Annotated in this window: 121 protein-coding genes, 7 tRNA genes and 1 pseudogene (1 of these 129 running past the window's edge); 84 read left to right on the top strand and 45 right to left on the bottom strand. The window is 34.4% G+C overall.

Annotation, left to right across the window (positions count from 1 at the left end; all coding sequences use genetic code 11):
- Positions 1-187 precede the first annotated feature (187 nt).
- Positions 188-1765, bottom strand: a complete 1578-nt coding sequence (gene recJ, locus DMB91_RS02030) for a single-stranded-DNA-specific exonuclease RecJ (protein WP_034905620.1) — start codon at positions 1763-1765, stop codon at positions 188-190.
- Positions 1752-3389: a CTP synthase gene (locus DMB91_RS02035; RefSeq protein ID WP_034905622.1), complete on the bottom strand. Its 1638-nt coding sequence runs from the start codon at positions 3387-3389 to the stop codon at positions 1752-1754. The genes recJ and DMB91_RS02035 overlap by 14 nt, the downstream gene beginning before the upstream one ends.
- Positions 3390-3540: 151 nt before the next feature.
- On the opposite strand from DMB91_RS02035, the gene nikA reads away from it, so the two are divergent.
- The 4 genes from nikA to DMB91_RS02055 are packed head-to-tail and all read left to right on the top strand — an operon-like array spanning position 3541 to position 8236.
- Complete coding sequence (gene nikA / locus DMB91_RS02040) at positions 3541-5037, top strand: nickel ABC transporter substrate-binding protein (protein WP_143116785.1); 1497 nt, start codon at positions 3541-3543, stop codon at positions 5035-5037.
- Between the two features lie 48 nt (positions 5038-5085).
- Positions 5086-6018: an ABC transporter permease subunit gene (locus DMB91_RS02045; protein ID WP_034905624.1), complete on the top strand. Its 933-nt coding sequence runs from the start codon at positions 5086-5088 to the stop codon at positions 6016-6018.
- Positions 6019-6020: 2 nt separating this feature from the next.
- The gene (gene nikC / locus DMB91_RS02050) at positions 6021-6818 is read left to right on the top strand and encodes a nickel ABC transporter permease subunit NikC (protein WP_143116786.1); all 798 of its coding nucleotides are present in this window, start codon (positions 6021-6023) and stop codon (positions 6816-6818) included.
- A complete protein-coding gene (locus tag DMB91_RS02055) occupies positions 6815-8236 on the top strand; it encodes an ABC transporter ATP-binding protein (RefSeq protein ID WP_034905628.1) in 1422 nt (473 codons plus the stop codon). Before nikC ends, DMB91_RS02055 begins: the two co-directional genes overlap by 4 nt.
- A gap of 89 nt (positions 8237-8325) precedes the next feature.
- Here the strand turns inward: DMB91_RS02055 and DMB91_RS02060 are convergent, their stop codons facing one another.
- The 5 genes from DMB91_RS02060 to DMB91_RS02080 all read right to left on the bottom strand — a co-directional run bounded on the left by DMB91_RS02060 (position 8326) and on the right by DMB91_RS02080 (position 13433).
- A complete protein-coding gene (locus DMB91_RS02060; RefSeq protein ID WP_034905630.1) occupies positions 8326-9309 on the bottom strand; it encodes an MnmA/TRMU family protein in 984 nt (327 codons plus the stop codon).
- Positions 9310-9740: 431 nt separating this feature from the next.
- The gene (dnaG, locus tag DMB91_RS02065; RefSeq protein ID WP_034905632.1) at positions 9741-11567 is read right to left on the bottom strand and encodes a DNA primase; all 1827 of its coding nucleotides are present in this window, start codon (positions 11565-11567) and stop codon (positions 9741-9743) included.
- 5 nt (positions 11568-11572) lie between these two features.
- Positions 11573-12760, bottom strand: a complete 1188-nt coding sequence (locus DMB91_RS02070) for a molybdopterin molybdotransferase MoeA (RefSeq protein WP_034905635.1) — start codon at positions 12758-12760, stop codon at positions 11573-11575.
- Positions 12761-12762: 2 nt separating this feature from the next.
- Positions 12763-13209, bottom strand: a complete 447-nt coding sequence (locus DMB91_RS02075; RefSeq protein ID WP_034905637.1) for a molybdenum cofactor biosynthesis protein MoaE — start codon at positions 13207-13209, stop codon at positions 12763-12765.
- Positions 13210-13211: 2 nt separating this feature from the next.
- Complete coding sequence (locus tag DMB91_RS02080; protein ID WP_034905639.1) at positions 13212-13433, bottom strand: MoaD/ThiS family protein; 222 nt, start codon at positions 13431-13433, stop codon at positions 13212-13214.
- A 62-nt stretch (positions 13434-13495) separates the two neighbouring features.
- Between DMB91_RS02080 and nspC the strand changes: the two genes are divergently transcribed.
- Positions 13496-14665, top strand: a complete 1170-nt coding sequence (nspC, locus tag DMB91_RS02085) for a carboxynorspermidine decarboxylase (RefSeq protein WP_034905641.1) — start codon at positions 13496-13498, stop codon at positions 14663-14665.
- A 115-nt stretch (positions 14666-14780) separates the two neighbouring features.
- On the opposite strand, the gene DMB91_RS02090 is transcribed toward nspC, so the two are convergent.
- The 3 genes from DMB91_RS02090 to rsmA are packed head-to-tail and all read right to left on the bottom strand — an operon-like array spanning position 14781 to position 18365.
- Positions 14781-15542: a pseudouridine synthase gene (locus DMB91_RS02090; protein WP_034905643.1), complete on the bottom strand. Its 762-nt coding sequence runs from the start codon at positions 15540-15542 to the stop codon at positions 14781-14783.
- Between the two features lie 58 nt (positions 15543-15600).
- Complete coding sequence (locus tag DMB91_RS02095) at positions 15601-17592, bottom strand: ribonuclease J (RefSeq protein ID WP_143116787.1); 1992 nt, start codon at positions 17590-17592, stop codon at positions 15601-15603.
- The gene (gene rsmA, locus DMB91_RS02100; protein WP_034905647.1) at positions 17589-18365 is read right to left on the bottom strand and encodes a 16S rRNA (adenine(1518)-N(6)/adenine(1519)-N(6))-dimethyltransferase RsmA; all 777 of its coding nucleotides are present in this window, start codon (positions 18363-18365) and stop codon (positions 17589-17591) included. The genes DMB91_RS02095 and rsmA overlap by 4 nt, the downstream gene beginning before the upstream one ends.
- A gap of 170 nt (positions 18366-18535) precedes the next feature.
- Here rsmA and DMB91_RS02105 point away from each other — a divergent pair, with 170 nt between their 5' ends.
- The 5 genes from DMB91_RS02105 (at position 18536) to traF (ending at position 22703) form a co-directional block, all read left to right on the top strand.
- Positions 18536-18886, top strand: a complete 351-nt coding sequence (locus DMB91_RS02105; RefSeq protein WP_143116788.1) for a hypothetical protein — start codon at positions 18536-18538, stop codon at positions 18884-18886.
- Between the two features lie 17 nt (positions 18887-18903).
- Positions 18904-19488, top strand: coding sequence for a purine-nucleoside phosphorylase (locus tag DMB91_RS02110; protein ID WP_034905651.1), 585 nt, complete (start codon positions 18904-18906; stop codon positions 19486-19488).
- A gap of 10 nt (positions 19489-19498) precedes the next feature.
- On the top strand, positions 19499-20758 hold the full coding sequence (gene rlmN, locus DMB91_RS02115) for a 23S rRNA (adenine(2503)-C(2))-methyltransferase RlmN (protein ID WP_081946932.1): 1260 nt from the start codon (positions 19499-19501) through the stop codon (positions 20756-20758).
- Positions 20759-21087: 329 nt separating this feature from the next.
- Positions 21088-21513 carry a hypothetical protein gene (locus DMB91_RS02120; protein WP_034905653.1) on the top strand — a complete coding sequence of 142 codons (426 nt, stop codon included), beginning with the start codon at positions 21088-21090 and terminating at the stop codon, positions 21511-21513.
- Positions 21514-21563: 50 nt separating this feature from the next.
- Positions 21564-22703 (top strand): conjugal transfer protein TraF, encoded by a 1140-nt coding sequence (gene traF / locus DMB91_RS02125; protein WP_034905654.1) that lies wholly within the window; start codon positions 21564-21566, stop codon positions 22701-22703.
- A gap of 164 nt (positions 22704-22867) precedes the next feature.
- Here the strand turns inward: traF and DMB91_RS08785 are convergent, their stop codons facing one another.
- Both DMB91_RS08785 and DMB91_RS02130 read right to left on the bottom strand, forming a co-directional pair.
- Positions 22868-23014 carry a hypothetical protein gene (locus tag DMB91_RS08785; RefSeq protein WP_156104132.1) on the bottom strand — a complete coding sequence of 49 codons (147 nt, stop codon included), beginning with the start codon at positions 23012-23014 and terminating at the stop codon, positions 22868-22870.
- Positions 23015-23592: 578 nt separating this feature from the next.
- A complete protein-coding gene (locus DMB91_RS02130; protein WP_034905655.1) occupies positions 23593-24516 on the bottom strand; it encodes an RluA family pseudouridine synthase in 924 nt (307 codons plus the stop codon).
- 83 nt (positions 24517-24599) lie between these two features.
- Between DMB91_RS02130 and purB the strand changes: the two genes are divergently transcribed.
- The 3 genes from purB to DMB91_RS02145 are packed head-to-tail and all read left to right on the top strand — an operon-like array spanning position 24600 to position 29489.
- On the top strand, positions 24600-25934 hold the full coding sequence (gene purB, locus DMB91_RS02135; protein ID WP_034905656.1) for an adenylosuccinate lyase: 1335 nt from the start codon (positions 24600-24602) through the stop codon (positions 25932-25934).
- A gap of 24 nt (positions 25935-25958) precedes the next feature.
- Entirely contained in the window at positions 25959-28328 is a 2370-nt protein-coding gene (locus DMB91_RS02140) for a ribonucleoside-diphosphate reductase subunit alpha (protein WP_034905657.1), read from the top strand.
- 18 nt (positions 28329-28346) lie between these two features.
- Positions 28347-29489, top strand: coding sequence for a polysaccharide pyruvyl transferase family protein (locus tag DMB91_RS02145; RefSeq protein WP_260604869.1), 1143 nt, complete (start codon positions 28347-28349; stop codon positions 29487-29489).
- Between the two features lie 116 nt (positions 29490-29605).
- Here DMB91_RS02145 and DMB91_RS02150 read toward each other — a convergent pair whose 3' ends face one another.
- The 4 genes from DMB91_RS02150 to DMB91_RS02160 form a co-directional block, all read right to left on the bottom strand.
- Complete coding sequence (locus DMB91_RS02150) at positions 29606-29713, bottom strand: hypothetical protein (protein WP_143116789.1); 108 nt, start codon at positions 29711-29713, stop codon at positions 29606-29608.
- Between the two features lie 28 nt (positions 29714-29741).
- Positions 29742-29894, bottom strand: coding sequence for a hypothetical protein (locus DMB91_RS08790; protein WP_185900251.1), 153 nt, complete (start codon positions 29892-29894; stop codon positions 29742-29744).
- A gap of 160 nt (positions 29895-30054) precedes the next feature.
- Positions 30055-30492: a MerR family transcriptional regulator gene (locus DMB91_RS02155; RefSeq protein ID WP_143116790.1), complete on the bottom strand. Its 438-nt coding sequence runs from the start codon at positions 30490-30492 to the stop codon at positions 30055-30057.
- A 71-nt stretch (positions 30493-30563) separates the two neighbouring features.
- A complete protein-coding gene (locus DMB91_RS02160; protein WP_052043232.1) occupies positions 30564-31358 on the bottom strand; it encodes an aldo/keto reductase in 795 nt (264 codons plus the stop codon).
- Positions 31359-31596: 238 nt separating this feature from the next.
- Between DMB91_RS02160 and DMB91_RS08795 the strand changes: the two genes are divergently transcribed.
- Both DMB91_RS08795 and DMB91_RS02165 read left to right on the top strand, forming a co-directional pair.
- Complete coding sequence (locus tag DMB91_RS08795; protein ID WP_156104137.1) at positions 31597-31746, top strand: hypothetical protein; 150 nt, start codon at positions 31597-31599, stop codon at positions 31744-31746.
- 210 nt (positions 31747-31956) lie between these two features.
- On the top strand, positions 31957-32949 hold the full coding sequence (locus DMB91_RS02165) for a type II asparaginase (RefSeq protein ID WP_034905938.1): 993 nt from the start codon (positions 31957-31959) through the stop codon (positions 32947-32949).
- Positions 32950-33091: 142 nt separating this feature from the next.
- Here the strand turns inward: DMB91_RS02165 and DMB91_RS02170 are convergent, their stop codons facing one another.
- From DMB91_RS02170 to DMB91_RS02205, 8 genes are all read right to left on the bottom strand, one after another.
- Positions 33092-33721, bottom strand: a complete 630-nt coding sequence (locus DMB91_RS02170; protein ID WP_034905941.1) for a protein-L-isoaspartate(D-aspartate) O-methyltransferase — start codon at positions 33719-33721, stop codon at positions 33092-33094.
- Positions 33718-35058, bottom strand: coding sequence for a nicotinate phosphoribosyltransferase (locus tag DMB91_RS02175; RefSeq protein WP_052043233.1), 1341 nt, complete (start codon positions 35056-35058; stop codon positions 33718-33720). Before DMB91_RS02175 ends, DMB91_RS02170 begins: the two co-directional genes overlap by 4 nt.
- Positions 35059-35142: 84 nt before the next feature.
- Positions 35143-36165, bottom strand: coding sequence for a ribonucleotide-diphosphate reductase subunit beta (locus DMB91_RS02180; protein WP_034905947.1), 1023 nt, complete (start codon positions 36163-36165; stop codon positions 35143-35145).
- A 12-nt stretch (positions 36166-36177) separates the two neighbouring features.
- The gene (locus tag DMB91_RS02185; RefSeq protein WP_034905950.1) at positions 36178-36588 is read right to left on the bottom strand and encodes an RDD family protein; all 411 of its coding nucleotides are present in this window, start codon (positions 36586-36588) and stop codon (positions 36178-36180) included.
- 41 nt (positions 36589-36629) lie between these two features.
- Positions 36630-37241 (bottom strand): orotate phosphoribosyltransferase, encoded by a 612-nt coding sequence (pyrE, locus tag DMB91_RS02190; RefSeq protein ID WP_034905952.1) that lies wholly within the window; start codon positions 37239-37241, stop codon positions 36630-36632.
- Positions 37238-37801, bottom strand: coding sequence for a ribosome recycling factor (gene frr, locus DMB91_RS02195; protein WP_143116791.1), 564 nt, complete (start codon positions 37799-37801; stop codon positions 37238-37240). The genes pyrE and frr overlap by 4 nt, the downstream gene beginning before the upstream one ends.
- A gap of 12 nt (positions 37802-37813) precedes the next feature.
- Complete coding sequence (gene secG, locus DMB91_RS02200; RefSeq protein ID WP_034905958.1) at positions 37814-38161, bottom strand: preprotein translocase subunit SecG; 348 nt, start codon at positions 38159-38161, stop codon at positions 37814-37816.
- A 152-nt stretch (positions 38162-38313) separates the two neighbouring features.
- Positions 38314-39003, bottom strand: coding sequence for a Bax inhibitor-1/YccA family protein (locus DMB91_RS02205; RefSeq protein ID WP_034905961.1), 690 nt, complete (start codon positions 39001-39003; stop codon positions 38314-38316).
- A gap of 371 nt (positions 39004-39374) precedes the next feature.
- Here DMB91_RS02205 and surE point away from each other — a divergent pair, with 371 nt between their 5' ends.
- A complete protein-coding gene (gene surE / locus DMB91_RS02210) occupies positions 39375-40151 on the top strand; it encodes a 5'/3'-nucleotidase SurE (protein ID WP_034905964.1) in 777 nt (258 codons plus the stop codon).
- A 1-nt stretch (position 40152) separates the two neighbouring features.
- A complete protein-coding gene (locus DMB91_RS02215; protein ID WP_034905966.1) occupies positions 40153-40824 on the top strand; it encodes a ThiF family adenylyltransferase in 672 nt (223 codons plus the stop codon).
- A 2-nt stretch (positions 40825-40826) separates the two neighbouring features.
- Here the strand turns inward: DMB91_RS02215 and DMB91_RS02220 are convergent, their stop codons facing one another.
- Positions 40827-41684 carry a radical SAM/SPASM domain-containing protein gene (locus tag DMB91_RS02220; RefSeq protein ID WP_034905968.1) on the bottom strand — a complete coding sequence of 286 codons (858 nt, stop codon included), beginning with the start codon at positions 41682-41684 and terminating at the stop codon, positions 40827-40829.
- 123 nt (positions 41685-41807) lie between these two features.
- On the opposite strand from DMB91_RS02220, the gene DMB91_RS02225 reads away from it, so the two are divergent.
- Positions 41808-43082 (top strand): MFS transporter, encoded by a 1275-nt coding sequence (locus DMB91_RS02225; protein WP_034905970.1) that lies wholly within the window; start codon positions 41808-41810, stop codon positions 43080-43082.
- Here DMB91_RS02225 and mutY read toward each other — a convergent pair.
- Positions 43060-44091, bottom strand: a complete 1032-nt coding sequence (mutY, locus tag DMB91_RS02230; protein ID WP_034905973.1) for an A/G-specific adenine glycosylase — start codon at positions 44089-44091, stop codon at positions 43060-43062. The genes DMB91_RS02225 and mutY overlap by 23 nt on opposite strands.
- A gap of 119 nt (positions 44092-44210) precedes the next feature.
- On the opposite strand from mutY, the gene DMB91_RS02235 reads away from it, so the two are divergent.
- From DMB91_RS02235 to rplQ, 12 genes are all read left to right on the top strand, one after another.
- Positions 44211-44990 carry a hypothetical protein gene (locus DMB91_RS02235; protein WP_034905976.1) on the top strand — a complete coding sequence of 260 codons (780 nt, stop codon included), beginning with the start codon at positions 44211-44213 and terminating at the stop codon, positions 44988-44990.
- Positions 44991-45167: 177 nt separating this feature from the next.
- Positions 45168-45242 (top strand) — tRNA-Gly (locus DMB91_RS02240).
- Positions 45243-45245: 3 nt separating this feature from the next.
- Positions 45246-45334 (top strand) — tRNA-Leu (locus DMB91_RS02245).
- A gap of 13 nt (positions 45335-45347) precedes the next feature.
- A tRNA-Cys gene (locus DMB91_RS02250) sits at positions 45348-45421 on the top strand.
- Between the two features lie 11 nt (positions 45422-45432).
- A tRNA-Ser gene (locus tag DMB91_RS02255) sits at positions 45433-45520 on the top strand.
- A gap of 258 nt (positions 45521-45778) precedes the next feature.
- The gene (gene infA / locus DMB91_RS02260) at positions 45779-45997 is read left to right on the top strand and encodes a translation initiation factor IF-1 (protein ID WP_034905261.1); all 219 of its coding nucleotides are present in this window, start codon (positions 45779-45781) and stop codon (positions 45995-45997) included.
- Between the two features lie 154 nt (positions 45998-46151).
- Complete coding sequence (gene rpmJ, locus DMB91_RS02265) at positions 46152-46265, top strand: 50S ribosomal protein L36 (RefSeq protein WP_081946924.1); 114 nt, start codon at positions 46152-46154, stop codon at positions 46263-46265.
- A 3-nt stretch (positions 46266-46268) separates the two neighbouring features.
- A complete protein-coding gene (gene rpsM, locus DMB91_RS02270; protein WP_034905262.1) occupies positions 46269-46634 on the top strand; it encodes a 30S ribosomal protein S13 in 366 nt (121 codons plus the stop codon).
- Between the two features lie 17 nt (positions 46635-46651).
- A complete protein-coding gene (gene rpsK / locus DMB91_RS02275) occupies positions 46652-47044 on the top strand; it encodes a 30S ribosomal protein S11 (RefSeq protein WP_034905263.1) in 393 nt (130 codons plus the stop codon).
- A 9-nt stretch (positions 47045-47053) separates the two neighbouring features.
- Positions 47054-47680, top strand: a complete 627-nt coding sequence (gene rpsD, locus DMB91_RS02280) for a 30S ribosomal protein S4 (RefSeq protein WP_034905264.1) — start codon at positions 47054-47056, stop codon at positions 47678-47680.
- 13 nt (positions 47681-47693) lie between these two features.
- The gene (locus DMB91_RS02285; RefSeq protein WP_034905265.1) at positions 47694-48707 is read left to right on the top strand and encodes a DNA-directed RNA polymerase subunit alpha; all 1014 of its coding nucleotides are present in this window, start codon (positions 47694-47696) and stop codon (positions 48705-48707) included.
- Between the two features lie 3 nt (positions 48708-48710).
- Positions 48711-49064: a 50S ribosomal protein L17 gene (gene rplQ, locus DMB91_RS02290; RefSeq protein WP_034905266.1), complete on the top strand. Its 354-nt coding sequence runs from the start codon at positions 48711-48713 to the stop codon at positions 49062-49064.
- 148 nt (positions 49065-49212) lie between these two features.
- On the opposite strand, the gene DMB91_RS02295 is transcribed toward rplQ, so the two are convergent.
- Positions 49213-49704, bottom strand: coding sequence for a hypothetical protein (locus DMB91_RS02295; protein ID WP_052043213.1), 492 nt, complete (start codon positions 49702-49704; stop codon positions 49213-49215).
- Positions 49705-50110: 406 nt separating this feature from the next.
- On the opposite strand from DMB91_RS02295, the gene DMB91_RS02300 reads away from it, so the two are divergent.
- On the top strand, positions 50111-50374 hold the full coding sequence (locus DMB91_RS02300; protein WP_034905271.1) for a hypothetical protein: 264 nt from the start codon (positions 50111-50113) through the stop codon (positions 50372-50374).
- 20 nt (positions 50375-50394) lie between these two features.
- On the opposite strand, the gene DMB91_RS02305 is transcribed toward DMB91_RS02300, so the two are convergent.
- The gene (locus tag DMB91_RS02305; protein WP_034905274.1) at positions 50395-51591 is read right to left on the bottom strand and encodes a multidrug effflux MFS transporter; all 1197 of its coding nucleotides are present in this window, start codon (positions 51589-51591) and stop codon (positions 50395-50397) included.
- Between the two features lie 182 nt (positions 51592-51773).
- Here DMB91_RS02305 and DMB91_RS02310 point away from each other — a divergent pair, with 182 nt between their 5' ends.
- From DMB91_RS02310 to DMB91_RS02415, 23 genes are all read left to right on the top strand, one after another.
- Positions 51774-52046, top strand: a complete 273-nt coding sequence (locus DMB91_RS02310; protein ID WP_034905276.1) for a NifU family protein — start codon at positions 51774-51776, stop codon at positions 52044-52046.
- Positions 52027-52569 (top strand): hypothetical protein, encoded by a 543-nt coding sequence (locus tag DMB91_RS02315; protein WP_034905280.1) that lies wholly within the window; start codon positions 52027-52029, stop codon positions 52567-52569. The genes DMB91_RS02310 and DMB91_RS02315 overlap by 20 nt, the downstream gene beginning before the upstream one ends.
- Positions 52566-53867, top strand: coding sequence for a UDP-N-acetylmuramoyl-L-alanyl-D-glutamate--2,6-diaminopimelate ligase (locus tag DMB91_RS02320; RefSeq protein WP_034905282.1), 1302 nt, complete (start codon positions 52566-52568; stop codon positions 53865-53867). Before DMB91_RS02315 ends, DMB91_RS02320 begins: the two co-directional genes overlap by 4 nt.
- A gap of 41 nt (positions 53868-53908) precedes the next feature.
- Positions 53909-54208, top strand: coding sequence for a YbaB/EbfC family nucleoid-associated protein (locus tag DMB91_RS02325; RefSeq protein WP_034905286.1), 300 nt, complete (start codon positions 53909-53911; stop codon positions 54206-54208).
- Positions 54208-55332 (top strand): PDZ domain-containing protein, encoded by a 1125-nt coding sequence (locus DMB91_RS02330; protein ID WP_034905288.1) that lies wholly within the window; start codon positions 54208-54210, stop codon positions 55330-55332. The genes DMB91_RS02325 and DMB91_RS02330 overlap by 1 nt, the downstream gene beginning before the upstream one ends.
- 8 nt (positions 55333-55340) lie before the next feature.
- A complete protein-coding gene (locus tag DMB91_RS02335; RefSeq protein ID WP_143116798.1) occupies positions 55341-56180 on the top strand; it encodes a polyprenyl synthetase family protein in 840 nt (279 codons plus the stop codon).
- 11 nt (positions 56181-56191) lie between these two features.
- Positions 56192-58090, top strand: a complete 1899-nt coding sequence (tkt, locus tag DMB91_RS02340; RefSeq protein ID WP_034905293.1) for a transketolase — start codon at positions 56192-56194, stop codon at positions 58088-58090.
- The gene (locus DMB91_RS02345) at positions 58087-59184 is read left to right on the top strand and encodes an ABC transporter permease (protein ID WP_034905295.1); all 1098 of its coding nucleotides are present in this window, start codon (positions 58087-58089) and stop codon (positions 59182-59184) included. Before tkt ends, DMB91_RS02345 begins: the two co-directional genes overlap by 4 nt.
- Positions 59184-59912, top strand: a complete 729-nt coding sequence (locus DMB91_RS02350) for an ABC transporter ATP-binding protein (protein ID WP_034905297.1) — start codon at positions 59184-59186, stop codon at positions 59910-59912. The genes DMB91_RS02345 and DMB91_RS02350 overlap by 1 nt, the downstream gene beginning before the upstream one ends.
- A 3-nt stretch (positions 59913-59915) precedes the next feature.
- Positions 59916-60740, top strand: a complete 825-nt coding sequence (locus DMB91_RS02355; RefSeq protein WP_034905300.1) for an MlaD family protein — start codon at positions 59916-59918, stop codon at positions 60738-60740.
- 1 nt (position 60741) lies between these two features.
- A complete protein-coding gene (locus tag DMB91_RS02360) occupies positions 60742-61359 on the top strand; it encodes an ABC-type transport auxiliary lipoprotein family protein (protein WP_052043214.1) in 618 nt (205 codons plus the stop codon).
- 63 nt (positions 61360-61422) lie between these two features.
- Positions 61423-62226, top strand: coding sequence for an undecaprenyl-diphosphate phosphatase (locus tag DMB91_RS02365; RefSeq protein ID WP_034905302.1), 804 nt, complete (start codon positions 61423-61425; stop codon positions 62224-62226).
- A gap of 102 nt (positions 62227-62328) precedes the next feature.
- Positions 62329-64194 carry a threonine--tRNA ligase gene (thrS, locus tag DMB91_RS02370; RefSeq protein WP_081946925.1) on the top strand — a complete coding sequence of 622 codons (1866 nt, stop codon included), beginning with the start codon at positions 62329-62331 and terminating at the stop codon, positions 64192-64194.
- Positions 64191-64709: a translation initiation factor IF-3 gene (gene infC / locus DMB91_RS02375; RefSeq protein WP_034905305.1), complete on the top strand. Its 519-nt coding sequence runs from the start codon at positions 64191-64193 to the stop codon at positions 64707-64709. Before thrS ends, infC begins: the two co-directional genes overlap by 4 nt.
- Position 64710: 1 nt before the next feature.
- Entirely contained in the window at positions 64711-65439 is a 729-nt protein-coding gene (locus DMB91_RS02380) for an EcoRI family type II restriction endonuclease (RefSeq protein ID WP_034905307.1), read from the top strand.
- 8 nt (positions 65440-65447) lie between these two features.
- Positions 65448-66554 (top strand): DNA adenine methylase, encoded by a 1107-nt coding sequence (locus DMB91_RS02385; protein ID WP_034905311.1) that lies wholly within the window; start codon positions 65448-65450, stop codon positions 66552-66554.
- A gap of 84 nt (positions 66555-66638) precedes the next feature.
- Positions 66639-68021, top strand: a complete 1383-nt coding sequence (dcuC, locus tag DMB91_RS02390) for a C4-dicarboxylate transporter DcuC (RefSeq protein WP_052043215.1) — start codon at positions 66639-66641, stop codon at positions 68019-68021.
- Positions 68022-68094: 73 nt separating this feature from the next.
- Positions 68095-68583 carry an S-ribosylhomocysteine lyase gene (luxS, locus tag DMB91_RS02395; RefSeq protein ID WP_034905313.1) on the top strand — a complete coding sequence of 163 codons (489 nt, stop codon included), beginning with the start codon at positions 68095-68097 and terminating at the stop codon, positions 68581-68583.
- A 398-nt stretch (positions 68584-68981) separates the two neighbouring features.
- A complete protein-coding gene (locus DMB91_RS02400) occupies positions 68982-69386 on the top strand; it encodes a MarR family winged helix-turn-helix transcriptional regulator (protein WP_034905316.1) in 405 nt (134 codons plus the stop codon).
- A gap of 10 nt (positions 69387-69396) precedes the next feature.
- Positions 69397-70626 (top strand): MFS transporter, encoded by a 1230-nt coding sequence (locus tag DMB91_RS02405; RefSeq protein WP_034905318.1) that lies wholly within the window; start codon positions 69397-69399, stop codon positions 70624-70626.
- Positions 70627-70855: 229 nt separating this feature from the next.
- Positions 70856-71245, top strand: a complete 390-nt coding sequence (locus tag DMB91_RS02410; protein WP_034905366.1) for a cupin domain-containing protein — start codon at positions 70856-70858, stop codon at positions 71243-71245.
- 54 nt (positions 71246-71299) lie between these two features.
- The gene (locus DMB91_RS08800) at positions 71300-71449 is read left to right on the top strand and encodes a hypothetical protein (RefSeq protein WP_156104128.1); all 150 of its coding nucleotides are present in this window, start codon (positions 71300-71302) and stop codon (positions 71447-71449) included.
- A 66-nt stretch (positions 71450-71515) separates the two neighbouring features.
- On the top strand, positions 71516-72370 hold the full coding sequence (locus tag DMB91_RS02415; RefSeq protein ID WP_052043216.1) for a carboxymuconolactone decarboxylase family protein: 855 nt from the start codon (positions 71516-71518) through the stop codon (positions 72368-72370).
- A gap of 50 nt (positions 72371-72420) precedes the next feature.
- Here DMB91_RS02415 and DMB91_RS02420 read toward each other — a convergent pair whose 3' ends face one another.
- On the bottom strand, positions 72421-72711 hold the full coding sequence (locus tag DMB91_RS02420) for an FAD-dependent oxidoreductase (RefSeq protein WP_034905320.1): 291 nt from the start codon (positions 72709-72711) through the stop codon (positions 72421-72423).
- Positions 72708-72905: a hypothetical protein gene (locus DMB91_RS02425; protein WP_034905323.1), complete on the bottom strand. Its 198-nt coding sequence runs from the start codon at positions 72903-72905 to the stop codon at positions 72708-72710. Before DMB91_RS02425 ends, DMB91_RS02420 begins: the two co-directional genes overlap by 4 nt.
- A 299-nt stretch (positions 72906-73204) precedes the next feature.
- Here DMB91_RS02425 and DMB91_RS02430 point away from each other — a divergent pair, with 299 nt between their 5' ends.
- From DMB91_RS02430 to cutA, 5 genes are read left to right on the top strand one after another with little or no spacing between them, the layout of a single operon-like run.
- Positions 73205-74191: a tetratricopeptide repeat protein gene (locus DMB91_RS02430; RefSeq protein WP_034905325.1), complete on the top strand. Its 987-nt coding sequence runs from the start codon at positions 73205-73207 to the stop codon at positions 74189-74191.
- Positions 74178-74618: a ribonuclease HI gene (gene rnhA, locus DMB91_RS02435; RefSeq protein WP_034905327.1), complete on the top strand. Its 441-nt coding sequence runs from the start codon at positions 74178-74180 to the stop codon at positions 74616-74618. Before DMB91_RS02430 ends, rnhA begins: the two co-directional genes overlap by 14 nt.
- Before the next feature lie 50 nt (positions 74619-74668).
- The gene (gene rnc, locus DMB91_RS02440) at positions 74669-75334 is read left to right on the top strand and encodes a ribonuclease III (RefSeq protein WP_034905370.1); all 666 of its coding nucleotides are present in this window, start codon (positions 74669-74671) and stop codon (positions 75332-75334) included.
- The gene (gene aroC / locus DMB91_RS02445) at positions 75331-76416 is read left to right on the top strand and encodes a chorismate synthase (RefSeq protein WP_034905330.1); all 1086 of its coding nucleotides are present in this window, start codon (positions 75331-75333) and stop codon (positions 76414-76416) included. The genes rnc and aroC overlap by 4 nt, the downstream gene beginning before the upstream one ends.
- Positions 76413-76745: a divalent-cation tolerance protein CutA gene (gene cutA / locus DMB91_RS02450; RefSeq protein ID WP_034905332.1), complete on the top strand. Its 333-nt coding sequence runs from the start codon at positions 76413-76415 to the stop codon at positions 76743-76745. Before aroC ends, cutA begins: the two co-directional genes overlap by 4 nt.
- Positions 76746-77077: 332 nt before the next feature.
- On the opposite strand, the gene DMB91_RS02455 is transcribed toward cutA, so the two are convergent.
- Positions 77078-77302 carry a hypothetical protein gene (locus DMB91_RS02455; protein WP_034905334.1) on the bottom strand — a complete coding sequence of 75 codons (225 nt, stop codon included), beginning with the start codon at positions 77300-77302 and terminating at the stop codon, positions 77078-77080.
- Positions 77303-77626: 324 nt separating this feature from the next.
- On the opposite strand from DMB91_RS02455, the gene galU reads away from it, so the two are divergent.
- From galU to DMB91_RS02510, 11 genes are all read left to right on the top strand, one after another.
- Positions 77627-78451: a UTP--glucose-1-phosphate uridylyltransferase GalU gene (gene galU, locus DMB91_RS02460; RefSeq protein WP_034905337.1), complete on the top strand. Its 825-nt coding sequence runs from the start codon at positions 77627-77629 to the stop codon at positions 78449-78451.
- Positions 78445-79662, top strand: a complete 1218-nt coding sequence (locus tag DMB91_RS02465; RefSeq protein ID WP_034905339.1) for a glucose-6-phosphate isomerase — start codon at positions 78445-78447, stop codon at positions 79660-79662. The genes galU and DMB91_RS02465 overlap by 7 nt, the downstream gene beginning before the upstream one ends.
- Before the next feature lie 15 nt (positions 79663-79677).
- On the top strand, positions 79678-80070 hold the full coding sequence (gene queF, locus DMB91_RS02470; protein ID WP_034905341.1) for a preQ(1) synthase: 393 nt from the start codon (positions 79678-79680) through the stop codon (positions 80068-80070).
- 188 nt (positions 80071-80258) lie between these two features.
- Positions 80259-80588 carry a PepSY-like domain-containing protein gene (locus tag DMB91_RS02475; RefSeq protein WP_034905345.1) on the top strand — a complete coding sequence of 110 codons (330 nt, stop codon included), beginning with the start codon at positions 80259-80261 and terminating at the stop codon, positions 80586-80588.
- 133 nt (positions 80589-80721) lie between these two features.
- Entirely contained in the window at positions 80722-80931 is a 210-nt protein-coding gene (locus DMB91_RS02480; protein ID WP_034905347.1) for an alkylphosphonate utilization protein, read from the top strand.
- A 9-nt stretch (positions 80932-80940) separates the two neighbouring features.
- On the top strand, positions 80941-82140 hold the full coding sequence (locus DMB91_RS02485; RefSeq protein ID WP_034905350.1) for a metallophosphoesterase: 1200 nt from the start codon (positions 80941-80943) through the stop codon (positions 82138-82140).
- A 38-nt stretch (positions 82141-82178) separates the two neighbouring features.
- Entirely contained in the window at positions 82179-82751 is a 573-nt protein-coding gene (locus tag DMB91_RS02490; RefSeq protein ID WP_034905352.1) for a C39 family peptidase, read from the top strand.
- 62 nt (positions 82752-82813) lie between these two features.
- On the top strand, positions 82814-84010 hold the full coding sequence (locus tag DMB91_RS02495) for a saccharopine dehydrogenase family protein (protein WP_034905355.1): 1197 nt from the start codon (positions 82814-82816) through the stop codon (positions 84008-84010).
- A gap of 265 nt (positions 84011-84275) precedes the next feature.
- Complete coding sequence (locus tag DMB91_RS02500; RefSeq protein ID WP_143116793.1) at positions 84276-85172, top strand: hypothetical protein; 897 nt, start codon at positions 84276-84278, stop codon at positions 85170-85172.
- Positions 85173-85224: 52 nt separating this feature from the next.
- Positions 85225-86106, top strand: a complete 882-nt coding sequence (locus DMB91_RS09050; RefSeq protein WP_052043225.1) for a hypothetical protein — start codon at positions 85225-85227, stop codon at positions 86104-86106.
- 179 nt (positions 86107-86285) lie between these two features.
- On the top strand, positions 86286-86924 hold the full coding sequence (locus DMB91_RS02510; protein ID WP_034905741.1) for a superoxide dismutase: 639 nt from the start codon (positions 86286-86288) through the stop codon (positions 86922-86924).
- Positions 86925-87660: 736 nt separating this feature from the next.
- On the opposite strand, the gene DMB91_RS08805 is transcribed toward DMB91_RS02510, so the two are convergent.
- Complete coding sequence (locus DMB91_RS08805) at positions 87661-87801, bottom strand: hypothetical protein (RefSeq protein WP_185900252.1); 141 nt, start codon at positions 87799-87801, stop codon at positions 87661-87663.
- Positions 87802-87983: 182 nt separating this feature from the next.
- Between DMB91_RS08805 and DMB91_RS02515 the strand changes: the two genes are divergently transcribed.
- Both DMB91_RS02515 and DMB91_RS02520 read left to right on the top strand, forming a co-directional pair.
- Positions 87984-88619 (top strand): carbonic anhydrase, encoded by a 636-nt coding sequence (locus DMB91_RS02515; protein ID WP_034905744.1) that lies wholly within the window; start codon positions 87984-87986, stop codon positions 88617-88619.
- Between the two features lie 18 nt (positions 88620-88637).
- On the top strand, positions 88638-90515 hold the full coding sequence (locus tag DMB91_RS02520) for a mechanosensitive ion channel domain-containing protein (protein ID WP_034905747.1): 1878 nt from the start codon (positions 88638-88640) through the stop codon (positions 90513-90515).
- Positions 90516-90533: 18 nt separating this feature from the next.
- Here DMB91_RS02520 and DMB91_RS02525 read toward each other — a convergent pair whose 3' ends face one another.
- On the bottom strand, positions 90534-90917 hold the full coding sequence (locus DMB91_RS02525; protein WP_034905749.1) for a hypothetical protein: 384 nt from the start codon (positions 90915-90917) through the stop codon (positions 90534-90536).
- Between the two features lie 129 nt (positions 90918-91046).
- Between DMB91_RS02525 and DMB91_RS02530 the strand changes: the two genes are divergently transcribed.
- Complete coding sequence (locus tag DMB91_RS02530; RefSeq protein ID WP_034905751.1) at positions 91047-91478, top strand: hypothetical protein; 432 nt, start codon at positions 91047-91049, stop codon at positions 91476-91478.
- Between the two features lie 342 nt (positions 91479-91820).
- Entirely contained in the window at positions 91821-92276 is a 456-nt protein-coding gene (locus DMB91_RS02535; RefSeq protein ID WP_034905753.1) for a Dps family protein, read from the top strand.
- 115 nt (positions 92277-92391) lie between these two features.
- On the opposite strand, the gene DMB91_RS02540 is transcribed toward DMB91_RS02535, so the two are convergent.
- Positions 92392-92468: transfer RNA gene (locus DMB91_RS02540), tRNA-Met, on the bottom strand.
- 96 nt (positions 92469-92564) lie between these two features.
- On the opposite strand from DMB91_RS02540, the gene DMB91_RS02545 reads away from it, so the two are divergent.
- A tRNA-Ser gene (locus tag DMB91_RS02545) sits at positions 92565-92652 on the top strand.
- Between the two features lie 10 nt (positions 92653-92662).
- Here DMB91_RS02545 and DMB91_RS02550 read toward each other — a convergent pair.
- From DMB91_RS02550 to DMB91_RS02565, 4 genes and pseudogenes are all read right to left on the bottom strand, one after another.
- Positions 92663-93109: an NINE protein gene (locus tag DMB91_RS02550; RefSeq protein WP_052043226.1), complete on the bottom strand. Its 447-nt coding sequence runs from the start codon at positions 93107-93109 to the stop codon at positions 92663-92665.
- A gap of 215 nt (positions 93110-93324) precedes the next feature.
- Positions 93325-93556 (bottom strand): annotated as a pseudogene (locus tag DMB91_RS09275) (TM2 domain-containing protein); the annotation flags it as partial.
- The gene (locus tag DMB91_RS02560) at positions 93556-93975 is read right to left on the bottom strand and encodes a hypothetical protein (RefSeq protein ID WP_034905755.1); all 420 of its coding nucleotides are present in this window, start codon (positions 93973-93975) and stop codon (positions 93556-93558) included. The gene DMB91_RS02560 and the pseudogene DMB91_RS09275, both read right to left, overlap by 1 nt.
- A gap of 117 nt (positions 93976-94092) precedes the next feature.
- Positions 94093-94167, bottom strand: a tRNA-Glu gene (locus DMB91_RS02565).
- A gap of 158 nt (positions 94168-94325) precedes the next feature.
- Here DMB91_RS02565 and DMB91_RS02570 point away from each other — a divergent pair.
- The gene (locus tag DMB91_RS02570; protein WP_034905757.1) at positions 94326-94889 is read left to right on the top strand and encodes a manganese efflux pump MntP family protein; all 564 of its coding nucleotides are present in this window, start codon (positions 94326-94328) and stop codon (positions 94887-94889) included.
- Between the two features lie 85 nt (positions 94890-94974).
- Here the strand turns inward: DMB91_RS02570 and DMB91_RS02575 are convergent, their stop codons facing one another.
- Positions 94975-95733 (bottom strand): exodeoxyribonuclease III, encoded by a 759-nt coding sequence (locus DMB91_RS02575; protein WP_034905759.1) that lies wholly within the window; start codon positions 95731-95733, stop codon positions 94975-94977.
- A 151-nt stretch (positions 95734-95884) separates the two neighbouring features.
- Between DMB91_RS02575 and DMB91_RS02580 the strand changes: the two genes are divergently transcribed.
- From DMB91_RS02580 to pyrC, 4 genes are read left to right on the top strand one after another with little or no spacing between them, the layout of a single operon-like run.
- Positions 95885-97435, top strand: coding sequence for a phosphoethanolamine transferase (locus DMB91_RS02580; RefSeq protein ID WP_034905760.1), 1551 nt, complete (start codon positions 95885-95887; stop codon positions 97433-97435).
- Entirely contained in the window at positions 97432-97788 is a 357-nt protein-coding gene (locus DMB91_RS02585) for a diacylglycerol kinase (RefSeq protein ID WP_034905761.1), read from the top strand. The genes DMB91_RS02580 and DMB91_RS02585 overlap by 4 nt, the downstream gene beginning before the upstream one ends.
- Positions 97789-97836: 48 nt before the next feature.
- Positions 97837-98067, top strand: a complete 231-nt coding sequence (locus DMB91_RS02590) for an ArsR family transcriptional regulator (protein ID WP_409513460.1) — start codon at positions 97837-97839, stop codon at positions 98065-98067.
- The gene (gene pyrC / locus DMB91_RS02595; protein ID WP_034905763.1) at positions 98064-99083 is read left to right on the top strand and encodes a dihydroorotase; all 1020 of its coding nucleotides are present in this window, start codon (positions 98064-98066) and stop codon (positions 99081-99083) included. Before DMB91_RS02590 ends, pyrC begins: the two co-directional genes overlap by 4 nt.
- On the opposite strand, the gene DMB91_RS02600 is transcribed toward pyrC, so the two are convergent.
- The gene (locus DMB91_RS02600; RefSeq protein ID WP_034905764.1) at positions 99072-99770 is read right to left on the bottom strand and encodes a class I SAM-dependent methyltransferase; all 699 of its coding nucleotides are present in this window, start codon (positions 99768-99770) and stop codon (positions 99072-99074) included. The two genes, pyrC and DMB91_RS02600, sit on opposite strands and share 12 nt — an antisense overlap.
- 76 nt (positions 99771-99846) lie before the next feature.
- On the opposite strand from DMB91_RS02600, the gene DMB91_RS02605 reads away from it, so the two are divergent.
- Positions 99847-100053 carry a molybdopterin-binding protein gene (locus DMB91_RS02605; RefSeq protein WP_034905765.1) on the top strand — a complete coding sequence of 69 codons (207 nt, stop codon included), beginning with the start codon at positions 99847-99849 and terminating at the stop codon, positions 100051-100053.
- A gap of 43 nt (positions 100054-100096) precedes the next feature.
- Positions 100097-101326, top strand: coding sequence for an HD domain-containing protein (locus DMB91_RS02610; protein WP_143116794.1), 1230 nt, complete (start codon positions 100097-100099; stop codon positions 101324-101326).
- Here the strand turns inward: DMB91_RS02610 and DMB91_RS02615 are convergent.
- On the bottom strand, positions 101323-102078 hold the full coding sequence (locus tag DMB91_RS02615; protein ID WP_034905766.1) for an SDR family NAD(P)-dependent oxidoreductase: 756 nt from the start codon (positions 102076-102078) through the stop codon (positions 101323-101325). The two genes, DMB91_RS02610 and DMB91_RS02615, sit on opposite strands and share 4 nt — an antisense overlap.
- A gap of 220 nt (positions 102079-102298) precedes the next feature.
- On the opposite strand from DMB91_RS02615, the gene DMB91_RS02620 reads away from it, so the two are divergent.
- The gene (locus DMB91_RS02620; protein ID WP_185900253.1) at positions 102299-106567 is read left to right on the top strand and encodes a restriction endonuclease subunit S; all 4269 of its coding nucleotides are present in this window, start codon (positions 102299-102301) and stop codon (positions 106565-106567) included.
- Positions 106568-106587: 20 nt separating this feature from the next.
- The gene (locus DMB91_RS02625; RefSeq protein ID WP_185900254.1) at positions 106588-107355 is read left to right on the top strand and encodes a restriction endonuclease subunit S; all 768 of its coding nucleotides are present in this window, start codon (positions 106588-106590) and stop codon (positions 107353-107355) included.
- Positions 107356-107586: 231 nt separating this feature from the next.
- Here DMB91_RS02625 and rplT read toward each other — a convergent pair whose 3' ends face one another.
- The 4 genes from rplT to DMB91_RS02645 all read right to left on the bottom strand — a co-directional run.
- A complete protein-coding gene (gene rplT, locus DMB91_RS02630) occupies positions 107587-107940 on the bottom strand; it encodes a 50S ribosomal protein L20 (RefSeq protein ID WP_034905868.1) in 354 nt (117 codons plus the stop codon).
- A gap of 93 nt (positions 107941-108033) precedes the next feature.
- Complete coding sequence (rpmI, locus tag DMB91_RS02635) at positions 108034-108225, bottom strand: 50S ribosomal protein L35 (RefSeq protein WP_034905871.1); 192 nt, start codon at positions 108223-108225, stop codon at positions 108034-108036.
- Between the two features lie 65 nt (positions 108226-108290).
- Positions 108291-110525 carry a penicillin-binding protein 1C gene (pbpC, locus tag DMB91_RS02640; protein ID WP_231549681.1) on the bottom strand — a complete coding sequence of 745 codons (2235 nt, stop codon included), beginning with the start codon at positions 110523-110525 and terminating at the stop codon, positions 108291-108293.
- On the bottom strand, positions 110512-115343 hold the 3' portion of the coding sequence (locus tag DMB91_RS02645; protein ID WP_034905873.1) for an alpha-2-macroglobulin family protein. The gene runs 505 nt beyond the window's last position; 4832 of the gene's 5337 nt are visible here — the last part of the coding sequence; its start codon lies off the right edge, out of view; it ends in the stop codon at positions 110512-110514. Before DMB91_RS02645 ends, pbpC begins: the two co-directional genes overlap by 14 nt.

Genomic DNA, 115343 nt, shown 5'->3' on the forward strand with positions numbered 1-115343 from the left:
CTTAAATAGCTTTAAAAATTACAAAAAAATGAGAATTTTTTAAAAAAAGATTAAGTTTGTTTGAAAAGATGAGTGAATTTGATAAAGATGAGTGAAAAAAGATAGGGTTTTGGAAAAATTGCAAAATTTTTAAATATTTTTATTTTTTAGCTTATAAAAATTGAATTTTTGGGTTTTTTATTATAAATTATTTAACGAAAAGTTCTTGAATGATGAGTTGTGGTGTTAAAAACCCTCTGAAAGTATTTTTAGAAATACTTGCTATGCAAGTGATATTTTCGCCTATCATCGGTTCTTTATCAAAGTTAAAAAATAAGGTTTCGATATTAGTATTATCTTTGTAAAGTATGAGTTTTAGGTGTTTTTCATCTTTGCCGAATCTTTTTTTGTTTTTAACAATGAGTTCTTTAAATTCAAACAAAGGGCGAGGATTTTTGTGTCCAAAAGGCTCAAAATGTTCTAAAATTTCAAGCATTTCAAAATCCACTTCATTAATGTCTAAGTTTCCTAAGAGTTCCTCTGAATTTACAAAATCTTCACTTGGAAGTTCTTGACAAAGCTTTTCGAGATTGCTTTTAAAAAGTTCGAGATTTTTACACTCCAGCAAAGCTCCAGCTGCACCTTTGTGCCCTCCATAAGCTAAAAGCAGGTTTCTTTGGCTTTCGATGAGCCTTAAAATATCTATTTTACCAACACTTCTAGCACTTCCTTTTGCTTTGTTTTCAAATTCACAAAACACAAAAACTGGCTTGTTAAAATGTCTTGCTAAACGACTTGCAACTATGCCTAAAACTCCCTCGTGCCAGTTTTTGCCACTGACTAAGATAAAGGGTTTGCTTTCATCAACTTGTTTAAGACTTTCTTCAAAAAGCTGTCTTTCTTCTTCTTTTCTGGTGTTGTTGCACTCCATGATTTGTTTTAAAAGCTCTAAAGCCTTATCATAGTCTTTGGTGCGTAAAAACTCATAACTAAGCATCGCATCGTCCATTCTGCCAGCTGAATTGATCAAAGGAGCGATTAAAAAACCTATGTGATCAAGTTCAAATTTATCCTTTTGGAAACAATGCTTGATCGCCTTAAAAGCAGGGCGTTTGGACGTATTTATCTTTTCTATGCCTTTTTTCACTAAAGCCCTGTTTAAGTCTCTAAGCTCCATCATATCGCCCATTATGGCTATGGCTAAAAGCTCGATAAATTTACACATATCGTATTTTAGCTTACACACTTCTTTTAAAGCAGCAATTAAATACCAAGCTACTTGAGCCCCGCAAATTTCAATATCTGGAAAATCACAACCCTTTTGCTTAGGATTAATGATAGCATAAGCTTTTGGTAGCATAGCTGGGGGCATATGATGATCGGTGATGATGAGATCAATGCCCTTTTGCTCGCACAATCTTGCTGCTTCAGTTGCGGCTATGCCATTATCAACCGTGATGATAAGATCAACATTAAGCTCCTTAACGATGTCTTCGTTTAAGCCGTATCCGTCCTTAAAGCGGTTTGGAATTTTTACCACATAATCAAAGCCTATATCATCAAAAAATTCAGCCATGATCACACAGCTAATGACCCCATCAACATCATAATCACCCACAATAGCTACTTTTTCATTTTTTTCTATAGCTTCTTTGATGCGTCCAGCACCTTTATAAATGTCTTTTAAGCGGCTTGGCAGGGGTAAATCACATAAGTTTTTATGCAAGTCTTTTTCAAAGCGAAGGGCTAAAATGCGTTTGATTTCTTCTTTGCTAAGCGTGTTCATAGTTTAGTGCTGCTTTGATAAAGGCTAAGATGACAGGATTTGCATTCACAAGTCTTGAGGTAAATTCAGGATGAAATTGCACGCCGATGAAAAAAGGATGATCTTTAAGCTCCACGACTTCGATTAAACCTTTGCTTTCTCCGCTTATAATCAGTCCTTTTTCTTCAAAATCTTTTCTATACTTAGGATTAGCTTCATAGCGGTGGCGGTGTCGTTCTTTTATGCTTTTTTTACCAGCATAAATTTGACTTAAAAAGCTGTTTTCTTTGATCTTGCATTCATACTCGCCAAGTCTCATTGTCCCACCAAGTGGGGTTTGGTGAGTGCGGATTTGCTTGGTGCCATTTTTATCTATAAATTCATCGATTAAGAAAATCACAGGATTTTTACACTTGCTTTCAAATTCGCTAGAATTTGCATCTTTTAAGCCTAAAACATGCCTTGCAAACTCGATTAAGGCAAGCTGCATACCAAGACAAATACCTAAAAATGGGATTTTATGCACTCTTGCAAACTCAATAGCTTTGATTTTACCTTCAACGCCCCTATTTCCAAAGCCTCCAGCTACTAAAATTCCGCTTACTCCTTTAAACTGCTCGTTTATATCTTGATTTTCAAGTTTTTCACTATCAATCCACTTGATATTTACCCTTGTATCAAGCACGGCTCCAGCGTGGATTAAGGCTTCAGTAAGGCTTTTATAGCTTTCTTTTAAGTCTATGTATTTACCTACAAAGGCAATTTGCACCTCATCGCTTGGAGCGATCACTCTTTTGACAAGGCTATCGTATTCTTTCATATCAGGCTTAAGATTTTTAAGCTCTAAAAGTGAAGCTATAGCGTTTAAAATGTCTTGCTTTAAGAAATTTAAAGGGATTTGATAAATGCTTGGTGCATCTATGCTTTCTATCACGCAGTTTTTAGCTACCCCACAAGCTATGGCTATCTTTTCTTTCAGCTCGCTTTCAAGGCTAAACTCACTTCTGCAAATAATCATATCAGGACTTATCCCTATACGGCGAAGCTCATTGACGCTGTGTTGAGTTGGCTTGGTTTTAAGCTCTCCTGCTGCTTTGATGAAAGGCACTAAAGTAAGGTGGATATTCATCGCATTATTTTTGCCCACCTCAAGCTTTAAAGCACGTATAGCTTCTAAAAAAGGTAAGCCTTCTATGTCACCTACGGTTCCGCCAATTTCAACTATAAGTATGTCTTTATTTTGAGCAGCTTGCTTGATACGTTCTTTGATCTCACCTACTATGTGAGGGATGACTTGTATGGTTTTGCCAAGGTATTCACCCTTTCTTTCCTTTTCGATCACGCTTTGATAAACGCGTCCTGTGGTGAAGTTGTTAAGCTGGCTTAAATTTTCATCCAAAAAACGTTCATAATGCCCCAAATCAAGATCAGTTTCAGCTCCATCAGCTGTTACAAACACTTCTCCATGTTCAAAAGGACTCATGGTGCCTGGATCAACATTGATATAGGGATCAGCTTTTAAAATACTCACTTTTAAACCGCAGTTTTTGAGTATAGTAGCAATTGAAGCTGCGGCTATACCCTTACCAAGTGAGCTTAGCACGCCTCCTGTTATGAAAATATACTTGGTTTGCTTTTCTTTCATTCACCTGCTCTTTGTTTTAAATTTAGCTAATTATAGCACAAGGAAGTTTTTATGTTTCTAAAACTTTTTAAAAATATATCCCCCCTAGGGGCTTACGAAAAAAATTTTTTTAGGTTACAATGGGCTTTATTAATTCATTTAAGGATAAAAGATGAAGTTGTTTGTAAGCATGTTTTTGCTTAGCTTTAGTCTTGTTTTTGCAAAAGATTTAACCATTGCCTATCCGGTAAATGTTGGAGTTTTAAATCCGCATTTGTATTCACCAAATCAAATGTTTGCTCAAGTTTTAGCCTATGAAAGTTTGGTAAGATACGGCGAAAATGGCAAGATAGAGCCTTTAATCGCAAGTTCTTGGCAGCTGAGTAAGGATGACAAAACTTATACTTTTTTTATCCCAAAGGGGCAAAAATTCGCAGATGGAACAACTCTTGATGCTTATGCTATAGAAAAAAATTTTAAAGCCATAATGTTGAACAAAGAAAGGCATTCTTGGCTAGGACTTACTCAAAAAATCCTTGCTTTTAAAGCCCTTGATGAGACGCATTTTGAGTTAAAGCTTAATAGTGCGTATTCAGCAACCCTAGCAGAATTAAGCCTACCTCGTCCTTACCGCATACTTGCTCCTTCAGCTTTTGAAAGTGAAGATACTTCAAAGGGCATTAAAAAGGCTATTGGCTCTGGAGCCTTTGTTCTTAAACAAATTCGCTTGGGCGAATATGATATTTTTGAGCCTAATCCTTATTATAGAGGCAAAAAGCCAAATTTTGACCGCCTTATCATCAAGGTTTTACCTGATCCAAACTCACGCGTTTTAGCACTTCAAAGCAAGGGCGTTGATCTTTTGGTGGGCGAGGACATCATTAGTTATGAAAATTTTAAACGTTTAAGCACAGATAAAAGTTTTATTACTAAACAATCAGGCGTTCAAGGCACAACTATGCTTACTATAAATGCTTCAAAAGATCATGCCACAAATGATATAAAATTAAGAAAAACTATTATTCAAGCCTTTTGCAAGGATGTTGTGATAAGTGGAATTTTGCTGAATTTAAACCAAAAGGCAAATCAGCTTTTTCACCCAAGTTTGCCTTATGCTGATCACGTAAGGCTTGAAAAGGAAGTGGATTGTAAAAGTGTAAAAGCTTATGATAAAAAAGTGAGTTTAGACCTTGTTTATATAGGCACAAATCCTATACAAAAGGCTATTGCTGAAGCTTTGCAAGGGGACTTAGCAAGGGTAAATATACATTTGAATTTGCTTGCAAATGAGGAAGTGAGTTTTTATCAAAGGCAAAAGAGTGGGGATTTTGACTTGATTTTTAATTCAACTTGGGGCAATCCTTTTGATCCACATTCTTTCTTAGGCTCTATGCTTAAGCCTTCTCATGCGGATTTTATGGCTCAAAAAGACTTAGCGAATAAAGCTGAAATTGATAAAAGTATAAGAGCTATTTTAAACACTGCTGATGAGCAAATTTTAAGAAAGAATTATGATTTTGTCTTAAATGCTTTGCAAGAAAGCTATATATACTTGCCTATAAATTATGAAAGCGTTTTTGCAGTGTATGATAAAGCTAAGATCAAGCATTTTGAATTTGGAACTATGGCAACTGAATTTATGCTTCACAAAGTAGAGCTTCAAGAATAAATATGGATTTAAAAATGTATAAAGTTAAAAACTTCATAAGGTTAGCGTATGCTTAAGTTTATACTTAAACGTCTTTTATATGTGCCTTTGATATTGCTTTTGGTTTCTTTTGTGGTCTTTGCCTTGCTTCGTTTAAGTCCCATTGATCCTGCTTTTTCATATCTAGTGCAATCTCAAATTCCACCCACTGATGAAGCCTTAAATACTGCTCGCATAGAGCTTGGTTTAAACAAGCCCTTTTTAGAGCAATACGCCCTTTGGCTTAAAAATGCTCTAAGTCTTGATTTTGGCATTTCTTATGTAACTAAACGCGAGGTTTTGGGGGATTTGCTTTATTATTTGCCAACGACTTTGTGTTTAACCTTGCTTTCTATGCTTTTTTTGATTTGTGTAAGCATTCCTTTGGGCATAATTGCAGCTCTTAAGAAAAATTCTTTGTTTGATAAGTGCATCTTGCTTTTTTCTTTTGCTGGGGTTTCAATCCCTAGTTTTTGGTTTGGCTTTTTACTCATTCTTATTTTTACGCTTGGTTTTGGCGTGCTTTCTCCTTTTAGCGAGCTTGGTTTTACTCGTTATATACTGCCTGTTTTAACCTTATCTTTAATGTCTTTGTGTATTAATGTGCGTTTAATGAGGGCAAGTTTTTTAGCACGTTTGAAAGCTCCTTTTTTGCTTTATGCTAGAGCAAGGGGTTTAAGTGAGGCTAAAATCGCACGGACGCACTTGCTTAAAAACTCACTTGTTCCTGTTAGCACCTCGCTTGGTATGCACTTTGGTGAGCTTTTAGGCGGGGCTGTGGTGGTTGAAATACTTTTTGCTCTGCCCGGACTTGGAAGGTATGCTGTGGGAGCTATTTATAGTCATGATTATCCTGTAGTGCAGTGTTTTGTCCTGCTTGTAACTTTTGTTTTTATCGTGATGAATTTGTTTATTGATATACTCTATGTGTATTTAAATCCAAAAATAGCTTATGAGGATTAATGATGAAAAAGAGGAATTTTAAGCTTTATTGTTCTTTAGCTCTTATCGTTTTAATCGTGCTTTTAGCTTTATTTGCCCCGCTTTTGCCCTATGATCCAAACTCTATAGACATAAGCAATAAATTTGCTCCTCCATCTTTAACTCACCTACTTGGCACAGATCATTTAGGAAGAGATGTTTTTACAAGGCTTATTTATGGAGCTAGACTTTCTTTGTTTGCTGTTGTTTTGATCTTTGCTTGTATTTTAAGCTTTTCTTTTGTGGTGGGTTTTGTAGCTGGCTATAAAGGTGGGCTTTGGGATAAAATTTTAATGCGAATTTGTGATGTATTTTTTGCCTTTCCTACTTTTATCTTGGCTTTGTTTTTTATCGCCATTTTTGGCGTAGGACTTGTTAATGTCATCTTAGCCATAGCCTTAACACACTGGGCTTGGTATGCAAGAATGATACGATCTTTAGTTTTAGAGCAAAAAAATCAAGGCTTTGTTTTAGCTAGCAAGGCTTTGGGGACAAGTGATATAAAAGTGATTTGTAGGCATATACTGCCCTTTGTTTTAAGTCAAATTTCAGTTTTAATCACCCTTGATATAGGGCATATGCTTTTGCATATTGCTGGACTTTCATTTTTAGGGCTTGGCGTGCAAGCTCCAAATACTGAATGGGGCGTGATGATTAGCGATGCAGCCCCTTTTGTGATGAGTGAGCCTCAACTCATGCTTTATGCAGGACTTGCCATTTTTATCAGCGTAGCAGCCTTTAATTTGCTTGGTGAAGCCTTGCAAGAAAGAGGACAAAGATGAATTTGCTAGAATGTAAAAATTTAAGCGTATGTGATGAAAAGCAAAATTATCTCTTAAAAAATATCAATTTAAACCTTAAAAAAGATGAATACCTAGCCATCATAGGTTCAAGTGGGGCTGGAAAAAGCACGCTTGCAAAGACTTTAATGAATTTAAATAGTTCAAATTTAACAAGCAAGGGCGAGCTTTTTTGGTATGAAAAAGCACGATTTGGTGCAATCTTGCAAAATCCTGCTTCTTGTTTTGACAATGTTTTTAGCATAGGTTTTCATTTTAAAGAAACTTTTTTGGCTAAAAATTTAAAACCAAATGAAAAAGAATACAAAAGACTTTTAGCTGAAGTTGGGCTTGATGAAAAAGTGTTAAATGCTTATCCTTTCGAGCTTAGCGGAGGTATGCTTCAAAGAGTGATGATCGCTCTTGCACTCTGTGCACCTTTAAATTTGCTTATTGCTGATGAGGCAAGTAGTGATTTGGATTCAAGTGGAGAAAAAGAACTTTTTGAGCTTATCTTTAAGCTTAAAGCCAAATTTCATTTTGCTTTTTTGCTTATTACACACAGCTTAAAACTTACTCAAAATGCTGATAAAATCATCATCTTAGATCAAGGACAAATTATAGATCAAGGAAATGCTCAATACATTTTTACCCAAAGCAAACACGAAAAAACTAAAGCTTTTTTAGAAGCCTTTCATCTTTTAGAACAAAATAGCACTTTTAAGCATAAACACAAAAATAAACTCTTGCTTCAAGCAAAAAATATCAATCTTTCTTATAAACAAGGTGGATTTTTTTCACGTCAAAAGCCTAAAAATGTGCTTAATAAGCTTGATTTAAAGCTATATGAGGGCGTAAATTTAGGTATAGTAGGCAAAAATGGAAGCGGGAAAAGCTCACTTATACGCGTTTTGCTTGGGCTTGAAAAGGCTAAAAATGCAAGTTTAAGTTTAAACGGCTTTGATCTTTTCACTCAAAAAATAGAATACAAAAAAAGCTTAGGCATAATCTTTCAAAACCCGCCAGCCACATTAAATCCAAACTTTAGTGCAAAGGAGGCTATACTTGAGCCTTTATGGAATTTAGGTATTGATAAACAAAGCCAAGAACAAGAACTCCAAAAGCTAGCAAAAGCTTTAAATTTAAGCGAACTTGATAAAAAACTGCCTTATTTTAGCGGAGGAGAACTCCAAAGAATAGCCCTAGCAAGAGCTTTAATTACAAAACCACGTCTTTTAATCCTTGATGAAGCCCTAAGTAATCTTGATGTACTCTTACAAGTAAAAATTATCAAGCTCTTACAAGTCTTACAAGCTGAATTTAAACTCACACTTTTATGTATAAGCCACGATCAAAATATACTTAACGCCTTATGCGATGATTTTTTTGAGCTTAAAGATGGGGTGCTTAACGAGCTTTGATTTAAGCTTAAAAAAAGATAAAAGTTTTTAAAAGCTTTAATTTTTAAAAATATCATCGAATTCCAAGCAAGATTAAAAAGTTTTCTTTCCTAACTTACAAAAAATTCGTTCAAATACTCTTTGTTTTCAAAAGGACTTTGAGTAAAAAGCTCATCTTTAAAGCCTAATTCATAACTTTTATTTGGCTCTGTTTTAGCATAACTTAGAGCTATTTTTAGGGCTAAATTTAAGTCTTCTTTGCTGATATTTTGATCCACTAAAGAATACGCCCCAACAATCTCGCCAAGCTTTATTTCTTCGTATTTATCCGTTTTTAATCCTCTTAAAAGTTGGTTTTCTAGTTCATTTCGCCCTACTATCATTTTTGCTCCATTTGGCAAGCGTAAATGCCTGCCGTATTTTAAAAGCTGAGCATCATTTACTTGCATATTTTGATCAAATTTCTTAAAGTCTTTGATCTTTCTTGCAAAGCTTTCAAGTGTAAGCAAACAGCCTCCACCAGGACTTTCAAAGTCTTTTAAGCCAAATTTATCGGCAAGTTCAAGTTGTCTTTTTCTGCTTCTGCCACTTATGCCCTCAAGCTTGCTTCTATCTACCCAGCCAAGACGTTCAGGCTTTGTCTCAGGCAAATTTTTTGCACACATAGGACGCAAGATCAAATCCTCTTCATCATCTGCAAGACGTTTAACCTTAGCCATAGCATCAGATCTTTGACTCATAGGGCGTTGTCCTAGAACCTCTCCAGTGATGATGAAATCAGCCCTTTCAGCCTCAAGCATAGAAAGAGCGGTTTTAAACATAAAAGCATGACAATCAATACAGGGATTAAAATGCTTGCCATAGCCATATTGTGGGTTAAAAAGCACCTTTTGAAGATAAGCATTTCTTACATCAATCATCTCAAAATCAGCTCCAACCAAAGCTGCACGTCTTTTCATATCCTCGCTTTTATCAGACCTTGAACCAAAGCCTATATTAATATTTAAAGCTTTTACTTCTATGCCTTGATCTGTGATAAGCTTCATCGCAAGCATAGAATCAAGCCCACCGCTAAAAAGTGCCAGTGCTTTCATAACTTTATCCCTTTTTGATCTTTAGTATTTTTTTAAACGATATAGAATGTATAAAAATCCTAATTATAGCAAAAAATTATATTTTCAAGGATAAAAAGTGCAAATAACTCACTCTACACAGATTCAGCTCAAAGATAAAGGCGAAGTGATTTGATCAAATTTCAACAAATTTAAGCGATGAAAATTTTGCTCGTTTGCATGAAAATGTCAATGATTATGCAAATTTTTTACTGGATAGGTGCTGATGCAAATGAGAATGAAAAGCTTAATTACGCACTTTAAAGATAAAAACCTTTGTAAGCACTCTTGAACAAATGCGTTTAAAGCAAGAATACTCAAGCTAATACAAAAAACTTGAGAATTTAAGTAAACTTGAATAAAATTTAAGCAAAGGCTTTTATCAAAGGCTTGAGAATGAGAGAATGATGAGTTTAAAATACTTGAACTTCGTGTTTAGAAATTTTTGCTTCAATGGCTTTAAGCAAATTCTCATCTTTATTGAACTTAGAAAAGTGTTGTAAATTTTTAAGTATAAAAATAAGCTCGTTTTCATCTTGTTCTTGATTTAAAAAATGCAGTAAATCTTCTAAAAAAGGATCAAAACCTAGTTCTAATCGCTTTTTGATTTTAAGCAAATCCCTATCAATAAAGGCTAAAATTTGTTTTATAAGAGCTACTTTTTGACTGAGCGTTTTGCTTGCGTTTAACACACTAAAATGCAGTTTATATATACTACATAAAAACTCAGTTTTATCATTTAAGCCTTTTAAATTCAGCTCTAAAAGTTCTCTAATGCTTGCTTCTTCTATGCCTTTTTGAGCCAAAATAGCTTTTAAAGTGGCTTGATGTTTAAAATACCTTTCATTGCTGATCTCATAAAAAAGGCTGTGAAACTCTGGGTTTTCAAACAAAAATTTGCATATTTCAAGTTCGGCGATATTTATTTGTAAGCCAGAATTGCTTACTTTTGCAAAATTTGCTTCATTTTGAAATCTAGGCTGTTTTCTTGTTTTGCTCAGTTTGATAAATTCTTCTTTTACACCAAGAAGCCGTGCAACCAAAGGTTCATAACTTTGAGCGATTAAAGGCTCAAGCTCAAAGCAATATTTTTGCACTGCTTCTAAGGCAAGTTGTTTATCAAGAGCTGAGCTTAAACTATGTGTGTTAATCAGCTCTTTGATATAAAACTCGCCAAGTTCAACGCCAGCTTCAAGAAGTTCTATAAGCTTAGCCTTATCGCCATTTGCAACTAAGTCTGCTGGGTCCTTTCCACCTTGAAGTATGATGACTTTGCCATCTATCTTGTGTGTGCTTAAAAGCAAGGCTGAGCGAATAGCAGCTTTTAGCCCAGCTTCATCGCTATCAAAACACAAAATGACTTTAGCTTCAAAACGTTTGATTAAGGGTAAATGATTTTCACTTAAGGCTGTGCCAAGCACAGCTACAGCGTTTTTAACTCCAGCCTTATGGAAAGCAATAGCGTCCATATAGCCCTCACAAATAACCATTTCTTTGCTTTTGACGATAGCATCTTTAGCTAAATTTAAAGCATAAAATACACGCGATTTATCAAAAAGCTTGCTTTGGGGTGAATTGACATATTTAGCCGGATTTTTTGCATCAAGGGTTCTACCTCCAAAGCCTATAAGCAAGCCTTTATGATCATAGATTGGAAAAGTGATCCTTTGAATAAAGCTTGCATAGTAGCTTTTTTGCTCTGTATGAAATTTGATCGCCCCAGCTTCTAAAGCATCTTGTAAGTCTATGTTTTCATTTTGCAAAAGCCTTAAACTTTCGTTTGAATTTGGTGCAAAACCAAGCTCAAATTCGCGTATATCTTCATCATTAAGCTTTCTTTCATAAAGATAATTTAAAGCTGCTTTTTCTTTACTTAAATTTTGTTTGTAAAAGGCGTTTAAAGTAGGCAAAATATGCGTTAAGCTTTTGGTATTTTCTTGTTTTTCATGTGTATAACTTAAGGCAAAATTGCTCCAGGAAGCTACTTTTTCAACCGCAGCTTGAAAGTTTATATGCTCAAAGTCTTGCACAAATTTAAACACATCTCCACCAGCCTTGCACGCAAAGCAGTGATAAAAGCCTTTAAGTGAATTTATATGCATACTCGGGCTTTTATCATCATGAAAAGGACATACGCACACAAAACTTGCACCTTGTTTTTTTACCTCAACATAATGAGCGATAATATCAACTATATCAGCCCTTGCTTTGAGCTGTTCTAAACTTTGTTTTTCTATCATAAAGCCTAACCTAAAAGAAGCACTTTAACCAAATCCCCTTTTTTAAGCTCCTTTGCTTCTAAGGGTGCGATGAGTAAGGCTGCGTTGTGATTAAGATTAGCTAAAATTGCACTTGAGCCAGCTTTTTTACCCTCTAAATCCACATAAACCTTGCCTTCTTCAAAGCTAAGATTACATGCTACACATTCTAAAAGAGGGGACTTTTTTGTGTAGTCTTGCTTTAAAAAGGCTTTGATAGTCTTTAGCTCGCCTTGTAAAAGCCAGTGATTTAAGATCATTCTTGCAAAAAGATGAAAAGTTACCATAGCCGAATACGCAAAGCCGGGTAAAGCAAGGATAAACTTATCCTCAAAAACAGCGATTTTAATGTGCCTTCCTGGTTTTATGCTGACTTTATCAACAAGGATTTCATAGTTTAAAAGCTCTTGTTTTAAAAGATCAAAATCCCCCATTGAAACCCCGCCCGTAGTGATTAAGAGGTCACAGCTTTTAAGGGCGTTTTTAAGCTTTAAGCTCACTTCTTTTGCCTCATCTTTTAAAAGAGGAAAGATAAGAGGCTCGCCGCCAAATTTTTGAACTAAGTTTGCAAGGGCAAGGTGGTTGCTTGAATAAATTTGAGCTGGATTTTCTAAGGTTTCGCCTAAATCCTTAAGTTCATCGCCACTACTTAAAATGCCAACTTTAGGCTTGATAAAAACGCTGATATGAAAAAAACCAAGTTCAGCCAAAAGGGCTAATTCACTATAATCAAGCCTTGTGCCTTTGCTAAGTAACAGCTCGTCCTTGCGATAGCTTTCGCCAACTTGCCTTACTGCAAAGCCCTTTGTAACCCGTTTTTCAATAAAAAGTAAATCCCCCTCAACGCGTGCATTTTCAACCGGCACAAGCGTATCAGCTCCCTCACAAAGCAAAGAGCCGGTAAAGGTTTTTACGCATTCTTTGCTTTTAAGCTTAAAGCTAGGCATTTGTCCAGCTGCGGTTTTACCAAGTATTGTTAAAGGCTCATTTTGTTCGCTAAATTTAAATGCATAGCCGTCCATGCTCGCTGTTTTAAAAGCTGGAAAATCAGCCCTTGCTCTTATATCCTCAGCCAAAATGCGTCCTAGACACTGCGTTATAGCGATTTTTTCTATATTCTCATAAGGTAAAATTCGTTTTTTAAGCACTTCTAAGGCTTTAAAATATTCTAGCATTTTTATCCTTTATCGCTTAAAAGACCAGCTCCTAAAAGCTTTATTGAGCGATCTTTAGCATAAATTCTTTGTCCTTTTAAAAGATCGTATTTCCAAATAGGAGCATTTGCCTTAAAATCCTCTACAAATTCATTGATAAGTGTTAAGCCAAGCTTTCTTTGTTTGCTAAATACTCCAGCCAAATAAGAACTTTCATGCACTTTTACATCGCCTATAGAATGAGCAAAACACAGCTTCACGCCCTCTTTTTCTACCTTTTCTTGCCAAGTGATAAACCAAGAGCGAAGCAAGTTTTCACAAATATCAAAGCTTAAGCCCTCAAGCTCATCTTCAGCACGAACTATGCCACAAAAGCTTACAAAAGCTCCTAAATTTGCATCCTTATAGGCTTCATACCATTTTGTATATAAAAGTGGTACTTTTAAACTGCCCTTACAAAGCTCAAACACATTTAACCTCCACTTACTGGGGGTAAAAGAGCGATTTTATCGCCATGTTTTAAAGGGGTGTTAATATCAGTGATGATTTTTTCATTTATACTAATAGCACAAAGTTCAAGCCAGTCTTTAAGCTCTTCATCTTTTTGTAAAAATTCTTTAAGCTCTTTTAAGGTGCTGATTTCAAGCTCTAATTTTGGCTTTTGAATGGGTCCTAAAAACTCAAGTTCTATCATTTTTATCCTTCATATAAGTAATACATTATATAATAACACAAATAAAATTAAAAAGGCTTGATATGCAAATTTTACATTATCTTGATAAGCTTGAATATAGCCCTGCTTATGTGATCGAAGAAGGAGCATTACGTAAAAACTGCGAACTTTTAGCAAGTATTGGCGAGCAAAGTGGGGCAAAGATTTTGCTTGCTTTAAAGGGCTATGCTTTTTCAAGAACGCTTAAGATAGTTGGCGAATACCTTAGCGGAGCAACTTGTAGCGGGCTTTTTGAAGCTTTGTTTGCAAAAGAGTATATGGATAAAGAAATTCACACTTATAGTCCAGCCTTTAAAGATGATGAGATAGATGAGATCATCGCTCTTTCAGGACATATAGTTTTTAATTCACTTTTTCAGTTTGATCGTTTTAAACAAAAAGCCTTAGGGGCAAAAAAGGAGCTTGGCTTGCGTTGCAATCTTGAGTTTAGTCTTGCTCCAAAAGAACTTTACAATCCTTGTGGGCGTTTTTCAAGACTTGGTATAAGAGCAAAGGACTTGGAAAAAGCGGATTTAAGTGGGCTAAGTGGGCTTCATTTTCATGCTTTATGCGAAGAAAGTGCAGCAAGTTTAGAGCTTGTTTTAAAGGAATTTGAGGCTAAGTTTAAGCCCTTTATTACAAAGATGAAATGGATCAATTTTGGAGGCGGGCACCATATCACAAAGCAAGGTTATGATACACAAAGGCTTATTGATTTGTGTAAGAAATTTAGCGATACTTATGGGGTGCAAGTGTATTTAGAACCGGGCGAAGCGGTGGGCTGGGAAATAGGCACTTTGGTAGCAAGCGTGATTGATATAGTTGAAAATGAAAAAAACATAGCCATTTTAGATACTTCAAGTGAAGCACATATGCCAGATACTATTATCATGCCTTATACAAGTAAGCTAGCAAATGCAAGAGTGCTTGCTACAAGAGAGGGGCAGCAATTAAGTGAGCTTAAAAATGATGAATTTGCTTATCTTCTAGCTGGCAATACCTGTTTGGCTGGTGATGTGATGGGTGAATATGCTTTTAAACAGACTTTAAATAGAGGCGATAAGGTAGTTTTTTTAGATCAGGCTCATTATAGTATAGTCAAAAACACGACTTTTAATGGCGTAAAATTACCAAATTTAATCTTTTTAAATACTAAGGGTGAGTTGGAACTTGTAAGAAAATTTGATTATGAGGAGTATAAAAGGCGAAATTAATAAAAATAATGTAACTTTTGATAAAAAGCTACATTTTGTAACATTATGCTTTTGAATGATGATTTTAACTGAATATTTTTTATAAAAGAAGTGTTTTGTAACATTTTTAAACTTTTTAATATCTTATCTGCTTGTTTTTCAAAAAATCACGCAATTTATCATATTCGCTTTGAGTAAGATAGCGGTATTTGCCCTCTTTTAAAAGTCCAAGTTCTAGTACGCCAAAAGCTACTCTTTTAAGGTCCATCACCTCTAAGTCAAAATGTCCAAAAAAGCGACGTAATTCTCTATTTTTGCCCTCATTAATGATAACTTTTAGCTTAGTATAGCCCCCGCTTGAGCCAAAAATTTCCCAGCCTATAAATGGGGCAAAGCTCATGGAAGTGATCTTAGTTTTTGCGTGAGCACCTTTTTTTTCATTTTGCACTTCAAGTCCATTTTGCATGGCTTCTATGACTTTTGGGCTGATTTGTCCTTTGATTTTAAGATAATATTCTCTTTCTAAATCACTATGCATTAAAGCATTAGCTATAACAGGAGAATCAGTAAGCAAAAGCAAGCCTTCACTAGCAAAGTCAAGCCTTCCAACGCTAAGCCAAGAAGCAAAACTTTTTGGCAGACTTTGATAAATTATCCTCCTAGCTCGATCGTCTTTTTTGCTTACTAGCTCGCCCTTTGGCTTGTGATAGATGATGACAGAAAATTGCTTTTTCTTATACACTCGCTTGCCCTTTATGCTTATCTTACTTTCTTCATTTACCTGATCGCTTAAAGTGGCTATTTTTGAGCCTATTTTTACAAGCCCAGCTTTGATAAGCTCATCAGCTTTTCTGCGTGAATAAGTCGTATTATGAGAGATAAATTGGTTAATTCTCATTATTTTTCTTTGTTTTGATTTAAAAAGCCTTGCTTATAAAAACAAGGCTGACTTCAATTTACATCATAAAAATGCTTGGCACTATGGTCGGGTATTTTTTAAGCTTTCTAAAGATATGTTTTCTTAACACTTGGCGGATTTGAGCTTCTATGAAGCGATTATCATCTAAAACCTCATCTTTTAAATTCGCAAAAAATACAGAAAGCACCCCGCCAAGTTCCTTAGCAAAGGCTGTATCTTGCTTGTTTGCTACTACCCCATAGCTTAACACTCTTGGCTTATGAATGAGCGTCTTGCTTGACTTTTCAACCTGAGCGATGATGACTACTACGCCATTATCAGCTAGATTTTGTCTATCGATAACTACATCATCAGCGATTTGCTTGTTGATTTGATTATCGACAAAAACTTTACCTGTTTTTACCGTGCGAACCCTTTTAATGTATTTTTGGCAAAGCTCTACTTGATCGCCATTGTTCATAAGATAGATATTTCTTTCATCTACTCCACATTTTATGGCAGTTTGCTTGTGTTTTAAGATATGATTATATTCTCCATGCACTGGTAGAAAGAATTTTGGTTTGACAAGATTAAGCATGAGTTTTTGCTCTTCCATGTTGGCATGTCCGCTTACATGAATTTCACTAAATTCTTGATAAGCTACCTTTGCGCCAGCCTTAAGTAAAAAGTCAAGCACAGCATTAATGCTGCCTTCATTGCCCGGTATTGCCTTAGCTGAGATGATGATTTGATCTGTTGGTTTGATCTTGATGAATTTATGTTCATCAGTTGCCATTCTATATAAGGCGCTCATGGTTTCACCTTGGCTTCCTGTAGTTATGATTAAAACCTCATTATCCTTATACTTGCTTACCTCATCAGCGTCGATGAAAATTTTTCTATCAAGTTCTATGTATCCTAGCTCCATAGTTGTATATAAATTTCTTTCCATAGAACGTCCTATCACACAGACTTTGCGTCCGTATTTTAATCCATAAGTGATGGCTTGATAAATTCTATGCACATTTGAGCTAAAAGTACTCATAATCACGCGTCCTTTTGCTTTTGAAAAGAGCAGATCAAAGGTATCGCCAACCGAACCTTCGCTTTTGGTTGAACCTTCTTTATATGAGTTTGTGCTATCGCTAAGCAAGCAAAGCACGCCCTTATCGCCATAATATGCTATGCGGTTTAAATCGCTTGGATAATTATCAATTGGTGTATAATCAATCTTAAAATCTCCAGTATGTAAAAGCGTGCCAGCCTTAGTAGTGATGGCAAGAGCTGAAGCATCGATTACTGAGTGGGTTATATGTATCCACTCTAACTCAAATTCGCCTATTTCATATAATTTTCGCTTTTCTACAGGACGGAAAAGATTTCTTTGGGACTTTAGCCCATGCTCTTCAAATTTGTTTGAGATCATGCCAAGCGCTAGAGGCGTAGCATACAAAGGAAAGGCAAATTCTTTGTAAAAATACGGCACCGCACCGATATGATCTTCATGTGCATGCGTGATAATCACAGCCTTAACCTTGTCCTTGATCTTTCTTATATAATCAAAATCAGGGATAACAATATCCACCCCATGCATAGCAGAATCAGGAAATGATAAGCCTACATCAATGATAATGACATCATTATCTGTTTCTATCACAGTCATATTGCCACCTATTTCGCCAAGTCCGCCTATAGGAGTGATTTTGAGCTTATGCTCGCTTGAATTGCTAAATTTAAGCGGTTTTAAGCGGTTTTCGTGTGTGGCTTTGTTTGCCTCTATCACTCTTTGCATTTCAAGCTGCCAAGGCTCATTACCGGTGAGCTTAGTTGGGAGATTGCGATTTTTTTTCTTTTTCTTGCCTTCTTGAGCTTGATTTTCGCCGTTTTCATCGCTTGAGCTTTGAGTGTTTTGGTTTTTTGTTTCATTCGCGTTGATTGAATTTGCAAGGGATTTTTTCTTGCGTTTGTATTTATAGCGTTTATTGCTTTTAATGCTAGAATCACTATTTTCGGCGTTTTGTTGGGAATTTTTATTTTCTTCGTCCATCATTTATCCTTTAAGTCTATAAAAATTTTAAGATAGGATTTGACGCTTAGCTCACTCGCTCTGATATTTTCTTTCAATCCAAGCTCATTTAAGCTTTGTAAAAGCTCTTTTTTATAGGCTTTGAGATTGTTTACAAGCTGTTTTCTAGGAGCACAAAAGCACTGCTTTAAAAAAGCCTTAAAAGCTTGTATATCAACGATCTCGTCGTAATTTGCTTTGCGTTTTAAAGATATAACTGCTGAATCAACTTTTGGGACAGGTTCAAAACTCTCTGGCTTAAGCTCAAAAAGTAATTTTCGCTCGCAAATTAACCCTGCAAGCACACTTAAAGCACAAAAATCGCTTTGTCCTTCATCTGCACAGAATTTCAAAGCAAGCTCTTTTTGTATCATAACGATAAGTTGCTTGCAGTTTTTATCCTCTAAGGCTTGTAAGATGAGATGTGTTGATACATAATAAGGCAAATTCGCCACCAAAACATACTCATCATTATGCAAACTCGGCGTAAAAGCCTTGCACGCATCTAAATTCAGCAAAGTTAAATCCGCATTTTCAAGTTCTTTATGAAATTTCTTTTCAAGCAGTGGTATAAGCTCATCGTCTATTTCTATAACTTTTACCTTGCAAATTTCTAAAAGCTTTTGCGTCAAATCACCTAAGCCAGGTCCAATCTCAACGATAAAAGGCGTTTCTTTGGATATGGCTTGAGCGATTTTTTCTAAGGCACTTTGATCTTTTAAAAAATTTTGTCCAAAATGTTTCTTTGCTTTTATCATTATGAAGGGGTATTTTATCTTAAAATTGCTTTTATTTATATTAATTTATAATATTTTTTGATATTTTATGTAGAGATTAAAGGAAAATAGCTATAATTAAATCCTTGTTTATCTTAAAAACATGCAAGGGGAATGAGTAATGTTTCATTTTATATTTTCGTATGCCTTTGGTGCTTATCATAGCTATGGTGCTTTTATTTGTTAATACTTTTCTTTTTACTGAGGATATTGTATCTAGGATCATACAGCTAGTTTTGGTTTTTGCCCTAGTTTTGCATGATATAGATGAGAAGAAATGGGGCGTAAATTTAACCAAAACTATAGAAAAAAAATTAAGCTATATGAATTTAAATTCCAAGCTTAACAGCTTAACATTAATAATACCAAATGGGGCAAGAAAAATGGTAACATATTCAAGTTTGTTGATAAATTTTAAGAATAATATAAGACATATGATTAAGCTCATCGTTGCTTTAGCTAAAAATAGCAAAACAAATATCAATGGCTTAGAATCTATTTAAAAAAACTTGGAAGAAGTATGCAAGAACTAATACTCTGTGCAGGAGGAAATGAAAATTTTAGCTTTGCAAAAAGTATAGGCATAGGACTTGTGGAACCCTGTTTGAAACTGCCTTTGCTTTTGCAAGAATTTAAGCCATTAAAGCTTGTTTTTATCGGCACTTGTGGCTTATATGATGAAAAAGATGAACTTTTGCAAATTTATCAAAGTCAGCATGCTTTTAATATAGAATTTTCAAAACTCTCAAATGCTTTTTACTCACCAGCACAATGTGAAATAAACTGGGATAAAAAGCTAGAAAAAAAAGAACCTAATAAGACTTTGGCTGAATTTGTTTCACAAGAAACATTGAAAAGTAATTCTTCAAATTATATTTGTGCGGATAAAAAAGCAGCAGCTGAGTTTTTAAAACTTGGTTTAAGGCTTGAAAATATGGAAATTTTCTCTCTTTTAAGTGTAGCAAAATTTTATGAAATAGAACTTGCTTGCTTTTTATGTGCGAGTAATTACTGCGATGAAAAAGCTCATGAATCTTTTTTAAAAAACCACATTGAGTGTAAAAAACGCTTGAGTGCATTTTTAGAAGAACAAAACTATATCTAAGAGGGTAAATTTGCAAACATTAGAAAATATACTTGATTTTCAAAGTAAGGATTTAGAGCAAAATTTTCCCCAAAAATTCCGCATAAAGCAAATTTTCCAGTGGATTTATCAAAAATACGCTGATACTTTTAAAGAGATGAGTTCCCTGCCCTTAAATTTAAGAGAAGAACTTGAAAACAAATACCATTTCAAGCCCTTAGAATGCGTAAAATTTGAGCAAAGCAATGATAAAAGCATAAAATATCTTTTCCGCTTAAATGATGGATATTTCATAGAAAGTGTTTTGTTGCCTATGAAAGAAGAAGCCTTTGATGAAAAGGGCAAAAGATTACATCATACCCGTTACACTATATGTATAAGCTCGCAAGTAGGCTGTAAATCAGGATGTTCTTTTTGCCTCACAGCCAAAGGCGGCTTAAAACGTAATCTTAGTGCTGGTGAGATAGTCGCTCAAGTGCTGTGGATCAAAAAGTATAATCATATTCCCTATGAAAGAAGGGTAAATATAGTTTTTATGGGCATGGGTGAGCCTTTGGATAATCTTAAAAATGTCTCAAAAGCTGTGCAAATTTTAAGCGAAAACGATGGGCTTGCCATCAGCCCTCGCAGACAAACCATTAGCACAAGCGGACTCGCCAAGCAGATCAAAGAGCTAGGAGAGATGAATTTGGGCGTTTTGCTTGCCATTTCTTTGCACGCGGTTAATGATGAGCTAAGAAGTGAGCTTATGCCTATCAATAAAGCCTATAATATAGCCTCTATCATGCAAGCTGTGCGTGAATTTCCAGTGGATGCACGAAAAAGGGTAATGTTTGAATATCTTTTGATAAAGGGCGTTAATGATAAATTAGAACACGCCAAAGAGCTAGTAAAGCTTTTAAATGGCATAAAAGCTAAGGTTAATTTACTGCTTTTTAATCCTCACGAAGGAAGCATATATGAGCGTCCGAGCCTAGATGATGCGGTGAAATTTCAAGATTTTTTAAGTGCCAAAGGCGTAACTTGCACCATAAGACAAAGCAAGGGACTTGACATATCAGCAGCTTGCGGGCAGCTTAAAGAAAGAAAAGAACAAGAGCTTAAAATGTGCTCAAACAATGATGAAGACTCAAAAAATAAAAATCCTATAAAGCCGATTTTACAAGAAGCTAAACGCACAAAACAAAACGCACAAAGTTTGAAAAAACAGAATTTGCAAGAGCAAAATTGCAAAGATCGAAGTCTTAAAAAACAAATTTCAAAAGAAAAATATAAAAGAGCAAGACTTTAAGGATCGTAGCTTGACAAATTAAAATTCAAACAAAACTAGCTTAAAAATAAAACTAAAAGGAAAGACAAAATGACTTTTTTAGATATAGCTGAATTGATTTTTATCTCTATAGTTGTGATTGTAGGTGTTGTAGGGATAGTTTTGGTGCTGAAAAATGAAAAAAGATAGACTTGAAAAATTCAAAATTTAACCTATATCAAGAATGAGAGCTAAAAATAAAGCTAAGATAAAGTTCAAAATTTGAAATTAAATCTTAGAGAAAAATGTTTACACTCTTGTTAAAATTACTCATCTGCTGTATGCTTGCATGGTGATAGGGTATTTAATCTATGATTTTTTTATCTTTTCTCGTTTTTAAGAAGAGCCACAGCGAAGCAGAATTTATCAAGCTCAAAAGAGAGCTTTTAAAACCAAGCACTTTGATCTTAGGACAAGCTTTTTTGCTTTTGCTTTGTAGCGAGGCTTTACTTGCAAGTTTTTATCTTGGCGAAACACTTGGCTGGCTTAAAAACACTTTTCAAAAATTCTTAGTCTTTAAGATAGGTTTCATTAGTTTGCTTTTTGTTTTTATACCTATTTGTTTTTACATGTTTGTGCTTAAAAAAAGTGATCTTGTGCGGAAATTTTTCTCATCATCTTGCTCTTGTCATCTGCCTTATCGCTTTAATTATTGTAAAATTGATGTTTTTTGTTCTAAAAAGTTTCTCGTGAAACAAAAATTTGAGTTTCTTTTTAGCAAATTTAAGCTAAAATAATGAAGTTTTTTGTATTTAGAAATCACTTTGATGTATAAAAGGAAAATGAGATGAAAAAAATATGCAGTTTTGCTCTTATATCACTTATTGCGACAAACTCGCTCGAGGCTTTAGAATTTAATGAAGTCGGACACAAGGCAATGGGTATGGGCGGAGTTGGTGTAGCGTTAAAAAGCAATCCTTACGCTATCTTTTACAATCCAGCCCTCATCTCTGCAAATGACGCTACACGCATGGGTTATAGCATAGGTGTAGAAGCTGAGCATAAAAATTTATTCGAAGCATTTAATTTCGATTTTAACAATATTCAAAATATTTCGTATTTTAACAACTTGCTTAAAGAAAATTTTGCTCGTGTAAAAATGCAAGGTACTTGGGCTTTTAAAGCTCCTGATATTTTACCTTTAGGTGATGTTGCTTTGGGTTACTCGCAAAGTATTTATGCTGTAGCTGGATTTTCGGGGCAATTGCCTGCTAATGTTACAAATATTGGTGATAATGTAGATTTTCACTTGAGACGTTTAAGTGTTATGGAATTACCGCTTTCTTATGCACTTTCTTTGGACTCTACGCTTGGTAAATTAAGTTGGGGTGCAGCGGTAAAATTTATGCGTTTAAGCAATGTTCAAACTTCTCGAAAGCTTTTAACTACGGATTCGAAGGGCGATATACAAGATGATATTATCGATACGATCAAAGGAAGCGATGCAAGGAGCGACAATAATTTTGGTATCGACTTTGGCTTTAGCTACTCCCCTGCTTATACACCTGATTTTACCTTCGCTCTTGTGGGTAAAAATCTCAACACGCCTCAATTTAACTTTAAAAATAATGGCAAGCTTACCATTTATCCTCAAGCAAGACTTGGTTTAGCTTATGATCTTAGCGATCATCTTAGCCTCGCAGCTGATGCGGATTTAACGGAAAATCTAATGCTTACTCCAACAGGTATGCCAAAGCAAAAAAGTCAAAAAATCGGTATTGGTATAGATGCACATGCCATGTTTTTTGACGCAAGGGCTGGTATTTCTAAGGATTTAAGACAAGACAATGGAGCGATTGTCAGTTTTGGTATGGGCTTTGGCTTTTTGGATTTGGGCGTAGCTGTTGCGACTGAAAGGGCGAAGGTTGCGGGGACGAATTATCCAAGATATTTTTCAGTGCAACTTGGTGGAAGCTTTGAGTTTTGAATACTCAAAGCCTTTTGAAGTCTTAAAAATTTAAACCTTAAGTCTTTCTTCTTTCTTGTGTTTTATCTTTCTCTTAGAATTTGTATCCAAATATAAATAAGGCTTAAATAAACTAAAGCTCCAAAAAAATAATTTGAAAAAAGCAAAAGCAAATACAAGGCTGATCAAAAATACTCCAACTGTGTATATCTTGCTTCTTTTAAAAGTTTAAAATAAGATATGATATAAGTCGTGATGAGAAAAAAGCTAATCTCATAAAAAGTCATTAATACATCGCTAAACTCTATAAGATTATTTGTTAAAAACGACACTTTATCCTTTTCTTTTTTTATGATATTTTTTCTTGATTTTATTATTAAATGGAAGATTGTAAATTCCAATACGCATAAAGATAAACAAAAATATGATAGTAAGTATTATAATATACTCATATTTAAAAAAGCTGAAAACACAATTTTACAAAAAGATAAGCTTGATTTATTCTCTTTCTCTAACTTTTAACTTCACTCTTATAACCATCACAAAAAAAGTATAAAATGCCTAAAGTTACACTGAAATGACTTGTATAAGCAAAGGCAAAAAAGATAAAATAAAGCTAAAAAGAGTGCTGTTAAGTCGTATTTTGTTTGCTTAGGAGAGTTTGATATTTGTCAAAACATAAAGCTCAATTAAACTAAATACAAGAGCTGTAATTTGAATTATTTCCATACTTGATTCAGGACATATTGCTCTTTATTTTTAAGCTAAAAATAAACAAAATTTCTCAAAACTTAATGTAAAAATTTAAAAACATACAAACACAATTTTTATAAATATGAAAATTTAGCTCATTAAATTATTTATAACATTTTATTGAAAACTAATATTATAATAATATATTAAAATAAACTTAAGCTAAAGCATTTAAAAACTCTGTTTTTATATCTTTTTGTGAATAAAAGTCAAATTCCTCATTCTCAAATCGAAATTTCAAGCGATATGAATGAAGGCACAATCTACTTGCCCCACAAAGTTTTTGAAGTTCTTGCAAGCTTAATTTTTCATCAAGTATGTTTTCAATCTCTGGTTTTGAAAGTCCATACAGAGTTTCGCCCAAGATACTATGTTTCACATGGAACAAATGCAAGCGAAGTTGGTGTTGTCTGCCCGTTTTGGGCTTACATAAGAGCAAAGAAACATTGTGCGTTTGAAAAAACTCAAGTCTTTCAAATTCACTTTTTGTCTCTTTTCCACCTTTGCTTACAGGACAAATTTGCATTCTTGTTTTTATATCATCATACTTTTTGCTTAAAGCCAAAGGTGCATTGACACTAAAATTTAAAGCTGTTTTTCCACGCACGAGAGCAAGGTATTCTTTGTGAATTTCTTTATTTTCAAACATTTTTTTAAGTTTTTTTGCTGTGAATTGATTTTTCGCTACGAGTATAAGTCCGCTTGTTTGTTTATCAAGTCTGTGAGCTACACAGGCTTTTTTACCCCACAAATGCCAAATTTCATCACACAAACTATACTTACAATGCCTTCCATTTGGATGGCTTAAAACTCCGCTTTCTTTATCAAAAAGGGCAAAATTTTCATTCTCAAAAACAGGTTTAATTCCACGCGGTTTGCTCTCATACTTCACAAGTTCGATTAAGCCTTGAATTTGAGCATTTTTTTGCTTAATAATTTGCCCATTACATAGGACTTTGCTTGTATCTATGAGTCTTTGAGCCTCGTTCATAGAGATATTTAAGGTGTCTATAAGCACTCTAAATATGGGTAATTCATTGTTTGAAGCTAAATTTACTAATTTAATTTTCGTGTAAGCCAAGTTTAACCTTTTTTAAAATTTTGTTTAGTTAAAATACCATTTTTTATTTCAAAAATTATAACATAACTCAAGGAACAAAGAAAATGGTTGAACGATACAGCAGAAAAGAAATGGCGAGCAAATGGGACTTAAATGCAAAATATAACGCTTGGCTAAAAGTTGAACTTGCTGCAGTTAAGGCTTGGAACAAGCTTGGTTTTATCAGCGATGAGGATTGTGAAAAAATCATTAAAAACGCCAAATTTAACATACAAAGAATTGATGAGATTGAAAAAGAAACAAAGCATGATGTTATCGCTTTCTTAACCTCAGTAAGTGAGAGTTTGGGCGAAGAAAGTCGTTTTTTACATTTTGGTATGACAAGCTCTGATTGTATCGACACGGCTGTGGCTTTACAGATCAAAGAAAGCCTAGAGCTTATCTTAAAGGACTTATATGAACTTTTAGCTAATATCAAAGCAAAGGCTTTAGAGCATAAATTTACGCTTATGGTAGGCAGAAGTCATGGAATTCATGGCGAACCTATTACTTTTGGCTTGAGTTTGGGCGTATTTTATGACGAATTAAAGCATTCAAAAAAATTGCTTGAACAAGCTCAAGAAATGATTTCTTATGGCAAAATAAGCGGAGCAATGGGAAATTTTGCTCATGCTCCACTCAAGCTAGAAGAAGAAGTATGTAAAGAACTTGGCTTAAAACCAGCCCCAATTTCAAATCAAATTATTCAAAGAGATCGCTACGCTGCAGTGATTTCAGCCCTAGCCATACTAGCAGCAAGTTGTGAAAAAATCGCTATAAATATAAGGCACTTGCAAAGAACAGAAGTCTATGAGGCTGAAGAGTTTTTCTCTAAAGGACAAAAAGGTAGTTCAGCCATGCCTCACAAAAGAAATCCAGTTTTAAGTGAGAATATTACTGGACTTTGTAGAGTTATTCGCTCTTTTGTTACTCCAGCCTTAGAAAATGTAGCTTTATGGCATGAAAGAGATATTAGCCATTCAAGTGTAGAGCGATTTATCTTGCCAGATGCCTTTATCACAACTGATTTTATGCTTATTCGCCTAAGTGATTTAATCAAAAATTTACTCGTATATCCAGAGAATATGATGAAAAATCTCAATCTCACAGGTGGACTTGTCTTTTCTCAACGCGTGCTTTTAGAGCTTCCATTTAAGGGCATGAGCAGAGAAGCTGCTTATAAAATCGTGCAAAGAAATGCCATGAAAGTGTGGCAGGACTTGCAAAATGGTAAAAGTGCTTTAAATGAAAACGGCGAGAGCTTGTTTTTGCAAAGCTTGCTTGAAGATGAAGAGCTAAGACAAAAGCTTGACGAATTAAGCATTCGGGCTTGTTTTGATTATAGCTATTATACAAAAAATGTTGAAGCTATCTTAAAACGCGTTTTTGATGAAAAATAAATTAAAACAAAGAAAGGTTTAGCTATGAAGGTAATTAAAAGAAACGGACGCACAGAAGAACTTGACATCTCAAAGATCAAAAAATGCACTGGTGATGCGGTAAAAGGACTTGATGGAGTCAATGTCAGCGAGCTTGAACTTGATGCAAAAATTCAGTTTCGAGATGGTATAAGCACAGATGAAATTCAAAAAACCTTGATTAAAACAGCAGTTGAAAAGATAGATGTGGATTGTCCTAATTATAGCTTTGTTGCAGCTCGTTTGTTTTTGTATAGCTTGTATAAAAAAGTAAGTGGAATTAACCGCTACAATCACTTGCGTGAATACTTTGAAAAAGGTGAAGCGACTGGGCGCATTTTACTTGGACTCAAAGAAAAATACGATTTGGACGATTTAAATGAGTATATCAAGCCAGAACGAGATATGCAATTTACTTATCTTGGTATAAAAACCCTTTATGATCGCTATTTGATAAAAGACGGCAAAGGCGAACCTATAGAACTACCTCAGCATATGTTTATGGGTATAGCAATGTTTTTAGCTCAAAATGAGTTCAATCCCCAAGAATGGGCAAAGAAATTTTATGATTTAATCTCTAAATTTGAAGTTATGCTAGCTACTCCAACCCTTTCAAATGCTCGCACCACAAGGCATCAACTCAGCTCTTGTTACATAGGAAGTGCACCTGATAATATAGAAGGTATTTTTGATAGTTATAAAGAAATGGCATTGCTTTCTAAATTTGGTGGTGGTATAGGCTGGGATTGGAGTAAAGTGCGTGCTATGGGCGGAAGCATAGATGGGCACAAAAACGCTGCAGGGGGTATTATACCTTTTTTAAAAATCACTAATGATATAGCTGTGGCTGTAGATCAACTTGGCACAAGAAAAGGAGCCATTGCTGTATATATAGAAACTTGGCATATGGATATTAACGATTTTATTGATTTGCGTAAAAATTCTGGTGAAGAAAGAAGAAGGGCTCATGAGCTTTTTCCAGCTTTGTGGATCAATGATTTGTTTATGAAAAGAATAAAAGCTAATGATAAATGGACTCTATTTGATCCAGCCGATACGCCTGATTTGTGCGAACTCTATGGGGTTGAGTTTGAAAAACGTTATGAAGAATACGAAAAAGACACAAGCATAAGCAAAGAAATCGTCGATGCAAAAGAGCTTTGGAAAAAGATATTGCTCAATTATTTTGAAAGTGGTATGCCATTTTTATGCTTCAAAGACACAGCAAATCGCACTAATCCAAATTCACATACTGGCATTATCAGAAGCTCAAATTTATGCACGGAAATTTTTCAAAATACCCAGCCAAATTATTATCAAATTAAAATCGTATTTGATGATAAAAGCGAACTTCACCTAGATGAAAATGAAGAAGTCAAGATCGACGGAGGTATCACCAAACTTGCGAAAAAAGTTTCTACTCTTGATTATATGGGTGGTAAAAAAGTCTATATAGTTGAAAAATTCAAAAATGACGGCAAAACTGCTGTTTGCAATCTAGCAAGCATAAATTTAAGTAAAATCTACAAAAAAGAAGATATCCAAAGAGTAGTTCCAACAGCTGTTCGAATGCTTGATAATGTTATCGATCTTAATTTTTATCCACACGCTAAAGTAAAAGATACGAATTTAAAATCCCGCTCTATAGGACTTGGCGTAATGGGAGAAGCACAAATGCTTGCTGAAGCACAAATTCACTGGGGCAGTGAAGAACATTTTGAAAAGATTGACAAGATTATGGAGATGATTAGTTTTGAAGCCATACAAGCAAGCTCAAATTTAGCTCTTGAAAAAGGAGCGTATCCAGACTTTAAAGGCAGCAGCTGGAGTAGGGGGATTTTCCCAATTGACACAGCAAGCGATAAAGCTAAAGCACTCACTTTAAGAGAAGGGCTTTTTAATCAAAGCGAATGTGATTGGGATAAGCTTAAGGAAAAGGTTAAAAAAGATGGTATGAGAAATGGCTATTTAATGGCGATCGCACCAACTTCAAGCATATCTATACTTGTAGGCACTACCCAAACTATAGAGCCTATATACAAAAGGAAATGGTTTGAGCAAAACTTAAGCGGAATGATTCCTGTTGTGGTGCCAAATTTAAGCCTTGATACTTGGCAATACTATATTTCAGCTTATGAAATCGATCAAAAACTCTTGGTTAAAGCTGCAGCTGTGCGTGGTAAATGGATTGATCAAGGACAAAGTTTAAATATCTTTATGAGCTTGGATAAGGCAAGTGGAGGCTATCTTAACGAAATTTACACTCTTGCTCATGAACTTGGGGTAAAATCAACTTATTACTTAAGAAGCGAAAGTCCAGACAGCGAAAAAGTAAATGTAGCTGATCGTAGCATAGAATGTGAAGGTTGTCAGTAAAAAAGAGGAGGCTTTAAAGTGATAAATTTTATCAAAGAAAGCAAGGATAAAATCAATAGATTTTTAAGAAAGAAACGACAAAAAAGGCTTAAAAATCGAGTAAAAACTTTAAGAGAAAGTTTTGAGACTTTTAAAGAAGAAGTTAAATTTGGCGAAATGAAAAAATCCTTATACCGATATGAAAGGATCTTTGAAAGCAACTCTACAAAGACTTTAGAAGAAAATCAGCCCTTTATAATCTTTCACTACGCAAGTCATGGTGTTTATAACTCAAGAAATTTAGGCGATTATATCCAAAGCATAGCCACGCAAAAAGCGGTAACACAAGGCTTTAAAAATGCAAATTTTAAGCACTTTGATAGGAATACTCTAAGCTTTTATCTTCAACAGGGGTGGGGGGGGGGGGTTGTGCTTATGCAGGGTTGGTTTGCACAAGGTTTTGACTTCTTACCAAATGCAAATTTAACAAGCGTTTTTATAGGCACACATTTTACGCAAGAGACACAAAATTTTTTAAAATACTTCATTGCTCATTTTCCTCATTATTTTGAAAATAAAGAAATAGGCTGTAGAGATGCTTTTACGCTTGAATTCTTACAAAATCTTGGGCTAAAAGCGTATTTTTCAAGATGTTTAACCAGCATCTTGCCAAAACGAGAGCCTAAAGCTACGCAAACAAAAGTCTTTTTTGTGGGTTTTGATAAAAAACTACTTGCTTATGTGCCAAAAAATTTGCAAGAAAGTGGCGAATTTATCGAACAACAATGGGTTGAGCTTGTCGACTCTAGCGAAGAGCATTGTTTTAAGCTCACACAAGACTTACTTAAACGTTATGAAAATGAAGCAAAGCTCATCATCACTTCGGCTTTACATTGTGCTTTACCAGCTACAGCCTTAGCAATTCCTGTCGTTTTTATCCGCACAAGCGAGGAGCAAAAAACACGCTTTAGTACTTTAAAGGGTATTATCCCTATCTATAGTGTTGAGGATTTAAAGCAAGGCAAAGTTGATTTTAACCCAAAAGCACCTGATATAGAAGCCTTAAAAGAAGCTATGCTTGAAAATATAAGGCTTAGCATTCTTAAAGAAAAAGGTGAAAATATTGATGAAGCAAAGCTTGAGGCATTGAGGGAATTTATCGCTAAGTTTCAAGTAAATTAAGCTTTATCCAACACTTGCAAGCTTTTTGCCTTTGTGAAAAATAACTAAATCAATGATATGTTTTTTTCAATACACTTAGACTAAAAGGCTTTTTCACATAATCATCACAACCACTTTCAAAGCCTTTTTTCATCATCTACTGAATTGAAAGAAGTTAAAAAAATCGCTGGCATCCTCTTACCCAAAGCCCTTAAATCCTTAAGCAAAGAAAAACCATCGCCCATAGGCGCCTTAACATCAAAAATATAAAGATCAAATTCCTTTTTTTGGCAAGTTCAAATGCTTCTTAAGCATCACTTGCAAGAGCAGTAAACCTTCTTCTATGAGGTGTTCAAGCACGATTTCGCTTAAACACATATCATCTATCTCATCTTTTTGAGTTTCATTAAATTCATTGCTTTGCATTGCTTTCTCCTTTGTGCTAATATGCTATTTTTTATATTAACACAAAACATAGCTATCATTTTATTTATAACGTGCAAAAACGCAGTTTGAAACACTTTTAAGCTTAGTGTTTTTTTCCTTGAATGTTTTAAGCTCTTTTAGTAAGCAAAACATTTTATCTTTAGCTTTTTGTTTTGTTGCCAAGCTCAAAGGGAGGGAGCTTCTTGATCTTGTTGCCAACTTTTTTCTCACAAAATAAATTCCCACTTGTTTCTTCATAAATTTTAAGCTTTTCATCAATTTTTTCAAGTATAAACTTAGTTTGAGCCATATCTTTGATGATAAATTCCTTTTGATCCTCAATCATCTGCTTGCGTTCTTCAAAGGTACTATCGCCCTTATAATAAAGCTCTATATAATGTTTAATGCGTTTAATTGGCATCTTAGTAAAGCGAAAATACTCTATCCACTTCACCCATTCAACATCGCTTTTACTAAAATAACGCACGTTGTTTTTATCGCGTTCTAAATTTGGAAAAAGCCCCTTTTTGATCCAAAATTTAAGCGTAGTTGAGGGCACGCCTGTTTGTCTTTCAACCTCTATGATAGTATAAGCCATGATGTTTTCCTTTTAAGCAAGAGCTTTTTAGCTGTTTTAAGCTCATTTTTGCTTTTAGCTTTTTTTTGAACTTACCACCAATTCACCGAGCTTTTGCCTGTATCAAGCTTGGTAATTTGAGCTAAATCTGTGCTATCAAGTTCAAAATCAAAGATACTAATGTTTTCTTTAAGATGTTCTATTTTTGAGGCTTTTGGAATGACTATAACTTCTCTTTGCACTAACCATCTTAACACTACTTGAGCTATACTTTTGTTGTGTTTTGAGGCGATTTGCTTTAGCACTTTGTTATTAAAAATGCCATTTCTTCCAGATACAAAAGGACTCCAAGATTCAAGCTTGCAATTGCCATTTTTTTGCATAAGTTCTTGATAGGCTCTGTGTTGTAAGAATACATGAGTTTCCATTTGATTGACAGCTGGGACTATCTTGCAAGTTTTGATAAAATCAAGATAAACTTGTTCTCTAAAATTTGAAATCCCAAGAGCCTTGATCCGTCCTTGCTCGTAAAACTCCTCCATAGCCTTATACATAGCAATTCTTTGACTAAAACTGCTGTGTAGCAAAAGCAGATCAAGGTATTCTAACTTCATATCCTTTAAAGTCTGCTCTATGTGCCTTTTAGTTCTTTCATAATCCATGCCACTTGAAAGCTTAGTGGTGATAAAAAGCTCATTTCTAGGCACTCCACTTTCACGCAAACCCTGAGCAAGCTCATTTTCATTACCATACATTTGTGCTGTATCAAACAAGCGATACCCTAGCTTGGCTGCCTCTCTTGTTATATTTACGCACTCGGCTGCATTAAGCCCATAAGTGCCAAGTCCTAAAAGAGGCATTCTTATGCCATTGTTTAAAGTGATCATTTTTTCTCCTTGTGGTGAAGTCGTATTTAAGCTTTGAACCGCATTAAGCTGGCTTAAAAGCCCACCAAAACCTAAAACCGCCCCAGCTTTAAGGCCGGTTTTTAAAAACGCTCTACGATTGTTTTGTATTTTTATTCCTTTTTGACCTTCAATATTATTGCAAATTTTTTAGCCTTATAATTTTTACATTTTTTGCTAAATATATAGATTTTGCATATAAAATTATAAGGCATGATACTTGGTATCTGTCAAGGGGAAAATTCATTTTTTCGTTTTTTTAAAGCTTGCTGATAAGGTAGTATCAAAATATAAAGAATATAATAATCTAGTTTCTGATGATGAAGCAAAAGAAGATATAGAATCAAAAATACAAGGATATGAACCATAAAGTGTCCTAATGAAAAGGAGATGATCAGCACAAAGGGTATAAACTCTCATTAATAAGGATAATTAAAGCAATTTTTACACTTTTCTTACTTGTATAAGCAAGAAATATTTTAAACTCCTTTAAAACAAGGGCAAATTCGTCCTTGTTGCTCTTAAAATCATCATCTTGTGTTATAATCGTGCAAACTCAAGTGTTAAGTAAGGAGTAAGTATGCAAGTAAAACCTAAAGTAGCTATTTTAGCTACAGGAGGAACGATCGCTGGGGCTATTGATAGTTCGGTAGTAACCACAGGTTACACAGCTGGTGTTGTGGGAGTTGAAGCTCTTATTAAAGCAATACCAGAGCTTGTAAATTTAGCCGATATTTCAAGTAATCAAATCGCAAATATTAATAGCTGTGATATGAATGATACCATTTGGCTTACACTTTCTCATAAGATCAATGAACTTTTTTTAACTGATATTGATGGAGTGGTGATCACTCATGGCACTGATACTATGGAAGAAACAGCGTATTTTTTAAGCCTTGTGATTAAAAGCGATAAGCCTGTGGTTTTAGTAGGAGCCATGCGTCCTTCAACAGCTATAAGTGCAGATGGTCCTAAAAACCTTTACAATGCTGTAGCCTTAGCAGCTGATAAGAATGCCAAAGGTAAGGGCGTAATGATAGCAATGAATGATAAAATTCAAGGTGCAAGAGGAGTGGTAAAAACGCATACTTTAAATGTTGATGCTTTTTCTTCGCCAGATTTTGGGGATTTGGGTTATATAGTAGATGGTAAGGCAACTTTTTATAATAGTATTTGTAAAGCTTGTGGCAAAAATACCCCTTTTGATGTCAGCAAGCTTTCAAGCTTACCAAAAGTAGATATACTTTATACTTATTCAAATGATGGCAACGCAGTCGCTGCAAGAGCTTTGTTTGAAAATGGCACAAAAGCTTTGATCATCGCTGGAAGTGGGGCTGGAAATATACATAAAGATCAAAAAAATATACTTAAAGAACTTCTTAAACAAGGACTTATCGTAGCCGTAAGCTCGCGTATAAGCGCTGGTTTGGTGGCAGTGAGTGATGAAGATAAGGCTTTTGGCTTTATTAGTGCTGGGGATTTAAACCCTCAAAAAGCAAGAGTGCTTTTAATGCTTGCTTTAACAAAAACAAAAGATACGAAAAAAATTCAAGAGTATTTTTTAAAATACTAATTCTTGTTCTTTTTCATTACTCATATCTGTTTCACGCATATACTGAGCTAAAACTACCCATTTCATTAAGTTTTCCTATATCTTTGATCGTATATGCCATAAATTTCCTTTTTTTGAAATTATAAAATGAATGAGTAAGGTTTTATTCTTTGCCGTCAAGCACTGGCACAAAAAGACATTCTTCTAATACTTCTTTGCGAATTTCGCCGTCTTTTTTGTAAAATCTTGTGATGAATTGTTTATTACTCATAAGCATAGGTGCTACAAGCATACCTCCATCATTGAGTTGCTCAAAAATTGCATCTGGAATGCTTTGTGCGTAAGCTGAAAAAAGTATGCGATCATAAGGTGCGTAGCGATTCCAACCAGCTTGTCCATCTGCGTGCAAAACAAGTATGTTGTGTAATCCAAGCGTGCTAAAGGTTTTTTTAGCACTTTCTACGAGATTTTCTATACGTTCTACACTAAAAACACGACGCACGATCTTGCTTAAAATCGCGGCTTGATACCCAGAACCACAACCTATTTCAAGCACATTATCAACATCTTTAAGCTCAAGAGCCATAGTCATTTTCGCCACGGTTAAAGGCGAGCTTATCCATTGATTGCCCATCATTGGCAGGGCATTGAGGCTGTAGGCATGGGCTTTTAAAGGTGAGAAAGGTTCTCTTGGCACGGAACAAAAGGTATTAAATAAGGCTTCGTTGATAAAGATTTTTTCAGCGATTTCTTCTGCCATGCTTTTGCAACGTTTTTGCTCGAAAAATGTCATTTTCTTTTCCTTATTTGCAGTAATTCGTCTTTTAATTTGCTTAGTTTTAATGAAAGCAAGAGTTTAAATTTGCTTGGGTTTTCAAGTTTTGTAATTTTATCATTAAAGTGCGAAAGGGCTTCTTGGCTGAATTTAGCGATTTCGTGTAAGCTTTTTTTCTTATATACGAGTTTGCCTTTTTGAAAGATAGGTATTTGTAAGGCTTGTATTGTAGTATTTGCTCTTGTGCTTACAAGCTCATTTTCAAGATAAAGTTTATCATAAAGAGCTTTGTGTGAGCTTTTATCATAAAAGCGGTAGAGCTTTTTAGGAGCTGGGTTTGTGATCTTTTCGCTGTTTTCGCTGATCTTGATTTTTGGTGTGATCTGGTGTGCTTTTTGAGTAGCAACAAGCTTATATACACAGCCTAAAACGGGTTCGCTTTTAGCAGTGATGAGTTTTTCGCCCACTCCAAAGGCATCAATTTTCGCTCCTTTTTCAAGCAAACTTTTGATTTTGTATTCGTCTAAATTGCCGCTAACAAGGATTTTGCAGTGTTTTAAACCTGCTTCATCAAGCATAATCCTTGCCTTTTGGCTTAATTTGCACAAATCCCCAGAATCAAGCCTTATGCCCAAATTCACATTTTTATCTTCTTTAAACACTGTTTTAAAGGCTTTTATAGCATTTTTGATCCCTTGAATACTCTCATAAGTATCCACTAAAAGCACCGCATTTTGCGGATATAGCTCACAATAACGTTTAAACGCTTCATACTCATCTTCAAACATTTGCACCCAAGAATGAGCCATAGTTCCAGTCACGGGTATGCCAAAAAGCTTTCCTGCAAGCGTGCAAGCGGTGGCTTTACATCCTCCTATAAACGCTGCCCTTGCCCCGCTAAGTGCTGCGTCAATGCCTTGAGCGCGCCTTGAGCCAAATTCCAAAACAGCCCTGCCATTAGCTGCTCTTACAATTCTGCTTGCTTTAGTAGCAATAAGGCTTTGGTGGTTAAGTGTTAAGAGTATAAAAGTTTCTAAAAGTTGAGCCTCACAAGCCCTAGCTTTGACGCTTAAAATTGGCTCATAAGGAAAAGCGATCAGTCCTTCTTCAAGTGCGTTAATATCTCCGCTAAAGCGAAACTTTTTTAAAAAGCTTAAAAAAGTTTCATCAAAAAGCTTTTGCTCCCTTAAAAAATTTATATCCTCTTCATCAAAATGTAAATTTTGTATATAAGTGATGATTTGTTCTAAACCAGCGACTATGACAAAACCGCCTTTATCTGGAACTTTGCGGAAAAAGACATCAAAATAACAAATCGTATCCGCATCAGCACTCTTAAAATAGCCATTACTCATAGTAAATTCATAAAAATCGCAGAGTAAGGCTAGATTGATCTTGTTTTCTTTCAAAATTTATTCCTTAAAAAGCACAAATTAAGCTTAAAAATCATCAAAGCTAATGCTACCTTTAGAATAATTTGTAACTTTGCCTTCAAAGAAATTCGCTCTTTGATCGTTAAATTTAGAAAAGTCATCAACCCATTTTATAGGGTGCTTAGCATTATAAATTCGTTCTAAGTTAATCGCAACAAGTCTTTGATCGATGAGATAGTGAATGTATTCTTCTATAATATCATCTGTAAAGCCCATGATTTGATTTTGCGTGATATACTTGCCCCATTTTATCTCAAGCTTACCAGCCTTTTCAAACATATCATAAATTTTATCCACATTTTCTTTATTGAAAAGATTAGGATGTTCAGCTCGCGTTGAGTTGATCATATTTTGAAATAAAAGCAAATGTGTAATCTCATCTCTTTGGATAAAACGAATCATTTGAGCAGAACCTAGCATCTTGCCAGCTCTAGCTAGAGCGTAAATGGCTGTAAAGCCGCTGTAAAAATACACGCCTTCTAAAATTTGATTTGCTACCATAGCAAGCAAGAGTTTATTATCATCAACATCGCCAGCTAGCTCCTCATAAATCGAGCTTATGAAGTCATTTTTTTCTCTTAAAGTTTCATCGTGTTTTTCCATTTCATAGATTAAGTCAGTGTTTTCACAAATGGCTTCAACCATTACAGCATAAGACTTTGAGTGATTAGCTTCCTCATAAGCTTGTCGTGTTAAGATGGCGTTGATTTCTGGAGCTGTGATGTAAGGGTTAATATTATCAGCGAGGTTGTTTGCTTGAAAGCTATCCATTGAGATGAGCTGACTCCAAACAAGATCATACATTCTTTTTTCAGCCGCTGTAAGATTGCAACGATAATCAAGCGCGTCTCTTGTGGTATCAACTTCTTTTGGAAACCAAGTATTTGCCTCCATTAAATCCCAAAGTTTTAACGCCCAAGTGTATTTTGCTTTGGTGAAATTTAAAATTCCGTGAGGATTGCCGTCAAATACCTTTCTTTCGGTGAGTGTTTCGGTGGAGTTTGGATTGTAGATTTTTTTTCTTTTCATTATAAAACCTTTCTAAATTTTGCTGACTATACAGCTTCGAGTAAGAATGTCATGAAGCATAAAGCCGTCTTTTCTAAAAAAACTCATCACTAAGCCAAAAAGAAAGGCACAGCCAAACAAAAACACGACATACCTTAGCATAATCCTTAAAAAACCGAGTTTATTACCTTTTTTAGAATCAATCAAATAAAGCTCATACGCCCTTAAACCAGGACTTTGAGCTCTAAAACTTAAAAACAAAGCCTGAATAAGTCCAAAAGACAAAGAACACAAAAAAATAACAAGATGATTTTCCAAAAACGCCTGTTTTGAGCCTAAAGCAAAATAACAAATATATAAAATCGGCGTATAAATCAAAAAAATATCAATCAAAAATGCCTTAAAACGCATAAATCTTGAGGCTATCTTTGCTTTTGCTTTCATTTTTTCTTTGTATCAAACCCCTTCTATCAAGCTTTTTTGACTTAGTTTCCGCGACTTCCGGGCTTAATGGCAGTGCTTCCTTGCTTACACAAAAGGCAATTAGTTGCGTCATAGACTTCAAATTCAAAATTTCCTAAGGCAAAAAGTGGCAAGTTTTCTGGAAGTTTTGCATTGTCTTTTCTTGTGGAATTTGCAAGATTTTTAACCTTACAAATTCCACGATTTGCTAAGGCTGCAAATCCTACGACTTCTCCGCCTAAACTTTGTATGATATTTGCACTTTCAAGGGCTGAACCACCCGTTGTGATAATATCTTCACAAATGATGAATTTTTCGCCTTTTTTAACCTTAAAGCCTCTTCTTAAAGTCATCACAGAATTAACTCTTTCTGTGAAAATAAAACGTTTTTTACACTCTCTTGCAAGCTCATAGCCAGCTAAAATTCCACCAAGTGCAGGCGAGCAAATGCTATCAAATTTAAGCCCATATTCTTCTATAATGGCGGCTAATTCTTTACAAAGTTTGTTTGCAAGTAAAGGATTTTCAAGCACTTTTGCACTTTGTAGATAAAAACCTGAGTGTTTGCCAGAGCTAAGCAGAAAATGTCCTTCTAAAAATGCTCCACAATCTTTATAAATTTGTTCTAAATTCATACTTTTAAAAGTTCGCTTTCTTTGTTTTTTACACTTTCATCGATTTTTGCGCTATAGTTATCAGTAAGCTTTTGCACCTCATCATAAGCTTTTTTCGCTTCATCTTCGCTTATGGTCTTGTCTTTTTCAAGTTTTTTTACACCATCATTTGCTTCTTTTCTAATGTTACGCACCGAAACCTTAGCCTTTTCGCCCATAGCCTTAGCTTGTTTGACATTTTCTTCTCTTTGCTCTCTTGTCATCGGTGAAAAAAAAAGCTTTACGCTTTCGCCGTCATTGTTTGGATTGACACCTATGTTTGCTGCTGCTATAGCACTTTCTATGTTCTTAAGCATAGGTTTTTCCCAAGGCGTGATTGTAATGGTTGAAGCATCGCTTGCAAGCACTGTAGCAACTTGGTTTAAAGGTGTAGCTGAGCCGTAATAATCCACGCTGATATGATCTAAAATATGTATATTTACCTTGCCTGTGCGTAGGGTGGTAAAGTCTTTTTTAAGAGCTTCTAAAGCCTTTTCGCAGTGAGTTTTTTGTTTTTGATAAATTTCATTAAGCATGATCATTCCTTGCCGGGTTTAATTACTTGTATTATTTTCAACTTGTGGAGCACTTGGAGCAGCTGGTGCAACACTTGTATTAATCTCTGTGCTTGGCGGGATTAGCGAGCTTGCTTTTTCAGCTATTGAGCTTGAAGTTGCCTTTGTGTTATAGATATAACCTAATGCTATGGTGTTAATGATAAGCAAAAGTCCCATAATAAAGGTAAATTTAGCTAAAAAGCCAGCTGGTCCCTTTGCACCAAATAAACTTTCATTGCTGCCGCTATACGCACCCAAACCTATGCTTGAGCTTTTTTGCAAAAGCACTACAATACAGATGATTAAAACCAAAAGAAACTGGATAATAAATAAAAGCGTAGTCATTTTTTTCCTTAAAAAACTAAAATTATAAAAAGAAATTATAATCAAAAAAGCTTGAAAAAGCTTGAAAAATACAAAGAAAATAGAAATTATTTTTTAGAAAAGTTTTGCAAAAAACAAATTCCTTGCAAGAGAAGTTCTTGCAAGGTTAAGTTTTATTCTCTATTGCTTGTAAGTCCTAGAATTTGAAGCAAAGCAATAAAAAGATTGACGAAATCAAGATACAGTGCTACTGCACCTTCAATCGGTGTTTCGTAGTTACCGCGAATAATATTTTGTGTATCATAAAGTATATAAAATGAGAACAAAATCGCAGCCACGCTAGAAATCACAAGCTGAAGTATAGGGCTATGAAAAAAGATATTAAGCAAAGATGCACATACCACAACGATAAGCACAATGAAAAGCATTTTTCCCATAGCGGTAAAGTCTTTTTTTGTATTCATCGCAAAGATACTTAAAGCTCCAAAAGCAACTGTTGTGAGTGTAAAGGCTTGTGCAACGATCACTGCTCCTGCTGGTAAGGCTAGTATTGAAGAGAGCAAAGGTGTAAGTGTAAGCCCTGAACAAAAAGTAAAAGCAAAAAGCAAGATGAGGTTAAGTGGAGCTTCTCTTTTTTTCGCCATTAAGCCAAAAAGCAAGCCAATTTCTACTATAAAAAGTATCCAAAATGCCATTTGGCTTATGCCACCAAGAGCATAAATTCCAACATAAGCTCCAGCACTAGCAGCTAAAAGTGAAGCGGCAAAAAGCTGGTAAGTTTGTTTGATAAAGGTGCTTAAAGCTGAACTTTGTCCGCTTGAAAGCTCCTGTGTTTTTGAGTAATCTCTATCATAAAGACTCATTTTTTATCCTTTAATAAAAGTTTCAGGACATAAATTTAACAAAAAATAATAAACAAATTATATTTTTATTCTGAAATTTCGATTTTATCTTTTAAAAATGTCATTATTGTAAAAGCCATTTTAAAGCAAGAGCATTTTTTCTTTGATTAAAAGGTGTAAAAACAGCCATGCTTCGTGCATATAAACCCGGCAAACAAACACGTCCTTGCTTGTTTTATCCCAAATTTCCTTTAAGTAAAGTCCATATCGATCAAAGCTTTTAAACCTTGCATTATAAGACAGAATTGATTATAAAAGGTAAAAAATATTTTTTCTTAAAAATTTAGCTTTTCTGTGTTAGAATTGCAAGCAATTTTAAGGAAAGATAAACAATGAAAGAAATTTTAATCACAAATGATGATGGTTTTGAGAGTGAGGGTTTGAGAAAGCTCATTAAAATGCTCAAAAAAGAATTTAAAGTCAAAATCACCATAGTTGCTCCAGCTACTGAAAAATCAGCTTGCTCGCACTCTATAACCCTAACGCGTCCTTTAAAATTTGTTAAAGTTGGCAAGAGATTTTACAAGCTTGATGATGGCACGCCAGCTGATTGTATTTATTTAGCTTTGCATGCTTTATACAAAAAGCGTTTGCCCGATCTTGTGATCAGTGGGATAAATCATGGGGCAAATATTAGCGAAGATATAACTTATTCTGGCACTTGTGCAGGAGCTATGGAAGCAGTTTTGCAAGGAATTCCAGCTTTGGCTTTATCGCAGTTTTTTAAAAAGGGAGAAAATGCTTCAAAGCTTGATTTTAAAAATGCTTTAAAAATCACTAAAAAAATCATTCAAACCATTTTTGATAAAGGCTTTCCACTTGATAAAAAAGAATTTTTAAATGTGAATTTTCCATCAAGCAAAGATGAATTTAAGGGTATAAAAATCACTAGAGCAGGCAAGAGAGTGTATAATTACAAAGCGTATTCAAATACCAATCCAAGAGGGGTGCGCTATTATTGGTTAGCTGCAACTGGGCTTGATTATGAGCCACAAGAAAACTCAGATATAAGCCTTTTAATGAAAGGTTATGCAACCATAACACCTATAATGCTTGACCTTACCGCTTATAATCAAATTCAAACACTGGAAAAATGGATAAAGGAGTAAAATGCAAGAAAGATATACAAGGGTAAAATGGCTTTTTGGTGAAGATGAGGTCGCTTTTTTTAGTAAGCAAAAGGTGCTTATTTTTGGACTTGGGGGCGTTGGTGGAATGTGCGTTGATGCTTTGTTTCGCACAGGTTTTAAGTATTTTACTTTTGTTGATGCAGATAGCTTTGAAGAAACAAATTTAAACCGCCAGCTTCACAGCGAGCATTTAGGCGAAGAAAAAGCAAAGGTTTTTGAGCGAATTTACAAGGCTAGGGGTATAGTTGCAAGGGTTGATGAGGCTTTTTTAAAGGACTTTGATTTAGGCGAGTTTGATCTTATCATTGATGCTATTGATGATATACCAGCAAAGGTTGCCTTGGCAAATAGTGTTGATATGAAAAAGCAAATTTTTATCTCTGCAACAGGAGGGGCTAGAAAGCTTGATCCAACGCGTATCAAAGTTGCACCTTTATACAAAACACACGGCGATGCTTTGGCAAAAAAATTCCGCTATGAGCTCAAAAAGACAGGCTTAAAGGGGGATTTTGATGTGGTGTATTCTGATGAAAAACCACTTTGTAAGGATTTGGGTTCTTTTATGGGTGTTACGGCATGCTTTGGCTTGACTTTGGCAAGTTTAGCTGTGAGAAAAATTTTGCTTCGTTTTGAAAAAGAATTTGGTGCGTGAAATTAGGATTTTACTTTTATTTGATAAAATTCACATTTTTGACAAAGTTTTTCTACTAAAATGCCCTTTTTAAACCCTTCTTTCATCTTTATCGCCCTTTGAGTGTTTAAAAGCTCATCAAGTGAGCATTCAAAGAGCGATCCAAGGCTAAGCTCTGCCTTTGTATCCATGCAACATGGCACTAATTTGCCATTACTTAAAACTCCAAGTTGCTTAGTGAGTGCATGGCAAGAGCCTTGAGCGTGTGAGTTTTTATTTTCTAAGCTTGCCCACTCAAAACGTTTATCAAGGTGTAAAAATATCTTGCTCGCAAGGCGGTTTTTTTGTGTGTTTAAATCAAGTTTAAGCTCAAAGTTTTGTTCTAAAAACTCATAAATTTCTTTGTTTTGTTCAGGTGAGCAAAAATTTTGATCTAAATTCCAAAGTCTAAGATTGATAAAATTTGTATTTTTATTTTGTATATGAGCGTTTAAAAGCTTTAAAATGGGCTTTATATAGCTTTGAAAATCAAGCTTTTTTTGCTCAAAAAAAGAAGCTAAGGAGATATTTATCTGCCTGATATTTTTACTTGTTAAAAGCAAATTTTGCTTTTTTTCATCAAGATAAAAGCCACTTGTGGTAAGTTCTAAAGCCATATCATAAAAAGCTGCTTTTTCAATATAAGCCTTTAAATTCGGCAAAATTAAAGGATCGCCAAGCAAATGAAAGGTATAAATTCTAGCTTTTTTAGCAAGCTTTGAAGCCAGATGCTCAAAGTCTTTTACACTCATCATTCCACGCACTCCCTTTTGTGAGGGACAAAAAGAACAATTTAGCCCACAAATATCGCTTAATTCTATGTAGATTTTTTCAAATTTCATTCATTTGCTTTTATTTTTGGTAACACTTTATTTTATTTCATCTTAAAATTTGCTAATTTTCATAAATTTTGTATTTGAATTATGCTACCATCAAGATGCAAAATGTAAAAAAAGGATTATGTAATGCAAAGCATAAATACTCATCATCTTAGTAAAGCTCAAAAAATCCGTTCTATAATCGCTGCGAGCAGTGGAAATCTCGTTGAATGGTTTGATTTTTATATTTATGCTTTTACAGCTGTTTATTTTGCTCATAATTTTTCAAGCTCAGATAATCCTACTATCCAGCAAATTTCTGTCTTTGGTGTCTTTGCGGCTGGCTTTTTTATGCGTCCTATAGGAAGTTGGCTTTTTGGCTCTTTAGCTGATAAAATAGGGCGAAAATCCTCCATGGTTTTTTCGGTGGTTTTAATGGCTATAGGCTCATTTTTAATCGCAGTCTTGCCAAGTAAAGACAGCGTTGGGGATTTAGCTGTCATCTTACTTCTTATAGCAAGATTAATCCAAGGACTAAGTGTAGGTGGAGAATACGGCATAGCAGCAACTTATCTTTCAGAGCTTGCTACAACAGGCAAAAGAGGCTTTTACTCATCTTTTCAGTATGTAACACTTGTAGGTGGACAACTTTTAGCAGTAGCAAGTATTAGCATTATGCTTTTGTTTTTTACTGAAGATGAAATGCATGGGTATGCTTGGAGAATTTTATTTGCTATAGGTGGGCTTTTGGCACTTGGTTCTTTATTTGTCCGCTCTGTGATGAGTGAAAGTGCTACTGAACTTCACAAACATGAAGACAGGGGCAGTTTTAAAGCTTTGTTTCAATCTTACAAACCTTTTTTAATCATATTAGGCATTACAGCAGGAGGCTCGCTAGCATTTTATACCATTACAACTTATACGAAAACTTTTATGATTAACTCAGCTCATTTTGATAAAAGCTTGTCTAATGATATTATGCTTTATGCTTTATTTATACTTATGATTATCCAGCCTGTATTTGGCTTAATTGGCGATAAGATAGGACATAAAACTTCTTTACTTATCTTTGCCTTTTTGGCATTTTTTGGCATTTATCCACTTTTCATGCTTTTAAAAAGTTCAGCTCATAGCCCTTTCTTAGCCTTTTTAATTATCACAGCCTTATTTATAATCTTAAGTTTTTACACCTCTGTGGCTGGGATTTTTAAGGCTAAACTTTTTCCAGAGCATGTAAGGGCTTTAGGAACCGGCTTAAGTTATGCTATTGCTAATGCCATTTTTGGCGGTTCTGCTCCTTATGTGGCTTTGCAATTTAAAAACTATGGACTTGAAGATAGCTTTTTTATCTATGTAGCTGTGATGATGGCAATAGTCTTTTTTGTGGTCTTGCTCTTACCTAAGAAAACCTTGCTTGATTAAAAAGCTTTAAGGCTTTTAAACATAAATTTGAAAGGGGTAAGAGTTCAAGTTCTTTTAAGGCTATAAATTCATAATCTTCTTTGTTTTTAAGCCTTTGAATATAGACTTTAATTTCAAGCTTGTATTTAGTATAGCTATGTTTAAAAGAGCCTATATAAAGGGCATTTATAGGTTTTGTTTGAGCTAAGATAGGATTATAAAGTCCTTTATAAAGCTTTGTTTTGCTTTTTTCTAAGACAATTTTATCTTCATAGGTGATGAAAAGAGCGTTTAAATTGAGCTTTTCATACTTAGTTTTTTTGCTTTTTGAGTAGTTTAAGGGCTGAAATTTACCCTCGCACAGCTCATATAAGGGACAAAGTCCGCATTTTGGTATTTTAGGTGTGCAAATTAAAGCTCCAAGATCAAGCAAGGCTTGATTATGATCAAAGGCGTTGTTTTTATTTAAAATAAGCTCTGCTAGGTTTCCAAGCTCTTTTAAGCTTGCCTGCTCAAGCTTAAAAATTCGGCTTAAAACGCGTTTAATATTGCCGTCAACAAAGCTTACCGCTTCATCATAAGCAAAACAAGCAATAGCACCAGCCGTATAGCTTCCTATGCCCTTAAGTCTTAAAAGCTCATCTTTTTTACGCGGTAAAATGCCTTTAAACTCAGCCTCACACTGCAAGGCACAAAGCTTTAAATTTCTAGCCCTGCTATAATACCCAAGCCCCTGCCAAGCCTTTAAAAGCTCACTTTCATCAGCTCTTGCTAAGGCTTTTAGGCTTGGAAATTTCTCTAAAAAAGGAAAATAAAAATCCCTTAAAACCCTAGAAACTTGAGTTTGCTGCAACATAATCTCACTAATATATACCCCATAAGCTCTATTAATGCCACTTAAACGCTCATCAAAACCAAGTTCGTTTTTATTTTTACCTAAATTCCTCCAAGGCAAAGTTTTGCGTCCGTGCTTGTCATACCAGCTTAAAAGCTTATTTTGAAGAGCTATAATGCTTGTTTTATCTTTCATTTTAACCTTTATTTTAAAGGGCTAATACTAGCAATTTTTTCTTGAAATTTTACTCAAAAAAACATAAGTAGTAAAAATTTAGCTATAATTAGTGATATTTTTTGAAAAAAAGGATTGTCATGCTTAGTTTTTTTAAAGGATTAGGAATAGGGCTTTTATGTATAGTTTGTTTTGTTATTGGTGTTGTTTTTAATACCCAGTTTTTAAATCCAAAAAGCTCTAGTGGCAATGGTTTTATTTTTACAAATGAACTTGAAGCAAGCAACAAACTTACCCCAGATACTTTTACTTCAACACCAAGTTTTTCAGCAAGTGCTATTTTAAGCACAAGAACCAATCTCACCAGCGATGAAAAAGCAAGTATAGCTGGTGCTTTTAATGAAATTTTAGATAGGGTGGCTCAAGATAAATTATGTCGTGGTGGTTCATACAGCATAGAACCAACTTTTGAATATAATAATGGCTTACAAATACCTAAAGGACAACGATTTGAAGCAAGTTTAACTTGTGAAATTAAGGCTGAGCAGCTTGCAAGTTATAATACTCTTTTGAATGATATGGATAAAATCGCTGGCAAAAGTGGCTTTTTTACAATGTCTATGCCTTCTTTAAAAGCAAAATTTTCAAAAGAACAGTTGGTAAATAATGAAAAAATTCTTAGCGAAGAGCTTTTAAAACAAGCCCTAAGTGAGCAAGAGCGTTACTCGAACTTAACAGCAAAAGCTTGCACACTTGAAAGTCTTGATTTAAATACAGGTAATTCTCATGTGCCTATTTTTAGAAGCGTAGCTTTAAGTGCAAGTAGTGCAAAAGCTGATAGCACTTTTGAAAATGCCTTACCTATAGTCGGCGAAGAAGATAGAAGCCTAAGTGCTTTAGTGCGTTATCGTTGTAAGTAAATCAAGATCTTTGCTTTTTTGGCGAGTAAATTGAACTGAAATTATAGATTGCTTTCTTAAGCCCCTTATAGCAAGCAAGAGGCTTTTTTTGCAATCTTCTTTCACTTACGCTTTCTAGTAAATTTCAAGCATTTTTAAGCTTTTTTTGCTAGAATTTTCCTTTTATGTTTAAAAATTGCGGGAATAGCTCAGGGGTAGAGCACAACCTTGCCAAGGTTGGGGTCGCGAGTTCGAATCTCGTTTCCCGCTCCACCTGCCCGGGTGGTGGAATTGGTAGACACAAGGGACTTAAAATCCCTCGGAATTTTTCTTCCGTGCCGGTTCAAGTCCGGCCTCGGGCACCACTTTTTAATGTAAGGCGACATAGCCAAGTGGTAAGGCACGAGCCTGCAAAGCTCTGATCCCCGGTTCAAATCCGGGTGTCGCCTCCATTGGCTGAATTCGGGAGATGGCTGAGTGGTCGAAAGCGGCGGTCTTGAAAACCGTTGAAGTGCAAGCTTCCGGGGGTTCAAATCCCTCTCTCCCGGCCATCTTCATTATATAATTTTTCCTCATCATACCTCAAAAATTTAAATTCAAGCTATACATTTTTAAAATAATTCTCAATTTATGCTCTCATACCAAAACAGCGAAAATTTACTCTTTATTTTAAGTCAATAAGATTTTGAGCGGAAAAGCTCCACTCAAAATTTGATTTTATTTTTCTTCTTAATTTTTCTAAATTTAAAAAAATAAAAGTAAAAATTTGTTAAAATAAAGCCTTTTTATTTTAAAGGAAAGGAGAAGAATTGGCAAAAGACGATGTTATTGAGATTGATGGCACGGTTATTGAAGCTTTGCCTAATGCGAATTTTAAAGTAGAGCTTGACAATAAACATGTGATTTTGTGCCATATCGCTGGTAAGATGAGAATGCATTATATCAGGATTATGCCCCAAGATCGCGTAAAGGTAGAGCTTACACCCTATAGCCTTGACAAAGGGCGTATCACTTTTCGCTATAAATAATCTAAGCGAAGTTAAAGCTCAGTTTAGATAAAATTAGCGTTTTTGCTATGCGAAGAAGTATTTTCAAAATTCACCACTTGTTTTGAAAATAGTTGGTTTCACTCAAAAAACCGAAGCAAATGTGTAAGTGGAATTTACATTTTTAGGAGACACGATGAAAGTCAGACCATCAGTGAAAAAGATGTGCGACAAGTGCAAAATAGTTCGCCGAAAAGGCGTTATTCGCATTATTTGCGAAAATCCAAAACACAAACAAAGACAAGGATAAAGTATGGCTCGTATTGCTGGGGTAGATTTACCAAAGAAAAAAAGAATTGAGTATGGCTTAACCTACATCTATGGTATAGGATTACACACTTCAAGAAAAATTCTTGATAAAACAGGCATTTCTTATGATAAAAGAGTGCATGAGCTTAGTGAGGATGAAGCAGCTACTATTCGTAAAGAAATTCAAGAATCTTACATGGTTGAAGGAGATTTAAGAAAGCAAGTAGCTATGGACATTAAGGCTTTGATGGACTTAGGAAGTTATAGAGGCTTAAGACATAGAAAAGGCTTACCTGTAAGAGGACAAAAAACAAAGACAAATGCAAGAACCCGCAAGGGTAAACGCAAAACAGTCGGTGCAAAATCATAGTGGTATAAGGAAAGATTATGGCTAAAAGAAAAATAGTAAAGAAAAAAGTTGCTAAAAAAAATATAGCAAAGGGTATAGTATATATCAGTGCAACCTTTAACAACACTATGGTTACAGTTACTGATGAAATGGGCAATGCTATAGCATGGAGCAGTGCTGGTGGGCTTGGCTTTAAAGGTTCTAAAAAATCAACACCTTATGCAGCCCAACAAGCTGTTGAAGATGCTTTAAGCAAAGCAAAAGAACATGGCATTAAAGAAGTAGGCATCAAGGTGCAAGGTCCGGGTTCAGGACGCGAAACAGCGGTAAAAAGCGTAGGTGCAGTTGAAGGCATAAAGGTGCTTTTCTTGAAAGACATCACCCCATTAGCACACAATGGCTGCCGCCCACCAAAAAGAAGAAGAGTATAAGGATAGATCATGGCAAGATATAGAGGACCAGTAGAAAAACTTGAAAGAAGATTTGGAGTCAGCCTTGCTTTAAAGGGCGAAAGAAGATTAGCAGGTAAGTCAGCGCTTGATAAACGCCCTTATGCTCCAGGACAACACGGAGCAAGAAGAGGCAAGATAAGCGAATACGGACTTCAGCTTAAAGAAAAACAAAAAGCTAAATTTATGTATGGGGTAAGTGAAAAGCAATTTCGTCGCCTTTTTGCTGAAGCTACAAGAAAAGATGGTAATACAGGGGTTTTACTCATACAGCTTTTAGAACAAAGACTTGATAATGTAGTCTATAGAATGGGCTTTGCAACAACAAGACGCTTTGCAAGACAGCTTGTGACACACGGACACATTTTGGTTAATGGTAAAAGAGTTGATATACCAAGCTTTAGAGTAGAAGCTGGTGCAAAAATAGAAATTGCTGAAAAAAGCAAAAACAATCCACAAATAACTCGTGCCATAGAGCTTACTGCTCAAACTGGTATAGTCGCTTGGGTAGATGTGGAAAAAGAGAAAAGATTTGGAATTTTTACAAGAAATCCAGAACGAGAAGAAGTTGTCATTCCTGTTGAGGAAAGATTTATCGTTGAGCTTTACTCTAAATAATAAAGGCTTATAGATGAGATATATAACAACTAGTGCTTACACACCTACTGAATTTAGCGTTGAAAATGTAAGCGAAACCACAGCGAAAATTTCAGCTTGGCCATTTGAGATAGGTTATGGTATCACTTTAGCCCATCCGCTTCGCCGCTTACTTTATAGCTCAACCGTTGGTTTTGCTCCAACGGCTTTGCATATAGAAGGCGTAAGTCATGAATTTGATAGTATGAGAGGTATGCTTGAAGATGTTGCACTTTTCATCATCAATCTTAAAAAGCTACGTTTTAAACTTAAAAATGAGAGTGAAAAAGAGATTTTAGAATTTCATTTTAAAGGACCTAAAGAAATTTATGGCAAAGATTTAAACAACGATCAAGTTGAAGTAGTAAATAGCGATAGTTATCTTGCCACTATCAATGAAGATGCCGAGCTTAAATTTAGCCTTATTGTTGAAAAAGGCATAGGCTATGTGCCAAGTGAAGAGATACGAAATGTCATCACAGATACCAATTACATCACTCTTGATGCCTTCTTTACTCCTATAAGAGAAGCGGTGTATGATATAGAAAAAGTGCTTTTTGAGGATAATCCAGACTATGAAAAAGTTGTTTTTACCATTACAACTGATGGACAAATCAGCCCAAATAAAGCCTTTGAAAATGCTCTTGAGGCTATGTATAAGCAATTAAGCGTATTTGATAAGATCACAAATATCGGTGCAGTGATTAAAAATCAAAATGCCGTAAATGAGATCGAAAATATGAAATTACTTCAAAATATTACTGATTTAAATTTAAGTGCAAGAAGCTTTAACTGCCTTGAAAAAGCAGGCATTACCTATATAGGCGAACTTGCTTTAATGAGTGTTAATGAACTTAGTTCTCTTAAGAACTTAGGTAAAAAATCCCTAGATGAGATCAAAAACATCATGGAAAGCATAGGCTTGCCAGTAGGCACTTCAAAGCTTAGCGATAACAAAGAAGTGCTCAAGAAAAAGATCGCTGAACTTAAAGCAAAACACGAAGGATAAACAATGAGACATAAACACGGATATAGAAAACTTGGTAGAACTTCAGCTCACAGGGCAGCTTTGCTTAAGAATTTAAGTATAGCGCTTATCAAAAGTGGTAAGATCGAAACTACACTTGAAAAAGCCAAAGAACTAAGAGGCTATATAGAAAGACTTGTTACAAGAGCAAGGGTAGGTGATTTTAACGCTCACAGAGTGGTTTTTGCAAGTTTGCAAGACAAGACTACGACAAACAAACTTGTAAATGAAATCGCACCAAAATTTAAAGATAGAAATGGTGGCTACACAAGGATCATCAAAACAAGACTAAGAAGAGGTGACGCTGCTTCTATGGCTTATATTGAATTTGTAGCATAAAGCGTGATTTAGCCTTTTTTAAAGGCTAAATTCTTTTATCTATTCTTATCTCTCTATGAGGCTTTTATAAAATTTATAAATTTAAAAATAAAATCTTATTCACAAAAGAGCTAGCAAGAGATTAAAGGCATATTAAAGCTAAAATTGTTTAAAAACTTATACCTACATTGAAGCGAACCCCATCTATAGTATGAGAGTTTCCAAAACGATTATGTGGTCTTTGATATTCATACTCAAGTCCCAAAGAGAGAGGGATAATCGCAGGTTGCACTCTTATGCCAGCATTATAGCCTAAAGTATCATCATAATACTCACTAAAATGTGAATAATTCGCCCCCACATAAGGCGTAGCATAAAAAGCGATAAGATCAAGCGTATAGCCCAAAGAAAACCCGTATTGCCAGTTTGTAAAATTACTATAGTCATTATCCATCTTTGTGTATCTTACTTGAGGTGTGATAACAAGGTTGTTTGCTCCAACCCATACGCGTCCGTATGCACTCCAATAATTACGCGTATCCCCATTTACATTGACTCTTTGAGCTCCAGCACCGATTTCTGGCGTAAGTTCAAAACTTCCAAGTCTAAAGCCAAATACCGAACTTATACAAAGTAAAGATATGAAAACTATCTTTTTCATTGTTTCCTTTCTTAAAATTTAAATTCTTGAGTTTAAGCATAGCTAAAAATATTTAATTAAACTTAAATTTAAGCTTTTTCAGGAGTAAGCACTCATTATAGTGGTGATGTATTAGTTATTTTTTTTGTATTTTTTAAAGAGCTAAAATGAAATATATTTTTAAGCACTTTTTGCAAAAGCAGATACCAAGATCAAAACACTTTTGCTACAATCATAGCCAAATCCCAAAGCAAAATTTGACTTTTTCGCATAATATAGTGTATTATTTTAGGAAAAGGAAAGGATTTGCAATGAAACAAAACACAATAAAAAACATTTTAATTACAGCGACGATGACTTTTTTGGCACCCTTGTAAGCTATGATTTTAATATTAATTATTCTCCAAAATTACAAGACTCCGAGTTAGTGAATTTTAAAGATTTTGATGATAAATTAGGGGCAATGAAATTTCCAAATAAATTCAGCAAGGATTTAAATATAGAAGAAGATAAACCTTTAGCTCTAGTTGCTTCAACTACTGATTTTGGGCAATACTCATTTTTGTATTTTACACCTACAAAGGGCAGGATTTATTGCGTAAAAGGAAATATTATCTTTGGAATTATTGTTGGACGCCCAAATTTAAGCTTTATTGATAAAGAAGAATGTGAAAAAATATTTAGCAAATAACTTCATCAAAGAGTGATTTTTCACTCTTTAAATTTGCTTCCCGCAAAATAAATCACCATCGCTAAAAAGCAACAAATCATCATGATAAGGGCTAAAGAAAAAGCATCATTAGCATTAAACTTACCCACCATAAACGAGATAAAGCCAGCAAAGCCAAACTGAATACTTCCAAGCACAGCAGAAGCTGTTCCAGAATGTTCTTTAAATTTTGCCATGGCTATACTTGTTAAATTTGGCATCAAAAAGCCAAGCATAGCAATGATAAAAAATAAAGGTAGTTCAAAGGCTAAAAAACTCTTTGAAAAATGAAGCACAAACAATAATACGCTGATAATAAATATCATAACAAAGGCACGCGGTAAGATAATAAAAGGTGAATATTTAAGCACGATTCTTGCATTGATATTTGCAAAGATGATAAAACCAAGTCCATTCACTCCAAATAAAATTCCATATTCTTGCTTACTCAAATTAAATATTTCGCTAAAGATATATGAAGAGCTTGTGATATAGGCAAACATTCCGCCCATAGCTAAGGCTCCAGCGATAACATAGGCTAAAAAAGACTTGTCTTTAAGCACGAAAACATAGGATTGAAAGGTTTTTTTGTTTGAAAATTTCACACCTTTTTGTGGTGGGGCTGACTCTTTAAGCCAAAAAACTACAAGCACGAGTAAAAGCACACCCAAAGCAAACAAAGTCGCAAAAATACTATGCCAAGAAAAAAACTGCAACAACAAAGAGCCAAAGCTTGGTGCAAGCATAGGAGCAAGAGAGCTTACAACCATCATTAAAGCAAATACAGCCACAGCTTCTTTAAGTTCAAAAAGATCATTTACTACAGCTCTAGCGATCACTATCCCAGCACAACCACCCAAAGCTTCTAAAAAACGCAAGAAAATAAAAGCATAGATATTGTCAATCAAAAAACACCCAAGACTTGAAAATATATACAAGCTTATACCTACATAAAAGGGCTTTTTTCGCCCAAAAACATCGCTTAAGGGTCCATAAATTAGTTGCCCTAAAGCAAAGGCGATGAAAAAACTTGCTAGGGAAAGCTGGGTTAAATAAGGGCTTGTTTTAAAGCTGTGTTGGACATTTTCAAGTGCAGGTAAATACATATCGGTTGAAAGCGGAGCCACACTTGACATTAAAGCGAGTATAAAAATAAGTTTAAATTTATGAAAACCTTGAATTTGCATTGTTTTTTGCATATTTTTGCCTTTGAAATTCTATAATTAATATTACAATTTTAACAAAGAAATCTTAGAATAATTTAAAAAACATTGTTTCTTCTTTGCTATAATGCTTGGGCAAATTCAAAACAAAGCAGTAAATTTACCTTTTTTTAAAGACAAATGTTGTAAAGTATAAAGAAAATTTTTTAAGGAAAATAATGCTTCCTTTTAGCGATGAAGAGCTTATAGAACCAGTTAAAGCAAGTTTGGCTAAAAATCTTTACATACTTGAGCGAGATGGTGGAGGGCTTGAGTTTTTGGGCGTAAAAAATGGAGTGGTATATATCAAGCTTATAGGAGCGTGTAGTGGCTGTGTGGCAAGCCATACGACTTTAAAATACGCCCTTGAGAAAAACCTTAAAATCGATATTCATTCTGATTTGACTTTGATAAATTTAAATGGTGGCAAAGATGAGTTCGCAAAGCTATAAAGCACTTGGTATAAAAGCATTTAGAGAAAATGACTTTCATAATGCCAAGCTTTTTTTTGTCCTTGCATATGAAAAACGCAAAAATCAAAAGCTTTTAGTCTTTATCAGTTTATGCACGCTTGCTTTAACAAGTTATGAAGAAGCCATTTTGCTTTTTGAGTTTTATTTAAAGCACTATAAGCACGCAAGCATAGTTAAGGATATGGAAAAGTTTTTAAATGTCAGCGAATCAAGATTAAATTTAGCTAAAAATCTTAAAGATGATGAAAATAAAGCTCTAAGTTATAAGGACTTTTTAGAAAGTGAAAAAGAGCTTGGTTTTAAGCAAAGCTTTGAAAATGTGATTTTTGCAAACAAACTTATCATCAGTGATAAAAATGATTTTTTAGATTTTTTAGAAAAATTACTTGATAATGGCTATGAAGAAGTGATGCTAAATTATCTTGAAAATACAAGCACGATTTTTAGTGGAAATCAAAAATTTGAAAGGCTCAAAGTTCGCCTTTTGGAAAGCAAAAAATGAGAATTCACTGCGAGCAAGGCTTTATAAGCGATAATACCCTAGAATGTGAAGCAAATGATTTTTGGCTTAAAACAGCTCAAAATGAAAGTTTTATAAAACAAGCTGAAGAAAAAAAAGCAAAGATTATCACACCATTAGAATGCAAAAAGCTCTTAAATATAGATGAAAACATCAAGATTATCGGCATAACAGGCACAAATGGCAAAACAAGCACGGCAAATATGATAGCTTTTTTTTTGCAAAAACTTGGTTTTAAAGTCTTTTTATGTGGCACAAGAGGAGGGTTTTTAAATGGAGTTTTGGTTGATGAAAAAGGCTTAACGACTTCGCCGATTTTAAAAACCTTGTCTTATCTTTCTCAGGCAAGTAAGGTAAAATGTGAATTTTTTATCATGGAAGTAAGTTCTCATGCCTTGGTGCAAAAACGTATAGAAAGCCTTGAATTTGCAGCTAAAATTTTTACTAATTTAAGCCAAGATCATTTAGATTTTCATGGTAGCTTCAAAGCCTATCAAGAAGCAAAAGAAAGCTTTTTTACAGATGAAAAAAGCTTGAAATTTATCAATAAAGATGCTTTAGCTATAAAGTATAATTCTAAAAATGCCTTTACTTATGCTGTGAAAAATGAGGCTGATTATAAAATTTTAAGCTATGATTTAAGCAAGGGTATTAGTGCAAAACTTGTGTGCAAAGATCAAGAATTAAGTTTTCATTCTCCTCTTATTGGGCTTTTTAATTTATACAACCTCCTTGCTGCTCTTGCTTGTGTGTTAAAACTTACAAAGTGCGATGTAAAGGCTTTAGAACAAGCTGTGAGCGAATTTAAGGGTATTGAAGGTAGGATAGAAAGTGTGGCTTGTGGAGTGATCGTTGATTTTGCTCATACTCCAGATGGTATAGAAAAAGTTTTAAAGGCTTTAAATTATAAGCCTTTAATCGTAGTTTTTGGGGCAGGAGGAGATCGCGATAAAAGCAAACGTCCTTTAATGGCTCGTTCTGCTTTAAAATACGCTAAAACACTTATCATTACAAGCGATAATCCACGCAGTGAGGAGCCTATGGCTATTATCAAAGATATTCAAAGCGGTATTAAAGAGGATGTGCAAAATGTTTTTATCGAAGTAGATAGAAAAAAAGCCATTGAAAAAGCTTTAAAATTACAAACTAAAGACGATTTTGTTGTGATTTTAGGAAAAGGCGATGAGCATTATCAAGAAATCAAAGGTGTAAAATACCCATTTAGCGACAAAGAAGTGGTGCAAGAGTTTTTAAAAAAACGACAAAAAAATGATTTATAATCAAAATTTAGCTAAAATTACTTAAAAATTTAAGGAAATATATGTTTGAAAATATGGACTTTTCTAAGGTTGGCGAATTGCTTAAAAATGCAGAAGCAAAGGCTAAGGAATTTGAAGAAGAATTAAGCAAGAAAGAATTTAGTGCTAAAAGTGGCGGTGGTTTGGTAAAAATAAGTGCAAATGGTAAGGGCGAGATCATCGATGTGAGTATTGATGAGAGTTTGCTTGAGGATAAAGAGTCTTTGCAAATTTTACTCATTTCAGCTATAAATGATGCACTTGCTATGGTTAATCAAAGCAGACAAAGCTTAGCTGGAGATATTTTAGGAGGATTTCGGTGATGAAAAAATACCTTTTATTGTTTTTTGTAAGTATAAGTTTTGTGTTTGGAGTTGAGCGTCCTAAATTTGAAGACTTTGCGGCGTGTTTTGCTAAAAATAAAGCCAGTGTTTTAGTGTATGAGGGCTTGCAAGCCTTTGCTTTAAGTGAAAATTTACTTGCTGTTTTGCCAGCAAGTGGCAAAAAACTCAATCGCTATGTCAAATACGATCCTTTTTTAAATTTATACCTTGTAAGAACTGATTTTAGCTTGTTTCCTGCTAAAAGATATGATGAGCAAAACTTAACTCGCAATGATTGGGTGGGTATCATTGACGAAAAAACTCCTTATATAGGGCATTTAAAATACTTAGCTCAAAATTTAAATGAAAGAGATCAGCTTGATTTTGCAACTAAGGTAGGACAGCTTAATACTCCGTGTTGTTCTATGCTTGGCATTAGTTTAAGTGATGGTTCCTTTATCGGCAATCGTTATTTAGATCATTTTGCAAAATATAATGATGTGTATTGGGGCGATGTGGGTGTGGATTTTGCCTTTAGAGATAATAAAATTTATGTGCAAAATGTGCGAAAAAGCGGACAATTTCTCGTCAATGATGAAGTTGTAAGTCTTGATGGAGAGCCAGCCAGTGATATACGCAAGCTTAATGAAAAGATTCTCTTTGCTGATCGGGGTGCGACGCTATATTTTAGAGTGTTAAGAGATAATCAAGACTTAAATATCTCAACTGAAGTTTTTAATAAAGACTTAAGCACTCTAAGTCCAAGCGCAAGGGCGATGAATATAGCTCTTGATCCAAGTGTGCGTCAAAGAGAAGCTGCAGCTGCAGCTGCTAGAGCACTTTTTACTTCAAATTTAGGCTTAAGCGTAAATAGAGCTTTAAATATCGTAAAAGTAGAGCCTAGAAGTAAAGCAAGCATAGCCGGTTTTTTGGTAGGCGATAAAATTTTAAAAGTAAATAATCAAATCATTAACTCTCAAGATGATCTACAAAGAGCTTTTAATGCAAGCAACGAACTGAACATACTTATAGCAAGAGCGAGTAAAAATTTACCTATACAAGAGCGAAACTCAAATCCAATAGGCGATGGAATGTTTCAGTTTTTCATAAGGCTTGCTAAGTGAAGTATGATATTTTGGGGCTTTTCAAAGCATATTTGAATGCAAATTTGCCCCAAGTGCAAAGCTTTCACCCTTTTTTTAATGAAGCCTTAGCTAAAATGCTAAAAGCTGGAGGAAAGCATTTTAGAGCTCAACTTCTTTTAAGCGTGGTAAATGCAAAGCAGCCAGCCTTAGTTGAAAGAGCTTTAAAAATAGCTTTGGCTATAGAGCTTATCCATACTTATTCTCTTATTCATGATGATTTGCCGGCTATGGATAATGCTGATTTTAGGCGAGGCGAGCTTACTTTACATAAGGCTTATGATGAAACTACAGCGATTTTAGTAGGCGATGCTTTAAATACTGAAGCTTTTTTGCTTTTAAGTGAAGCCGAGTTTGAAGACGAGCTTAAAATAAAGCTTGTTAAGAGTTTAGCTTTTAATGCTGGGCTTAAAGGTATGGTTATAGGGCAGGCTATGGATTGTTTTTTTGAGGATAAAAAGCTTGATTTGCAAGAGCTTGAGTTTTTGCATACGCACAAGACCGCAAAACTTATCGCAGCAAGCCTTCAAATGGGAGCTTTGATTTGCAAGCTTGATACTAAAGAATGCGAAGAACTTTATACATTAGGACTTGACATAGGACTTTTATTTCAAATCAATGATGATATACTTGATGCTACAAGCACCAAAGAGCTTGCTGGAAAGCCTACAAATCACGATACGCACAAAAACTCTTTTGTCAATTTACTCTCACTTGAAGGTGCTTTAAAAGCAAAAGATGAGTTGAGTACAAAATGTTTTACGAGCTTTCAAACCCTAGATAAAAATTTGGCTTTAAGCCTAAAAACACTGGTGCAAACCTATCTTTAAAAGGAACAAAAATGAATTTTGAGCTACTCCAAAAACAAGCTGATACTTTAAGATTTTTAAGTGCTGATATGATACAAAGGGCAAATTCAGGACACCCGGGCGCACCTTTGGGCTTAGCTGATATACTTGTTGTCTTAAGCTTTCATTTAAAGCACAATCCTAAAAATCCGAGCTGGCTTAATCGCGATCGCCTTGTATTTTCAGGCGGACATGCATCAGCCTTGCTCTATAGTTTTTTACACCTTAGTGGCTATGACTTAAGCTTAGATGAGCTTAAAAATTTCCGCCAATTACACTCAAAAGCTCCCGGACATCCAGAGATCAGCACTTGTGGGGTAGAAATAGCCACAGGTCCTTTAGGACAAGGTGTGGCAAATGCAGTAGGTTTTGCATTAGCAGCAAAAAAAGCTCAAAGCTTACTTGGCAGCGAACTTATCAATCATAAGGTATATTGTTTTTGTGGAGATGGGGATTTAGAGGAAGGCATTAGTTATGAAGCTTGTTCTTTAGCTGGACTTCACAAGCTTGACAATCTCATCTTAATCTATGATAGCAACGCCATTTCAATAGAAGGTGATGTAAGTTTAGCCTTTAATGAAAATATCAAAATGAGATTTGAAGCACAAGGCTTTAGTGTGCAAGAGATTAACGGACATGATTTTGATGCGATAAATAACGCCTTTGAGCTTGCAAAACTAAGCAAAAGGCCAAATTTAATCATCGCAAAAACCATAATTGCCAAAGGTGCTTTAGAGCTTGAAGGCTCGCACCATAGTCACGGTGCACCTTTAGGAGTTGAGCTTATCAAAAGAGCAAAAGCAAAAGCTCATTTTGATGAAAATCAAGAATTTTTTATCAGCCAAGAGGTAAAATTTGCTTTTAGTGTAGCCTTAGAACTTGGGGACTTAGAAGAGGCAAAATGGCAAGACTTGCTTGAAAAATCAGGTAAAAAAGACTTACTTGAAAGGCTTTTAAAGCCAAATTTTAACGAGGTTGTGTATCCAGACTTTAAAGGTAAAAGTGTGGCTACTAGAGATAGCAATGGTGAAATTTTAAATGCTATTGCAGCCAAAATAGAAGGCTTTTTAGGAGGTTCAGCTGACTTAGCTCCAAGCAATAAAACCGAGCTTAAAGGCATGGGGGATTTCATAGAAGGAAAAAACATTCATTTTGGTATAAGAGAACACGCTATGGCAGCGATAAATAACGCCCTTGCAAGGTATGGACTTTTTGTGCCTTTTTCAGCAACTTTTTTTATCTTTAGTGAGTATTTAAAACCAGCTGCAAGATTAAGTGCTTTGATGAAATTAAGGCATTATTTTATCTTTACACACGATAGCATAGGAGTAGGCGAAGATGGTCCAACGCACCAGCCTATAGAGCAACTTAGCACCTTTAGAGCCATGCCAAATTTTTTAACTTTTCGTCCAGCTGATGGGGTTGAAAACCTTAAAGCTTGGCAGTTTGCTTTAGCTCAAGATTTACCTTGTGCTTTTGTTTTAAGTCGTCAAAAACTTGAGGCTTTAAATGAGGGTATTTTTGGCGATGTAAAAAATGGAGCGTATTTGCTTAAAGAGGCTGATAATGCTAGCATAACGCTTCTAGCAAGTGGAAGTGAAGTAAGCCTTTGTTTGCAAACAGCTAAGCTTTTAGAAAGTAAAGGCGAGCGTGTAAATGTTGTTTCTATGCCTTGTTATGAACTTTTTGAAAAGCAGGATAAAAGCTATCAAGAAAGACTTTTAAAAGGTGAGGTTATCGGCGTTGAAGCCGCTCATTCAAATGAACTTTATAAATTTTGTGATAGGGTTTTTGGTATAGAAAGTTTTGGTGAAAGTGGTAAGGATAAAGCCGTGTTTGAATACTTTGGCTTTGAGCCAAATAAGCTGTGTGAGTTTGTGTTGAAGCGATGAACAAGCTTAAAGAGCAAAGAATTCAAATCAACGGAGTGTGGGATAAAGACACTTTAATGAGCCTAAAAAACTCCGTGCAAATTCAAAAAGACATTGAGAGTGTAGTTTTTGACTTCTTAGCTCTTGTTCGCATAGATACAGCTGGCATTTGCTTTTTTTTGGCTTTAGAAAATGAGCTTAAGGCAAGCAATATCACTTTTTCAAGGATAAATTTAAACCAAGCCACTCTTGATTTGTTTAGGCTTTGTGAGAAAAATTATACTCAGGATTTGCCTTTAGAAAAAAAAGGCTTTGAGTATGATGATTTTTTGGTTATGCTTGGTAAGAAAAGCGTGGCAAATTTACAAGCGATTAAACGTTTTATCATCTTTGCAGGCATGGTTTTTGCAAGCTTTTTTCATTGTTTGCGTCGCCCTTTTGAGTTTCGTTTTGTTGCCTTTTTATATCATATAGAACATAGTGCTTTAAGAGCATTGGGTATCATTGCTTTAAGTTCTTTACTTGTGGGCGTGGTTTTAGCTTATCAAGCAGCATATCAGCTGGCTCAATTTGGGGCAAATATCTTTATTGTTGATTTAGTTGGTATTTCAGCTACAAGAGAAATTGCTCCTTTAATCGCAGCTATTGTCATAGCTGGCAGATCAGCAAGCTCTTATACAGCCCAAATTGGGGTAATGAAAATCACTGATGAAATTAATGCTATGAATACCATGGGCTTTGATTCAGCTCGCTTTATCATCTTGCCACGCGTTGTAGCCTTAACTTTGTCTATGCCTTTAATTGTTATCGTGGCTGATTTTGTGAGCATACTTGGGGGCATGGTGATAGCGGATTTAAATTTGGGTATTAATTATATAGAGTTTATTCGTCGTTTTAAAGAAGCTGTAGAGATCAAGCATATCATCATAGGTGTGGCAAAAGCTCCTATGTTTGGCTTTTTAATTGCACTCATTGCTTGTTTTCGCGGCTTTGAAGTAAAAAATACCACAGAAAGCATAGGAATTTACACGACAAAGAGCGTTGTAAATGCGATTTTTTGGGTAATTGCTCTTGATGCGATTTTTTCTGTTTTTTTGACTCAGGCAGGCATTTAATGAAAACTGTGATTAAGGCTTCAAACATCATCACTAAATTTGGTAAAAAATGCATTCATGATGGGGTGAGTTTTGAGGTAAAAGAAAATGAAATTTTTGGTATTTTAGGAGGCTCTGGAAGCGGAAAGTCAGTGCTTTTAAAGCAAATGTTGATGCTTGAGCATTTTGATGGCGGGGAGTATGAAATTTTTGGTAAGAAATTGAGTAATATCAGTGAAAAAGACGCTGCTTTTTTGAGGCAAAATTGGGGAGTGGTATTTCAATTTGGCGCACTTTTTAGTTTTTTTAATGTCTTTGAAAATATAGCCTTACCTTTAAAAGAATACACTAAACTAAGTCCAACTTCCATCAAAGAACTTGTTTTTATGAAGCTTAAAATGGCTGGACTTGATGAGAGTGTAGCTACACTTTTTCCAAGCGAGCTTAGTGGGGGTATGGTAAAAAGGGTGGCTATTGCTAGAGCTTTGGCTCTTGATTCTAAGCTTTTGTTTTTAGATGAGCCAAGTTCTGGGCTTGATCCGCATAGTTCAAGGGAATTTGATGAACTTGTTTTAAGCCTTAAACGAGGCTTTAAACTTAGTATTGTTATGGTGACGCATGATGAAGAAAGTATGAAAAATGTTTTGGATCGCTTTTTGATCTTAAAGGATAAAAAAGTGGCTTTTCTTGGCGTCCAAAGCGAGCTTTTGGCTCAAGATGAGGCTTTGTATAAAAGATTTATGGGGTAGAGTATGGAAAATAGGGCAAATTATCTGTGGATAGGAATTTTTGTTTTTGGGATATTTTTTGCAAGCTTATTTGTCTTGATTTTTATGAGTGGTTTTTCGCATAAAGAAGAATTTAAGCTTTATCAAATTTATACCAAAGAATCAATCTCTGGACTTGGTATAAAAGCACCGGTAAGATTGCTTGGGGTTGAGGTTGGAAGCGTGGAAGATACGAGTATTGACACGCAAAATGGCATAGGGGTAAAAATACTCATAAAAGTTAAAGCAAATACGCCCATTTATGAAAGCACTTATGCAACCTTGCAGCTTCAAGGTATTACAGGGCTTAAGTATATAGAGTTAAAAAGTGATGAAAGCACTTCACTGCCACTTCAAACAAGCGATGAACATATCGGGACTATTAAAACCAAAGAAAGCTTTTTAGCAACCATAGACAAGCAAAGCGATAAGCTTTTTGACTTACTTGATTATACCAATCAAAGTGCAAGAATGATACTTAGCGATGAAAATATAAAAAATTTTTCCACACTTTTAAAAAATTCAGCCTCAGCTTCAATATTTTTTTCACAAACGCTCAAGGATTTAAGCTTAGCTTCTTCAAAAATAGCTAAGGCTGCTGATTCTGTGTATCTTGCGTCAAATGATTTTTCTAAACTTAGTCAAAAAGGCTCTTTGGCTTTAAATAATCTTGATTCAAATTTAAACAACAGCCTTGCCTTGCTTGAAAGCTTGCTCATAAGACTTAATGCTTTGAGTGCAAATTTAGAACAAAATCCTTCTGATTTGCTTTTTAAAAGCACACAAAAAAAATTAGCTCCAGGAGAATAAAATGAAAGCAAAGCCAATAAAAAGCATATTTTTACTATCCATAAGCTTTTTTTTTATCAGTGCTTGCTCTTTAAGTCCTAAACCCCAGCCTGCTTTAAATGTGTATTTGCTTCAAAGCGATGAGAGTATGAAAAAGCTTTCTAGCCCACAAAATAAAGTGCTTAAAATCAACTCTGTGCAAGCTTTGCTTTATCTTAAGAGCAATGAAATTGCTTATATTCAAAATGGCGAATTTGGTACTTATGCTAAGCATATCTTTAAAAACTCGCCAAGCAGTGCTTTTGAAGCCTTGCTTGCATACAAACTCGAGCAAAGCGGACTTTTTAAGGCTATTTTAAACTATAATACCCAAGCAAATGCGGATTTGCTTTTAGAAAGTAGATTGCATAATTTTGAGCAAGTTTTTGAAAAAAATAAAAGCTTTGTCAATACAGCTCTAAGTATCAATTTAATCGATGCGAAAAACAATAAAATCCTTGCTCATAAGCATTTTAAATTTCAAACCAACATAAAAGAACAAAACATAAATGCTGTGATTGAGGCGTTTAACACAGCCTTAAATCAGCTTGGAAATGAAGTTGTTTTTTGGCTTGAGAGTGAAATAAAAATGGTGCAATGAATGATGATTGGTTTAAAAAAATTAAGTAAAATGCCTTTTTTAACTTTCTTTTAAAGGTAGCATTTGCAAGATATTTTTAATGCTCTTATTTTAGGTGTAGTAGAGGGTTTAACTGAGTTCTTACCCGTAAGTTCAACAGGGCATATGATACTAACTACTAGCGTTTTAAACATGCAAGTAAATGATTTTTGGCGTTCTTTTCTTATCATCATTCAACTTGGTTCTATTTTGGCTGTGATTTTTGTCTTTTGGCAAAAACTTAGTCAAAGCCTTGAAATTTGGCTTAAACTTGCGGTTGGTTTTATCCCAACTGGAATCATTGGCTTGAGCGTATCTTCTTTTGTTGATACGCTTTTTCACCCTTTTATCGTTGTTTTTATGCTTATTTTTGGCGGTTTTGTCTTTATTTTTATAGAAAAAGCACACAAGAACAAAGCTTATGCTATCAATACTCTTGATGAAGTCAGTTTTAAGCATGCTTTTTTCATAGGTTTAATCCAATCTTTAGCAATGATTCCTGGCACCTCAAGAAGCGGTGCAAGCATAGTCGGCGGATTAATGTCTGGCTTAAATAGAAAAACAGCGACCGAGTTTAGCTTTTTACTCGCCATTCCTACTATGTTTATGGCAGCTGGTTATGATACCTTTAAGAACTATGAAATACTTTTGGCTCAAAATGCTTTTGTACCTCTTTTTATAGGTTTTATCACAGCTTTTGTGGTGGCTGTTTTTGTGATTAAGTTTTTTCTTAAGTTTATCTCTAAATTTGATTTTGTGCCTTTTGGGTATTATCGCATTATCTTAGGACTTTTGTTTTTGATTTTATTTGCAAGCGGTATTTTAAATACTGAAAATTTCAAGTTTTGATTTATATTTTATGATTTTAGGTGTTTTTTGTGAAAAATTTATGAAATTTAAAATAAGCTTAAGGCTTGCAAAGCTACAATTATACTTATTTTTTAGGAGTTTATGAATTTGAGTAAAGAACTTATTGCCTACACAAAATTAAATAGCACTGCAACTAGCCCCAAAGAATTCTATGAAAGTGATTTTATCCTTGATACTCAAAGCTTACAAGATGGCACTAACACAAGTGAATTTCAAGAACTTTATCTTGATAATTCTCCAGCTAGCCTTTGTCTTTTGCGTCATTCTTGTGCACATTTGATGGCTCAGGCTATTAAGGCTTTGTATCCTGAAGCTAAATTTTTTGTCGGTCCTGTGGTTGATGAAGGCTTTTATTATGATTTTAGGGTTAATGCTAGGCTTAATGAAGAGGATTTAGCTCGCATTGAAGCTAAGATGAAAGCATATGTCGAACAAAAGCTTGAAATCACTAAATATGAAATTGACAAAAGCGAAGCAAGGCTTAAATTTCAAGATGATGATTTAAAGCAAGAAGTTATGCTACGCATTCCAGAGGGTAAGGTTAGCATTTATAAACAAGGGGATTTTGAGGATTTATGTCGTGGTCCTCATATGCCAAATACTAAGTATTTGCAGCATTTTAAACTCACCCGTGTAGCAGGAGCGTATTTAGGTGGCGATGAAAAAAGAGAAATGCTTACACGCATTTATGGCACAGCCTTTGCAGATAAGCAAAGTTTAAAGGAATACCTTCATATCATAGAAGAAGCCAAAAAAAGAGATCACAGGAAGCTTGGTAATGAGCTTAAGCTTTTTGCCTTTGATGAGCAAATTGGCGGGGGTTTGCCTTTGTGGCTTGAAAATGGTGCAAAGATGAGAAGCCGTTTGGAGCAAATTTTATATAAAATCCATCGCTTAAGAGGCTATGAGCCTGTAAGAGGACCTGAGCTTTTAAAGGCTGAAGTATGGAAGATCAGCGGACATTATGATAATTTTAAAGAAAATATGTATTTTACATACATTGATGAACAAGAATACGGCATAAAGCCGATGAACTGCGTAGGGCATATTAAAATTTATCAAAGCGAGGTACGAAGTTATAGGGATTTGCCTATAAAATACTTTGAATACGGACTTGTGCATAGGCATGAAAAAAGCGGAGTTTTACACGGACTTTTTAGGGTGCGTGAATTTACTCAAGATGACGCACATATTTTTTGTATGCCAACTCAGATCAAAGAACTTGTTTTAGAAATACTAGACTTTGTAAGCTCACTCATGCGTGCCTTTGGCTTTGAGTATGAGATGGAAATTTCAACCAAGCCGGCTAAAGCTATAGGAAGTGATGAGGTTTGGGAGCATGCTACAAAGGCTTTAAAAGAGGCTTTAGATGAACAAGGCTTAAAATACGGCATAGATGAGGGTGGCGGAGCTTTTTATGGTCCAAAAATAGACATAAAAATTACTGATGCTCTAAAAAGAAAATGGCAGTGCGGCACCATACAAGTGGATTTTAACTTGCCTGAAAGATTTGAACTTGAATACACTGCAAGTGATAATACCAGACAACGTCCTGTAATGCTTCATAGAGCTATTTTAGGTTCTTTTGAACGCTTTATAGGCATTTTAACCGAGCATTGTGGAGGCGAATTTCCATTTTTTATCGCCCCAATTCAAGTTGGTATAGTGCCTATCAATGAAAATCACATAAATTATGCAAAAAGCATTCAAAAAGCTTTACTTGAGTGTGGGGTTGATTCAGCACTTTATGATAAAAATGAGAGCTTAAGTAAAAAAATCCGCACCGCAGAAAAGCAAAAATTACCAATGATTATCGTTTTAGGTGATGAGGAAGTGGCACAAAATAGCGTTGCTCTAAGGGATAGAAGAGCTAAAATTCAAAAAAATCTAAAATTAGAAGAATTGATCACTTTAGTGAAGGAGAAAATGGATGAGGTTGTGTTTTGAGTAAGGAAAAAGAAGTATTGCTTAATGAGGAAATAAGAGCAAGCGAGTTAAGATGCGTTGGCGATGGTGGGGAAGTTTTTGGAGTGCTATCACGTGATGAGGCTTTAAAACTAGCACAAAATAAAGGACTTGATCTCGTGTTAATCGCTCCTGATGCCAAGCCTCCAGTTGCAAAAATCATGGACTTTGGCAAATTCCGCTATCAACAAGAAAAAAAACAAAAAGAAGCCAAGAAAAAGCAAAAAGTTATAGATATAAAAGAGATCAAACTTTCAGTGAAAATCGCCCAAAATGACATCAACTACAAGGTAAAACACGCTCTTGAATTCCTAGAACAAGGCAAACACGTCAAATTTAGAGTTTTTTTAAAAGGACGCGAAATGGCAAATCCAGAAGCCGGCGTAGCCTTACTTGAAAAAATATGGAAAGATATAGAAGATAAAGCAAGCAGAGATAAAGAACCAAATTTTGAAGGACGTTATGTCAATATGCTTGTGGTGCCTAAGAGGGGTTAAAATGCCAAGACAAGCACTAAGAGCAAATTTAAATCAACACCAGCCTAAAAATAAGCTTTCAAAAAACGATGATTTAAACATCAATGAAGCTATGCAAAAAACTAAAAACTACCTTGAAGAAAGATTTGCATGGGGGGGGGGGGTTGCTAATTTCATAGAGGGAAATTATTATTTTGAAATCTCCAAAAAGCTTGAACTTTCTTTTATGATCGACAATATAAAAAACTCAAAAATTAGAGCCGAGTTTGACACAAATTTTATGGATAGAGAAATAAAGCCTGATGGCGGTATTTTATTTTTAAGAAAAAAAGATGATGAAAATTTTAAAAAAATTCTACTTGTAAGCGAAGCTAAAAGACAAGGCACAAATGATGAACGTGCAAAAGAAGGCAAGGGCAAACAAGCCACAGGAAATGCCATAGAAAGACTTGGTAAGAATTTAACAGGCATTAAGGCTATGCTTAATCACGAAAAAATCACACCTTTTGTGTGTTTTGGTTGGGGTTGTGATTTTGCTCCTAGTGTAAAAGGTGTGCTTGTAAAACTTAATGTTTTAAATGAATTTTACTATCTTAACAAAACTTATATTTTCAAAACAGACGGCAATAGCGACCATAATTATTTTTCCCCTGTAAGTATGTATTTCAGAGAAGAAAAATGGGAAGTTGATGAGATGTATGAGATTATGAAAGAAATTGCTGAAACTTCTTTAAGATATTATATTTTTTAGGACAAAATATGCAACATTTACAAGAAAATCAAGCTTTTTTAAAAGAACAAATCATCACTTATCTAGGCAATAAACGCTCGCTTTTACCCTTTTTAGAGCAAGGTTTTGATTTTGCAAAGAAAGAGCTGAAAAAAGAAAAATTAAGCTTTTTGGATATTTTTAGTGGAAGCGGAGTAGTATCGCGTTTTGCTAAGGCTCATTCAAGCTTTATCATTGCAAATGATTTGGAATGTTACTCAAAAATCATCAATGAATGCTACCTAGCAAATCTTAGCCAAAAAGATCTTCAAAACTTGCAAAATTATCATCATAAGCTGTGTCATAATTTAAAGCCCCAAAAAGGTTTTATTAGCCAACTTTATGCCCCAAAAGATGAATTTAAGATTAAAGCTGGCGAAAGAGTGTTTTATACCCCAGCAAATGCCTTGTATCTTGATTCAATGAGACAGCTTATCAGTAAAGAAATTCCAAGCTCTTTACAGCATTTTTTTATCGCTCCACTCATCTATGAAGCTAGCGTGCATGCAAATACAAGCGGAGTTTTTAAGGGTTTTTATAAGGATAAAATGGGGCTTGGTAAATTTGGTGGCACAGGAGAAAATGCCCTTAAACGTATAAAGGGACAAATGAGCCTTAAAATGCCTATATTTTCAAATTTTTCCTGTCCCTTTAAAGTCGTGCAAAAAGATGCTTTAAGCCTTGCTAAAGAACTTGATAATGTAGATTTGGCGTATTTTGATCCACCTTATAATCAGCACCCTTACGCTTCAAATTATTTTATGCTTAATTTAATCGCTACTTATAAAAAACCAAATGAAATTTCAAAGGTTTCAGGCATACCAAAAGAGTGGAATAGAAGTGATTTTAACAAAGCCTCGCTAGCTAGTGATGCTTTGTTTGAGTTAATTTTACACACAAAAGCAAAAATTATCTTGCTTTCTTATAACAACGAAGGTTTTATCAAAAAAGATGAGTTTTTAAAAAAACTTACTAAACTTGGAAAATGTCACATTTTAGAGCAAAAATACCTAACCTTTAGAGCAAGTCGTAATCTTAAAGATAGAGCCTTGCATATCAAAGAACAGCTTTATATCTTAGTTAAAGCTAAAAAGTAAAGCTTACATGAAAAAATATTGTAATATTCAAGAAAAAGTTCAAATTGTGTTATAATATTTTGTAAAAATTCAAAGGAAAAGCTCATGCAAAGCTTGCAAATTCTTTTTACCCTCATAGGTGTAGCTATTGTTGCTTATTTGGTGCTAAAAAATTATAATCCCATTTTTATTTTCTTTTTTTCTGGCATAATCTTTTTAATGTCAGCATATTATTTAAGTGGGGTGCCTATCCCAAGTAGTGTTAAACGCACTGAAGTAACTTTTTTAAACAATATAATGGATAGCTTTGTCTTTATCAGCGATACCTTTAAGAAAAACTTAGCTGGTGTGGGGCTTATTATCATGTCTGTGGCAGGTTTTGCAGCACTTATGAAACACATCAATGCTTCAGCAAAGCTTGCTTATCTTGCAAACAAACCCTTAGCTAAGGTAAAAAACAAATATCTTGTTTTAAGTGGCACCTTTGTGGTGGGTATGGCACTTAAGATCGTGATTTCAAGCTATGCAGGGTTGCTTATTTTGCTTCTTGCCTGTATTTATCCAGTGTTGCTTGCTCTTAAAATTCGCCCAATTACTGCTGTGAGTGTGCTTTCTTTAATTGCACTTGATTATGGTCCAAAAGATGGAAGTTCCATCAATATGGCAGAGATGGTCGGACAAAAAGACAATGTCATAGGCTTGTTTTTGGATTATCAAATTTATAGCGTAATTGCTTATGTAGTCTTAATTGCTGTGTTGATACCATTTTATTTTTCTTTTATGGATAAAAGAGATATGATAAAAGGCATTAACAATGAAGAAGTTGAAATTCCAAAGATTGAAAATCCACAATGTCCAACTTATTATATCTTTTTGCCTTGGCTTCCTATAGTCCTTCTTTTTACGGCGTATTTTTTACAAGTTAAGCTTGATGTGATTACAGCAAATTTCATTGGCATTGCTATAGTGTTTATCCTTGAATACGCAAGACACAGAAATGCTAAAAAACTTGGCGAGGATATGATAGTGATCATTAAGGCTATGGCTGATATTTTTACCTCTGTTGTAAGCATTATCATCGCTGCTTCTGTTTTTGCTGAGGGTATCAAAGCACTCGGTGGTATAGGTATAGTGGCTGATGCCATTTCTTCTATGGGAGCTCCAGCTGTGATCTTAAGTATAGCGCTTTTAAGCTTTATTGTGTATTTTGCTACCGTGATTATGGGAAGTGGTATTGCTGCATTTAATGCTTTTGGAAGACTTGCACCAGATATAGCTACAAAGCTTCACATAGAGCCTATAGTTTTGGTTTTGCCTATAGAAATCGCTTCTTGTTTGGGACGTTCAGCTTCGCCTATTGCTGGTGGGATACTTGTTTTAGCAGGATTTTCAAAGATAAGTCCTATAGCCATAGTTAAAAGAACAACCCCACTTTTGCTTGTGGCTATGCTTGTTAATATCGTCGTGGCTTGGAGCTTTACTTGGTAATGTAATATTAAGGTTTTTTGTTTGTTAAATTTAGGGTATCATTTCAGCATACATTTTAACAAAAGGAGAAAAAATGCCATTACTTGATAGTTTTAAGGTAGATCATACTAAAATGCCAGCTCCAGCGGTGCGTCTAGCAAAAACAATGAAAACGCCAAAGGGCGACACGATAAGCGTGTTTGATCTGCGTTTTTGCGTGCCAAATAAGGATATTTTGCCAGAAAAAGGTATTCATACTTTAGAGCATTTGTTTGCTGGTTTTATGAGAGATCATTTGAATTCAAATGAAGTTGAGATCATTGATATTTCGCCTATGGGTTGTCGCACAGGTTTTTATATGAGTGTTATTGGCACACCAAATGATGAAAGCGTGAAAAAAGCGTGGCTTGCAAGTATGCAAGATGTTATTCGTGCTACTCAAATCCCAGAAGCAAATGAATTCCAGTGTGGCACTTACAAGCTTCATTCTATCGATGAAGCAAAGGCTATCGCTCAAAAAGTGCTTGACAGCGGTATCGGTATAATGGACACTCAAAAACTTTTACTGAAAGATTTGAATTAAGTCTAAATTTATATTTATTCAGTGCCAAAAAAAGCACAAAAATCAAACAAAGATATAACAAAACAAGGTAAGGATAAATAAACTACCCTTACCTTTGGAGTCACTTTAAAGCTAATGAAAAAATAAATTATAAAACTAAAAAACTTTAAGCCTTTAAATCCTAATCTTTCTTAAAACTTTAGTCTTTAAAAGCTATACTTAAGTTCTCAATTCCCACTCATATAAGTTCCATTTTTTTATCTACCTTACCAGTTACAATAAACAAAATAATTTACTCTTTATTTTTTATAGTTTTCTCTCTATGATAATTTATTTAAAAAAAATTTAAGTTTTTTAAGCTATAATACATAGTTGATAATATCTATTATATAAAGATTTAAATTTAAGGATATAAAGCAATGTTCTTTCAAAAGATAGCCTTAATGCATAGAAAAATAGTTTATAATGTCAATAAAATTTTAAAACCATTTGGTTTAAGTTTGAGTGATTGGCGTGTGTTTTTGTATCTTAGCCATACAAAAAGCACTGCTTTAGTGCCAATTTGCGAATTTTATGATCTTGATAAGGCTATACTTACGAGATCGGTTTCAAAGCTTCATAAATTAGGTTTTATAGAGTTTTTAGAAGCTGAAGATAAAAGAGAAAAAATTATTACTTTAAGTGCTAGTGGCAAGGCGATTTATTATGATACTAATTTTTATATTAGAGAATATGAGGCTAAATTTCTTGCTGATATAGACGCTAAAGACAAGGAATTTTTTATGCAAACTATTGATAAAATCAATCAAAAATTTGAATATTAAAGGAAATAAAATGAGTCTAAAAAGAAAATATAAGCTTTTTAATAGAGATTTTATTTGTATATTTTGGATTAATTTTTTAATTTATACTATGTTTTTCATGAGCACTATTACTTGTTCTGATTATAGTTTGCTTATCTTAAAAGAAAGTGCAAGTGTGGCAGGGCTTGTTACTTGTGTTTTTGTTGTTGGGGCTTTATTTTCAAGAATTTATTATGGTTCAATAGTTGATAGTATCAATCTTAAAAAAGCTCTGCTTATCTTCTTAGCTTTGCTCTTTTGTATCAATATCGCCTATTTTTTCGCTCATAGTGCTTTAGCCCTTATTATCATTCGCTTTATTTCAGGCGTATTTTTTGGGCTATGTTCTTGCGTATGCGGTGCAGCTGTAGCAAGACTTATACCAAGCAATAAAAGAGGCGTTGGTATAGGCTATTATGCCTTAAGTGCTATTTTAGCTTCTGCTTTAGGTCCGTTTTTGGCTATAAAACTTGATTCTGCTGGGGCTTTTCTTGCAAGTTTTATACTTTGTCTTGTGTGCATAGCCCTTTGTTTTATCCTAGCTTTGATCTTTAAAGTAAGGGCTAAAAAGCTTGAGTTTAAAACTATGCAAGGCTCTAAAATACATATTTATAATTATATAGAAAAAAGTTGTTTAGGTGTTGCTGTAGTGGTGTTTTTAATAGGCTGTGCCTATGGACTTATACTTGCTTTTATCAGTGTGTATTCAAAGAATTTAAATTTAAGCTTTGCAGGCTCATTTTTCTTTGGAATTTATGCTTTTGTAGCTTTGCTTTCTCGTCCTATAGCTGGGAAAATCTTTGATAAGCTTGGGGCAGATTTTGTCATCGTTCCTTCACTTTTATTTTTCATCGCTTGTCTTGTCATCTTAGCTTATGCTCAAAACTCAGCTATGATTTTTTTATCTGCTATGCTCTGTGCTTTAGGCTATGGCAATGCCTGTTCAGCTTGTCAATCCCTAGCCATAAAACTTGCCCCAAAACACAAAATGGGACTGGCTACTTCAACTTATTTTATCGCTCTTGATTTTGGTATAGGCACTAGTCCTTATTTTTTAGGCATTTTAGAGCCTTTTGTAGGCTTTGCACGTCTTTATGAAATCGCTGCAGCCATTACGTTTTTAGCCCTCATTTTTTATTTTTTGCTCATCATGCAAAAGGAAAAAGGCTTCAAGGAAAGGTTAAGAACTTATAAAAAACATCTTTTTGAAAGGAAATTTTAATTATTTAAAAAAATAAGCAAAAATTTCAATTTAATCTTGACAAACACTAGGTGTAAGGTTTTATAATTTTAAGATATAAAAACTTTTTAGGTTTTAAAATTTCATTTTCAAAGGAAAAATCGTGGCAAAGAAAATCAATTCAAAGCTTGGTGCTTTAGGCTTAGGTTTGGCTTTATCAACAAGCACTTTAAATGCAGAGCAAGCTCAAAAACTCACTAAATTTGAAGATATGAAAAGCTTTAAAGGCGATGCAAAAATTTTTAGTGGGGAAGTCAAGGTTACTTCTATGTTTGGCACAAATGAGAACCGCAATGTAACTGGGGGCTTAGTTGAGTTTAGTCCTGGGGCTAGAAGTGCTTGGCATACGCATCCATCAGGACAAACTTTAATTGTAGTAGAAGGAGAAATTTACACAGGCACGCAAGGTGGCATTACGCAAATTGCTAAAAAAGGTGATGTGATAGAATGTCCAGTTGGCGTAAAACACTGGCATGGAGCAGGCACTACACAAAAAGGCGTTCATATAGCCTTAACAGGTGATAAAGATGGGCAAAATGTAACTTGGCTTGAAAAATTAAGCGATGAAGAATATGAAAAAGCCGTCAAAAATGCCAAATAAAAAGGACTAAGGATAAAAATGAGGCTTTTGCTCATTTTTTAGGCAGTGTTAAGTGTGCTTATAGCAAATCAAAATTTAACCTTTCCAAAGGAGTATAAACAAGGTGTGCTTTATACGAGTGTGATTCGTGGGTGTGATCGAGGATATTTATGCATCAAAGGAGGCGATTTTGGCTTTAAAAGAGGCAAAAACTTAGAGCTCTAAATTGTCATAAAGCATAAGCGGGGAAGGATATAGCCTTGAAGCGATGAAAGGCTATAAGGGGGATAAATGCAAAAAAGAAGGGTGTTTTTTAAACAAATAAGCGTATTGGCTCTAGCTTTTTCAAGTCTAAGTGTATATGCGGAAAAAACAGCAAAGATAAAGGAAAATATAATGAAACTCAATCAAAAAGCAAATGAACTTTTTAAGAAATTTTTTAGCTCATCACAGCTTGAACTCGTTCAAAGTGATACTGAATTTATGAGTAATTTTATGAATTTTAGTCTCTCAGAAGCTTACACAACAAGCAAGCTTGATGATAAAACTAAATTTAAGCTCATTTTAGCAGCTCTTGTAGCAAATGAGGGCTTAAGCGAGTTTGATACTTATGCAAGAGCAGCCTTAAAAGCTGGTGTGAGAGCGGAGGAGATCAAAGAAATTTTATATCAAGCCACGCCTTATGTGGGTTTTTCAAGAAGTGCAAGCTTTATCAAGCAAAGTGCAAGGCTTTTTAAGGAGTTAAAGATAAAGCTAGAGGATAACAGAGGCACGACAAATGAAAACAATCGCTTTGAAAAGGGCTTGCAAGCTCAAGTAGAACTTTTTGGGGAAGGCATGAGGCAAATTCCAAAGGATATGCCTGAAGATACGCATTTTATCCGTGCTTTTTTATCAGCAAATTGCTTTGGGGATTATTATACAAGAAAAGGGCTTGATTTAAAATTTAGAGAGCTTTTAACCTTTGTGTTCCTGGCTGCTCTTGGTGGGGTAGAACCTCAACTTAAAGGGCATATTAAAGGCAATATCCGCATGGGAAATGATCGCTTAGTTTTAATTTCAGCCATAACTGTGATTATCCCTTTCATAGGCTATCCAAAGACTTTAAACGCTTTTAGTGCCATTAATGAGCTTACTAAGGCTTAAAAAGCTAAAAGCAGAGTTTTTCAATTTACTCTGTTTTTGCTTTAAAAATCTCAAAGTTCCTGCACAGCTCTATAGGCTTCATCTATGGCCGAGTGCATATAGGCTGAATGTGCCGCATCTGAATTTGCTATGCTGATATTGCCAAAAGGCTTTTTAGCTTGTACTATGATTTTTTCATCATCGTTTTCATCTTCAAAAAGTGAATTATAAGTATAAGCATAGCAGTGTCCCCAGCGGTTAAGCACTATAGCTTGTATGTCTTTTTTGTGATTAAAGCCATTTGCACCAAGTATGGCTTGAAGTTGATCTCTAATGATTTTTTCATGTTCATCAAAACTCATATATCCTTGCCATTGTTTAATTCTTCAGGTATATCATCGCAAATAACCTTTCTTGGATTGCCATTTACAACTTTTGCCTCGTCAAAATGTTCTTTAGCAAAAAATACTCCTCTGCTTAAGCCTAAATTTGGATAAAAGCTCACATCAAAGCATTTTGCCAAGCCATCAACGCTGGTTTTTAAAGTATCAAGCAAATGAAGCACTTTTTTGAGTATAAGGCTTTTAAAGTAACAAAAAATTTGTATTGTTTAAAATTTAGTCTTGACAAGCACTAGGTGTTAGCCTTTTGCGTTTGAAAAACTGATTGATTTAAATTATGATTTTGATGTGTGCTAACAAGCTTATGTAGCCTTTTTTTATTTTTAATTATAAAGGAATTTAAGCTGATGTTTTCTCACTTAAGTTCCTCTTTACATTATGTCAAATTATCGTTTTACAGCTTTTTAAAAACTTTTAGCTATAATATAAAAAAATAAAACAAAGAAAGAAACAAATGGATTTTTTTTTCGTAGAGTATAGGGATCCTATTGTAGGGCTTATCATACTGACGATTTTAATTTTTGTCGTGGCTGTGGGACATTATTTTTATAGAATTTATGCAAGTAGAGGCGAGGAAAAAGGGCTTGGGAATTTTATCAAAAAATTTGAGATTGAAAGTGAGCATAAAGCTTTACTGCGAGCATCTAGCCTTAATCTTAACTCTTTACATTTTTTAGGTAGCGTTTTTAGCAAAAGTGGGGAATTTGAAAAAGCGGTGCAAATTTATCTCATCGCCCTTGAAAAAACGAAAAGCAAAGATGAACAAGAATTGATTTTTTATGATTTGGCTGAGGTGTATTTTAAGGCTGGTTTTTTGCAAAAAAGTGCCGAGGTATTGCTCAATGCTTTAAAAAATCGTCCAAGAAATATCAAGGCTTTAAAACTTTTAAAACTTGTATATTTAAGGCTAAGAAAGTTTGATGAGGTGCTTTATACTTTGGATAGTCTTTTTGAATTAGGACTTGAAGTAAGCAAAGAAAGAGCTTTTATCAAGGCATTAAAATTACAAAATTTGCCTCAAAATTTAAATCAAAAAATAGATCAAAGAGCCGAGCTTTCTTTACAACTTGATGAGAATAATGATATCATCAAACGCTTTGTTTTTGAGCAGTATAAAGTAAGTGTGCATGGGGATTTTAAGCTTTTTATTGATTTGCTTTATAAGAGTAAGACGCCGATTTTTTTAGAAGATGAGGCGTATTTTGAGTTTTTTTGTGCTTTAGGACTTTGCAAGCCAGCGACAAAACACAAATTTAAAGACAAAAAACTTCAAATGCTTCAAATTTTAAAAGATAATGATTTTAAAGCCAAGCTTAGCTTTTCTTTTGTGTGCTTGTCGTGCAAAACAACTATGCCTTTATTTTTTTACCATTGTCCGCTTTGTTACGAGTTTGCACAATGTAAGATTTTGTATGAAGTTCGTTCAGATGAAGAAGATTGAAATTTATACAGATGGCTCTTGTCTTGAAAATCCGGGCTTTGGTGGCTGGGCATATATACTTTGCTATAAAAAACATCACAAAGAAGGCTTTGGGGCAAAGGCTGATACTACAAATAACCAAATGGAACTCCAAGCGATCATCGAAGCTTTAAAAGCCTTAAAAGAACCATGTGAAATTGATCTTTTTACGGACTCAAATTTAATGGTAAAAAGTATAAATGAATGGCTTGAATGCTGGATAAAAAAAGACTTTAAGGGCAAAAAAAATGTTATGCTTTGGAAAGAATACCTTACCTTAGCTAAAGATCATAAGATCAAAGCCTTTTGGATCAAAGCACACAATGGGCATAAATTTAATGAGCGTTGCGATCACTTAGCAAGAATGGCGGCCTTAACGCTAAAAAATGAGACGAAAAATTGTAACTAAAACTTGTTACAATGTGCTTTGAAAAAGAAAAAGGACAATGGAAAGTGCAAATGAAAAATTTACAAGATAAGCTTGGCTATCATTTTAAAGACGAGAAGCTTTTAAAAGCGGCTTTAACGCATAAAAGCTCCAAAAAAACCTACAATAACGAAAGGCTTGAATTCTTAGGCGATGCTGTGCTTGATCTTGTTGTGGGCGAGTTTTTATTTCATAAATTCAAAGATCAAGCTGAAGGGGATTTATCAAAATTAAGAGCTGCACTTGTAAATGAAAAGTCTTTTATGCAAATTGCTCTAAGTCTTGACCTTGGCTCATATCTTTTTATGTCAGTTGCTGAGGAAAACAATGGCGGAAGAGCCAAACCTTCCATACTTTCAGACGCTTTTGAAGCCATTATCGCGGCGATTTTTTTAGAAGCTGGCTTTTTGAAAGCAAAAGAAGTTGTTTTAGCCCTTTTAGAAAGCATTTATCCAAATATAGACGCAAAAGAGCTTATTAAGGATTATAAAACTAAGCTACAAGAATTTACGCAAGGTATGATGGCTCAAACGCCAGAATATGAGCTTATCCGTGCCTTTGGACCAGATCATTTAAAGCAGTTTGAAATCGCTTTAAAGCTTGATAACAAAGAAGTTTCAAGAGCTACTTCAAAGAGTAAAAAAGAAGCTCAACAGCTTGCGGCAAAAATCGCTCTTGAAAAATTAGGAGTTTTATGAATACTTTTGGCACAAGATTAAAAATCACAACCTTTGGAGAATCTCACGGCAAAGCCATAGGTTGCGTGATAGATGGCTTTCCTGCCGGCGTGCGTATAGATGAGGCATTTTTGCAAAGCGAACTTGATAAAAGAAAGCCCGGAACAAGTAAGTTTAGCACTCAAAGAAAGGAAAGCGATAAGGCTGAAATTTTAAGTGGAACTTTTGAGGGCTTTAGCATGGGAACGCCCATAGCTGTGGTGATTTTTAATGAAAATCAGCATTCAAAGGATTATGATAATATCAAAGATTTATTTCGTCCTTCTCATGGGGATTTGAGCTATTTTGCTAAATATGGCATAAGAGATTACCGAGGTGGAGGACGTGCAAGCGCAAGAGAAAGTGCTGCAAGAGTAGCTGCAGGGGCTTTTGCACAAATGCTTTTAGCTGAGTTTAATATCAGCGTAAAATCCGGCGTATTTGCCATAGGCAAAGTGCAAAGCGAGCTTGAAAGCAAGGATTTTGATTTTGAATTTGCGGATAAAAGTGAGGTTTTTGCCCTTGATAAAGCTTTAGAAGCAAGTTTTAAAGAACAGATCACACAAGCTTTAAGAACAAAGGATAGTGTTGGAGCGGCTGTTTTTACACGCATTAGTGGTGTAAAAGCCGGACTTGGTGAACCGCTTTATGATAAACTTGATAGTAAATTTGCTCACGCTTTAATGGGGATAAATGCAGTAAAAGCTGTTGAAATAGGAGCTGGTATAAGATCAAGTCAAAGCTTTGGCTCACAAAATAATGATCGTATAAAAGATCAACAATTTTTAAGCAATCACGCAGGCGGTATTTTAGCAGGCATTAGCAGTGGGGCTGATATAGAGCTAAGGACTTATTTTAAGCCCACGCCGTCGATATTTTTGGCTCAAGAAACTATGGATAAATTCGGTAATAATGCGATTTGCGAGCTTAAAGGCAGGCACGATCCTTGTGTAGGCGTGCGTGGAAGTGTGATCTGCTCGGCTATGGCAAGGCTTGTGATCGCTGATGCTTTAATGCTTAATGCTAATGCGAGCTTAGCAAGGCTTAAAAAGGCATATGAATGATTGTTTTAAGCACTACAGCAAGCAAAAAAGAAGCAAAGACTTTAGGCAAGCTTTTGCTTGAAAAAAGACTTGTTGCTTGTGTTCAAAGACTTAAAATAAAAAGTATGTATCGCTGGGAAAACATACTTTGCGAAGCAAAAGAATACCTCCTTATCCTTAAAACAACAAAAGAGAATTTAAATGAGCTTGAAAGCATTTTAAAAGCAAATCATAGCTATGAAGTGCCTCAATTTATAGCTTTAAAAGCTGATTTTATCAGCAAAGAGTATAAAAAATGGCTTGAAAAAGAGTGCAAAAGCTTTAAAAATAACAAAAAAAGTAAAGTTTAAATTTCAGGCTTTTTCCAAATAGAATTGCTTTAAGCTTAAATGTATCCTAAAGAAGCTAAAATAGGTATTAAACCCTATGCTTTTATATCAAGTTTTTTGTCTTCTTGTAAGTTTTCAAAGAGCATTTTGAGCAAATCTAAATCATAAAATTTATCTTGCAAAGGCTTTTGAAACACACTGAAACTTCACCATAATCTTAGCTGCGTGATCTGTCTAGTTTTCGCACTTTAGAGAACTTTATTTTAAAGTTTTGATAAATTTAGAGTAAAATTAAAAATAAATTTTAAAAGCAAGAATGTAAAAACTAGCTCAAAAATTTGGGCTAAGCTTATTTAGAAGTTAAGTAATTTGTTGGCTTGTTTGCCAGCTTCTTTTTTAGCTTCTTTTTTAGCTTCTTCTTTTTTAGCTTTAGCTATATCTTTAGTGCTTTTGCCGCTCATTAATTGTCCAGCAACATCAGCTGCTTGACCTTTAGCAGCATCTTTTACAGCTTCATTTGCCAAAGTAACACTTGCACCAAGTAAAGCAGCAAATGCTACAACAAGTAATTTTTTCATCGTGTCTCCTTTAAGATAAATTGTGGGTTTGATTATATCAAAAAAGTTATAATTTTAAATAAATTTGAGCTTAAAATAAAAAATCTTATAATCGTGCTTTTAAACTTAGAGTAAAGCCTGATGAGTGCATCTAAAGAAAATATTTTCTTTGCTTATAAGCTATGTTTTTCTTGATGAAATTCCGAATTTAAAAACGATTTTTTTGGTTCTGTTTTGGCTATTTTTGAGATTTATTTGATCAATGTTTATGGCAAAAACTTAAGAAAAATTTAACATTTTTCGTTATAATCAACTCAAAATTTTACTGAACAACAAGGATAATTTATGCTTCAAACTTGTATTTTTCCAGCTGCAGGATACGGCACACGCTTTTTACCAGCTACTAAGGCTTTACCTAAGGAAATGCTTCCTATACTTACAAAACCACTCATTCATTATGGAGTTGATGAGGCTTTAGAAGCTGGTATGGATACTATGGGCTTTGTTACAGGACGCGGGAAAAGGGCTTTGGAGGATTATTTTGATACTTCTTATGAACTAGAGCATCAAATTTCAGGCACAAAAAAAGAGTATTTGCTTGCTGAAATTCGCTCACTCATCAATCGTTGCACCTTTACTTTTACAAGACAAAATGAAATGAGAGGCTTAGGAGATGCTGTTTTAAAGGGCAGGGCTTTAGCAGGCGGTGAAGCATTTGGGGTGATTTTAGCAGATGATTTGTGCGTAAATGAAAATGGACTTGGCGTTATGGCTCAAATGGTAAAAATTTATGAAAAATACCGCTGCACCGTAGTTGCTGTTATGGAAGTGCCAAAAGAGCAGGTTTCAAGCTACGGAGTCATCGCTGGAAATGTAGTAGAAGATAATCTCATCATGGTAAACTCGATGATAGAAAAACCAAGCCTTGAGGAAGCTCCAAGCAATCTTGCCATCATAGGCAGATACATACTCACGCCAGATATTTTTGGCATTTTAGAAAATACAAAGGCTGGTAAAAACGGCGAAATTCAGCTTACTGATGCACTTTTAGCTCAAGCTACAAATGGTATGGTTTTAGCCTATAAATTTGAGGGCAAAAGATTTGATTGTGGTTCTGTGGAAGGCTTTGTTGAGGCGACGAATTATTTTTATGGTAAGAGCAAATGCTAACAAATCACTTTTTTTTCAAAACCGCTCAACTTGATACCATAAAAGCTTATGCAAAACGCATTAATGATGAGTTTGAAAGTAAAGAAATAGGGTATTATCATTTAGCTGATAATACTGGCTTGATTTCTGAGTGCGAGCAGTATTTTCAAAATAAAAATTATAAAAGTGTGATCTTGCTTGGCATGGGCGGTTCAAGTTGCGGAGTAAAAGCTTTAAGAGATTTTTTAGCCCAGCAAGATAAGGGCAAATGCAAGCTTTTTATACTTGATAATAGTTCAAATCTTAGTCTTACAAAAGTGCTTGAGCAAGTGAGTTTAGAAGATAGTCTTTTTATAGTTGCAAGTAAAACTGGCACGACTATAGAAGTTGTTAGTCTTTTTAAGCTTATTATGGCTCATTTTAAACTCGAACTGAAGGATTTGTATAAGAATTTCATCTTTATCACTGATGAGAACTCAAAACTTCATAAACTTGGCGAGCAACTTGGTGTGAAATGCTTTTTAATCCCATCTAATGTTGGCGGTCGTTTTAGTGTGCTTTCAGCTGTGGGTGTGGTGCCGCTTTTTGTCTGTGGATATGATGTTAAGGCTTTGCTTGATGGGGCTTTAGCGTGTAAGAAAGATTTTTTTGAGAAAAAACAAGAAGGTATTTTGCAAAAAGCCTATCATTGCTGCATGCATAAATACGCAAATATCAGCGTTTTGTTTAGTTATGGTGATGCTTTTAAGGGCTTTAATGAATGGTTTGTCCAGCTTATTGCTGAGAGCTTGGGTAAAAAACAAGGCTATAAAAGGCTTGGCATTACGCCTATAGCCTTAATCGGAGCTAGGGATCAACACAGCTTCTTGCAACTCATCATGCAAGGTCCAAAAGATAAAATGATCACTTTTTTAAGAGTTAAAGAGCTTGAAAAATCTATGTGTATTCCTAAACTTTCTTTGCCGTATTTAGAGGATTGTGATTTTAGCAATGGAATTGATTTGCAAAAGCTTCTTAATGCCCAGTGTGAAGCGACTTTACAAGCTTTAGTGGCTGAAAATTTAAGCGTTGATTTAATCGAACTTGATAGGCTTGATGAGTGGCACGGAGGATATTTGATGTATTATTATGAGCTTTTAACTTCAGCGTGTGGGGTTATGCTTGGTATTAATACCTACGATCAGCCCGGTGTTGAGGTTGGCAAGCTTATCTTAAAAAAAATCTTATCTTAAAAAAAGGAAAAAACTATGCGTTATGGTGAAAAAGAGATTAAAGAATTTGATGTGGAAAAGGACTTAGAACTTTGGGAAAATAAAGCTGAAAATGATTATGTTATCAAAATTTCTTTGCCTGAATTTATGTGCTTGTGTCCAAGAAGTGGATATCCAGACTTTGCGACTTTAAATTTAGAGTATATCCCTGATCAGTTTGTAGTAGAGCTTAAAGCTATTAAAATTTACATTAACTCTTTTATGTATAAAAATATCAGCCACGAAGCTGTAGTAAATGAAATTTATAGCACTTTAAAAGCTAAATTAAAACCAAAGTGGATCAAGCTTGAGGCAGATTTTAACCCTCGCGGGAATGTGCATACTATCATCGAATGTCGCTCTGATCTTGTTGTGCCAAAGCGAAATTAAATTTTTTGCATTTGCTTAAAAGTCTTATGAGAAATCGCCTTTAAAAGCACCGAAAGCTTCACAAAACTCTTTCAAATATCTTAAATTTAAGGTATGTTCTAAAAATGTTTTTTTATTTTATCTTTCACATTCACTTCACACAAAAAGTATAAACTTGCACTTACTAAAACATTTTTAAGGAGAAAGAAATGAAAACAAAACTTATCCCCGCTATTCTAGCATGCTTTGCAATCCTTGCAAGTGCAAACCCAGCTCCTACTTCTTCAGCTCAAGCTCCTGCAGTTACGCCAGCTCCGCTTGCTCCATATCCTGCGTATCCACAACAAGCTGTGCCGCCACAAAATTATTTTAATGGTTTGCCAAAAAATATTAACGCTCAAATTCAAAAGCTCTATCCCGGTGCTTTTATCGTTGATGTGGATTGGGAAGCGTATGGTTATGAGATCAAGCTTAATAATTTTATGGAACTTTATTTTGATCGTAATGGCAACTTTTTGGGGCAAAAATTTGACGATTAATTAGCTTTGAATGAAGCTTTTTGCAAAGAGTAGGTTTGCTCTTTGCATTTTTTACTTTCTTTTTCAAACTTACCTTAGATAAATACAAATTTATATTATAATTACACAATTTTAAACCAAATAAGGAAAAATAATGGCAAAAGATACAAACGGCACGACGCTTGAAGCTGGCGATAGTGTAAGTGTGATTAAGGATTTAAAGATCAAAGGAGCAGGCCACACCTTAAAAAGGGGCAGTGTGATTAAAAATATCAAACTTACAAGCAAAGAAGGCGAGATCGAAGCACGCGTGGATAAGCTCGGTGTTATCGTGCTAAAAACTGAATTTTTAAAGAAAATTTAAGGGTTTATTTTGAGGCTTTTGTTTGTCTTAAGGGGCAATTATTTTAACGCTCAAAAAGAATGGCTCGCAAAAAATGAGCTGTTAAATTACACCTTAGACTTAGAAGAACTTCGTTTTTTAGCAGGTGGATATAAAATGCTAAGCAATGGCTACAAAAGCCTTGATTACCGCAATGCAAGCGAAATTTTAGAGCATTTGTTTAAGCTTTTAGAGCTAAGAATGAACAAAGGCGAGCTTTGTATAGTTAATGCTCCAAATGCAAACAATTCCATACTTAAAGAGTATAAAGACTTAGCCTTAAAATACCGCTATGAGCTATTTATTATCGAGTTTAACACCTTAAATTTAGAAGAGGTAAAGCTTAAAAACTTCATCATCGCTCAACAAAAGGGCGTTTTTATTCCAGAACACATACTTGAGGCTATTGATTATGCTTTGCAAAAAGAAAAAATTGCAAAGAAATTTAAAGTTATCAAACCTTATGAATTTAAAGAGTATTTATATCAAATTCGTGATCTTAGTGCATATAAAAAAATCCACCACATAGGCGATATACAAGGTTGCTTTAGTGTGCTTAAAAAAGCGATTAATAAGATTAAAAAAGATGAATTTTATGTATTTTTGGGCGATTATATAAATAGAGGTATAGAAAATGCTAAAGTGATTAAATGGCTTTTAAAGCTTAAGGGGCTTGAAAATGTGATTTTGCTTGAAGGAAACCACGAAAGGCATCTTATTAAATGGGCGTTAAATCAGACTACAACTTCAAAAGAATTTAATGAAAATACACTCAAAGACTTTAAAAAAGAAAAGCTGACAAAAGAGGATACAAGGGCTTTGTATCCACATTTTAAAGAGTGCTTTTGTTATAAATTTGAAGAAAAGATCATCTTTTGCTCACATGGAGGCTTAAATTTTTTGCCAGAAAATTTGGCTCACTTAAGCTTTATATCAAGCGAAGAGTTTATCTACGGCGTAGGCTCATATGATGAAAGTCAGTATATAGCCCAGCAATTTTGCGAAAATACCCCAAGCAACACTTATGAGCTTTTTGGACATCGCAACCGCCAAAAACTTCCCATTCAACTCGCAAGCAGAGTCTTTTTACTTGAAGGTAAAGTCGATGCTGGAGGCTTTTTGCGTGTGGTAACTTTGAGTAAAAAGGGCTTTGAATGCAAAGAGATTAAAAATGAAGTATTTAGAAAATAGTTTTAAAATGGCTTTTAAAAATTTGAAAGGAAATTTTTGTGTCAAAGATAGTCTTGATCTTAGCTCTTTTTTGTGCTTTTTCTTGGGCTGAATTTAGGGTAAGCTCTTTGTATGAGCTTAAAAACACGGACTTTGTAAGACAAACCTATGAAGAATCTTGTGGAGCAGCTTCCTTGGCAAATATTTTGAATTTCTTTGCTTTTAAACTTTATAGCCAAAAGGATATTTTACAGGTTTTAGATCAAAAAACAAACATGCTTTCTTTTTTAGAGCTTAAAGAAGCTGTTTTGAAGATAGGCTATGAAGCTCAGGCTTTTAAGCTTACAAAACAAAGCCTTGAGGAGCTTTTTGTGCCTTTGCTTGTTAAGATTGAGGACGATCCAAGATTTCCTCATTTTGTAGTGGTGCTGAATTTCAAAGGAGATTTTATCAAGGTTTTAGATCCAAATTTTGGCACTTATATTGCTTCTAAAAAGGAGTTTTTCTCTGTTTGGGATAAGGAAGGCTTAGGAGGCTTTGCTTTGCTTGTTTTACCTAAGGATTTTAAGGAATTTAAACCATTAAGACTTGATTTGCCAAGCGATTTTTACAGAGATAAAATCACTTTTTAAGTCCTTGAAATCTTGAATTTATGTTACAATTAAGTCAAAAATTCAAAAAAAGGAAAAAGCAAATGAGTCATCTTTTAATCATAGGAGCAGGCGGAGTAGCTAGAGTAGCCGCAGTAAAAGCAGCTATGAACTCAAACACCTTTAGCAAGATCACCCTAGCAAGTAGAACTCTAAGTAAATGTGAGGCTATAGCAGGCTTTATTAAAGAACGTTTAGACATAGATATACATATAAGTGAAATTGATGCTGATGATAGTGAAGCGGTTGCAAAGTTCATCAAAGATATAAAAGCTGATTTGCTTTTAAATTTAGCCCTGCCTTATCAAGACTTAAGCTTGATGGATGCTTGCGTAAAAGCAAAAATTCCTTATATAGATACAGCAAATTATGAACATCCGGACTTAGCTCAATTTGAATATAAAGAACAATGGGCGAGAGATAAAGCCTTTAAAGAAGCTGGAATTTTAGGGCTTCTAGGCTCTGGCTTTGATCCAGGCGTTACCAATGTATATTGTGCATATGCTAAGCAAAAGCTTTTTGATGAAATCCATTATATAGACATTTTAGATTGTAATGCAGGCGATCATGGTTATAAATTTGCAACGAATTTTAATCCAGAGATTAATTTACGCGAGGTTTCAGCTAAGGGTAGGTATTATGAAAATGGCAAGTGGATAGAAACTGAACCTATGGCTATAAAAATGGCTTGGGATTATCCAGAAGTTGGCGTTAAAGATAGTTATCTACTCTATCATGAAGAGCTTGAAAGCTTGGTAAAAAATATACCTAGCCTAAAGCGAATTCGCTTTTTTATGACTTTTTCTCAAAATTATCTTACCCATATGAACTGCCTTGAAAATGTAGGCATGCTAGGCATTAAGCCTATTATACATAAAGGAGTAGAAATCGTGCCTATAGAGTTTTTAAAGACACTTTTGCCTGATCCAGCAAGTCTTGGAGCAAAGACTAAGGGCTTTACCAATATAGGCTGTGTGATAAGAGGGCTAAAAGAGGGCGAAGAAAAGCAAGTGTATATTTATAATGTGTGCAATCACGAAGAATGTTACAAAGAAACCGGCGCTCAAGCTGTGAGCTATACTACAGGAGTTCCAGCTATGATAGGAGCAAAACTTATCGCAAAAGGCATTTGGCAGGGAAAAGGTGTGTTTAATATGGAAGAATTTGACGCCCAACCTTTTATGGACGAACTGATGATTCAGGGCTTACCTTATAAAATCATGGAACTTCCTTTGTCTTGATAAGGTTAGCTTAAGATAAAGGATTTGGATACTTGATCTTAAGCAAGGCTTGTGCTTGCTCTATGGTTTTATTGTTTTTTGATCTTTTCTAAACTTTATGGATATTTATAAGTTTTAAGATAAATAAATGACATTATGTTTTCTAACTTTGAATAGCTCTAACTTGGAACAAAATTTGCTTTTTTAAAAACAATAAAAAACTTTTTAAATTTTTATAAAGTAAGTAAATTCATCATGGTCGCAAGAAAACTTTCAAGGATGTAGGGTGATCTTATCAAATTTGTTTGATTTAGACATAGCTTCAAGGGCTCAAGAGGTTCTAAAGCCTCGTTCTGTAAAGTCTAATAATGTCATTCAAATAAACGCTGATAGAATCAAGTATGAGTATTCACAAGCAAAGCCTTATTCTAATATAAGCGATAGTGCTTACACACTGACTATAAATTCAAGCTTAAATTTTATGCAAGATATACTTTCTCGTTATCAAAACGATGAAGCAAAATACGAAAGACTTTCAGAGAAATTAGAACTTTTCAAAGAAAGTCTTGATGAAAAATCACATACTTTTCAAAGTTCCAATATAGTTTCAACACATCGTGCAAGCCTTGATAAAAATTATATTGATAAGCCCATTAAAGAACTTGTTCAAGCTGATTTAAAAGCTTTTTTACAAGCTATTAATGAAAAAAATCCAAATACCATACTTGAAAAAGAAATGAATTTAAAATCAAGTCTTTTACAACTTAGCGGACAAGGGCAATTTATAGCCAGCTTTGCAGAAGGTTTTTTTACTGAAATATGGCATGAACTAAACCAAAGTGAAAAACAGCAGTATTTTGAATATATGGATATCATAAAATCATATCATTATAACAAAGCTAAAAATCTCACTACAGAACAAGGCGATACCTTTTCATGGGATATAGTAGGGGGCAAATTTCAGTTTGAACTCATCAGCAAAGACAATGAAAATTTAAGTGATCAAATCATACTTGCAAATGATAAAAAAGTATTTTCAAGTCTTTATGCTATATTTGAGCTTAGAGAAAAAGCATATATCAGTGATAAAAACAACACTCATTCATCAAGTGATGAAAAAAAATTAACTTCAAATTCATCAAACTCATCTTTGCTTCAAAGAGTTTTACAGGAACTTGCGTGATTTTTCTTTTGTTCTTTTAAGGCGTTTTGACTTTGCTTTGGATATGTAAGGTATGAGCGTTTATAAAATTTTACTCAAAGTGCTTTGCTTTATAAGGATTTTGCCTAGTTTTTCGCTCGCTTCTGATCCCATTACTTTTGATAGCCTTTTTAAAAAGCAAATTGGGCTAAGAAGTATAACGACTTTAGAGTATCTTAGCTCTGGAAATGCTGATTTTTATAATACTTTCCCTTTTATCTCGGTTTATAATGACGGCAGAAATTATACTGATAATAAACAATTTTCCTTGAGACAAAATTTTATTTATTCTTTAAACAACAAGCTTGATGTTATGCTTAGTGCAAAGGCTTCTTTTGTACGTAGTGATAGTGAGCAAATAAGCTTTTTTGCACCAACAAGCTACACCCACGAACAATACACCAACTTTGATAATCTTAGTTTAGGGCTTGTTTATTCTTTTGAGAATTTAGGCGATTTTGTTCCTCAACTTTCAGCTTCTATTTCAGTTTTTGACAGGGTGAGATTTACTACAGCAAAAAAGCTTTTTTATGCAAGCTCTGGCAATCTACAGCTTTCTTTTAAAACCTTTAGCGATCCTTTGATCTTATCTTTATATCTTGGCAGTGCATATAATAGCACGCTTCATTTTAAAAGCAACAAAGTCAATTTTGGTAATGCTGTTTTTGCCGGCTTTAATGGCTCTATCATCTTAAGCCCAAAAGTTTCGCTTGACATAGGCTTTTCTCAAAGTTATCAACAAGGAAGCAAATTTAATGGCAGGCAATACACAAGCTCTTATTCTATCCCTAATATCAGCTTGGGATTTTCTTATAGCCTTAATGATGATACAGCTATCTCACTTTCAGGTTCAGCAAGTGGCTCAAATTCAGCTCCTAACTCGATCTTTGCTTTAAGTTTGTGGAAAAAATTTTAGCTTTGTGTGAAACAATGCTTTAAAAGCTAATTGGTGTTTTTATATTTTTTCATTTTTTTTCAAAGTTGTGAAAATATTTTTGTGGGTAAATCAAGCCTTTATTTTTTTATTTTATCTTTTTTACCCTCATTTTGATAAAAATATGATAAAATAAATCATCAAAATTTAAAGGACAATTTATGTTTAAACTCAGAACTCTACCCTACGACACTACCGCTTTTGGTAAATTTCTAAGCGAAGAAGCTTTTAGCTATCATCACGGCAAACACCACAAAACCTATGTTGATAATCTTAACAAGCTTATCAAAGATACAGAATTTGAAAACAAAGACTTGTTTTTCATCATAAAAAACTCAAGTGCAGGGCTTTTTAACAATGCTGCTCAAATTTATAACCATGATTTCTATTTTGACTGCTTAAGTCCTAAAAGCGATGAAAGCAAGATGAATGCGGCGTTTAAAACAGCACTTGAAAAAGAATTTAACTCATTGAGCGAGTTTAAGACAGAGTTTATCAAAGGAGCGAGTGGGGTTTTTGGCTCAGGCTGGTTTTGGTTGGTTTATGATCTTAAAGATAAAAAGCTCAAGCTTTTAAGCACACCAAACGCTGCTACGCCTATCACTGAAGAAAAAGTGCCTTTGCTTGTGGCTGATGTGTGGGAACATGCGTATTATATCAACCATCGCAATGCTAGGGCGGCTTATTTGGAAGCTTTTTTTGAATATGTGAATTGGGAATTTGTGGCTAAAGCGTATGAATGGGCTTTAAAAGAGGGCGAAGGTTCAATACAATTTTATATCAATGAGCTTCATTCTTGATATATTTAAACCTTTAAAAAGATTTGCTTGAAAAGTGCTTGGGATAGCAAGTCTTTTTTATCTTTTGTATTTTTGGTTTATCTTCAATTTTAGCACTAAATTTAATCCTTAAAGATTTATACTCTTAAAGGATTAAATACTATTCTTACACCAGTTCTTGCAAAGCTTTTTGAAGCAAAGATGAATTTAAATACTTTGTTAATTGGATATGTTAAAACTTTTAAAATTTTCATTTTCATACGAGTGTAAGTTAAAATTTTGAAATAAGTTTTGTTCTAATTTTAAAGAATTGCAAGCATAAAAACTATGAGCTCCATCTTCATGTCTTAAACATAAACTTTTAAAAAAAAGACTAGACTTAGCTCCTAAAACTTTAGCTAAATAGTGTGATTCATCTTTTGTTTGTTCAATTTTAAATTCTACCTTTGTTCCATCATCAGCACAACATTTGCTTAGCCTTTTAAGTGATTAAAAAACTAAGCAAATTTCGTGCTAAAATGATTTTAATCAATAAAATCGAGAGGAATTTCTACCATATTCAAAATCTTTAATGATTTTATTACTTACGCCCAAGATATGCTGAGTCCACATACCAGAACGGCTTTTAGTCAACACTGCATAAGTTTTAGTCTCTGTATCTTTATTATAAATCTCTCTTAGGGGTTCTCATTTGTGATAAAAGTCTAAAATCATTATAATCTGATCGGCTACTAGAACTATTTTTCCTTAACCTCACTCATTTCAGCATCACTAAGTTTTTTACTCCAGCTGAATTTTCACTTAATCTCCCATTACTTGCTTTAAAAAGTAAATCATTAGCTAGATTGAGACTAAAGCTTAAAGATAAAGCCATAACAAAGAAAAAGAATTTTTTCATTTTTGCTTCTTTTTTAAGATATGATAAATTTTATCATTTAATTACTTTTAAAAAAAACTTAAACAAAACAAGTATTTTTTAAATCAAATAAATAGCCCTTTTGAATTGATTTTGACTTTATCTTTTTTGAAAATACCAAATTTTAGTTATAATTCAAATTTAAAAATTCAAAAAGGCTATACATGCAAAATCTCATCAAAGGTGCAGTGAAGTTTATGCAAGAAGATTTTAAGGAGCATAAAAAGCTTTTTAAAAGTCTTAAAGATAGGCAAGAACCACATACACTTTTTATCGGCTGTTCTGATTCTAGGGTGATCCCAAATCTCATCACCAACACTGGTCCAGGCGAGCTTTTTGTTGTGCGAAATATAGCTAATATTATCCCACCTTATAGAGTAGCAAATGACTATCTAGCCACTACTTCAGCCATAGAATACGCCGTAAATATCCTTAAAGTAAGAAATATCATCGTATGTGGACACAGCAACTGTGGTGGCTGTTCAGCACTTTATAGCAGTGAAAAAGAGCTTAAAAAAGTGCCAAATGTAAAGCATTGGCTTTCTATGCTTGAGGATATTAAAAATGAAGTGTTAAGCTTTAGTGTTGCTCAAAATGATGAGGCTATGCGTTCTTGGCTAACTGAAAAACTTAATTTGCTCAATTCCTTGCAAAATCTTTTAACCTATCCGGGCATCAAGCAAGCTTTGTTAGAAAGAAAAATGGAGCTTCATGCTTGGTATTATATCATCGAAACGGGTGAAATTTACGAATACAATATGGATTTAAAAAATTTCACGCTCATTGCACATAAAGATTGATCGCAAAAAGGGAAAAAAATGAAAAAAGTTATCATAATTTTAAGTATTTTTGTAGCTTTTACTTTTGCTGTTGAGGATAACAACAAAAGTAATTCAGAGTTATTTCATCTTGTGCAAAAGTTTATCGTTTTAAATAATGAACTTAAGGATTTAAATGATAAAAGTGACAATAACGCAAGCATTTTTAGCGATCAAAAAACAAGTATAAAAAAACAAAAGCAAGAGCTTTTAAATACCTTGCCAAAGGTTATTTCAGCTCAAAGTATCGATGAGGCGTATATTAAGCGTTTTTTAGAGCATAAAAATAAACTCGAGCAAGAATTTCAAAAGCTTACAACACAGAATGTTAAATTCGCCCAAAGCAAGATTGAGTTGAGTTCTTTAGAGCTTGATGAAAGCTTTTATAAGTCTTTGTTTGAGCTTGAGTCGTTGTTTAAAAAAACAGCGAGTGCAAAAGAGCTGAGCACTTTACTTCAAAATGCTCAAAGCAAATTACAAGTTCTGGTTGAATTTGACTTAAGCGAACTTAAAACTAGGCTTGATTTTAAAGAGCTTAGCACCATTAATGAGGCAGAGAATAAGCTTTTGCTTAAGGCGGATTCATATGATGAAATTTTAAACTATCTTAAAGATAATGCAAGCTTGCTTGAGAGCAATTTTATCTTTGCACGACTTGAACTTCAAGTTTTGATTGATAAGATTAATGAATTTGCTGGTTTTGACTTTCTTAATACTGGTAAAATCGTCATTTCATTTTTTATTCTAGCTCTTTTTTATGTTTTAAATCTCTTTTTGCCAAGATTGAGTTATTTTATGCTTGTGAATTCTTTTTTCAAACATGATACAGATGCGATGAGTCGCGAAGAAATTCGATCCATTTTTATTGAAAAAAACAAAAAACCTTTTAAACTCTTGCTCTTTTTTTATGCCTTAAGTGTGTGCTTTAGCATAGCGTATTATCCAGCTCCTGTATTGATAACTATCACGAATGTTTTTTATATTATTTATGCAGTGTTGTTTGCTTGGCTTGTGATTCGAATTTTAGATAGTTATGGGGTGATATTGCTTTCGACTTTAGCAAAAAAAAGCGAAAAGAAAGAAATTGTTAATCTCATCATTAAAATTTTATATTTTGTGGTGGTGGTTATCGCTATACTTTTTGTGTTGGCTCATCTTGGTTTTAATGTTTCAGCTATCATTGCTTCGCTTGGTATAGGTGGGCTTGCGGTGGCTTTGGCGGCAAAAGATGTGATTGCAAATTTCTTTGCTTCTTTGATGGTTTCTTTTGATGATGGCTTAAATCAAGGCGATTGGGTGGAGGTTGCTGGCGTTGAAGGAACGGTTGTTGAAATAGGACTTAGAAAAACAGCCATACGCACTTTTGATAATGCTTTAGTATATGTGCCAAACTCAACGATCATGAATGCAAACATTAAAAATTGGAGCAAAAGGCGTATAGGCAGACATATAAAGATGATCTTAGGCGTGGCTTATGATGCAAAGGCTGAACAATTAGAACAATGTGTCAAGGACTTAAAGGCTTATCTTGATAAAAGCGAACTTGTTGCACACAGCGAAGATAGTGCTTTAAATACAAACTCTTACAAAGCAATATACAGACAAAACTTAGTTTCTATCAATGATCTTGAGGGTTATAAAAATGCGTGTTATGTTTCTTTGTGCGAATTTGCAGATAGCTCGATCAACATAGAGCTTTATTTTTACACTAAAGCTATCAATTCAGAGGATTTTAGAGAAGCAAGGCAGGTTTTAATGCTTGATTTTATGCGAATTTTAGAAAAAAATGGACTGGGTTTTGCTTTCCCAAGCTTGAGTATTTATGTTGAAAATTTAAAAGATTTGAAGAATTTAGACTTAAAAAATGCCAAAGCATAAAAGCTTGGCATTTTAAGCTTAATACGCAGCTTTGCGGCAATGCACTTCAACTTTAGTTGCTACTGGCACAGCGTTTGCATTTGGTGCGGCTGGGTTTGCATTAGGCACATTGCTTGTGCCCGGATAGTTTGGATAATACGCATCAACTTCTAAGTATCTGCCCACTTTCAAATCCCTAAAAGTGCCATCTTCAAAGATATTATCTGTGCCAAACCAACCGCAGTCATCAAGCTCTATCCTTGTGCTTGGCAAAATTTTCACAAGCATAGGACCAGAATAGATCGTTTCGATCACCACGCTTTTTTCAGCATCTTTAACTTCTAAAATGGTTCCTTGAAGCCAGCTATCAGCAAAAAGTGAGCTTGAAAGCAACAAAGAGGCGAGAATTGTTTTGGTTTTCATGTAAAACTCCTTAAAGTATAATTTCGTAAAATTGTAGGATATTTAAGTGAAGCCAGAGTGAATTTAAAATATTTTTCACAATTTCAAAAAAATTTGTTATACTCTATAGATAAACAAAAAGGCAAAATGATGATTTATCTTGCACAAACAGACACTACAGCAGGCTTTTTAAGCAAGGATTATCAAATGCTTAATGCTGTTAAAAATCGTCCAATATCAACGCCTTGTTTGATTTGTATGACCGAGTTTTCAGTGCTTTTAAGCTTTACTCGCGTGCCAAATAAACACAAAAATTTTGTTCGAAAGGCGAAAAAAACGAGCTTTATTTATCCAAATTTAAAAAGCTTTCGTGTGATTAAAGATCATCCGCATGAAGATTTTTTAAAATCCCATACTTGGCTTTTTTCAAGTTCGGCAAATGAGCATAAAAAAGCTTTTGATGAGCAATGGGCAAGACATAAGGCTGATATTATCATCGATGAAGAGTTATTTGAGGATACACCTTCAAGAATTTTAAGGCTTAACAGAAGCAAGATGAAAAAAATTCGCTCCTGTGAATAAGACACAAAAGCAGTTTTTATGAGTTTATTTTCTAGCTTTTTTAAATTTTTTAACATACAGAGTAAAAGTGTGCGGGATAAATAGTTTCGACAAGTTTTAAGAAAAATTTTAAGCCCAAAAGCGTGCAAGAGTTTGATCATATAAGAGAACATATAGAAAAAGCTTTAGAAATTCCAAATTATACTATCTGGTTTTAAGTGAGCTTTGCAGCTGATCCTAAATGATTTTAAAACTTTTTTGGCGTTGTATTTTTTTGGAAAATATATAAATTCTAATCAATAAATTTTATTATTTAGAAAAATTATGATATAATCAAAATAAATAATTTCAAAAGGAGAAAAAATGAAAAATGTAGCTAAACAACTACTTCAAATTCAAGCCGATGCACATAGTTTGTGGATTAAATTTCACAATTATCACTGGAATGTAAAAGGTTTGCAGTTCTTTGCGATCCATGAATACACTGAAGAAGCGTATGAAGAAATGGCAAAGCTTTTTGATGATGTCGCTGAAAGACTTTTACAAATCAAAGAAAAAGCCCTCGTTTGCTCTAAAGAACTTAGCGAGCTTGCTAAAACACCAAAGGTGCAAAAAGACTGCTTTACAACTTTAGAAGTTTTAGAGCTTGTTAAAGAGGATTATAACTATCTTTTGAAAGAATTTAAAAAGCTTGATGAAGTCGCTTCAAAAGCAGGAGATACAACAACTTCAATGCTTGCTCAAGATAAAATCGCTCATCTTGAAAAAGCACTTTGGATGCTTGGTTCTACTTTAGAAAATTCTTGCAAAACAAAATAAAATTCAAGCAAGGCATTGACGCCTTGCTTTTTCTTTTATAAAATTCTTATTTATCTTAAAAACTTAATACTTTTTAAATATTTAATCATGAGGCATTAAAGAATTTTTGAGAATTTGGTATCAAGGGGGAGACTTGAACTCCCGACCTCCGGCTTATGAGACCAGCGCTCTAACCAGCTGAGCTACCCTGACTTGAGCAAAAAAACTAAGTTAAAATTATACATTATTTTGCTAAAATTTTGCTGATTTTAAACAAGAATTGTATATAATCAAGCTCTTTTTAAACATAGATAGGTGTCCGAGCGGTTGAAGGAGCACGCCTGGAACGCGTGTAAAGCGCAAGCTTTCGAGGGTTCAAATCCCTTCCTATCTGCCATTTGTTTTTATCAAACTTTTAAAATATGTATTGCTTTCATGGTTTTTGTAAAATTATCCTTTTTAATCCCAAAATACACCATAAAAAGATCAATAAACCACCAAATTAAGCTTGCTAATAAAGTTAAACCTGAAGCAATAAACAATACAATAGCCAAATCTTCATATCTGAAACCAACTAAGATAATAATAGCTACAATAAATAGCCCAATACAAAGCACAAATAAGATGATTTTAAAAATACCTAAGATCGTATCACCTTTATAAAAGCGATCAAAGCCAAAAATTCCCATAAAAAATCCAAACAATAAACCAATGATAGGATTTTTAAAACTTATACACATTAAGGATTGTATGTCTTCATCATTAAGCTCTTCAATGCTTTGCTTAATCAAAGGCATATTTGCTTCATCGATTTTATCTATCATATCTATAAGAAAGAAATTTTTAGTATCCATTTTGTCAAGTCCTTATCCTAAAACTGCGTAAATTTTTCTCAAATTGTCTTTTTTTATACCAAAAAACACGCAAAATATATCCACAACATACCAAATAAGAGCCACAATAAAAGCGAGCATAACCAAGATAGGAATGACAATTAAAGCTGAAGTTTTTAAATCATAGCCCCCAAAAACACCCAATGAAAAACTTCCCAAATACGCCCCAAAAATAATCACAAGTTTTGCGATCCCCAAACCTATATCACCTTTATAAAAGCGATCGATGCCAAAAATTCCTATACATAAAGAAAGTAATAAACCTATGATAGGATTTTTAAGATTTAAAAGAAGCATGGCTTGGTATTTGTCATCATCTGCTTTTTCAAGGCTTTCTTTAAAGGCAAAAATCGCATCGTTTGGAATTTTATCTTTCATATTTAAAAGTATAAGTTCTGCATTTTTCATCATTGCTTCTTTTGTAAAACTTCAAAAATTTTTCTTAAATTGTCTTTTTTCACACCCTTATATACTAAAAAAATATCACTTGCCACCCAGATAAAAGCGATAATTGCCAGCACACAAAGCACAATAAAAATTTCTACTTTAATTTCTGCTTTATCAATATAAAAGTTAAAAGCCACATATATTACACAGACAAAGATGAGTTTAAACACGCCTAAAACTACATCGCCTTTATAAATTCGATCAACTCCGGGAATGATAACACTAAAAATCAAAGCTAAAATAGGGTTTTTATAACTTATCAACAACAAAGCATCAAATTTATAATCCTCAGCCTCATCAAGACTTTGTTTAAATGCTAGATACGAATCACTTGGAACTTTTTCTTTGAGTTGCAAAAACAAAGTATCAGCATTTTTCATCGTTTAAACCTTAAAAATAAAATAAAACCTGCATTATAATAAAGAATGCTTAAAAAAATAAAAATAAATCATAGTAAAAACACTTTAAATTCACAAAAGCTTGATAGAAAACTGATATGGTGACCCATACGAGACTCGAACTCGTGTTACCGCCGTGAAAGGGCGATGTCCTAACCGCTAGACGAATGGGCCAAATATAGCTTTAAATTTAGAAGTGAAATTATAGCAATTAAGGACTTAAAAATTGCTGAATTATCATTTTTAGCTTTTTAACTTTTAATTTAGCTTGCTTTTGTTATAGTTTTATAATTAAAGACTAAAATTGTAATAATTAAGGAACTTTTATCAAAATGGATACACTCAGCCTCGTTTTTCTTGCCTGTGCTTTGTCAATGGACGCCTTTGCCGTAGCTTTATGTAAGGGTTTTAGCGTAAATGAGCTTAAAATAAAGCATTTTTTGATCGTAGGACTTTATTTTGGTGGTTTTCAAGCTTTAATGCCTTTGATCGGGTATTTTTTAGGCTTTGCTTTAAGTTCGTTTATTGATGATTATGATCATTGGATCGTTTTTATTTTACTAAGTTTGATCGGCTTAAAGATGATTAAAGAGAGCAGACAAAAAGATAGTTGCGATACAAACAGCGATCAATTTGGTTTTCAAGTAATGTTTTTACTCGCTATGGCGACAAGTATCGATGCTTTAGCCGTTGGGGTGAGTTTTGCTTTTTTGCATATTGAAATTTTTAGCTCAGTGCTAATCATCGGCATGATTACTTTTATCTTTTCAGCTCTTGCTCTTAAGATCGGTAAAAAATTTGGCACGAAATTTAAAGACAAAGCCGAATTTATCGGTGGAGTGGCACTGATTTGCATAGGAACTAAAATCCTTTTACAACACCTCTTAGAAAGCTAAATTATCGTCTTTAATCTTGCTTTTTTAAGTCCTAAACAAGATTAATTACAGCAAAAAAAGCTACAACAAAGATCCAAAAGCGATCTTAAATATCTAGTTCTATCCCTACAGGAGCGTGATCAGAGCCAAATATATCATCTCGTATAAAGGCATTTTTAAGCTTGTTTTCAAGGTTTTTAGAAATGAAAAAATAATCAATCCTCCAGCCCACATTTCTTTCTCTTGCTCTCATTCTATAGCTCCACCACGAGTATTTTTCTTTTATATCGCCATTTATTGCTCTAAAAGTATCAATAAAGCCAAGTGCGAGCAAATCATCTATCCAAGCCCTTTCTATAGGCAAAAAGCCAGAAGTTTTTGCATTTGCCTTTGGATTGGCAAGATCAATTTCTTTGTGAGCGGTATTTACATCGCCACAAATGATAATGTCTTTGTTTTGAGCAAGCAAATTGTTAAGATAAACTAAAAAATCCGTATAAAATTTCATCTTAAAATCAAGCCTGATCTCATCTTTTTGTCCATTTGGAAAATAGATATTAAAAAGCACCACATTATCAAAATGGTGTTCTAGCACGCGTCCTTCTTCATCATCGCAAAACTCACATTTGTTTGTTTGAGCCTCAAAATTATACAAACTCATCACACCAGAATACCCAGCCCTTTTGGCTGAATTTGAAGCCATATGCTTAAAGTCAAGTTCATAAATTTGCTTTGGAAATTTATCTTCATGGGCTTTGATTTCTTGAAAACCTACAAAGTCAAATTTTTCATTTTCCAACCAAGCTAAAGCATTTTTATCACAAATGGCACGCAAGCCATTCACATTCCAAGAAAGCAGTTTCATCTTATACCTTTTCATTTTAAAAGGCTAATCATAGCATATTTTAATAACAATTTTGTCAAGATTTTAGTGTTTAAAAACTTGCTTTTTGATTAACGTTGATTTCACACTTTTATCTTATAATACACCCTTTTATTTTTTAAAGGGAGTTTTGATGAAACGTTTTGAAATTTCTTGGCTAAACTTTGTTTTGCTAAATGCTCTTTTCATTACTTTGATGAATTTTCATCTTTTTGGTTTTATTTATTCAAATTTAAATGAAGATGCGAATTTGTGGCTTAAAGTTTCTTTTATGCTGATTTATTTTTCGCTTTTGGTGATGATTTTTGGTTTATTATTTTTGCCTTTTTTAACGCAGTTTTTTGCGATTATTTTTGTGTTAGTAACTTGCGTGAGTGCTTATTTTATGCACTTTTATGGGGTTATTATTGATAAAGATATGATACAAAATGCTCTTAATACCGATCAAAGAGAGCTTAAAGAGCTTTTTAATTTTACTTTTTTGTTTTGGATCATATTTTTAGGGCTTGTGCCGAGTTTTTTGATCTTAAAGTGTAAAATTCGCTGGGGGAAGGGGTTTAGACATACAGTTATTAAATTCGCCAGTATTTTTATCGCTTTGCTTGTCGTGCTTGGCTGTTTTTTACCGCAAAGTAAAACCTTGATCCCGTTTTTCCGCAATTATAATCAAGCAAGAGTGTATAATGCTCCTGTTTTTCAAATTTATTCTTTCGTGCGATATGTCAAACAAAAGGTCGTGAAAAAGCCTGAACTTAATATCATATCCAAAGATGCCAAACTTAGTGAAAATACAAAGAGAAAACTACTTGTTTTTGTCATCGGCGAAACAGCAAGAGCAGCAAATTTTCGCTTTGGGAACAAAAATCATATCAACGATACCACCGCTTATACTTCAAAATTAAATGTAGTGTATTTTACTAAAGTGAGTTCTTGTGGGACTTCTACGGCTGTAAGTGTGCCTTGTATGTTTTCAGCTTCAACGCGAAAGGAGTATTCAAGTTCTGAATTTCAAGAAAATGCTCTTGATATTTTGCAAAAAGTAGGGGTAAAAGTAAGCATTTTGGGCAATAATTCAGGAGGTTGTCAAGGAATTTGTAAAAGAATAGCCCATTCAAAATATTTTGACGCTGAATTTGATGGAGCTTTACTTGAAGATTTTAAAAAAGAACTTTTAAGTGAAGATGAACATGAGATTATCATACTTCATTTACAAGGCTCACATGGACCAACTTATTATAAACGTTATCCAAGCGAGTTTAGACGCTTTGAGCCAACTTGCGATACAAACGAACTTCAAAAGTGCAACAGCGAAGCTATCATCAACACTTATGATAATACCTTGCTTTACACAGACTTTTTGCTTTCTAAAATCATTACTTTGCTTCAAAATGAAGAACAAGAAAGCTCGTTGATCTATGTTTCAGATCATGGCGAAAGCTTAGGTGAGAATGGAATTTATCTGCATGCCATGCCATATGCTTTTGCGCCACTTGAGCAAACAGAAGTTCCGCTTATCTTTTACTCAAATGATACAACGCTTATGCAAACAGCAAAGACACATAGCAATTACACACTTTCGCATGATTATATTTTTAGCACTTTGCTTGGGTATTTTAAAGTGCAAAGCAAGTTTTATAATCCAAATTATGATATACTAAGCCCGCAAGTTAAGGAGGGGTTATGAAACCAAAATACAGCCTTTTTTCAAACACAAGCTACGCTCTAACTGGACTTTTGGCGATGATAAAAAATGAAAGAGCCTTTCAAATCGAACTTGTTATCATTATCCCAGCCCTTATCATCAGCTTTTTTTTGCCTGTAAGCCTTGAAATTCATCTTTTTTTAATCGCTGTTTTATTTTTCATACTCATCGCAGAATGCGTAAATTCAAGCATAGAAGCTTGTGTTGATCTTTTTACACAAGAATGGCATGAAAAAGCAAAAATCGCCAAAGATTGTGCCTCAGCAGCTGTTTTTTTAAGCGTGTGCCTTGCTGTAGGTGTTTGGGCTTTTGTGCTTTTTGCTTTGTTTTTTTAGCTCTAAATTTAAGCAAGTTATGCTACAATCTTACTTATGAATGGAAGAATGCAAAATTTATGTGCTGTGTTGCTTGGACGCAAACGTTTTGAAATCATAAAAATTTTGTGCCAAAGAGCCGATGAAAACGGCTTTGTTTTTTGTAAAATAGACGAGCTTTCAAAAGAGCTTAACATCTCAAAACCCACTATCATCGGCACTTTTGGCTTTTTAGAAGAAAAAAAGCTTTTCAAACGTCTTAAAAATGGCTTTTATCAGCTTAGATTGGATAGATTATGAAACTTACAAATCCCCTTGATATGCACTTGCATTTTAGAGATGAAGCTATGCTTGAGTTTGTTGCACCATTTTCTGCAAAGGAATTTAAGGCTGGAGTTATTATGCCAAATTTAGTGCCACCGCTGATTGAGTTAAACGCTTTAAAAGCTTATAAACAAAGGGTTTTAAATGCTTGCAAGCAAGAAGACTTTACGCCTTTAATGACACTTTTTTATAAAGCGTATGATAAAGCATTTTTACAAAGCCTAAGAAATGAAATTTTTGCTATCAAGCTATATCCAGCCGGTATTACGACAAATTCAGTCGGTGGGGTGAGTGCGTTTGATATAGATGAGCTTAAACCTACGCTTGAGGCGATGAGTGAGCTTGAAATTCCTTTGCTTGTGCATGGTGAGACAAATGATTTTGTGATGGATAGAGAAGCTAGCTTTGCTCCTATTTATGAAAAACTCGCCCTTCATTTTCCAAAGCTTAAAATTGTCATGGAACACATCACAACAAAAGTGCTTTGCGAGCTTGTTCAAAGCTTTGATAATCTGCACGCTACTATTACCTTGCACCACCTTTTACTTACGCTTGATGATGTTATAGGGGGCAAAATGCAACCTCATCTTTTCTGCAAGCCCATAGCAAAAAGAGAAGAAGATAAAGAAGCTTTATGTAAGCTTGCTTTTTCTGGTTTTGAAAAGGTAATGTTTGGAAGCGATTCAGCACCTCATCCACAACATGAAAAAGAATGCTGTGGCTGTGCGGCTGGGGTTTTCTCAGCTCCCGTGATTATAAGTGTTTTAGCAGAACTCTTCACAAAACATTCAAATTTAAATAATTTACAAAAATTCATCTCAAATAATGCCTGCAAAGCTTATAAATTAAGCTTTTCAAAAGATAAGATCATTACACTAGAACAAAAGCAATGGCAAGTGCCAAGTGTATATGAAAGTAAGGACAAAAGTCTTAAAATAGTGCCTTTTATGGCAGGACAAATCTTGCAGTATCAAGCCAAGCTAGAAGATTAAAAGTTTGAATTTTGAGCGTATGGTTTCATTGATATTTTGTGTGCTTATAAGCTTTTCAAGCCCCACCGGACCAATACCGCTCATCTTTAAATGCCAGCTTGCATTTTCTAAGGCTTCTTGAAGACTTCTTTTCACTCTTCTTGTTTCGCTAAAAATTTGCTTATAAAAAGGAATTTGACATTGCTTTAAAAAGCTTTCTAAGTCCTTTTTTCTTGGCTTTTTATTGTCGTGTTTAAAGGCTTTAAAAACAAATGTTAAAAAATCACTTTTTCTACTTCCTACGAAGTTAAGATACACTCTTTTAGGAGCAAGTTTGAGAAATTTTTGCATCAAAGCTTCATCTTCAAGGGCACTTGACATAGAAAGAAAAGCAAGATCATAATGTTGCTTAGGCACAAAGTCTTTAAAACTTGAGTGAATGTATGTGATATTGTTAAATTTAAGCTTTAACGCGTCACATTGTAAAATTTCAAGCATATTTTTCGAGCTATCAAGCGCATCAAGGTGTTTTGCTTTGTTAGCTAAATGTAAGCTCCAAACACCAGTGCCACAACCTACATCGATAATATGCTTATTCTTTAAGTCTATGTTAAGTTTGCTTAAAACTTCAAAGCTTTTCTTTTGTAAATGATTTAGTTTTGGTGTGTAGCGAGCATAGTGTTTAGCTTTTATATCCCATAAATTCATATTTTTCCTAAAAAATTTCATTTTCGTTTAAAAAATGATACAATAAATTTTTAAATTATATTTTAAAGGAAAAACAATGAAAATCAGCGCAAGAAATCAACTCAAAGGTAAAATCACAGAGATTGAAAAAGGTTCAGTTAATGCCATTGTAAAAATTGACATTGGTGGTGGCAATATCATCAGCGCAATGATCTCTTTAGACTCTGTTAAAGAACTTGACTTAGCCGTTGGCAAAGAAGCTACAGCGATTATAAAAGCGACTTCTGTTATGGTAAGTGTATAAATTTACTTTTTAAGATAAAATAAAAAAAGACAAAGTGAAAAAAATGATAGGTATTAAACTTATAGAACATATTTTCAAAGCCGCTTCAATCAGTCGTTGGAATGATTATCCTAGAATGGCGAATTTAGTTGAACTTGACAAGCAAGCTCATAAATTTATCATTGCGTATTTTATCGCCAAAATGGAAAAAAATGTCGATATGAGACGCATTATAGAGGCTGGAATTTTCGAGTTTTTAAGCCGTGTAGTTGTTACTGATATACGTCCTGATGTGTATCGTGAGATCGTCAAACAAAAAAAAGATGAGGTTAATGCTTGGGTTTTAAGCAAGCTTGAACCTATGATAGAAGGGCTTGAGGAGGGTAAGTTTTTAAAGCGTTTTGAGCATTATTTGCGCTCAGATGAATATGAAAAAGAAAAGCTTATCTTAAGGGCGGCTTCTTATTTTGCCACAAAGTGGGAATTTAATATCATCTATCAAACAAGTCAATTTTTAAGTGATATAGAAGAGATTAAAAGTAAAGTTGAGGAAGAGCTTGAGGATTATTACGAACTCATAGGTGCAAGGAAAATTGCCTTAAATCAAAAAATCGCTAAAATCATTGATCTAAGCGGCAGGCTTCGCTTTCAAAAGCGTTGGGCACAAACGCCTCGCATACCTGAAACTGCAGTGCTTGGGCATATGCTTGTGGTGGCGATTTTAAGCTATTTTTACTCGCTTGAGATCAAGGCTTGTGATACAAGGCTTGAGTATAATTTTTATTGTGCTTTGTTTCATGATTTGCCAGAAAGCTTGACAAGAGATATTATAAGCCCTGTAAAATACGGCATAGAAGGACTTCACACTCTCATAGGTGAATACGAGATGAAACTTATTGATGAGCGGATTTTGCCTTTTGTACCAATTGAGTTTAGGGCTGAATTTGCTTATATTTTAGGCATTCGCAAAGATGAAAATGGCGTATTTATCAAGAATGAATTTGAAAATAGGAGTTTTAAAAACAATCAAGTTGGCGTATGCAGTGGTAGCTTAGATTCGCTTAATAGCAATGAATACAAAGCCATTGATGGCAAGGCTTTAAAATATTGTGATAAACTAGCTGCTTTTATTGAAGCTGGACTTTCTATCAGTTATGGAGTAAAGTCAAAAGAGCTTGAGAGTGGTTTTTGGGATATGTATGATTTCTTTAAGGATTATAGCTCTATTAATGGCGTGAATTTTTTCAAAATTTGTGAAACTTTGATTGAGGATTTTAAGCTTACTCGTCCTTAAAGCTTGGCTCTTTTTTGTAAAAAACGCACAAAATAACGTTTGATAAAAAAGGGTAAAAATGCGTAAAGCTTTGCAATTAAAGCGATATGAAAAGGAAAAATAAATTTTTTCTTTTTGGCTTTTATGGCGTTTAGAATTTGAAAAGAGGCAGCATTTGCTTCCATCATCTTTAACTTTAAATGCTTGGTTAAATTAGTCTTAATAAAACCAGGACAAATGCAAGTAAAGCAAATTTCAGGGTGAGCTAAACTTAAAGCCTCGCAAAGTGCTGTAACAAAATGCTTTGACGCACTATAAGTAGGAGCATTTGGCAGGGCTAAAAGCGAAGCTATGGAAGAAACTAATACGATTTGTCCTTTGAATTTGCCCTTAAATTCTTGCTTTTGCATAGCATTTATAGTATAAAAGATGAGATTTGTAATGCCTAGAACATTGGTTTTAGCAATTTGAATTTGTTTTTGCTCGCTCTCATCATCACCGCTACTTATGCCAGCATTTAAGATAAGCAAGTCCAAAGGTTCTTTAAAAAGCTCCTCACACCATGCTTTACACGCTTTTTCATCGCACACATCAAAGGCATAAACAAAGGCTTTGCTACCAAATTCTTGCGCCTTAGCTTGCACCTTTTTAAGCCTTGTTTCATCTCTTGCGTTTAAAAAAAGCGTGGTTTTTTCTTGTGCTAAAAGTAGGGCAAGTTCTATACCTATACCAGAGCTTGCTCCAGTGATTGCGGCATTTGTGTAAGTTTGCATGGTGATTTCCTTTTTAAATCGTATCTTAACTTAAAAAAGCTTGAATTTGTTTTAAGCTTTATGTTATAATCTCATCTCATTTTAATTTTTAAAGGAAAAAAATGAAAAGGATTTTTAACTCTTTAGCTCTTAATGTTTTGACTTTAAATATAAACGACGAGATTCAAGCGATTTTCAAGCCAAGCAAGATTTTCGCGAACAAAATTAAAGTGTAAGTAAAATGATAACAAAAGAGAATTTTAAAGAAGCTCTACACTACTTAGGATTCCACTCCAATGGCACAACGACCTTTAAAAAAACTTATCAAAATAATGAAAATATCTTTATAAAAGTGGATCTTGCTAAAGATGAAATTCTTTATAATCCTAGAGATACTAGCTTTAAAGAGGGTGAGTATCCAAGCCAAGAGAGGCAAAGCAATGGCTTTATTATCCACAGAAACACCACGACAAACTTTTCAAGCAATGAAAACTTTGTTTGTCTTTTATGTGTTGATAAGCTTTTAAGCAAAGGCTATGCACCAAAGCACATTATCCTAGAGCCAACTTTCAAAGTCGGGCACAATCAGCAAGTCTATGGCGATATTTTGGTTTTAAATCAAAACTTTGAAAACCTCATTTTGATAGAAAACAAAACCGCAGGCAATGAATTTAATAAAGAATGGAATCTTACTTTAAAAAATGGCGGGCAGCTTTTTAGCTATTACGCCGTGAATAAAACGCCTTTTTTATGCCTTTTAGCTTATGATTTTGACGAGATAAACAAAATCACTTACAAAAGTCATATTATCGTTATGCAAGACAATCAAGAGCATTTAGAGCTAATCAATGCCAATCTTAAAGAGGATGAAAAAAAGCTAGGATTTGATAACCCCAAAAATGTCAATGCAAAAGATTATTATAATGTCTGGAATAAAAGCTATTCATTAAGCTTCACCACTAAGGGCTTATTAGAGGATAATGTCCAAAGCTATAATATAGGCAAAGAAAAATACAGCATAGAGGATTTATCCGTCGTGCCTTATAATCAAATCGCAAGCATTTATCACGATTTTGCGACTATTTTACGCAATAACGCCATAGGAAATTATGAAAACACCTTTTATATTTTAGTGGATTTATTTTTATGCAAAATCATTGATGAACTCGATCACGAAAACAATTTGCAATTTTATTACAAAGGCATAATGTATGATAGCCCACTTGATTATTGCGATAGGCTTTTAAATCTCTATGAAAAAGGCATAGAAAAACTTTTCAAAAAACAAGTCGTAAATATCAAAAAAGACCGCATTGAAGAAATCTTTAATGACACCAAAAGATATAAAGGCGCTTTAAAAAAAGAAATAGAAAAAGTCTTTACGATGCAAAAATTCTTTAATATCAAAAAATTTAATTTCCTTGAAGTAGAAAATGAAGAAGAATTTTATATTAATTTTAAAATCTTAGTGCAAATTGTCAATCTCATCCAAGATTTTAATATCTCCAAAAGCGAAAACAACCAATTCTTAGGCGACTTATTTGAGGGCTTTTTAAATCGCTCTGTGCATCAAACAGAGGGGCGATTTTTCACCCCAACGCCCATTACAAACTTTATTATTTATTCCTTGCCACGTTTAGCAAAAGATTCTAAAGTGCTAGATTTTGCCTGTGGAGCGGGGCATTTCCTCACAGAGTTTCTAGCACATAACAAAGAAGCAAAGCTCTATGGCATAGAAAAAAATAAAGACCTCTCAAAAGTCGCCACAACAGCGTGTATTTTTCATAATTTCAAAAATCAAACGAAAATCATCTTTCAAGACGCCCTAGATACTATCAAAAGCATTTATGAAAATGATTTTAGCAGCGAAAGTTTTGACTTAATCATTTCCAATCCTCCCTATTCTGTCAAAGGCTTTTTAAGCAATTTAGACGAAAGTGTTTTAAACAAATTTAGCCTTAGTCAATACATAGATTCTAAAAGTTATGAGAGAAATAACGCCATAGAATGCTTTTTTATCGAAAGGGCAAAGCAATTTTTAAAAGATGAGGGCATTTTAAGCCTTGTTCTGCCTACTTCTATCTTGCAAAAAGGCGGAATCTACGAAAAAACAAGAGAAATTTTATTAAAGCATTTTCAAATCCTTGCCATAGTAGAGCTAAACCAACGCACCTTTGGAAGCACAGGCACACAAACGATTATCATTTTTGCCAAAAAGATAAAAAAATTAAGCGATATTGCAAACTTTTTAAGAGAGCAAAATTATAATGACCAAAATTTAAAAGATGAATTTGAACAAAGCGATTTTTTACAAAAATATTGCGAATTTATGGCGTATGATTACACAGAGTTTAAAGCCTTTATGGGCGAAGATATTTTAAGCGAGAATCTCAAAAAAAGCGAGAGCTTTAAAAGCTATTTTGATGATTTCAATTCCACCAAGCCCAAAGTATTTAAAAAAGAAAAGCTTAAATCATACGAACAAGAAAGGCTTTTTGAACAATCAAGCTTTTTTGACAAAAATAAAAACACCAAAGAACAAAAACAAGCCCTAAAAGAATTTCTAGCAAGCCAAGAATACACAGAGCTAGAATTGAGCTTATGGTATAAAAAATTCTTAGAAAAGATTAAAGCTTTAGAAAATGAAAAAATGAACTATTTTAGCCTCATTCAAGATAATAATCTGATTTTAATCAAATCCCCACAAGACAACAAGGCAAATATTGTCAAATTCTTAGGCTATGATTGGAGCAATCGCAAGGGCGATGAGGGCATAAAATACCAAACGACAAAAGACACGAAAGATTTGCAAGATTTACAAGAGGAAAAAGGCGATAGTGATGAGGAGAAAAAAGAAAAAGAAGCCCTAAGAAACATCAATTCTATCAAATTCATAGACACGCCCCTTTATAACCCCAACGACAAAAACGACCCTACAAAGCTCAATTACGCTATCAAAGCCTTTATAGAAAATAAAGAAAATATGAATGAGATTATAAAACTCTTAAGCCCCAAAGAGCCAGATTCTTATACTATCGCTCTTGTCGCACTCAAAAATATGATAAATTTTTCTAGTGTGGAATTTAGCAAAGCAATAAGCCTTAATCCTAGCATTGATGACGAAGCTAGAAATATCTCAAATCCCTTTGTGAATTGTAAGTATGAGTTGGTAAATATTAATTCAATTTGTGAAATTGGTCGTGGCAGGGTTATAAGCCATAAATATATAGATGATAATAAGGGGGAATATCCTGTATATTCTTCACAAACCAAAGATGAAGGAGTAATGGGATATATTAATACTTATGACTTTGAAGGGGAATATATTACTTGGACGACAGACGGAATCTATGCTGGAACTTGTTTTTACAGAAATGGAAAATTTAACTGCACAAATGTATGCGGCACTTTAAAGATTAAAGATACCAATACCATACTTTATAAATTTATGGTGCAAGTATTAAATTTAGCAACACCTAATTATGTTGTTAGGGTAGCAAATCCTAAGCTAATGAATAATGTAATGGCTAACATTAAAATCCCCCTCCCACCCCTAGAGATTCAAAAACAAATTGTCCGCGAATGCGAAAAGGTAGAGGAACAATACAACACCATACGAATGAGCATTGAGGAATATCAAAGATTGATTAAGGCGGTTTTAGTCAAATGCGGAATTTGTGATTCTAATGCGTTAAAGGATATTTTAGGCGACTCAAGCACTAGCAGACGGGGGGGGGGGCTTAGCAGCTTAGATTCTATTGACAAATTTATCGCCGATATTCTAGCCCATATCCACGAGCTAGAATCAAGGCTTGATTGGGATTTGATTGCTAGTTGTCAAACTGAAGCGATAACCGAAGAATCTCGATACCACAATACCGCAGACACAAAAGAACTGAATAAACTTTTAGAATCCCTCCCTACCCTACCACCAAACGGCTGGGAAAAAGTAAGGATTTCACAAATTGCAGAAAAATTAACAGCAGGCGGAGACAAGCCCAAAATATTTTCTGAAACCAAAACTCAAGAATGTAAAATTCCAATTTATGCTAATGCGGTGCAAAATGAAGGGCTATACGGATGGACTAATCAAGCTACAATTTTAAAAAATGCCTTAACTGTTTCAGCCAGAGGAACAATAGGGTATGCGGTTGCAAGATTCGAGCCATTTTATCCAATCGTGCGATTAATTGTTTTGATACCAAAAAAAGAGTTGGTAAATTTAAAATTCCTAGAATCTTTAATCAATAATACAACAATTGAAAATAGTGGCGTTAATATACCGCAGCTTACCGTTCCAGAATTTTCAAGCCTACAAATCCCCCTCCCACCCCTAGAAGCACAGCAAAAAATCGTCTCTGTGATTGAGGAGATAGAAGCTAAGATTTCAAGCATTGATTCTAGCCTTGAAAGTTTAGAAAAAGAAAAAGCCGAGATTCTACATAGAACCTTAAACAACGACAAGAGAGAGAGAGAGAGAGAGAGAGAGACAAGGCGAAGCTTAAACTAATCTTAAAGCAGATTGCTGCATTGATTACTCAAAAAGCCTTTTGGCAAAATGGCTTGCAAATTGCACTAAAAAAGGCAGATATTTGCCATAGAGATTCTTCGCTTGTTTCACAAGCTAAGAACAACTCAACTTCCCCCAAACTTGACAAGATTATTTTAGAATCCCTCCCTACCCCACCACCAAACGGCTGGGAACTTAAAAAACTCGGAGAAATATTATCAAATTTAGAGAGCGGAAAAAGACCGAAAGGGGGAGTTGATAATTACACTCAAGGAGCTTTGAGCTTAGGTGGAGAGCATATTGATAACAAAAACGGGTTTATCAAGCTCGAATCTCTTAAATATGTGCCTTTAGAGTTTTATAAAAATTATGCCTTGCAAAATAAAGCCATTATAAAAGAAAATGATATTTTAATCTGTAAAGATGGGGCATTATCAGGAAAAATTGCTTTAGTTAGAAAAGAACTTACTAATCAAAAAGCTATGATAAATGAGCATATTTTTTTATTGCGATGTGAAAATACCATAGAACAAAAATATATATTTTATTACCTACATTCAAGCGATGGACAAAAAAGCCTACAATCAAAAGTAACTGGTTCAGCACAAGGTGGTATTAATCAAGAATCACTTAAGCAAATTTTAATCCCCCTCCCACCCCTAGAAGCACAACAAAAAATCGTCTCTGTGATTGAGGGCATAGAATCAAAAATTACCAATTTAGAGCATTTAACATATAATTTAGAATCAAAAAAGCAAGAGATTCTAAAAGAGGCTTTAGAATCTTAAGATTCAAAGAATGGCTTAGAATCTCATAAACATAAAATAAAAACTCCTAAATTATCTATTTTTTTTAAATCCCTTAAAATTTCTAAAACTTCTTACAAAGATTTCACTTAAGCCATAAAATAAATCAAGGCTTAACAAGAAAATGATTTTATGGTTTTGCTTAAACTCATAGTCTCTTTGCAAAACAAAAAAAGAAAAATCAAGCTTTATAACAAAGCTTGATTTGTAGTTTTATAAAGCTTTTTTGACTTCTTCAGCGATTTTTGTAAAGCCTGCACTATCATTCATCGCAAGATCAGCAAGGATTTTTCTATCAAGCTCAATGCCAGCTTTTTTAAGCCCATTCATAAAACGAGAATAACTTAGTCCATTTAGTCTGCATGCTGCATTGATGCGGATAATCCAAAGTTTTCTAAATTCACGCTTTTTGCGACGTCTGTCTCTGTAAGCATAGACTAAACTTCTTTCAAGTTGTTCTTTTGCTTTTCTAAAATGTTTGTGACGTCCGCTGTAAAAGCCTCTTGCAAGTTTGAGGATTTTTTTATGTTTTTTGCGTCTTACGACACCTGTTTTTACTCTTGCCATTTTTATTTCCTTTCATAAAGTGGCGTCTTTTTGATAAGAACTTGTCCTTGTCTCATAAAAACAAGGAGAGTTTGAATGACTTTTGTCAAAAACTTAAATTCCAAGCATTTTTTCAACCGCTTTGACATTGGTTGCATGCACATATTTTACGCCGCGAAGATCACGCATTCTTTTAGCTGGCTTTTTAGTCAAAATATGGCTTCTAAAAGCAGAGCCTCTTTTGATCTTGTTTTTGCCGACTTTAAAGCGTTTCACTGCACTTTTGACGCTTTTCATTTTTGGCATTGTATATCCTTGATATAAAATAAAGGTCAGGATTATAACTTAAAAAAGCTTTTTTTTCGCTGAATTTACTCGACTTCAAAGCTCACGCTATCACTTTGCCCGCTTGCACTCATCACAAAAAGTTCGTGTTCACCTTGAGTAAAATCAAGGCTTAAACTCTTTGTTTTTCCTTCAAAAATAAGCTTTTGATCAAGATACAAAAATAATTTTTCATCATTTAAATTTGCGAGTTTGATAATGATAGAATTTTTTTGGTTTAAATCTTTAGTGCGGATAAGTTTTAAATTCGAGTTTGGGTAAATAATTTTTACACTTTTTTCTTGTTTGAGCTTGACTTGATTATCATGTAAAAAAGCAAGGGCGTTTAAGGGCAGATCAAGTTTGATCCTTTCTTTTGCAAATTTAAAATTTTCATCTAAAGAGTGTAATTCTTTGCCCTCATACTCAAAAACTCTTTTTAAGAAAGGAGAAGTGCGTAAAATCTTAGCTTCTCTTGGAAAAAGTGTGCTTGAAGCTTGTGTTTTTAAATTTTCATCGTAACGATACCCTGTTAAAGCGTCGATTTTAAGGCTAAAAAGATCACTTGGAGGTGTAAATTCTAAACTTAAGTCATCAAGCTCGTCTAAAAGTTCAAAAAGCAAATCTCCAGCTATGCTTACGCCGTAAAGATTGGCATTAGCTTGTCCGTTAAAATTTCCCACCCAAACGCCAAGTGTATATTTGGGCGTAGCTGCCATAGCCCAAGCATCTTTCCTGCCATAGCTTGTGCCTGTTTTGTAAGAGATGATTTTTTCGCTTTTGTTATATTCTTCTAAGCCTACTCTTTTTAAGTTTTTAAGGCTTTGTAAGGTAAGATAAGCCGAGCCTTGAGTAAAAATTTGTCTTGCATTTGTGTTGTTTGAGTTTGGGCTAAAAGCAAGCTCTTTAAGTTTGCCATAATTTGCTAAAGCCAAATACAGCTTCATCATATCTTCAAGACTAAGTTCTTTAGTGCCTAGTATGAGGCTTAGTCCGTATTTTTTATAATCTTCATCGCTAAAATTTAAAAAACTTTTGAGTTGATAGAAAAACTTTTCATAGCCGTATTCTTTTAAAAGCTGAACAAAAGGGACATTCAAGGATTTGCTTAAGGCAAAATCAGCTCTGATTAAGCCATAATACTTTTTGTTTGCGTTTTGCGGAGCAAAGCTTGAGAAAAAAGTTGGCACATCAAGCACCAAAGAGCTTGGTGCGATAAGCCCTTCATCTATGCTTAAAGCATATAAAAAAGGCTTCAAAGTCGAGCCTACACTACGTTTAGCACTTGCACCATTGACTTGTCCTAAAGCAGATTCATCATAAAAATCCTGAGAACCTACATAAGCTAGCGTTTCATAGCTTTTTGTATCAGCAAGGATAATGGCAAGATTATTAATACCTTTTTGTTTGAGTTTGAGGCTAAATTCTTTTGCCTTTGTTTCAAATTTGATTTGTAAGCGTTTATCAATGCTTGATTTTATTTGTTTATTTGTATCATCAAGGAGTTTTAAAGCTAAATGAGGGGCGAGATTAGTTCTTGGTTTAAAGCTTGGCAAAGGCTCACTTAGTGCAAGCTTGAGCGTGTTTTCATCAAAATAATGCTTTGCATACAACCTGTGTAAAAGAGCATCTCTTTTAAGGCGGAGCTTGTTTTTGTTTTTTTCAAGGTTCATCAAACCCGGTGCATTTGGTAAAACAGCTAAAAGTGCGGCTTCGCTCCAAGTTAAATGAGCTGGGTCCTTATCAAAATAAAACAAAATCGCCGAATAAAAACCAACAAGATTGCCCCCATAAGGAGCGTTATTAAGATAAAGCTTGAGAATTTCATCTTTATTGAGGCTTTGTTCTAGGCTTAAAGCCTTTATCATTTCATTAAATTTATGCCAAAAAGTGCGTTCATTTTGCTCTAAAAGTTTGATAACCTGCATAGAAATAGTGCTTGCACCACTTTTTTTCTCACCTAAAAGGTTGTTTTTTAAAGCTCTTAAAATCGCAAGAAAATCCACCCCAAAATGCGAAAAAAAATTCTTGTCTTCATACAGCAAAACAGCCGTTTCAAGCTTTTTTGGTATGGTGTTAGCTTTTAAGTGCCATTGTTCTTCTTTGTTGATAAATACACTTAAGATTGCATCATTTCTATCGTATAAAACCTTGCTATATCTTTCTTCAAAGTCTTGTTGAAGTTCTTTTTCATCAAAGCTAAAAAAGACAAAAAGCACATAAACGAAAATGGCACAAAAAGCCAAAAGCAAAAGCTTAAGGCTCAATTTAACGTGAAACAATGACTTTTTTACCTTCGCCTAAGCTTTGATAAGTATTATCATACATTGCTTCTGCAAATGCACCACTTAAAGTAAATTCGCCCGGTGTTACTGCAGTGAGCTTGATGAAAAAGCTTTTTGTTTCACCGTTAAATAGATCAAAAAACCACATAATTTTATCATCTCTTATATCGATAAAATCAAGTTTTGAGTTTTTGGCAAATCGTGGTATGCTTGTATCTAAAAGCGTATTTGCCACTTCCCAGCCACTAGGAAGCACTTGGGTAAGAGCTAAATTTTGCACCGAAGCAGCGTTGTTTAGGCTCACATCAAGTCTCATATAAAAGTTTTGTGAGCTTTGAAGCTTGCTTTCATCGATAGGTTCGCCTTTTTCGTTATAAAAACTTCTTGAGATATTGATCTTATTTGCAAAAGGCTTACTAAGCTCAAGCTTAATGCCCTCAACGCCAAAATGTCCATATATGGTATTTTTAGCATTTAGCACAGCTTTACCCTCGCTAAACTCAAGGCTTTGTTTGCTTTCATCGAGCTGTAAGCTTTTATTTTGAGTGTTGTTTAAAAGCTCGAGTGTGCCTTGAAGTTTTCCTGTTTCATCATCTTTTTTATTTAAATTCGCTCCTTTGGCTAAGGCATAGAGCATATAGCCTGCATTTTGGGTGTTTAGATAAGTATTTGTGCCTAAAATTTCACTAAGTTCTTTAAATAAAGGCTCATTGATCTTGTTATAAATTTCTATATAAGAAGCAAGGATAATAGCCTTATCTCTTAGATCAGAGCCATAACTTTGTCGGTAAAAATCCTCGCTTGAATTTGGCATAAAAGAAGCATTTGCCACAAGTTTTAAAGCTATATCTTCAAGTCCAGCGAGTTTATAAGCTGCACCAAGTTGCCAAAGAGCAGTGTTATTTAACCTATCTTTGTACTCATACACGGCATTCATCGCAGCGATATTTGGCTCTTGTGCCAAGGCTAAAAGATATAAAGAATTCACAAGTATGGCACTATTTGTGTTGTAAAGATTATTTTCTACATAGTCTTTTTGGTATTCAAGCCATGCATTATACACGCTATTGCTGACATAAAAACCATTGTTTTTGGCTAAGATCATAAATAAGCCTGCGTAATTGCTCCCCCAAGCATTTGATTCTTTACCACCTTGCCAATATGCAAAACCACCATTAGCTGTTTGAAAACGTGTGTAGCGAGCAAGAGCAGCGTTGATATTGTTAATCACCTTTTCTTTGTTGATCTTTACACCAAGCTCATTTAAATAAAGCTGAGGTAAAACCGCTGAAGTAGTTTGTTCAATACATCCGTAAGGATAAGCGATGAGGTATTTTAAGCGGTGATTTAAATTTAAAATCGGTGTTGAACTCAAATCTAAAACAGCTTGCGTGCTTCCTTTAATGTAGCTTTGATCAATATAAAATTCTTTTTTTTCATTTGGCTTGATGATGAAATTTTCACCCTCGTAAGTGTAAGTGTTGATAGCTTTAACATCAACTTGTGTTGTATTTTTGAAATGATAATCCTTGCTTTTAAGTTCAAGTTCAAGCTCTTCAAGTCCTAATTTATCACCATTTACCGCGATATTAAAAATGATATTTTTAACCTTTTCATCGCCATTAAATGCAATTTGCACTTCTTCTTTATCAAGGCTAAGAAGTTTATTTTTGCTTTTAAGGCTCAAGCTTGCGTTTGTAACGTTTTCTTCGTTTTTAAATACTTGAGCTAAAAACTCGAATTTATCATTTATCCTTAAGCTTCTTGGAAAGGTTTCAAGCACGCTTACAGGCGCACTGACAATAATGTCTTTTTCCACGCTACCAAAAGCCTCACCATTGCTTGCTACAAGCATTACACGTACCGCACCCATATATGCAGGCATTTGGAATTTTAGCTTTGCATAGCCTTTTTCATCGCTTTGTATAGGAGCTTGATACAGCACCACAGCTTTAAACCTTTCTGCTTGCTCATCAGCCTTGTTTTTGTTTGCTCTTTTTGCTTTGTTAAAGCTAGCTTCTAGGTCTCCTCCAGTGCTTAGCACCTTTGAAACCTTGCCAAGTGTTTTGGCAATGATTTGTTCGTAAGTATCAAAGACTTTGAGTTTAAAGCCGGTTTTTGCATAAAAATATCCCCAAATATCTGGTGTTTCAAAATCACTCAAGCTTAAAAGCCCCTCATCAACTATAGCCAAAGTATAAGTGAAAGCTTTTTTGTCTTTGCTTTGGATTTCAAGCTCAAATTCGCTCTGCGGTAGAATTTTATCAGGTGCTTTTAAATCAAGCTCAAGCTTAGTAGCTTTATCTTCTACAAGCACAGGCACAACCCCAAAAAGCCTCAAGGCTCTGTCATTTTGCCATGAATTGTAATCTTGCAATAAAGAAACGCTTACATAGACATTTGGTGTATATTCTTTACCCAGTTCAAGTTCAAATTTCGTGCTTGCACCTTGAGGTTCTAAAACAAATTGCTTGATGATACCTTTGTTGTTACTTACCGTAACAAAAGCTTTTGAATTTTTTGTGCTTTCAAATTCGATTATAGCTTTTTCGCCAACTTGATATTTATCCTTATCGCTTTTTATTTTAAGGCTTGAGACTATATCAGCATTATTTACACTTCCCCAAGAACTCACATAAAAACGCTCACCGGTGCTTACACCGCTTTCATTATCAACTAATTCAACAAACATTTCGCCATAATAATCCTTGCTATCAAAGCTAAAACTTATCGGTTTATCAGAGCTTATAATCTCACCTTGTGCGATGATTTGGGTGTTTTTGTCTTTTTTGATAGAGCGTAAAAATTCGCTGTAATTATCATAGTCAAACCACCATGAAGAGCTATTTTTATAAATTTTATAAGTGATTTTTTTACCCTTGAGTGTGTTAAAGTTTAAATCACTTGCAATGACACTAAAGCTGATCTTATCACCGCTGTTAATATAGTAGTCTTCTAGCTCTTTAATGCCGATGAAGTATTTATATTTTTCAAGCTTCATTGTAGAAAGGGCTTTTGTGCTTCTACCGCCTGCTTCAAAGACTTCGCTTGTAAGCAAGGCTTTGAAATTTGTTCCTTGTGTGTTAAGTATAGTCTCATCAAGTGTAATGCTTGAACTAAGTTTTCCATTTTCATCAAGCACGCCATCATCGTCTCTTGAATACTCGTTGATATAAAGGCTAGGATTTTGAAAAATATAATTTGTAAATTTTGGATTTTTGTAATTATCTTTGATGATTCTTAAAAGCGTTTTTGTTTTAAGATTAGCTGCAGGAGCACCAAAGAGATATTTTGCTTCTATGTCATACTTAAGTTTTGAGTTTTTGTTTATATCAAGGCTTTCTTCATTGTTAAGCTGCACGGCTATGCGGTTTGGAGCTAAGGTTTGCACTAATATTTTATGTGAAAAAGTTTGTGAAGCAATATCAAATTTAAGCTCATAAATCCCAGTAGCTGCATCTTTTGCAAGCTTAAGTTCTTGATAAAACATACCATTTGAGCTTGGACTTAGCGTGATATTGCTCAGTAAAGTGCTTGATTGTGGATCTTTAAAGCTTTTTAAAGTGATTGGGTGGTTTATCATCGCTCTTTTATTTCTTGCGACGATGTTTAAATGCACACTATCGCCGGGTCTATACACGCCCCTATCTGTGTAGATAAAAGCTTCTATCAAACCTGCTTCTTGCACGCCACTAACATCAAAGCCGTCAGTTGAAAGTGGATTTGATAGTCTTAAAATACCAGCTTCCTCGCCCTTGCTTGCGATGATAAAAAGCACGTCTTGTTCTTTTGCATCAAGCACGGCTTGTCCTTGCACATCGCTTATAGCACTTGCGATGACTTGATTTTTGCGGTTGATAGCTTCTATTTTTACGCCATTTAAAGCGTTTAAATTCGTGTAGTTATTTACACGCACAAAAATTTGATCATTAATCGCCTCAGCCATAATACCAAGATCAGAAAAAACAAGATTTTTACTCACTATAGCTCTTTGGTGAAAAAAGCGATCTTTCTCCCAATCCTCATAACCTTCATCTTTAAAAAAACTTGGAAACATAAGATCTTCTTCTTTAAAACTCAATTCAACGATAAAAGCTCCTTTTAGATTTTTAAGAGCGTCAAGCTTGATTTCATTTTGCATCCAAGTATTTGGCTGTGCGTCAAGTTTAAATTCTTTTTCAAGCACCAAATCACTTGTATAAGTGGTATCATTTTCTATATCGCTTGAGTCAGGGCTTAAGCCTTTTTTGCTAGTAAAGTTTTTGTATCTTAAGTATTCGTGCAAGGTATTAGCATAAATTTGATACACTTTGAGCCTTGCTTTATTGATATTTAGGCTTTTAAAGGCGATCTTTTTATCAGCAAGGCTTGGTAAAAAAATCCCATCGCTTGAAAAGCTAATCGAAGGGGCTAGGTAACCAAAAGAGATATTTAGACTTGTGCTTTCTTCAAGTTTTGTGTTTTTATTTGAGCTAAGATTTGAAGAAAGTGTGATTTTATAATTATTTTGTGGTAAAAATGCAGCATTTATTTTAAGTTTATTACCTATAGCAAAGGCTTTAAAATCGATCTTTGGCTCTATGCTGATAAGATTATTAAAATTTTGTTTTTCATCTAGAGCTTGAGAAAAGTCAAGTTCGATTTCATCGTTACTATTTTTACTATTGATGAATGCAAATTTGTTTTTTGATGGGCTGTTAAAATGAAGATTCATATCTTCTTTTAAACCAAGTTTATCGGCTTTTATGTGAAGTGTGAATTTCAAAGCTTTATCACTTAACTCAAAAGCTTCACTTTGCAAGCTTATAAGTCCTT

It is taken from the genome of Campylobacter sp. MIT 97-5078 (assembly GCF_006864455.1).
Classification (GTDB): Bacteria; Campylobacterota; Campylobacteria; order Campylobacterales; family Campylobacteraceae; genus Campylobacter_D.

Coding starts and splice junctions, on each gene's coding strand:
- galU (WP_034905337.1), top strand. CDS start 77,627: ATGCTTCAAACTTGTATTTTTCCAGCTGCAGGATACGGCACACGCTTT.
- DMB91_RS02305 (WP_034905274.1), bottom strand. CDS start 51,591: ATGCAAAAAACAATGCAAATTCAAGGTTTTCATAAATTTAAACTTATT.
- DMB91_RS02585 (WP_034905761.1), top strand. CDS start 97,432: ATGAAACCAAAATACAGCCTTTTTTCAAACACAAGCTACGCTCTAACT.
- DMB91_RS02165 (WP_034905938.1), top strand. CDS start 31,957: ATGCAAGTAAAACCTAAAGTAGCTATTTTAGCTACAGGAGGAACGATC.
- DMB91_RS02285 (WP_034905265.1), top strand. CDS start 47,694: ATGAGATATATAACAACTAGTGCTTACACACCTACTGAATTTAGCGTT.
- DMB91_RS02140 (WP_034905657.1), top strand. CDS start 25,959: ATGAAGGTAATTAAAAGAAACGGACGCACAGAAGAACTTGACATCTCA.
- purB (WP_034905656.1), top strand. CDS start 24,600: ATGGTTGAACGATACAGCAGAAAAGAAATGGCGAGCAAATGGGACTTA.
- rnc (WP_034905370.1), top strand. CDS start 74,669: ATGAAAAATTTACAAGATAAGCTTGGCTATCATTTTAAAGACGAGAAG.
- DMB91_RS02185 (WP_034905950.1), bottom strand. CDS start 36,588: ATGAAAGCAAAAGCAAAGATAGCCTCAAGATTTATGCGTTTTAAGGCA.
- DMB91_RS02175 (WP_052043233.1), bottom strand. CDS start 35,058: ATGAGTAATGGCTATTTTAAGAGTGCTGATGCGGATACGATTTGTTAT.
- secG (WP_034905958.1), bottom strand. CDS start 38,161: ATGACTACGCTTTTATTTATTATCCAGTTTCTTTTGGTTTTAATCATC.
- DMB91_RS02205 (WP_034905961.1), bottom strand. CDS start 39,003: ATGAGTCTTTATGATAGAGATTACTCAAAAACACAGGAGCTTTCAAGC.
- nikA (WP_143116785.1), top strand. CDS start 3,541: ATGAAGTTGTTTGTAAGCATGTTTTTGCTTAGCTTTAGTCTTGTTTTT.
- DMB91_RS02465 (WP_034905339.1), top strand. CDS start 78,445: ATGCTAACAAATCACTTTTTTTTCAAAACCGCTCAACTTGATACCATA.
- DMB91_RS02220 (WP_034905968.1), bottom strand. CDS start 41,684: ATGAAATTTGAAAAAATCTACATAGAATTAAGCGATATTTGTGGGCTA.
- DMB91_RS02415 (WP_052043216.1), top strand. CDS start 71,516: ATGCAAAAAAGAAGGGTGTTTTTTAAACAAATAAGCGTATTGGCTCTA.
- cutA (WP_034905332.1), top strand. CDS start 76,413: ATGATTGTTTTAAGCACTACAGCAAGCAAAAAAGAAGCAAAGACTTTA.
- DMB91_RS02530 (WP_034905751.1), top strand. CDS start 91,047: ATGATTTATCTTGCACAAACAGACACTACAGCAGGCTTTTTAAGCAAG.
- DMB91_RS02070 (WP_034905635.1), bottom strand. CDS start 12,760: ATGCTAGAATATTTTAAAGCCTTAGAAGTGCTTAAAAAACGAATTTTA.
- DMB91_RS02510 (WP_034905741.1), top strand. CDS start 86,286: ATGTTTAAACTCAGAACTCTACCCTACGACACTACCGCTTTTGGTAAA.
- pyrE (WP_034905952.1), bottom strand. CDS start 37,241: ATGAATTTAGAACAAATTTATAAAGATTGTGGAGCATTTTTAGAAGGA.
- DMB91_RS02480 (WP_034905347.1), top strand. CDS start 80,722: ATGGCAAAAGATACAAACGGCACGACGCTTGAAGCTGGCGATAGTGTA.
- rpsD (WP_034905264.1), top strand. CDS start 47,054: ATGGCAAGATATAGAGGACCAGTAGAAAAACTTGAAAGAAGATTTGGA.
- frr (WP_143116791.1), bottom strand. CDS start 37,801: ATGATCATGCTTAATGAAATTTATCAAAAACAAAAAACTCACTGCGAA.
- DMB91_RS02420 (WP_034905320.1), bottom strand. CDS start 72,711: ATGAGTTTTGATGAACATGAAAAAATCATTAGAGATCAACTTCAAGCC.
- mutY (WP_034905973.1), bottom strand. CDS start 44,091: ATGAAAGATAAAACAAGCATTATAGCTCTTCAAAATAAGCTTTTAAGC.
- DMB91_RS02080 (WP_034905639.1), bottom strand. CDS start 13,433: ATGATAGAACTTGAGTTTTTAGGACCCATTCAAAAGCCAAAATTAGAG.
- DMB91_RS02350 (WP_034905297.1), top strand. CDS start 59,184: ATGAAAACTGTGATTAAGGCTTCAAACATCATCACTAAATTTGGTAAA.
- dcuC (WP_052043215.1), top strand. CDS start 66,639: ATGCAAAGCTTGCAAATTCTTTTTACCCTCATAGGTGTAGCTATTGTT.
- rpsM (WP_034905262.1), top strand. CDS start 46,269: ATGGCTCGTATTGCTGGGGTAGATTTACCAAAGAAAAAAAGAATTGAG.
- DMB91_RS02150 (WP_143116789.1), bottom strand. CDS start 29,713: ATGGGCGATGGTTTTTCTTTGCTTAAGGATTTAAGGGCTTTGGGTAAG.
- DMB91_RS02560 (WP_034905755.1), bottom strand. CDS start 93,975: ATGAAAAATGCTGATACTTTGTTTTTGCAACTCAAAGAAAAAGTTCCA.
- DMB91_RS02600 (WP_034905764.1), bottom strand. CDS start 99,770: ATGAATTTATGGGATATAAAAGCTAAACACTATGCTCGCTACACACCA.
- DMB91_RS02400 (WP_034905316.1), top strand. CDS start 68,982: ATGTTCTTTCAAAAGATAGCCTTAATGCATAGAAAAATAGTTTATAAT.
- DMB91_RS02605 (WP_034905765.1), top strand. CDS start 99,847: ATGAAAATCAGCGCAAGAAATCAACTCAAAGGTAAAATCACAGAGATT.
- DMB91_RS02095 (WP_143116787.1), bottom strand. CDS start 17,592: ATGATGGACGAAGAAAATAAAAATTCCCAACAAAACGCCGAAAATAGT.
- rnhA (WP_034905327.1), top strand. CDS start 74,178: ATGAAGAAGATTGAAATTTATACAGATGGCTCTTGTCTTGAAAATCCG.
- DMB91_RS02455 (WP_034905334.1), bottom strand. CDS start 77,302: ATGAAAAAATTACTTGTTGTAGCATTTGCTGCTTTACTTGGTGCAAGT.
- DMB91_RS02320 (WP_034905282.1), top strand. CDS start 52,566: ATGAGAATTCACTGCGAGCAAGGCTTTATAAGCGATAATACCCTAGAA.
- DMB91_RS02385 (WP_034905311.1), top strand. CDS start 65,448: ATGCAACATTTACAAGAAAATCAAGCTTTTTTAAAAGAACAAATCATC.
- DMB91_RS02610 (WP_143116794.1), top strand. CDS start 100,097: ATGATAGGTATTAAACTTATAGAACATATTTTCAAAGCCGCTTCAATC.
- rpmI (WP_034905871.1), bottom strand. CDS start 108,225: ATGCCAAAAATGAAAAGCGTCAAAAGTGCAGTGAAACGCTTTAAAGTC.
- DMB91_RS02495 (WP_034905355.1), top strand. CDS start 82,814: ATGAGTCATCTTTTAATCATAGGAGCAGGCGGAGTAGCTAGAGTAGCC.
- DMB91_RS02235 (WP_034905976.1), top strand. CDS start 44,211: ATGCTTAGTTTTTTTAAAGGATTAGGAATAGGGCTTTTATGTATAGTT.
- DMB91_RS02430 (WP_034905325.1), top strand. CDS start 73,205: ATGGATTTTTTTTTCGTAGAGTATAGGGATCCTATTGTAGGGCTTATC.
- rplQ (WP_034905266.1), top strand. CDS start 48,711: ATGAGACATAAACACGGATATAGAAAACTTGGTAGAACTTCAGCTCAC.
- DMB91_RS02620 (WP_185900253.1), top strand. CDS start 102,299: ATGATAACAAAAGAGAATTTTAAAGAAGCTCTACACTACTTAGGATTC.
- DMB91_RS02360 (WP_052043214.1), top strand. CDS start 60,742: ATGAAAGCAAAGCCAATAAAAAGCATATTTTTACTATCCATAAGCTTT.
- DMB91_RS02045 (WP_034905624.1), top strand. CDS start 5,086: ATGCTTAAGTTTATACTTAAACGTCTTTTATATGTGCCTTTGATATTG.
- DMB91_RS08805 (WP_185900252.1), bottom strand. CDS start 87,801: ATGAAAAAATTCTTTTTCTTTGTTATGGCTTTATCTTTAAGCTTTAGT.
- DMB91_RS02580 (WP_034905760.1), top strand. CDS start 95,885: ATGAAACGTTTTGAAATTTCTTGGCTAAACTTTGTTTTGCTAAATGCT.
- DMB91_RS02180 (WP_034905947.1), bottom strand. CDS start 36,165: ATGAAAAGAAAAAAAATCTACAATCCAAACTCCACCGAAACACTCACC.
- DMB91_RS02155 (WP_143116790.1), bottom strand. CDS start 30,492: ATGGCTTATACTATCATAGAGGTTGAAAGACAAACAGGCGTGCCCTCA.
- DMB91_RS02090 (WP_034905643.1), bottom strand. CDS start 15,542: ATGAGAATTAACCAATTTATCTCTCATAATACGACTTATTCACGCAGA.
- rpmJ (WP_081946924.1), top strand. CDS start 46,152: ATGAAAGTCAGACCATCAGTGAAAAAGATGTGCGACAAGTGCAAAATA.
- DMB91_RS02615 (WP_034905766.1), bottom strand. CDS start 102,078: ATGCAAACTTACACAAATGCCGCAATCACTGGAGCAAGCTCTGGTATA.
- DMB91_RS02295 (WP_052043213.1), bottom strand. CDS start 49,704: ATGAAAAAGATAGTTTTCATATCTTTACTTTGTATAAGTTCGGTATTT.
- DMB91_RS02410 (WP_034905366.1), top strand. CDS start 70,856: ATGAAAAGCTTTAAAGGCGATGCAAAAATTTTTAGTGGGGAAGTCAAG.
- DMB91_RS02170 (WP_034905941.1), bottom strand. CDS start 33,721: ATGACATTTTTCGAGCAAAAACGTTGCAAAAGCATGGCAGAAGAAATC.
- surE (WP_034905964.1), top strand. CDS start 39,375: ATGAAAGAAATTTTAATCACAAATGATGATGGTTTTGAGAGTGAGGGT.
- DMB91_RS02060 (WP_034905630.1), bottom strand. CDS start 9,309: ATGAAAGCACTGGCACTTTTTAGCGGTGGGCTTGATTCTATGCTTGCG.
- DMB91_RS02225 (WP_034905970.1), top strand. CDS start 41,808: ATGCAAAGCATAAATACTCATCATCTTAGTAAAGCTCAAAAAATCCGT.
- DMB91_RS02475 (WP_034905345.1), top strand. CDS start 80,259: ATGAAAACAAAACTTATCCCCGCTATTCTAGCATGCTTTGCAATCCTT.
- DMB91_RS02355 (WP_034905300.1), top strand. CDS start 59,916: ATGGAAAATAGGGCAAATTATCTGTGGATAGGAATTTTTGTTTTTGGG.
- tkt (WP_034905293.1), top strand. CDS start 56,192: ATGAATTTTGAGCTACTCCAAAAACAAGCTGATACTTTAAGATTTTTA.
- DMB91_RS02160 (WP_052043232.1), bottom strand. CDS start 31,358: ATGATCACTTTAAACAATGGCATAAGAATGCCTCTTTTAGGACTTGGC.
- DMB91_RS02590 (WP_409513460.1), top strand. CDS start 97,837: ATGCAAAATTTATGTGCTGTGTTGCTTGGACGCAAACGTTTTGAAATC.
- luxS (WP_034905313.1), top strand. CDS start 68,095: ATGCCATTACTTGATAGTTTTAAGGTAGATCATACTAAAATGCCAGCT.
- DMB91_RS02310 (WP_034905276.1), top strand. CDS start 51,774: ATGCTTCCTTTTAGCGATGAAGAGCTTATAGAACCAGTTAAAGCAAGT.
- DMB91_RS02570 (WP_034905757.1), top strand. CDS start 94,326: ATGGATACACTCAGCCTCGTTTTTCTTGCCTGTGCTTTGTCAATGGAC.
- DMB91_RS02405 (WP_034905318.1), top strand. CDS start 69,397: ATGAGTCTAAAAAGAAAATATAAGCTTTTTAATAGAGATTTTATTTGT.
- aroC (WP_034905330.1), top strand. CDS start 75,331: ATGAATACTTTTGGCACAAGATTAAAAATCACAACCTTTGGAGAATCT.
- DMB91_RS02535 (WP_034905753.1), top strand. CDS start 91,821: ATGAAAAATGTAGCTAAACAACTACTTCAAATTCAAGCCGATGCACAT.
- DMB91_RS02345 (WP_034905295.1), top strand. CDS start 58,087: ATGAACAAGCTTAAAGAGCAAAGAATTCAAATCAACGGAGTGTGGGAT.
- rplT (WP_034905868.1), bottom strand. CDS start 107,940: ATGGCAAGAGTAAAAACAGGTGTCGTAAGACGCAAAAAACATAAAAAA.
- DMB91_RS02215 (WP_034905966.1), top strand. CDS start 40,153: ATGCAAGAAAGATATACAAGGGTAAAATGGCTTTTTGGTGAAGATGAG.
- rpsK (WP_034905263.1), top strand. CDS start 46,652: ATGGCTAAAAGAAAAATAGTAAAGAAAAAAGTTGCTAAAAAAAATATA.
- DMB91_RS09050 (WP_052043225.1), top strand. CDS start 85,225: ATGAGCGTTTATAAAATTTTACTCAAAGTGCTTTGCTTTATAAGGATT.
- DMB91_RS08790 (WP_185900251.1), bottom strand. CDS start 29,894: ATGCAAAGCAATGAATTTAATGAAACTCAAAAAGATGAGATAGATGAT.
- thrS (WP_081946925.1), top strand. CDS start 62,329: ATGAATTTGAGTAAAGAACTTATTGCCTACACAAAATTAAATAGCACT.
- nikC (WP_143116786.1), top strand. CDS start 6,021: ATGAAAAAGAGGAATTTTAAGCTTTATTGTTCTTTAGCTCTTATCGTT.
- DMB91_RS02515 (WP_034905744.1), top strand. CDS start 87,984: ATGCAAAATCTCATCAAAGGTGCAGTGAAGTTTATGCAAGAAGATTTT.
- DMB91_RS02120 (WP_034905653.1), top strand. CDS start 21,088: ATGATTTTTTTATCTTTTCTCGTTTTTAAGAAGAGCCACAGCGAAGCA.
- rsmA (WP_034905647.1), bottom strand. CDS start 18,365: ATGATAAAAGCAAAGAAACATTTTGGACAAAATTTTTTAAAAGATCAA.
- DMB91_RS02110 (WP_034905651.1), top strand. CDS start 18,904: ATGCAAGAACTAATACTCTGTGCAGGAGGAAATGAAAATTTTAGCTTT.
- DMB91_RS02575 (WP_034905759.1), bottom strand. CDS start 95,733: ATGAAACTGCTTTCTTGGAATGTGAATGGCTTGCGTGCCATTTGTGAT.
- traF (WP_034905654.1), top strand. CDS start 21,564: ATGAAAAAAATATGCAGTTTTGCTCTTATATCACTTATTGCGACAAAC.
- DMB91_RS02380 (WP_034905307.1), top strand. CDS start 64,711: ATGCCAAGACAAGCACTAAGAGCAAATTTAAATCAACACCAGCCTAAA.
- DMB91_RS02315 (WP_034905280.1), top strand. CDS start 52,027: ATGAGTTCGCAAAGCTATAAAGCACTTGGTATAAAAGCATTTAGAGAA.
- DMB91_RS02520 (WP_034905747.1), top strand. CDS start 88,638: ATGAAAAAAGTTATCATAATTTTAAGTATTTTTGTAGCTTTTACTTTT.
- queF (WP_034905341.1), top strand. CDS start 79,678: ATGCGTTATGGTGAAAAAGAGATTAAAGAATTTGATGTGGAAAAGGAC.
- DMB91_RS02055 (WP_034905628.1), top strand. CDS start 6,815: ATGAATTTGCTAGAATGTAAAAATTTAAGCGTATGTGATGAAAAGCAA.
- DMB91_RS02325 (WP_034905286.1), top strand. CDS start 53,909: ATGTTTGAAAATATGGACTTTTCTAAGGTTGGCGAATTGCTTAAAAAT.
- DMB91_RS02525 (WP_034905749.1), bottom strand. CDS start 90,917: ATGAAAACCAAAACAATTCTCGCCTCTTTGTTGCTTTCAAGCTCACTT.
- DMB91_RS02550 (WP_052043226.1), bottom strand. CDS start 93,109: ATGGATACTAAAAATTTCTTTCTTATAGATATGATAGATAAAATCGAT.
- nspC (WP_034905641.1), top strand. CDS start 13,496: ATGCAAATTTTACATTATCTTGATAAGCTTGAATATAGCCCTGCTTAT.
- pyrC (WP_034905763.1), top strand. CDS start 98,064: ATGAAACTTACAAATCCCCTTGATATGCACTTGCATTTTAGAGATGAA.
- dnaG (WP_034905632.1), bottom strand. CDS start 11,567: ATGATAGAAAAACAAAGTTTAGAACAGCTCAAAGCAAGGGCTGATATA.
- DMB91_RS02035 (WP_034905622.1), bottom strand. CDS start 3,389: ATGAAAGAAAAGCAAACCAAGTATATTTTCATAACAGGAGGCGTGCTA.
- recJ (WP_034905620.1), bottom strand. CDS start 1,765: ATGAACACGCTTAGCAAAGAAGAAATCAAACGCATTTTAGCCCTTCGC.
- DMB91_RS02330 (WP_034905288.1), top strand. CDS start 54,208: ATGAAAAAATACCTTTTATTGTTTTTTGTAAGTATAAGTTTTGTGTTT.